This window comes from Faecalibacterium sp. BIOML-A4 (assembly GCF_009679665.1).
GTDB lineage: Bacteria > Bacillota > Clostridia > Oscillospirales > Ruminococcaceae > Faecalibacterium > Faecalibacterium taiwanense.
In genome coordinates, this window is record NZ_WKZG01000004.1 from 1 (window position 1) to 115,343 (window position 115,343).

93 protein-coding genes, 8 tRNA genes and 1 other annotated feature (1 of these 102 running past the window's edge) are annotated in these 115,343 nt (G+C 57.2%); of the genes, 38 read left to right on the forward strand and 63 right to left on the reverse strand.

Annotated features, from left to right (window positions below; translation table 11 throughout):
* A partial coding sequence (locus tag GKG34_RS15765; protein ID WP_206671447.1) for a hypothetical protein occupies positions 1–333 on the forward strand: 333 nt, incomplete at its 5' end.
* Positions 334–463: 130 nt separating this feature from the next.
* On the opposite strand, the gene pheT is transcribed toward GKG34_RS15765, so the two are convergent.
* From pheT to GKG34_RS03775, 9 genes are all read right to left on the reverse strand, one after another.
* Positions 464–2,875: a phenylalanine--tRNA ligase subunit beta gene (gene pheT / locus GKG34_RS03735; RefSeq protein ID WP_154255635.1), complete on the reverse strand. Its 2,412-nt coding sequence runs from the start codon at positions 2,873–2,875 to the stop codon at positions 464–466.
* Positions 2,876–2,893: 18 nt separating this feature from the next.
* On the reverse strand, positions 2,894–3,916 hold the full coding sequence (gene pheS / locus GKG34_RS03740; protein WP_005945958.1) for a phenylalanine--tRNA ligase subunit alpha: 1,023 nt from the start codon (positions 3,914–3,916) through the stop codon (positions 2,894–2,896).
* Positions 3,917–3,995: 79 nt separating this feature from the next.
* Positions 3,996–4,234 (reverse strand) — a binding site (T-box leader).
* 122 nt (positions 4,235–4,356) lie between these two features.
* Positions 4,357–6,027 carry a glucosyltransferase domain-containing protein gene (locus GKG34_RS03745; RefSeq protein WP_243139202.1) on the reverse strand — a complete coding sequence of 557 codons (1,671 nt, stop codon included), beginning with the start codon at positions 6,025–6,027 and terminating at the stop codon, positions 4,357–4,359.
* A gap of 46 nt (positions 6,028–6,073) precedes the next feature.
* Positions 6,074–7,654, reverse strand: coding sequence for a glucosyltransferase domain-containing protein (locus tag GKG34_RS03750; protein WP_005945954.1), 1,581 nt, complete (start codon positions 7,652–7,654; stop codon positions 6,074–6,076).
* Between the two features lie 119 nt (positions 7,655–7,773).
* Positions 7,774–8,955, reverse strand: a complete 1,182-nt coding sequence (locus tag GKG34_RS03755) for an MBL fold metallo-hydrolase (RefSeq protein ID WP_005945952.1) — start codon at positions 8,953–8,955, stop codon at positions 7,774–7,776.
* Between the two features lie 129 nt (positions 8,956–9,084).
* A complete protein-coding gene (gene rmuC, locus GKG34_RS03760) occupies positions 9,085–10,422 on the reverse strand; it encodes a DNA recombination protein RmuC (RefSeq protein ID WP_120080270.1) in 1,338 nt (445 codons plus the stop codon).
* A gap of 62 nt (positions 10,423–10,484) precedes the next feature.
* Positions 10,485–11,555: an alpha/beta hydrolase gene (locus GKG34_RS03765; RefSeq protein ID WP_243111946.1), complete on the reverse strand. Its 1,071-nt coding sequence runs from the start codon at positions 11,553–11,555 to the stop codon at positions 10,485–10,487.
* A gap of 15 nt (positions 11,556–11,570) precedes the next feature.
* On the reverse strand, positions 11,571–12,647 hold the full coding sequence (locus tag GKG34_RS03770) for an alpha/beta hydrolase (RefSeq protein ID WP_044954221.1): 1,077 nt from the start codon (positions 12,645–12,647) through the stop codon (positions 11,571–11,573).
* Between the two features lie 21 nt (positions 12,648–12,668).
* Positions 12,669–13,736 (reverse strand): alpha/beta hydrolase, encoded by a 1,068-nt coding sequence (locus tag GKG34_RS03775; protein ID WP_005945943.1) that lies wholly within the window; start codon positions 13,734–13,736, stop codon positions 12,669–12,671.
* A 205-nt stretch (positions 13,737–13,941) separates the two neighbouring features.
* Here GKG34_RS03775 and GKG34_RS03780 point away from each other — a divergent pair, with 205 nt between their 5' ends.
* Positions 13,942–14,460 (forward strand): GNAT family N-acetyltransferase, encoded by a 519-nt coding sequence (locus GKG34_RS03780; protein ID WP_005945939.1) that lies wholly within the window; start codon positions 13,942–13,944, stop codon positions 14,458–14,460.
* A 78-nt stretch (positions 14,461–14,538) separates the two neighbouring features.
* On the opposite strand, the gene GKG34_RS03785 is transcribed toward GKG34_RS03780, so the two are convergent.
* The 3 genes from GKG34_RS03785 to GKG34_RS03795 form a co-directional block, all read right to left on the reverse strand.
* A complete protein-coding gene (locus GKG34_RS03785; protein WP_044954220.1) occupies positions 14,539–15,069 on the reverse strand; it encodes an HD domain-containing protein in 531 nt (176 codons plus the stop codon).
* A gap of 35 nt (positions 15,070–15,104) precedes the next feature.
* Positions 15,105–15,545, reverse strand: a complete 441-nt coding sequence (locus GKG34_RS03790; RefSeq protein WP_005945935.1) for a hypothetical protein — start codon at positions 15,543–15,545, stop codon at positions 15,105–15,107.
* Between the two features lie 114 nt (positions 15,546–15,659).
* Positions 15,660–16,439 carry an alpha/beta hydrolase gene (locus GKG34_RS03795; protein WP_005945933.1) on the reverse strand — a complete coding sequence of 260 codons (780 nt, stop codon included), beginning with the start codon at positions 16,437–16,439 and terminating at the stop codon, positions 15,660–15,662.
* A gap of 202 nt (positions 16,440–16,641) precedes the next feature.
* On the opposite strand from GKG34_RS03795, the gene htpG reads away from it, so the two are divergent.
* The 4 genes from htpG (at position 16,642) to galT (ending at position 22,950) form a co-directional block, all read left to right on the forward strand.
* Positions 16,642–18,570 carry a molecular chaperone HtpG gene (gene htpG, locus GKG34_RS03800; protein WP_005945930.1) on the forward strand — a complete coding sequence of 643 codons (1,929 nt, stop codon included), beginning with the start codon at positions 16,642–16,644 and terminating at the stop codon, positions 18,568–18,570.
* A gap of 158 nt (positions 18,571–18,728) precedes the next feature.
* A complete protein-coding gene (locus GKG34_RS03805; protein ID WP_005945926.1) occupies positions 18,729–19,832 on the forward strand; it encodes a 5-bromo-4-chloroindolyl phosphate hydrolysis family protein in 1,104 nt (367 codons plus the stop codon).
* A 335-nt stretch (positions 19,833–20,167) separates the two neighbouring features.
* Complete coding sequence (locus GKG34_RS03810; protein ID WP_097777636.1) at positions 20,168–21,454, forward strand: galactokinase family protein; 1,287 nt, start codon at positions 20,168–20,170, stop codon at positions 21,452–21,454.
* Positions 21,451–22,950, forward strand: coding sequence for a UDP-glucose--hexose-1-phosphate uridylyltransferase (gene galT, locus GKG34_RS03815; RefSeq protein WP_005945920.1), 1,500 nt, complete (start codon positions 21,451–21,453; stop codon positions 22,948–22,950). The genes GKG34_RS03810 and galT overlap by 4 nt, the downstream gene beginning before the upstream one ends.
* A 191-nt stretch (positions 22,951–23,141) precedes the next feature.
* Here galT and GKG34_RS03820 read toward each other — a convergent pair whose 3' ends face one another.
* Together GKG34_RS03820 and GKG34_RS03825 are read right to left on the reverse strand one after the other, a co-directional pair.
* Positions 23,142–23,879, reverse strand: a complete 738-nt coding sequence (locus tag GKG34_RS03820) for a YebC/PmpR family DNA-binding transcriptional regulator (protein WP_044954219.1) — start codon at positions 23,877–23,879, stop codon at positions 23,142–23,144.
* Between the two features lie 181 nt (positions 23,880–24,060).
* Positions 24,061–25,608: an RsmB/NOP family class I SAM-dependent RNA methyltransferase gene (locus GKG34_RS03825; protein ID WP_154255638.1), complete on the reverse strand. Its 1,548-nt coding sequence runs from the start codon at positions 25,606–25,608 to the stop codon at positions 24,061–24,063.
* Positions 25,609–25,713: 105 nt separating this feature from the next.
* Here GKG34_RS03825 and GKG34_RS03830 point away from each other — a divergent pair, with 105 nt between their 5' ends.
* A complete protein-coding gene (locus tag GKG34_RS03830) occupies positions 25,714–25,896 on the forward strand; it encodes a hypothetical protein (RefSeq protein WP_097775376.1) in 183 nt (60 codons plus the stop codon).
* A 117-nt stretch (positions 25,897–26,013) separates the two neighbouring features.
* Here GKG34_RS03830 and GKG34_RS03835 read toward each other — a convergent pair whose 3' ends face one another.
* The 13 genes from GKG34_RS03835 to GKG34_RS03895 all read right to left on the reverse strand — a co-directional run bounded on the left by GKG34_RS03835 (position 26,014) and on the right by GKG34_RS03895 (position 40,170).
* On the reverse strand, positions 26,014–26,418 hold the full coding sequence (locus GKG34_RS03835; protein WP_005945912.1) for a ribonuclease III domain-containing protein: 405 nt from the start codon (positions 26,416–26,418) through the stop codon (positions 26,014–26,016).
* A 147-nt stretch (positions 26,419–26,565) separates the two neighbouring features.
* Positions 26,566–27,849, reverse strand: a complete 1,284-nt coding sequence (gene obgE, locus GKG34_RS03840) for a GTPase ObgE (protein WP_005945910.1) — start codon at positions 27,847–27,849, stop codon at positions 26,566–26,568.
* Positions 27,850–27,997: 148 nt separating this feature from the next.
* Positions 27,998–28,249, reverse strand: coding sequence for a 50S ribosomal protein L27 (rpmA, locus tag GKG34_RS03845; protein ID WP_005945908.1), 252 nt, complete (start codon positions 28,247–28,249; stop codon positions 27,998–28,000).
* A 14-nt stretch (positions 28,250–28,263) separates the two neighbouring features.
* Complete coding sequence (gene rplU, locus GKG34_RS03850) at positions 28,264–28,575, reverse strand: 50S ribosomal protein L21 (RefSeq protein WP_044954216.1); 312 nt, start codon at positions 28,573–28,575, stop codon at positions 28,264–28,266.
* A gap of 148 nt (positions 28,576–28,723) precedes the next feature.
* Positions 28,724–29,776, reverse strand: a complete 1,053-nt coding sequence (gene lgt / locus GKG34_RS03855) for a prolipoprotein diacylglyceryl transferase (protein WP_154255639.1) — start codon at positions 29,774–29,776, stop codon at positions 28,724–28,726.
* On the reverse strand, positions 29,773–31,083 hold the full coding sequence (locus GKG34_RS03860) for a pitrilysin family protein (RefSeq protein WP_154255640.1): 1,311 nt from the start codon (positions 31,081–31,083) through the stop codon (positions 29,773–29,775). Before GKG34_RS03860 ends, lgt begins: the two co-directional genes overlap by 4 nt.
* Positions 31,070–32,365 (reverse strand): insulinase family protein, encoded by a 1,296-nt coding sequence (locus tag GKG34_RS03865; RefSeq protein ID WP_044954215.1) that lies wholly within the window; start codon positions 32,363–32,365, stop codon positions 31,070–31,072. The genes GKG34_RS03860 and GKG34_RS03865 overlap by 14 nt, the downstream gene beginning before the upstream one ends.
* 39 nt (positions 32,366–32,404) lie before the next feature.
* Positions 32,405–33,217, reverse strand: a complete 813-nt coding sequence (locus GKG34_RS03870; RefSeq protein WP_044954214.1) for a M15 family metallopeptidase — start codon at positions 33,215–33,217, stop codon at positions 32,405–32,407.
* Positions 33,218–33,530: 313 nt separating this feature from the next.
* The gene (locus tag GKG34_RS03875; RefSeq protein ID WP_005945897.1) at positions 33,531–34,730 is read right to left on the reverse strand and encodes an aspartate kinase; all 1,200 of its coding nucleotides are present in this window, start codon (positions 34,728–34,730) and stop codon (positions 33,531–33,533) included.
* A gap of 93 nt (positions 34,731–34,823) precedes the next feature.
* Positions 34,824–35,729 (reverse strand): homoserine kinase, encoded by a 906-nt coding sequence (thrB, locus tag GKG34_RS03880; protein WP_005945895.1) that lies wholly within the window; start codon positions 35,727–35,729, stop codon positions 34,824–34,826.
* Between the two features lie 28 nt (positions 35,730–35,757).
* Positions 35,758–36,993, reverse strand: coding sequence for a homoserine dehydrogenase (locus GKG34_RS03885; RefSeq protein ID WP_005945893.1), 1,236 nt, complete (start codon positions 36,991–36,993; stop codon positions 35,758–35,760).
* A 30-nt stretch (positions 36,994–37,023) separates the two neighbouring features.
* Entirely contained in the window at positions 37,024–37,464 is a 441-nt protein-coding gene (locus tag GKG34_RS03890) for an ACT domain-containing protein (protein WP_005945891.1), read from the reverse strand.
* Between the two features lie 180 nt (positions 37,465–37,644).
* Positions 37,645–40,170 carry a transglycosylase domain-containing protein gene (locus GKG34_RS03895; protein ID WP_154255642.1) on the reverse strand — a complete coding sequence of 842 codons (2,526 nt, stop codon included), beginning with the start codon at positions 40,168–40,170 and terminating at the stop codon, positions 37,645–37,647.
* 269 nt (positions 40,171–40,439) lie between these two features.
* Here GKG34_RS03895 and GKG34_RS03900 point away from each other — a divergent pair, with 269 nt between their 5' ends.
* Together GKG34_RS03900 and GKG34_RS03905 are read left to right on the forward strand one after the other, a co-directional pair.
* A complete protein-coding gene (locus GKG34_RS03900) occupies positions 40,440–40,814 on the forward strand; it encodes a hypothetical protein (protein ID WP_097775368.1) in 375 nt (124 codons plus the stop codon).
* Positions 40,815–40,946: 132 nt separating this feature from the next.
* Positions 40,947–41,117 carry a hypothetical protein gene (locus tag GKG34_RS03905; protein WP_154255643.1) on the forward strand — a complete coding sequence of 57 codons (171 nt, stop codon included), beginning with the start codon at positions 40,947–40,949 and terminating at the stop codon, positions 41,115–41,117.
* Positions 41,118–41,213: 96 nt separating this feature from the next.
* Here GKG34_RS03905 and GKG34_RS03910 read toward each other — a convergent pair whose 3' ends face one another.
* The 5 genes from GKG34_RS03910 to GKG34_RS03930 form a co-directional block, all read right to left on the reverse strand.
* Positions 41,214–42,848, reverse strand: coding sequence for a recombinase family protein (locus tag GKG34_RS03910; protein WP_243139203.1), 1,635 nt, complete (start codon positions 42,846–42,848; stop codon positions 41,214–41,216).
* 83 nt (positions 42,849–42,931) lie between these two features.
* Entirely contained in the window at positions 42,932–43,396 is a 465-nt protein-coding gene (locus tag GKG34_RS03915; RefSeq protein ID WP_113993388.1) for a hypothetical protein, read from the reverse strand.
* A gap of 164 nt (positions 43,397–43,560) precedes the next feature.
* Positions 43,561–43,845: a hypothetical protein gene (locus GKG34_RS03920; RefSeq protein WP_015538118.1), complete on the reverse strand. Its 285-nt coding sequence runs from the start codon at positions 43,843–43,845 to the stop codon at positions 43,561–43,563.
* Positions 43,846–44,444: 599 nt separating this feature from the next.
* A complete protein-coding gene (locus GKG34_RS03925) occupies positions 44,445–46,223 on the reverse strand; it encodes a Na/Pi cotransporter family protein (protein ID WP_154255645.1) in 1,779 nt (592 codons plus the stop codon).
* 588 nt (positions 46,224–46,811) lie between these two features.
* On the reverse strand, positions 46,812–47,264 hold the full coding sequence (locus tag GKG34_RS03930) for a CBS domain-containing protein (protein ID WP_005945878.1): 453 nt from the start codon (positions 47,262–47,264) through the stop codon (positions 46,812–46,814).
* A gap of 439 nt (positions 47,265–47,703) precedes the next feature.
* Between GKG34_RS03930 and GKG34_RS03935 the strand changes: the two genes are divergently transcribed.
* Both GKG34_RS03935 and GKG34_RS03940 read left to right on the forward strand, forming a co-directional pair.
* Positions 47,704–48,054 carry an Asp23/Gls24 family envelope stress response protein gene (locus GKG34_RS03935; protein WP_005945874.1) on the forward strand — a complete coding sequence of 117 codons (351 nt, stop codon included), beginning with the start codon at positions 47,704–47,706 and terminating at the stop codon, positions 48,052–48,054.
* Positions 48,055–48,114: 60 nt separating this feature from the next.
* Complete coding sequence (locus GKG34_RS03940) at positions 48,115–49,809, forward strand: DAK2 domain-containing protein (RefSeq protein ID WP_005945873.1); 1,695 nt, start codon at positions 48,115–48,117, stop codon at positions 49,807–49,809.
* Between the two features lie 116 nt (positions 49,810–49,925).
* Here GKG34_RS03940 and GKG34_RS03945 read toward each other — a convergent pair whose 3' ends face one another.
* The 9 genes from GKG34_RS03945 to GKG34_RS03985 form a co-directional block, all read right to left on the reverse strand.
* Entirely contained in the window at positions 49,926–54,215 is a 4,290-nt protein-coding gene (locus GKG34_RS03945) for a PolC-type DNA polymerase III (RefSeq protein WP_242960000.1), read from the reverse strand.
* A gap of 76 nt (positions 54,216–54,291) precedes the next feature.
* Positions 54,292–55,365 carry a flavodoxin-dependent (E)-4-hydroxy-3-methylbut-2-enyl-diphosphate synthase gene (ispG, locus tag GKG34_RS03950; protein ID WP_005945871.1) on the reverse strand — a complete coding sequence of 358 codons (1,074 nt, stop codon included), beginning with the start codon at positions 55,363–55,365 and terminating at the stop codon, positions 54,292–54,294.
* Positions 55,362–56,474, reverse strand: a complete 1,113-nt coding sequence (locus GKG34_RS03955; protein ID WP_120080242.1) for a site-2 protease family protein — start codon at positions 56,472–56,474, stop codon at positions 55,362–55,364. Before GKG34_RS03955 ends, ispG begins: the two co-directional genes overlap by 4 nt.
* Before the next feature lie 15 nt (positions 56,475–56,489).
* Positions 56,490–57,641 (reverse strand): 1-deoxy-D-xylulose-5-phosphate reductoisomerase, encoded by a 1,152-nt coding sequence (gene dxr / locus GKG34_RS03960; protein ID WP_154255646.1) that lies wholly within the window; start codon positions 57,639–57,641, stop codon positions 56,490–56,492.
* 15 nt (positions 57,642–57,656) lie between these two features.
* Positions 57,657–58,517: a phosphatidate cytidylyltransferase gene (locus GKG34_RS03965; protein WP_005945868.1), complete on the reverse strand. Its 861-nt coding sequence runs from the start codon at positions 58,515–58,517 to the stop codon at positions 57,657–57,659.
* Between the two features lie 113 nt (positions 58,518–58,630).
* Positions 58,631–59,344: a polyprenyl diphosphate synthase gene (uppS, locus tag GKG34_RS03970; RefSeq protein ID WP_005945867.1), complete on the reverse strand. Its 714-nt coding sequence runs from the start codon at positions 59,342–59,344 to the stop codon at positions 58,631–58,633.
* Between the two features lie 92 nt (positions 59,345–59,436).
* Complete coding sequence (frr, locus tag GKG34_RS03975) at positions 59,437–59,991, reverse strand: ribosome recycling factor (protein ID WP_005945866.1); 555 nt, start codon at positions 59,989–59,991, stop codon at positions 59,437–59,439.
* A gap of 81 nt (positions 59,992–60,072) precedes the next feature.
* The gene (pyrH, locus tag GKG34_RS03980) at positions 60,073–60,783 is read right to left on the reverse strand and encodes a UMP kinase (protein WP_005945864.1); all 711 of its coding nucleotides are present in this window, start codon (positions 60,781–60,783) and stop codon (positions 60,073–60,075) included.
* Positions 60,784–60,912: 129 nt separating this feature from the next.
* The gene (locus tag GKG34_RS03985; RefSeq protein ID WP_120080238.1) at positions 60,913–61,608 is read right to left on the reverse strand and encodes a DNA alkylation repair protein; all 696 of its coding nucleotides are present in this window, start codon (positions 61,606–61,608) and stop codon (positions 60,913–60,915) included.
* A 145-nt stretch (positions 61,609–61,753) separates the two neighbouring features.
* On the opposite strand from GKG34_RS03985, the gene GKG34_RS03990 reads away from it, so the two are divergent.
* Positions 61,754–61,828 (forward strand) — tRNA-Gly (locus GKG34_RS03990).
* A 48-nt stretch (positions 61,829–61,876) separates the two neighbouring features.
* Here GKG34_RS03990 and GKG34_RS03995 read toward each other — a convergent pair.
* Positions 61,877–63,484 carry an MBL fold metallo-hydrolase gene (locus tag GKG34_RS03995; protein ID WP_097775360.1) on the reverse strand — a complete coding sequence of 536 codons (1,608 nt, stop codon included), beginning with the start codon at positions 63,482–63,484 and terminating at the stop codon, positions 61,877–61,879.
* A gap of 216 nt (positions 63,485–63,700) precedes the next feature.
* On the opposite strand from GKG34_RS03995, the gene typA reads away from it, so the two are divergent.
* The 6 genes from typA (at position 63,701) to GKG34_RS04025 (ending at position 72,058) form a co-directional block, all read left to right on the forward strand.
* Positions 63,701–65,524 (forward strand): translational GTPase TypA, encoded by a 1,824-nt coding sequence (typA, locus tag GKG34_RS04000; RefSeq protein WP_154255647.1) that lies wholly within the window; start codon positions 63,701–63,703, stop codon positions 65,522–65,524.
* Between the two features lie 159 nt (positions 65,525–65,683).
* A tRNA-Asn gene (locus tag GKG34_RS04005) sits at positions 65,684–65,760 on the forward strand.
* A gap of 459 nt (positions 65,761–66,219) precedes the next feature.
* Complete coding sequence (locus tag GKG34_RS04010; RefSeq protein ID WP_005945852.1) at positions 66,220–68,550, forward strand: peptidase domain-containing ABC transporter; 2,331 nt, start codon at positions 66,220–66,222, stop codon at positions 68,548–68,550.
* Positions 68,551–68,915: 365 nt separating this feature from the next.
* On the forward strand, positions 68,916–69,365 hold the full coding sequence (locus GKG34_RS04015) for a hypothetical protein (RefSeq protein ID WP_005945849.1): 450 nt from the start codon (positions 68,916–68,918) through the stop codon (positions 69,363–69,365).
* Between the two features lie 2 nt (positions 69,366–69,367).
* Positions 69,368–70,480, forward strand: coding sequence for an HlyD family efflux transporter periplasmic adaptor subunit (locus GKG34_RS04020; RefSeq protein ID WP_005945848.1), 1,113 nt, complete (start codon positions 69,368–69,370; stop codon positions 70,478–70,480).
* A gap of 57 nt (positions 70,481–70,537) precedes the next feature.
* The gene (locus GKG34_RS04025) at positions 70,538–72,058 is read left to right on the forward strand and encodes an Ig-like domain-containing protein (RefSeq protein ID WP_154255648.1); all 1,521 of its coding nucleotides are present in this window, start codon (positions 70,538–70,540) and stop codon (positions 72,056–72,058) included.
* A gap of 262 nt (positions 72,059–72,320) precedes the next feature.
* Here GKG34_RS04025 and GKG34_RS04030 read toward each other — a convergent pair whose 3' ends face one another.
* Together GKG34_RS04030 and GKG34_RS04035 are read right to left on the reverse strand one after the other, a co-directional pair.
* On the reverse strand, positions 72,321–73,754 hold the full coding sequence (locus GKG34_RS04030; protein ID WP_154255649.1) for a radical SAM protein: 1,434 nt from the start codon (positions 73,752–73,754) through the stop codon (positions 72,321–72,323).
* Positions 73,755–73,914: 160 nt separating this feature from the next.
* Complete coding sequence (locus GKG34_RS04035) at positions 73,915–74,496, reverse strand: TetR-like C-terminal domain-containing protein (RefSeq protein WP_347563419.1); 582 nt, start codon at positions 74,494–74,496, stop codon at positions 73,915–73,917.
* Between the two features lie 338 nt (positions 74,497–74,834).
* Here GKG34_RS04035 and proC point away from each other — a divergent pair, with 338 nt between their 5' ends.
* From proC to GKG34_RS04055, 4 genes are all read left to right on the forward strand, one after another.
* The gene (proC, locus tag GKG34_RS04040) at positions 74,835–75,641 is read left to right on the forward strand and encodes a pyrroline-5-carboxylate reductase (protein ID WP_005945823.1); all 807 of its coding nucleotides are present in this window, start codon (positions 74,835–74,837) and stop codon (positions 75,639–75,641) included.
* 7 nt (positions 75,642–75,648) lie between these two features.
* Positions 75,649–76,425 (forward strand): glutamate 5-kinase, encoded by a 777-nt coding sequence (gene proB, locus GKG34_RS04045; RefSeq protein ID WP_154255651.1) that lies wholly within the window; start codon positions 75,649–75,651, stop codon positions 76,423–76,425.
* A 4-nt stretch (positions 76,426–76,429) separates the two neighbouring features.
* Entirely contained in the window at positions 76,430–77,692 is a 1,263-nt protein-coding gene (locus GKG34_RS04050) for a glutamate-5-semialdehyde dehydrogenase (RefSeq protein ID WP_154255652.1), read from the forward strand.
* A gap of 437 nt (positions 77,693–78,129) precedes the next feature.
* Positions 78,130–78,570, forward strand: a complete 441-nt coding sequence (locus GKG34_RS04055) for a methylglyoxal synthase (RefSeq protein WP_005945815.1) — start codon at positions 78,130–78,132, stop codon at positions 78,568–78,570.
* 79 nt (positions 78,571–78,649) lie between these two features.
* Here GKG34_RS04055 and GKG34_RS04060 read toward each other — a convergent pair whose 3' ends face one another.
* From GKG34_RS04060 to murD, 4 genes are all read right to left on the reverse strand, one after another.
* The gene (locus tag GKG34_RS04060; protein ID WP_044954209.1) at positions 78,650–79,828 is read right to left on the reverse strand and encodes a pyridoxal phosphate-dependent aminotransferase; all 1,179 of its coding nucleotides are present in this window, start codon (positions 79,826–79,828) and stop codon (positions 78,650–78,652) included.
* A 14-nt stretch (positions 79,829–79,842) separates the two neighbouring features.
* The gene (locus GKG34_RS04065; protein ID WP_005945812.1) at positions 79,843–81,105 is read right to left on the reverse strand and encodes a methionine gamma-lyase family protein; all 1,263 of its coding nucleotides are present in this window, start codon (positions 81,103–81,105) and stop codon (positions 79,843–79,845) included.
* Between the two features lie 290 nt (positions 81,106–81,395).
* Positions 81,396–82,154, reverse strand: a complete 759-nt coding sequence (locus tag GKG34_RS16120) for a GNAT family N-acetyltransferase (RefSeq protein WP_005945810.1) — start codon at positions 82,152–82,154, stop codon at positions 81,396–81,398.
* A complete protein-coding gene (gene murD / locus GKG34_RS04075) occupies positions 82,151–83,554 on the reverse strand; it encodes a UDP-N-acetylmuramoyl-L-alanine--D-glutamate ligase (protein ID WP_005945808.1) in 1,404 nt (467 codons plus the stop codon). The genes GKG34_RS16120 and murD overlap by 4 nt, the downstream gene beginning before the upstream one ends.
* Before the next feature lie 254 nt (positions 83,555–83,808).
* On the opposite strand from murD, the gene GKG34_RS04080 reads away from it, so the two are divergent.
* The 5 genes from GKG34_RS04080 to GKG34_RS04100 all read left to right on the forward strand — a co-directional run bounded on the left by GKG34_RS04080 (position 83,809) and on the right by GKG34_RS04100 (position 87,875).
* The gene (locus tag GKG34_RS04080) at positions 83,809–85,380 is read left to right on the forward strand and encodes a peptide ABC transporter substrate-binding protein (RefSeq protein ID WP_154255653.1); all 1,572 of its coding nucleotides are present in this window, start codon (positions 83,809–83,811) and stop codon (positions 85,378–85,380) included.
* 55 nt (positions 85,381–85,435) lie between these two features.
* A tRNA-Gly gene (locus GKG34_RS04085) sits at positions 85,436–85,511 on the forward strand.
* Positions 85,512–85,592: 81 nt separating this feature from the next.
* On the forward strand, positions 85,593–85,970 hold the full coding sequence (locus GKG34_RS04090; RefSeq protein WP_097775348.1) for a hypothetical protein: 378 nt from the start codon (positions 85,593–85,595) through the stop codon (positions 85,968–85,970).
* 3 nt (positions 85,971–85,973) lie between these two features.
* On the forward strand, positions 85,974–86,888 hold the full coding sequence (locus GKG34_RS04095) for a DnaD domain protein (protein WP_005945800.1): 915 nt from the start codon (positions 85,974–85,976) through the stop codon (positions 86,886–86,888).
* Between the two features lie 9 nt (positions 86,889–86,897).
* Positions 86,898–87,875 (forward strand): ATP-binding protein, encoded by a 978-nt coding sequence (locus GKG34_RS04100; protein ID WP_005945798.1) that lies wholly within the window; start codon positions 86,898–86,900, stop codon positions 87,873–87,875.
* 38 nt (positions 87,876–87,913) lie between these two features.
* Here GKG34_RS04100 and GKG34_RS04105 read toward each other — a convergent pair whose 3' ends face one another.
* The 3 genes from GKG34_RS04105 to GKG34_RS04115 form a co-directional block, all read right to left on the reverse strand.
* The gene (locus GKG34_RS04105) at positions 87,914–88,702 is read right to left on the reverse strand and encodes an MBL fold metallo-hydrolase (protein WP_005945796.1); all 789 of its coding nucleotides are present in this window, start codon (positions 88,700–88,702) and stop codon (positions 87,914–87,916) included.
* Between the two features lie 66 nt (positions 88,703–88,768).
* Positions 88,769–90,052 carry a UDP-N-acetylglucosamine 1-carboxyvinyltransferase gene (locus GKG34_RS04110; RefSeq protein ID WP_196218898.1) on the reverse strand — a complete coding sequence of 428 codons (1,284 nt, stop codon included), beginning with the start codon at positions 90,050–90,052 and terminating at the stop codon, positions 88,769–88,771.
* Positions 90,053–90,321: 269 nt separating this feature from the next.
* Positions 90,322–92,340, reverse strand: a complete 2,019-nt coding sequence (locus GKG34_RS04115) for a fructose-1,6-bisphosphatase (protein ID WP_154255655.1) — start codon at positions 92,338–92,340, stop codon at positions 90,322–90,324.
* Between the two features lie 155 nt (positions 92,341–92,495).
* On the opposite strand from GKG34_RS04115, the gene GKG34_RS04120 reads away from it, so the two are divergent.
* Together GKG34_RS04120 and GKG34_RS04125 are read left to right on the forward strand one after the other, a co-directional pair.
* Entirely contained in the window at positions 92,496–93,416 is a 921-nt protein-coding gene (locus tag GKG34_RS04120) for a radical SAM protein (protein ID WP_154255656.1), read from the forward strand.
* A 144-nt stretch (positions 93,417–93,560) separates the two neighbouring features.
* Positions 93,561–94,649: a sugar kinase gene (locus tag GKG34_RS04125; RefSeq protein ID WP_005945787.1), complete on the forward strand. Its 1,089-nt coding sequence runs from the start codon at positions 93,561–93,563 to the stop codon at positions 94,647–94,649.
* 59 nt (positions 94,650–94,708) lie between these two features.
* On the opposite strand, the gene GKG34_RS04130 is transcribed toward GKG34_RS04125, so the two are convergent.
* From GKG34_RS04130 to GKG34_RS04140, 3 genes are read right to left on the reverse strand one after another with little or no spacing between them, the layout of a single operon-like run.
* On the reverse strand, positions 94,709–97,189 hold the full coding sequence (locus tag GKG34_RS04130) for an excinuclease ABC subunit UvrA (protein ID WP_154255657.1): 2,481 nt from the start codon (positions 97,187–97,189) through the stop codon (positions 94,709–94,711).
* A gap of 18 nt (positions 97,190–97,207) precedes the next feature.
* Positions 97,208–97,393, reverse strand: a complete 186-nt coding sequence (locus GKG34_RS04135) for a hypothetical protein (RefSeq protein ID WP_194173937.1) — start codon at positions 97,391–97,393, stop codon at positions 97,208–97,210.
* An 18-nt stretch (positions 97,394–97,411) separates the two neighbouring features.
* On the reverse strand, positions 97,412–98,401 hold the full coding sequence (locus tag GKG34_RS04140; RefSeq protein WP_347563420.1) for an AraC family transcriptional regulator: 990 nt from the start codon (positions 98,399–98,401) through the stop codon (positions 97,412–97,414).
* Positions 98,402–98,571: 170 nt separating this feature from the next.
* Between GKG34_RS04140 and GKG34_RS04145 the strand changes: the two genes are divergently transcribed.
* A complete protein-coding gene (locus GKG34_RS04145) occupies positions 98,572–99,735 on the forward strand; it encodes an MFS transporter (protein ID WP_120080212.1) in 1,164 nt (387 codons plus the stop codon).
* A gap of 83 nt (positions 99,736–99,818) precedes the next feature.
* On the opposite strand, the gene GKG34_RS04150 is transcribed toward GKG34_RS04145, so the two are convergent.
* Entirely contained in the window at positions 99,819–100,196 is a 378-nt protein-coding gene (locus tag GKG34_RS04150) for a PH domain-containing protein (protein ID WP_097775338.1), read from the reverse strand.
* 143 nt (positions 100,197–100,339) lie between these two features.
* Here GKG34_RS04150 and GKG34_RS04155 point away from each other — a divergent pair, with 143 nt between their 5' ends.
* On the forward strand, positions 100,340–101,329 hold the full coding sequence (locus GKG34_RS04155) for a nucleoid-associated protein (protein ID WP_005945773.1): 990 nt from the start codon (positions 100,340–100,342) through the stop codon (positions 101,327–101,329).
* A gap of 191 nt (positions 101,330–101,520) precedes the next feature.
* On the opposite strand, the gene GKG34_RS04160 is transcribed toward GKG34_RS04155, so the two are convergent.
* From GKG34_RS04160 to GKG34_RS04180, 5 genes are all read right to left on the reverse strand, one after another.
* Positions 101,521–101,596 (reverse strand) — tRNA-Gly (locus GKG34_RS04160).
* A 30-nt stretch (positions 101,597–101,626) separates the two neighbouring features.
* Positions 101,627–101,702: transfer RNA gene (locus GKG34_RS04165), tRNA-Phe, on the reverse strand.
* Between the two features lie 169 nt (positions 101,703–101,871).
* A tRNA-Asp gene (locus GKG34_RS04170) sits at positions 101,872–101,945 on the reverse strand.
* Positions 101,946–101,948: 3 nt separating this feature from the next.
* Positions 101,949–102,024: transfer RNA gene (locus tag GKG34_RS04175), tRNA-Val, on the reverse strand.
* Between the two features lie 6 nt (positions 102,025–102,030).
* A tRNA-Gly gene (locus tag GKG34_RS04180) sits at positions 102,031–102,106 on the reverse strand.
* A gap of 342 nt (positions 102,107–102,448) precedes the next feature.
* On the opposite strand from GKG34_RS04180, the gene GKG34_RS04185 reads away from it, so the two are divergent.
* The gene (locus tag GKG34_RS04185) at positions 102,449–103,291 is read left to right on the forward strand and encodes a sulfide/dihydroorotate dehydrogenase-like FAD/NAD-binding protein (RefSeq protein ID WP_044954207.1); all 843 of its coding nucleotides are present in this window, start codon (positions 102,449–102,451) and stop codon (positions 103,289–103,291) included.
* Position 103,292: 1 nt separating this feature from the next.
* Positions 103,293–104,687, forward strand: a complete 1,395-nt coding sequence (gltA, locus tag GKG34_RS04190) for an NADPH-dependent glutamate synthase (protein WP_005945766.1) — start codon at positions 103,293–103,295, stop codon at positions 104,685–104,687.
* 82 nt (positions 104,688–104,769) lie between these two features.
* On the opposite strand, the gene GKG34_RS04195 is transcribed toward gltA, so the two are convergent.
* Positions 104,770–105,426 carry a sortase gene (locus tag GKG34_RS04195; RefSeq protein ID WP_044954205.1) on the reverse strand — a complete coding sequence of 219 codons (657 nt, stop codon included), beginning with the start codon at positions 105,424–105,426 and terminating at the stop codon, positions 104,770–104,772.
* Between the two features lie 80 nt (positions 105,427–105,506).
* On the reverse strand, positions 105,507–106,490 hold the full coding sequence (locus GKG34_RS04200) for a Na/Pi symporter (protein WP_005945762.1): 984 nt from the start codon (positions 106,488–106,490) through the stop codon (positions 105,507–105,509).
* A gap of 202 nt (positions 106,491–106,692) precedes the next feature.
* Between GKG34_RS04200 and GKG34_RS04205 the strand changes: the two genes are divergently transcribed.
* From GKG34_RS04205 to GKG34_RS04215, 3 genes are read left to right on the forward strand one after another with little or no spacing between them, the layout of a single operon-like run.
* Entirely contained in the window at positions 106,693–107,199 is a 507-nt protein-coding gene (locus GKG34_RS04205; protein WP_194173936.1) for a MarR family transcriptional regulator, read from the forward strand.
* On the forward strand, positions 107,196–109,502 hold the full coding sequence (locus GKG34_RS04210; RefSeq protein WP_005945758.1) for an ABC transporter ATP-binding protein: 2,307 nt from the start codon (positions 107,196–107,198) through the stop codon (positions 109,500–109,502). Before GKG34_RS04205 ends, GKG34_RS04210 begins: the two co-directional genes overlap by 4 nt.
* Position 109,503: 1 nt before the next feature.
* On the forward strand, positions 109,504–111,315 hold the full coding sequence (locus GKG34_RS04215) for an ABC transporter ATP-binding protein (RefSeq protein WP_044954204.1): 1,812 nt from the start codon (positions 109,504–109,506) through the stop codon (positions 111,313–111,315).
* A gap of 213 nt (positions 111,316–111,528) precedes the next feature.
* Here the strand turns inward: GKG34_RS04215 and GKG34_RS04220 are convergent, their stop codons facing one another.
* Positions 111,529–112,452, reverse strand: coding sequence for a LysR family transcriptional regulator (locus GKG34_RS04220; RefSeq protein ID WP_005945754.1), 924 nt, complete (start codon positions 112,450–112,452; stop codon positions 111,529–111,531).
* A 160-nt stretch (positions 112,453–112,612) separates the two neighbouring features.
* Between GKG34_RS04220 and GKG34_RS04225 the strand changes: the two genes are divergently transcribed.
* Positions 112,613–114,643, forward strand: a complete 2,031-nt coding sequence (locus GKG34_RS04225; RefSeq protein ID WP_044954203.1) for an FAD-binding protein — start codon at positions 112,613–112,615, stop codon at positions 114,641–114,643.
* Between the two features lie 201 nt (positions 114,644–114,844).
* On the forward strand, positions 114,845–115,343 hold the 5' portion of the coding sequence (locus tag GKG34_RS04230) for a MoxR family ATPase (RefSeq protein ID WP_005945749.1). The gene runs 422 nt beyond the window's last position; the window shows 499 of its 921 coding nt (coding positions 1–499); it begins with the start codon at positions 114,845–114,847; the stop codon falls past the right edge of the window.

Genomic DNA, 115,343 nt, shown 5'->3' on the forward strand with positions numbered 1-115,343 from the left:
TTGTTTTTAGTGTTTTTCCAAACACTTAAAAGGTTCCTTACAAGTTTTTCGATATTGTTCAATTTTCAAGGTCCTGTGCGCCTCAGCCTTGCGGCTGACGACCTGTTTATTTTACCACCGAAGTGGTTTTTTGTCAAGCCTTATTTTTCAGAAGCTTTTGAACTTTCTGAACTTGGACCTCCAAGAAGTTTCTCAGAACAAACCGGAACTTTTCAGCGTCTATTGGTTCTTTTCAAGGGCTTCCTGCTGAGACTTCGGAAGTCATTCTTTTGCCTCAGCGCTTGGCGCTCAAGTATAATACCATACCCCCGCCTCCTTGTCAACACTTTTTGACAACTTTTTTCATCTTTTTTCTTGCGCTGCTGAAAAACGTTCATTTTCTTGTATTCAACGTTCTCTTTTTACGCAAAAAACCGCCTGCACATTCCTGCACAGACGGCCTTATATTACTTCTATAATAGAGTTAGCGGATCTCGATGCCCAGCTTGAACTTCAGGTTGCCGAGGATCTTCTTGACCACGCGCTCCACTTCCTCAGTGGAAACTTCCTTTTTCGGATCGGACAGAGACAGGGTGAACGCCATGCTCTTCTTACCCTCGCCCAGATTTGCGCCGTGGTAGATATCGAACAGCTTGATCTCACCCACCAGAGGGCTGGCCTTCTTGATGGTCTCCTCGATCTCGCCGCAGGTGGTCTTTTCGTCGCAGACCAATGCCAGATCACGCTTGACAGCAGCGTAGGGACTGAGCGGCTGATAGCGCAGCTCACCGTCCACGCAGGACATCAGAGCCTCGTAGTCCAGCTCACCCAGATAGATATTCTGGTTGTCCTTCTGATCCTTTGCAATTTCCAGCTCGCCGTTGATCTCGTTGGACAGCTTGCCGAACACGCCCAGACGCTTGTCACCACAGTAAACAGCGGCGCTGATGCCGGGGTGCAGCCACGGGGTTGTCTCACGCTTATAATCAAAGCTCAGGCCAAAGCCGGCTGCCAGTGCTTCCAGTGCACCCTTGACCGTGAAGAAATCTTCTTCGGGGCCGAATGCACCGATGCACAGGGTCTGGCGCTCGTGCGGATGCTCATTGATGGGCAGTTCCTTGGCAAGATACACCGGTGCCATCTCGAACAGACGGCCTTCCGTGTTGCCCTTCTTGAGATTGTCCACAATGACGTTCAGCATGGAGGGAGCCAGCAGGGTACGCATGATGGACAGATTCTCACTGATGGGGTTCAGGATGCGGATGGCCTTGCGGGCTTCATCATCCGCCGGGATGTGCAGCATATCCAGTTCTGCGTTGGAGTAGAAGGCCAGCGTGGAGGCCTCATAGAAGCCCTGTGCGGCCAGCAGACGCTTGGTCTTGAGCTGCTGCTTCTGGTCGTAGTTCAGACCGCCATTTGTAACGGAGGCAGTGTTCAGGAAGGTGGGCACAATGTGGTCGTAGCCGTACTCACGGATGACCTCCTCGGCCAGATCCGGGAAGCCCTCCACGTCCTCGCGGTACAGGGGTGCGGACACGTCCCAGCTGCCATCGGCCTGTACATCCACCGTGAACTCCAGACGCTGCAGAATGTCGATCATGGTCTGATCCGGCACGGTGATACCCAGCACGCCGCAGATCTTAGCCGGAGTGGTAACGATATGCTTGCGCTCCATCGGGCGGCCATCGGTCAGGTCATATTCCAGTGTGGTGATGTCGCCGCAGTCCAGCTCCTGGATCAGGTGCAGGGCACGGGCAAGGCCCAGTTCAGGAGAGTGACGGTCCACACCCTTCTCGTAGCGGGCAGAAGAGTCGCTGTTCTGGCCCAGAGCGCGGCTGGTCTTACGCACGCAGTCGCGGGCGAAGGTGGCACACTCAAACAGCAGGCTGGTGGTGTTCTCATCCATGCCGGAGTTTGCGCCGCCCATGATGCCGGCAAGTGCCACCGGCTTTTCGGCATCGCAGATGACCAGATTGTTGGGGTTCAGAGTGAACTCCTTCTCATCCAGCGTGACGATCTTTTCGCCCGCATGGGCGCGGCGCACATCGATGGTGCGGCCGGCGACCTTGTTCAGGTCAAAGGCGTGCATGGGCTGACCCATTTCCAGCAGGGTGTGGTTGGTGATATCCACCACATTGCTGATGGAGCGCAGGCCGCACAGAGCCAGATGGCGCTTCATCCAGCGGGGAGACTCGCCCATGCGGATGTTGCGCACATAGTGTGCCATGTAGCGGGGGCACAGGTCCGGTGCCTCCACCTTGACGGTGATGGGCGCATCCGGCTCGCAGACAGTCTTGTAGTCCATGGCGGGCATGTGCAGGGGCTTGCCCAGAACGGCAGCCACCTCACGGGCGATGCCCAGAACGGACTGGCAGTCCGGGCGGTTGGCGGTGATGGAGATATCAAAGATATAGTCATCCAGACCCACCACGGGGGCAATGTCGGTGCCGGGGACAGAATCCTCGGGCAGGATGAGCAGGCCGTAGACCTCAGAGCCCGGGAACAGGTCGTCGTTCAGACCCAGCTCTTCGCCGGAGCACAGCATACCGTTGGACTCCACGCCCTGCATCTTGCGGGCCTTGATCTTGATGCCGCCGGGCAGGGTGGAGCCATCCAGAGCAGCGGGCACGCAGTCGCCCAGCTTCATGTTGGCGGCACCGGTGCTGATGCGGATGTCGTGGCCGTAGTCGCCGCAGTCCACCACACACTTGGTCAGGTGGGTGCCCTCCTGCTTTTCCATCTCCACGATCTTGCCGACGACCACCTTGCTGATGCCGGCATCCAGCGGGATCAGCTCTTCGACCTCAAAGCCGCAGGAGAAGAGCTTTTCCTCCAGTTCCTGCGCAGTAACGTCGATATCTACAAATTCTTTTAACCAGCTGAAAGGTACTTTCATTGTCTCTTCTCTCCCCTCTTATTCGTGGAACTGCTTGAGGAACTGCAGGTTGTTCTCGAACATCAGGCCGATGTTGTTGATGCCATACTTCAGCATAGCGATACGCTCGATGCCAATGCCGAAGGCGAAACCGGAATACTCGTCCGGGTCGATATTGCAGTTCTCCAGCACCTTGCGGTTGACAACGCCGCCGCCCAGCACCTCGATCCAGCCGGTGTGCTTGCACAGCGGGCATCCCTTGCCGTGGCACTCGAAGCAGCTCACGTCCACCTCCACGCTGGGTTCGGTGAACGGGAAGTAGGAGGGACGCAGGCGGGTGCGGGTGTCAGCGCCGAACAGCTTCTGCACGAAGGTATTCAGTGCGCCCTGCAGGTCGCCCAGCGTGATGCCCTTATCCACCACCAGACCTTCCATCTGGTGGAACATGGGGCTGTGGGTAGCGTCGGAGTCGGAGCGGAACACACGGCCGGGCATCAGGATCTTGATGGGCGGCTTCTGAACGTCCATGGTGCGGATCTGGCCGCCGGAAGTCTGGGTACGCAGCAGGAACTCCTCCGACAGGTAGAAGGTATCCTGCATATCGCGCGCCGGGTGATCCTTGGGCACGTTCAGGCGGGTGAAGTTGTGGTCGTCGTCCTCGATCTCCGGGAAGGTACCCACCGAAAAGCCCATGCCGGAGAACACGTCGATGATCTGGTTGGTAATCAGGGTCAGCGGGTGCAGACCGCCCACAGAGCGGGTCTTGGCGGGCAGGGTGATATCCACCGTCTCCGCAGCATTGCGGGCAGCAAGCTCTGCCTGCTTCACCTGTTCTGCAGCAGCGTCGTAATCTGCCTGAACCTTTGCCTTGAGTTCATTGATGATCTTGCCCATAGCGGGGCGCTCTTCCGGCGCAACGGTGCGCAGATTCTTCATCAGGGCAGGGATCTTGCCGTTTTTGCTGAGGTACTCCTGCCAGAAGGAGGCCAGCGTTTCCTTGCCGGACACCTGACCAAGGCTTTCAGCGGCCTGTTTTGCCAGCTCGTCGATCATTGCTTGCATGGATGTTCTCTCCTTTATTCTTCGTGTTGATGAGCGGAGTGCAACAAAAAAGCTCCGTCCCCTGCCCGATTTCTCAGGCAAAAGGGACGAAGCCGTTGATTCTTAGCTCCGCGGTACCACCCGGTTTCCACCCGTGCACAGATGCCGGGCAGCTCTCAGAACGCCGTAACGGGGCGTGGCCGTTCTGTACTACTGCTGTTTCGCACAGACCGCTCAGGAGCGAACTTCAGCACAGATACACCCGGAAGCCCTCTCAGCCGGTGAAGCTTCTCTCTTTGCCGTGTACGCCATACCTACTCTCTCCGTCGCTGCGTTTGGGAGTATTCAGGTTTTATAACCAAGAGCTATGTTACCACATTTCGGGACAGTTTGCAAGGGCTGTGCAGCCACTTTCCGCAAAAATCGCGTTCGGTGGAGGTTTTTTCACAAAGCCGCAGCCATTATGAATCGTTTATGTCATCCATTATGAGCTGAAACAATTCTCCCAGGTCGATTAGTGGCGCAAACTCTTTATCAACTTTGTAATCATCTGAAATTTTTACCGCGACCACACCGTCGATCTGCTGGATATATCCTTCCTGCGGATAGACTGGCATCTGTTCCAGCTCTGTTCTGCTGTACAGTTCCCCATACTGTTCCACCGAGCAATGCTTGAGTTTTGCCGGAGTAATATCCCTGAAAACCGCTTTCCAAGACGCTCTGGCCGAGTAATCGTTCAGCCAGAAGCGGCCCATCTGCGCATACGGATTTGCATAGAGGTAATACTCCCTCTTCATAAAACTGGAGTTCGAGCTGGGTCTGCCCACAAACAGTACCGGCAGCTGCTCGTTATCGTCAAAATATCCGCTGCTCATCAGGTCGTCCGCAATGTGATCCGACATGCTCTTGAGTGTTTTTCTTCCCTCATACATAGCTTCCTGATCGATCACGGCAGAGCAGACATTGCCATAGACGACCAAAACCGCAAGTACTACAGCCCCTGTCCGGGCAGCACGTACATACTTTTTTACCATAGGCTGATTTGTGCGCGTCCCTTCAAGCAGCAGCAGACATACTGGCACGAACAGATTCAATCCTTCGCCCATCTGCAAAAGCCAGACCGCCTCGCTTGTGATCAGCATGATGGCATTGCACATGATGGGCAAAACGATCAGCGCTGCCACTCCCAGAAGGATATATTCCCAATTTTTCCGGTGAAGCATTTTTCTGAAGCGGTTCAGCAGTCCGATGCTCAGCGCCAGAAATACCAAAACGAAAAAGCCCACCGGCTGCAGAATGTTATGCCGATAGTAATTCTGAAAAAAGTAAGCTCCAAACAGTTGGTAGGTCTCTGCAATGGCATTGGGCAGATTTTTCAGTATAGAAAGTACCGAAACATCCGCTCCTCCATTATAACTTGCCATCTGCCATCCACATGCCCATACGATCAGCTTTGTGAGCAGGAAATACAAAACCATTCCTGCAGCTGCGCTGCAAAGACTTCTTCCAATGTGGGCATGGACCTTTTCTCTGTCCACATTGCGGAACAGAAGCAGCAGAAGATATGTCAGCAGGAGCAGACAAAAGTTATCAAGGCTCGTCTGATAGCACGCAAGGCTCATGACCAGAAGCAGTGCTCCCTGTACGACCGCTTTTCTAAAATCTGCGGCACGAACCACACGCTCTGCCGCCAGAACAGAAAACAAAAATGAGCAGCCAAACACCGGCGACTGAAACCGATATGACAGCTGTATTCCAGTGACCGTGCTGGCCAGAACAGCCATACCCGCCAGATAGGTCACGACAGAATCCTTCTCTGTAAAAAACTTCCGAAGCAGGGTAACAGCCAGCGCCGACATGGAAAGCGTCAGCAATGAATTGAAAGGTTCCGTCTGGATGCCAAACCGCAGCGCATCGATCACCGGCCAGAGCCATCGGCCCGTGACTACCTGCCAATAGCCGCCGAAGAACCATGTATTGTTCCACAATCCGTCAAATGTATTGGTCAGCCGCTGGCTGATCAGCAGGAAAAACACTACCGCCGAAAACAGCAGCATCACCAGAAAATATCTTAGATCCGATATATCCAGCCCAAGGTCGTCCGGTTTCTGTACATCGATTTTTTCTTTCATCGTTATTTTCTCCATCTGTCCTGTTTTATGTTCTCAGTCTCATTTGTTATTCATCGATCAGATAATCCTCTGATACCTTCACGATCACAATATCACCCACCTGCTGGATATATCCCTCCTGCGGATAAACCGGCATTTCTGCTACCAGTTCGGTCTGTCTCAGTTTCTGATAATCTTCATCTTCGCACAGCGTGATCTCCACCGGAGTGATCTTTTCAAACACGCCGCGCCAGGAAAGTCTTGCGCATTCCGGTGACAGCCAGAAACAGCCCATCTGTGCATACCTGTTGGCCGAAGGGTACAGGTCGCCTTTTTTAAAAGTCGGGTTCGAGCTGGGCCTGCCTGCGATCATGACCGACCAGTGATTTCCTTCGTCAAAGCAGCCTTCCTCCGTCAGGTCGTTCACGATTCGGTCCGACATTACCCGCAGTGAATCCCGGCCCTGCCGCATCGCCTCCTGATCGACAGCCATCATGTAAACATTTCCGTATACGACCAGAAATGCAAGCACCAGTACCAACCATCGGGCTTTGTTGCCCTGTTCCGGACGGGTGCCCTCCAACAACAGCAGACACAACGGCACAAATAACGCAAGGCCTCCGCCCATTTGCATTCGCCACACAGCTTCACTGCTGATCAGCATCATGGCATTGCAGGCAAGCGACAGTGCCAGCAGAGCGGCAGTGCCCAAAAGCAGGCCCCTTGTTTTTCCACTGCGCGCCATCCGCACAAAACGGCAAAGGAACCATACCGCAAGCATAGCCAGCACTGCTGCGAACAAGCCGAACGGCTGCAGTGTATTATGCCGGTAGGCATTACGGAAAAAGTAAATTCCGAATATCCGATACGCCTGCAGAATACCATTCGGCAAACCAAACAGAATGCTTTTTACTGAGATCTCTGCGGCACCATTATAGCTGGTCAGGTCGATACGGCAAAGTGCAAGTACTAGCTTCAGCACCAGCCAGTAGAGCACCATGCCCGCTGCTGCACTGCCAAGGCTTTTTGCAATGTGCACACCTGTTTTCTGTGGTTCTGCATTCTGAAACAGCAGCCGCAGCAGATATGCCAGCAATATCATGCAGAACACCGCCAGATTGGCCTGATACAAACCCAAGCTCAATGCCAAAATAACCGCACCGCAGCCGACAGCCGCACCTGCATGGGTGGTGGTGATCACCCAGTATGCTGCAAGCACGGCAAACAGAAAGGACAAGCCAAAGATCGGTGACATATAGCGGTAAGAAAGCTGCACGCCAACTGCTGCGCCGGAAATGGCAGCCATTCCCGCAAAGTAGGTCAGTGCGTTGTCACGCTCCACAAAAAGCCTGCGCAGAAGCGTGATGCCCAGCACCATCATGGAAAGAGTCAACAGGGCATTGAGCGGTTCCGTCTGTACACCGAAACGTACAGCATCTGCCACACACCACAGCCATCTGCCGATCGACAGTTCCCAGAAGCCGCCTATAAACCACGACCCATTCCACAGGCCGTCAAACGTATTGACCAGCCGCTGACTGATCAGCGGAAAATAGACCATCACCGCAAAGCCCAGCATCACAAAGAAATATTTCTTATCCAACTCCCGCAGCCAGTGTCTGATATCCGCTTTTATTTCTACAGACATGATATTCCTCCATCCATAAACTTCTGCTTTTCAGTATATCAAACTCTTCCACATGGTTCAATAAAAAAATCCCCTGCCGGGCAGTCGGCAGAGGATCTTGCGTATTTTTCCAGAGTGCTTTATTTTGCCACGATTTCTGCAGCCAGTGCATCCATCTGCGCTTCGGCAGCAGCATTGGCAGCACTGCGGATGGTGACCACAGTATCACACACGGCGATGTTCTTCATGCTTTCCAGCTCGGCGCGCATGAGCTTTGCGGCCATGGGTGCCCATGTGCCATTCTCCATCAGACCCACCGTGCGGTTCTGGAAGCTCTTGGTCTTGAGGTGGGTCAGCAGATTTTCCATCGGCGGGAAGAGGAAGCCGTCGTAGGTGGCGCAGGCCAGCACGATCTTTCCGCAGCGGAAGGCTTCGGTGACGGCATAGGACACATCCGTGCGGGTCAGGTCCATCTCCACGACCTTTGCGCCCTTTGCACGCAGCTTTTCGGCCATGAGGTGGGCTGCTGCACGGGTGTGGCCGTGGATGGAAGCACTTGCCACAAGGATCTTTTCCGGCTCCTCGGGCTTGTAGCTGGACCAGATGTCGTAGTAGTTCAGGTACTTGCCCAGATCTCCGGTCAGCACCGGGCCGTGCAGCGGGCAAATGGTCTGGATGTCCAGAGCCGCGGCCTTTTTCAGCAGCGCCTGCACCTGCGGGCCGTATTTCCCCACGATGTTCAGGTAGTAGCGGCGGGCTTCGCTGGCCCAGTCGGCCTTTTCGTCAAACTTTGCCACAGCGCCAAAGCGACCGAAGCCATCCGCGGAGAACAGCACCTTTTCGGTGGATTCATAGCTGACCATGACCTCCGGCCAGTGCACCATGGGGGCAAACACAAAGGTCAGGGTGTGGGTGCCAAGGCTCAGGCTCTCGCCGTCCTTCACCACTACACGGCGCTCCTTGGCAATGGCATCAGCGCCAAAGAACTGTTCCATATACAAAAAGGTCTTGGCGTTGCCCACCACCTGCATCTCAGGGTAGAGTGCCGCCAGCTTTGCAATGTTGGCACCGTGGTCCGGCTCCATGTGGGAGACCACCAGATAATCCGGCTTACGGCCTGCCAGAGCTTCGGTCAGGTTTTCCAGCCACGGCTCGGTAGCGCGGGCATCCACCGTATCCAGAACGGCGGTCTTTTCGTCCAGAATGACATAGGAATTATAGCTCACGCCGGTGGGCACCGGATACTGGCTCTCGAACAGGTCGATGGTGGTATCATCCACGCCAACGCCCAAAATGGCTTCACTGATCTTGTTTACGCTCATAATGCTCGGTCTCCTTATTTATATTTTTATGCAGTGCCGCGTTTCTGCGGCGATTGTTTCTGAGAACAGTTCCTATCATACCACATCGTCAGAAAAATCGCAAGGGATAACGTGGGAATATTCTGCACATCAGAGCTCTTCCCCATTCTCCGGCAGCTTTGCCGTTACCGGCCTGCCCGGCTCAGCATCCAGTTCCAGCAGAGCGGCAGCAGCGCTTTCGTCCATGGTCTGCACCGCGCGCAGCTTGCGGCTGATGGCACGGCTGCGCACGCCAATGAGATTATCCAGCTCTTCGTCGGTCTGGCGCAGGCGCTGCTGCATCTTGGAAAGCCCCTGCCCGAACTTGTCAAATTCGGTCTTCACCGCACCCAGCAGCTGCCATACCTCACCGGAGCGCCTCTGGATGGCAAGGGTCTTGAAGCCCATCTGCAGGCTGTTGAGCAGCGCTGCCATGGTGCTGGGGCCTGCAATGTTCACCTGATAGTCCCGCTGCAGCACTTCCAGCAGGCCCGCGTTCACCACCTCGGCATACAAACCCTCGAAGGGCAGGAACAGGATACCGAAGGCCGTGGTGTAGGGCGGCTCCACATATTTTTCCCGGATGTCCTTGGCCTCGGCCCGCAGCACCAGTTCCAGTGCGTGGCGGGCGTTCTCCACGGCCTGCGCGTCGCCGGATGCCTGCGCATCCTGTAAATGGGCATAGGTGTCGCCGGGGAACTTGGAGTCGATGGGCAGCCACACCGTGCCGCCGTCCGCGCCGGGCATCCGGATGGCGTACTCCACCCGCTGGGTGCTGCCCGGAATAGTGGCCACGTTGGTGTCGTACTGTTCCGGGGCAAGGATCTCTTCCAGAATGGCTCCCAGCTGGATCTCACCCAGAATACCGCGGGTCTTCACACCGGAAAGCACCTGTTTCAGCCCGCCCACATCAGCGGCAAGGTTCTGCATTTCGCCAAGACCCTTGTACACCTGTTCCAGCTGGTCGTTCACCGCCTTGAAGCTTTCGGTCACCCGCTTCTGCAACGCATCCTGCAGCTGTTCGTCCACCGTATGGCGGATCTCGTCCAGCTTCTGGGCGTTCTGGGCCTGCAGGGCAGTCATGCCCTCGGCAAGGGTGCGGCGCATCTCTTCCAGCTTGCGGGCGTTGGAGGCTTCCAGCCCCTGCAGGCGCTGCTCCATGGTCTGCTGCTGGGTGCCCTGCCCTGCGGCAAGGGCGGTGCTCATGCTCTGCACCGAAGCCTGCAGCGTTTCACTGATGTGGCCCATAGCGGCAAGGTTCTGCTGCGCCATCTCTGCCAGCTTTGCGTCCATCTGGCGGTTCTGCGCTTCCAGCTGCTGACGCAGCCATTCCTTCCGTTCTGCATCGTCCCGGTTTGCGGCAGGCTTTGCCGAGCGGTACAGCAGCAGGGCCATCATCAGGCAGATGGCCACCAGAAGCACCGTGTAAAGAAACGCTAAAAATTCCATAATGTCTCCTATTGCAAAATCCGGGCTTTGCAGCTGCACAGCCCGGATCTGCGTACTTTATATTATTTTGTCTGTTCTTCCCAGAAGGCAGCGGCTTCGTCCAGCCAGCCATCTGCAGCCGTGCCGCGGCCAAGGCCGATGCCATGGGCTGCGTGGTCATATACCACTTCTTTGTAAGGTACGCCATGCGCGGCCAGTGCCTTGCTGAGGGCCGGCCCCTGCAGCGGCCAACACAGCAGGTTCAAGGTCAGGTCATCCCTGCCATACCAGAAGTACACCGGCGGATAGTCCTCTGTGATCAGGTCGGCAAGGCTGTATTCATAGTAGAACCGGCCGCACACAAAGGGGTCGATGCCCACACGGTAGATCGGTGTGATCTCGGAAAACTGCACGATGGGATACGCCAGGATCACTGCGCCGGGCTTGGGCAGGCCATAGTTTTTATAGCCCAGAGCGTCCGATGCAAACAGGCCCGCCAGATGTCCGCCGGAAGAATAGCCGATCAGGGCGTAGCTTTCCGTCTGCACGCCGAACTGCTGTGCGTGGCCGATGATGTACTTCACCGCCCGTGCAATGTCCTCTATGGGTCCGTTGTTGTCGTTGTCCGGGTAGGCGCGGTAGCGCATCACGAACACCGCATAGCCTTTCTGGTGCAGCTGGTAAGCTGTGGAGATGCACTCCTTTAACTCCGCCGTGCGGTTGAAGATGTTGCCGGAGAGCACCAGCGCATACTTTGCATCCGGCGTGCTGGCCGGGTAGTAATAGAACTCCACATTGTTGCGGGAGCTGTCCTCGGCGATCTCCTGCTCCGAGTAGAGCTTATAGGTGATCTGCACGCCCGCATTGTAATTGCGGATGAGCAGGTTCAGACCATCGGCACAATCCTGTGCCACATGGCTGCTCACATATTTTTCCAGCGTCTGGTCATTGCACCAGTCCTCGGTGCCGGGCAGGTTCTGCTCCTTGGAATAGGTCCAAACGCCTGCGCCAAGGATGCTGGGGTTCGAGCGGATCTCGCCCATGGTGGTCTGCGGCGTGATATCCGGCTCGCCATACTCTGCTGCAAATGCGGGCAGCGCCATCATCAGCAGAAGACAGATACAGGCTGCTGCGGTGCATATCCTGTGTTTCAACTCAACATCTCCTTTTCAGCCGACCTGTTCCTCCCAGAAGGCAACTGCTTCATTCAGCCAGCCCTCTGCATCGGTGCCCTTGCCTGCGGCCACTGCATGGGGAGCATCATCATACACATGGTAGATATGCGTCACATGGTTGCGGGCCAGTGCCTTTTCCAGAACAGGCCCCTGCGCCGACCAGCACATGGTCATAAGGGTCATGTCGTTTTTGCCGTACCAGTGATAGGTAGGCGGGTAATCCGGTGTGATGTAATCAGACAATGTCATTTTATAATACCGCTGCTTGCACACGCCGGGGTCCAGCAGGATATTATAGACCGGTTTGAACTCCAGAAAGGTGTTTACCGGGTAGCCCAGCAGCATGGCACCGGGCTTTGGCAGGCCGTAATTTTTGTAGCCCACCGCGTCGGTGCCGAACAGTCCGGCGATCTGCCCGCCTGAGGAATAGCTTACAATGGCATAATCCTCCGCCTGCACGCCAAACTGTCCTGCATGTTCCGTGATGTATTGCACCGCGCGGACCACATCCTGCAGCGGCGCATTGTTGGAAGCCTTCATGCCGATGCGGTAGCGCAGCACGAACACCGGATAGCCCATTTCGTGCAGGTTCCATGCAGTGGAAATGCCCTCGCGGATCTCCGCACTGACCACAATCGCATTACCGCCGATCACCAGCGCATATTTCTGGTTCGCCTGCGCCCCTTCTGCCGGCAGATAATACAGTTCCACACCGTCCCGGCTGGTATCCTGCGCGATCTCCTCCGCCGTATAAAGCGGGAAGGTCACCCGCTGCCCAGCGTTATAGGTGCGGATCAGATAGTTCAGTCCATCCGCCGCATCCTGTGCCGTCCAGTGATTGGAAAGGCGGCTCAGCGGCTGCGCGTCCCAGTACATCCGGTCCAGCACACGGTCCTGATCCAGCGAGTAGGTGTAGATGCCCGCACCCACAATGCTGGGGTTGGAGCGGATCTCTGCCATTTTGGTGCGCGGTGTGATGTTGGCCTGACCAAGCTCCTCCGCAAACGCCGGCTGTGCCAGCAGGATCATCAGGCCAATACCAAACATCACCGTGCGCAATCGTTTTCTCACAGCAATCCCCCATTTATCTCTTTATTTGCACTGTTTTTCCCAGAATTCCGTTGCCTGCAGGATCCAGCCGTCCGCATCGGTGTGGCGGCCCGGGCCAATGGCGTGGGGTGCGTCCTCGTACACATGGCACTCATAAACAGCCCCGCTCTCCCGGAGCTTGCGCTCCAGCAGCGGCCCCTGCTGGGAGTAGCACATGCGCTGCATATAAAGATCATTTTTGCCGTAGAAGAAATAGGTAGGGGTAAAGTTTTCGTTCACCACATCCGAAATATCGGTCCAGTAGTAACGCCAGCCAATCACCAGCGGGTCAATGGCCAGCTGATACAGCGGCTTCACCTCAAAGAAATCGTTGATGGGGTAACCCAGCAGCAGCGCTGCAGGCTGTGGGAGACCAAATGCCTTATAGCCGAACTTTTCGTTGTCTGAGCCGATCAGGCCCACGATGTGTCCGCCGGAAGAAAAGCCCATCAGCGCATAGTTTTCGCGCTGAACGCCAAACTGATCTGCATTTTCGGTCAGGTACTTTATGGCATTGGCAATATCGTACAGTGGCGCATTGTCGGATGCATTCAGGAAAGAGCGGTACCGCAGCACAAAAGCCGCATAGCCCAGCTCGTGCAGCTGGTTGGCAATGGATGCACCCTCGTTCAGCTCTGCGGTGGTGTTGCCGCCGTTGCCGGGCACCACGATGGCGTACTTTGCGTTGGCTGTTTTAGCCGGGAAATAATACAGCTGCACCATGCCCAGAGAAGAATTTTCCGCAATTTCTTCCGGGGTATACACCTGCCATGTGATCTGTACGCCCCTGTTGTAGTTTTCGATCACAAGGTTCATGCCTTCGGCGGCATCCTCGGCAGCCGCGTAGCTTACATAGCCCTCAATGGGCGTATCATCGTACTGCGTGCTGCCCTCGATCCATTCGTTGCAGTAGGTATAGTAGCCGGAGCCTTTGATGCTGGGGTTCTCCCGCAGCTCTTTCATGGTCGTCTCTGTTGTGATGTTCGGCTCGCCGTACTCTGCAGCAAATGCCGAAAGCGATACGCACGCCAGCATTCCCAGCGCACACACCATCGTTCTGATCCACTTCATTTTGGGACATCCTCCATTCTGCAGCGGCGTATCCTGCCGTGCTTTTCTTTGTTATGATTTATTGTATCACAAACCTTCCGCTTGTCAAAGAAATTTCTGTGCAGTACGGCGCTTGTACCGCACCGCAAATTCTGCTATACTGGAGCCGGATATTTTTGAGAGTTGAGGGCGCGGAAAGCTATGCACTTTCCGCCGGGATCGAAATATGAGCAAAATCGAGATCCGGCCCATGGAGCCGGAAGACTGGAGCGCTGTTTCCAGAATTTATTTGGAGGGCATTGCTACAGAACATGCCACTTTTCAGACCACCTGTCCGCCGTATTCTGCGTGGGATGCTTCCCACGCAAAAGAATGCCGACTGGTACTGCTGGCCGACGGCGTGATTGCCGGGTGGACGGCGTTGCGCCGGGTGGACCCGCGCTGGTGCTACCGCGGCGTTGCCGAGGTGAGTATTTACGTGGGTGAGCAGTTCCGGGGCCATGGCCTTGGCTATCACCTGCTGACCGAGCTGTGCCATCAGGCAGAAAAGGCCGGCTACTGGACACTGCAGTCCACCGTGCTGCAGGACAACGCTGCCAGCCGCGCCCTGCACACAAAATGCGGCTTTCGCTTAGTGGGCCGCCGGGAACGCATTGCCCGCGACTGTCACGGCCGCTGGCTGGACACATTCTTAATGGAATACCGCGCTGCCGCCAATGAACCGGAAGGCTATAAAAAGCTGTAAGATGCAAAAGAACTCCGCGCCCTGAGGCTGCGGAGTTCTTTTTTGTCCATTGATAAAATGATAAAGGTAAAAACAGGCTTACCACTCTTCGCCGTCGATGTCCACGCTGCCGTCCACCACGGCACCGGCGCGGGAACGCTGGAACATGCTTTCCACCACGGCGCAGTACTTATCGGCCAGACAGACGATGACTGCTTCGCGGCAGGTGGGCACATGACGGAAGGTCAGCGGCCACATGTGGCTTGCAATGATGCTCTGTTCCTTTCTGGTAATGCTGAACACCCGCTTTGCATTGACGCAGGCATAGCCCGGATGGGAGAAGCCGTGCATCTCAAACAGGCGGCGCAGGCCGTGAAAGGTACCGGTGGTGTGCCAGTCGTACAGATAAAAATCATGCAGCAGGGCACCCACTGCCAGCGAGGTCTCGTCAGCGTGCAGATGCAGACGGCGGTTGAGCCAGAAGCTCACCAGCGCCACATTCTTGCAATGCTGGTAGGTGGTGACAGAGCCGTGCTGGATGTACTCCCGCATCCGCTGCACATCCGGGTGATGATCGTATTTTTCAACGATGGCATAAAGCTGTTCGCGCTCGATCTCAGAAAGCTGCATGCTGCAAAATTTCCTTTCGCTTTAAGGTGATGTTTTCAGGAGCGGAGCTGGACCGGATTGGAATTGCCGAAGTTCTCTGCACTGGAAGGGTTCTCCCGCTTGAGGGAAAAATCTACCAGATACTGCTTGCCGTCGCCCAGTTCTTCCAGCTGGGCCAGTTTTGCCTTTGCGGCGGCTTCGTCTGGGTACCACTGGATCAGGAAGAAATTTTCTTCCTCTACACCGTAGTACAGCCACTGGCCGTCGGCACGCAGCCAGTCGTCCAGATGATCCACTTCTTCGCCGTCCGGCAGGCCAAGGCCTTCTTCGGCATAAAGGTTTTCCGGTTCCACCTGCAGCATTTCGATCACCTGAATGGAGCTTTGCAGGTATTCGTCCTGCGAGACTGTCTTGTCCGAAAGCTCCCATCCGGTGAGAAAAGCCTGCATCATCAGGTCGCGCACAGAGATGCGCGGCAGGGTCGGGTCCATAACCATAGGTATTTCCTTCTTCCTTTAGTTTGTCCCTGCTGACCAGTATACGTCAAAGGCTTATGCAAGTCAACAGTTTAATTGTGAATTTTTTGTAGGTTCGTTCAAATATATCCAGACTTAACAGACGGAAAAGGCAAAAGTGTCTCCCAGCCATTCCACTGCCAGTTCCACCCAGTGATGCCGGTGGCGGCTGGGCTGGTCCACCTCTGCCGTGCTGATGCTGGTACCGTGCACCCCCTTTTCAAACAGATGCGCCTCGCAGGGCACGCCCGCCCGGTGCAGAGCGTTCACCAGCATCAGGGTGTTCTCCACCGGAACGGTGGCATCCTCCATGGTGGTCCATACGAACACCGGCGGCATCTGCGGCGTGATCTTATCCTCCAGCCCGAACACCTGCTGTGCCGCTGGGTCGGCGCTGCCCGCCAGCTGCACAAAGCTGCCGCGGTGGGCATACTGCCCTGCCATGACCACCGGATAGCCCAGAATGACCGCATTGGGCCGGGGCTGGGCCGCTTCGCCGGGAATGTCCAGCACAGCACCGGAAAGGGCCAGGTGGCCGCCCGCTGAAAAGCCGCACACGGCAATTTTTTCCGGCAGGATATGCCACTGGGCCGCGTGCTGCCGCACAAGACCAATAGCCTCGGCCAGCTGGCGCAGCGGCATGTGGTCCTTTGCCTTTTCGCAGATGGCGTAGTCCAGCACAGCGGTGTGGTACCCCGCCGCCGCAAACTGCAGCGCCACCGGGTCGCCCTCACGGGCACTCACATGGGTATAGCCGCCGCCGGGCACCACCAGCACCAATGGCCGGTCAAGCACATTCGGCATCCGCTCACAGCAATCACGCAGATAAACGGTCAGTGTCCCACCGCCGGCCAGTTCCAGCTGTTTCAGCTGCATGATATTTCCTCCTTTTACAGCATCCTTTGCGGTTCATTATAGCACAAAACGAACCATTTTTTAAACTTTTTATGAAAGCCCTTGATTTTTGCTTTTTGTCGGTGTATATTAGCACTCGAAAGTTACGAGTGCTAAGTATTCAAAAGCAATATCCTATTCCGAGTGCTTGGTGCCGAATACAGATAAAAAGAGGTTTTGCATTATGGCTAAGAAAGAATTTCAGGCTGAAAGCAAAAAGCTGATGGATATGATGATCAACTCCATCTACACCAATAAGGAAATTTTCTTGCGCGAGCTGATCTCCAACGCATCGGATGCCATCGATAAGCTCTATTATAAGAGCCTGACCGATCCTTCTGTGGGCATGAACAAGGGCGATTTCCGCATCCTCATCACACGCGATAAGGAGAACCGCATCCTGACCATTGAGGATAACGGCATCGGCATGACCAAAGAGGAACTTGAGCAGAATCTGGGCACCATTGCTCACTCCGGTTCTCTGGATTTCAAGAAGGACAACAAGGACGAGAACATCGATATCATCGGCCAGTTTGGTGTCGGCTTCTACTCCTCCTTCATGGTAGCCGATAAAGTCACCGTCATTTCCAAGGCTTATGGCTCGGACGAAGCATGGCAGTGGGAGTCCTCCGGTGTGGACGGCTACGAAATGACCCCCGCCCAGAAGGATACCGCAGGCACCCAGATCATCCTGCACATCAAGCCGGATACTGAGACGGACCACTACGACAACTTCCTCGATGAGTACGGCATCGTGGCCATCGTGAAGAAGTACAGCGACTATGTGCGCTATCCCATCCAGATGGAGCGCCAGCACGAGCGCCAGAAGCCGGAACCCGATCCTAAGCCGGAGGACTATAAGCCCGAATGGGAGACTTACACCGAGCTGGAAACTCTGAACAGCATGGTGCCCATCTGGAAAAAGCAGAAGAGCGAAGTGACCGACGAGGAGTACGCGAACTTCTATAAGGAAAAGTTTGGCGATTATACCGACCCCGCCCGCGTCATCGTCAGCCGCACCGAGGGCACTGCAAATTATAATGCCCTGCTGTTCGTGCCCAGCCACCGTCCCTACGACTTCTACACCAAGGATTATGAAAAGGGTCTGGCCCTGTACGCATCCGGCGTGCTCATTATGGAGAAGTGCGCCGACCTGCTGCCCGATTACTTCAGCTTCGTCAAAGGCATTGTGGACAGTCAGGATCTGAGCCTGAACATCAGCCGCGAGATGCTGCAGAAGGACAACCAGCTCAAGCTGATCCACAACGCTCTGGAAAAAAAGATCAAGAACGAGCTGCACGCCATGCTGGCCAATGACCGCGAGAAGTACGAGGAATTCTGGAAAGAGTTCGGCCGTCAGATCAAGTTCGGTGCTTACTCCGACTACGGCATGCACGCCGAGCTGCTGCGCGACCTGCTGCTGTTCTGGTCTGCCAAGGAGCAGAAGATGGTCACTCTGCAGGAGTATGTGGACAAGATGCCCGCTGAGCAGAAGTATATCTACTTTGCTGCCGGTGATTCTACCGACCGTCTGGCAAAGCTGCCCGCCGCTGAGCTGGTCATGGATAAGGGCTATGACGTCCTGCTGCTGACCGAGGATGTGGATGAGTTCTGCCTGCAGATCCTGCGCACCTATCCCCGCAAGGATGCCGAAGGCAAGGACGGTACCGTGGAGTTCAAGAATGTCAACAGCGGTGATCTGGGCCTTGAGACCGAGGAAGAGAAGAAGGCCGCCGAGGACGCTACCGCTGAGAACAAGAGCCTGTTCGATGCCATGAAGGACGCACTGGACGGCAAGGTGAAAGAGGTCAAGGTCTCTACCCGCCTGAAGGATCACCCTGTGTGCCTGAGTGCTGACGGCCCGCTGTCCATTGAGATGGAAAAGGTGCTGTCCAAGCAGCCCGGCAGCGAAGGCGTAAAGAGCGATAAGGTTCTGGAACTGAATGTCAACCACCCCGTGTTTGCCGTGCTCAAGGCCGCACAGGAGGCCGGTGACACCGACAAGCTCAAGAAGTACAGTGCTCTGCTGTACGCACAGGCTCAGCTGATCGAAGGCCTGCCGGTGGATGATCCCGCCGCCTACGCCGAGGCCGTCTGCAGTCTGATGAAGTAACTTTTTCCGGTAGGCAGCAGACTTACTCCCCTGCCGCTTCCACGCACATCAATATTTCCCCCTTAACAAAAAGGCCGTGCTCCGCTATAATAGAGTGGAACGCGGTCTTTTTCTGTTCTTTTGCCGGACAGTCAGGATAAATTGAGAGGTTTTTGCTCATGCAGCCCAAAAAACATTATTTTGCCCACATTCCCACCATTGCCATCTTTATTGTGTTTGCCATGTCGGCACCGCTGGGCGTGCTGCTGTTCATCTTAAAAAGCATCGATAAAAACGCCGAAAAAGAGGAAACGGCTGCTGCGCAGGCGCAGGCAGACTATCGTTCCGACCTCGGCCCCGCACCTGCGCAGACGGCTCCCCGGCAGGAAAACGAGCCAACTTACGGCCACGATGTTCCCACCAAAGAGCAGAAGGATGCCAAGGAGCGGCACAAGTTCCTTACCACCCTGTGCACCATCGGCGGTGCTGTCTTTCTGTTCGTGGGCTTCAGCACCCTGTTCATGGATGGCGCTGACAGCATGATGGAGGCGTTTACCGCCATTGCCCAGATGCTGGGCGGCGGTGCTGCTCTGCTAACCGGCCTGCGCATGGATCGTACCCGCAAGCTGGAACGCCTGTTGGACAAGATCGCAGGCGACCGCGACAATATTCCGCTGGACGAGCTGTTTGCTGCCGCGGGCATCGATGCCGCAAAGGGCCGCACCGTGGTGGAAAGTGCTATTTCCCACGGTTACTTCGGTGCAGATGCTTACATTGATAACCGCACCAATACTCTGGTAGTGCGCGGCGCGGCTCCCCAGCCGCCCCGGAAACCGAAGCCTGCGCCCGCCCCAGAACCTGCACCAGCGGACCAATATACCGCAATTCTGCAGCAGCTGCGGCAGGTCAACGATGCCATCCCGGACCCCGTGATGACCACCAAGATCAGCCGTCTGGAAGCGGTCAGTGCCCGCATCTTTGAGCTGGCAAAGCAAGACCCCGGCAAAAAGGCTCAGCTGCAGAAATTCATGGACTACTATCTGCCCACCGCCCTCAAGCTGCTGAACACCTACGCCAGCCTTCCTGCGCAGGATGTGCAGGGGGAAAACATCGCCGATGTCAAAAAGAACATCGAGCGCAGCATGGACCTGCTGGTGACCGCCTTTGAAAATCAGCTGGACAAGCTGTTCCAGTCCGACGCACTGGACGTTTCGGCAGATGTGGCCGCACTGGAAGGGATGCTGAACATGGACGGCCTGACCGGAAACGAGTTTACAAAATAATATTTTGGGAAACAGGGAAAAGGCCCATGAGCTTTTTCCCTGTTTTTTCAAAGCGCAAATCTCCATGTTGTGCAGGCCTCGTCCGTCCCACGCAAAGCCGTGGATTTGCAGGCATTTTTGCCAATGGTTTTTCCGTTTTATATCTAATTTTATTTCAACCGTCAAATTCCACTCTGTGCGCCAATTTCAGTCTTTTTGCAACTTTTCATCCAGATGCAACAATAACACATGGTTTTTTCTGTCCGGATTTTATATGATAAGGACAGAAGTGTGCAGAGCATCCTGTATGCGGCCCTGCACTGCAGTTCCAACCCGCTCAAAAGGAGGATTATCCTATGATGAAATCTGTTTCCGCATGGAAGCAGGAGCTTTCCAGCGGCGCTCACGCTGCCCGGCTGGCAGCACTTTACTGCTGTGCGCCCGAAGAAACTCCTGCACAGGCTGCCCGCTACGAAGCTGTTCTGAATGGTCTGGATGCCACCTTTGGCCCCCATGCTGAAGCTGGTCTTTACAGTGCCCCCGGCCGCACCGAGATCGGCGGCAACCACACCGACCACCAGCATGGCCGCGTGCTGGCCGGCAGCGTGAATATTGATATGATCGCTGCCGCCGCGCCCAACACCCTGAACCAGCTGCGCGTGCAGAGCGAAGGCTACGACCTGTGTGTGATTGGCCTTGATGACCTTGCTGCCCGCAAGGAAGAGGAAAACACTACCCTCTCTCTGCTGCGCGGCGAATGCGAAGCCTTCCGTCAGCGCGGCGCAAAGCTGGCCGGTCTGGATGTGTACATTTCCTCCAACGTGCCCAAAGGCAGCGGCGTTTCTTCCTCCGCTGCCTTTGAAGTGCTGATCGGCGTGATCCTGAATGACTGCTTCATGACCGATAAAGTCTCCCCCATCGAGATCGCGCAGATCGGCCAGTGGGCAGAGAACGTCTACTTTGGCAAGCCCTGCGGCCTGATGGATCAGATGGCTTCCAGCGTGGGCAACATCATTACCATTGATTTTGCGGACCCTGCCCACCCGGATGTGGAGCCGGTGGCCGTGGATTTCTCCAAGGCAGGCCTTGCCCTGTGCATTCTGGATTCCTGCGCAGATCATGCCGACCTGACCGACGAATATGCCGCGGTGCCCGCCGAGTGCCGCGCCGTGGCTGCTGTGTGCGGCGGCGAAGTGCTGCGGGACGTGCCGTTTGAGACCTTCCTTGCAAAGCTTCCGGAGTGCCGCAAGCAGTGCGGCGACCGTGCCGTGCTGCGCGCCTTCCATATCTATGCCGATAACGACCGCGTGGCAAAACAGGTAGCCGCCCTGCGCGAGGGCGATTTTGACACTTTCCTGCGTCTGGTCAACGAGTCCGGCCACAGCAGCTGGGAATACCTGCAGAACGTGATCCCCGCCGGTTACAAGGAGCATCAGGAGATGGGCGTGACCATTGCAGCTGCCAAGCATTATCTGAACGGCAAGGGCGCTGTGCGCGTGCACGGCGGCGGCTTTGCCGGTACGGCTCAGGCCTTTGTGCCGGTGGAAATGCTGGCCGACTTCAAGGCCCACATGGAAGCCATCCTTGGTGAGGGCCGCTGCCATGTGCTGAGCATCCGCCCGGAAGGAGGCGCAGTGCTGTGATCTCTACCGCCATTCAGCAGCTCGTGAATTACGGGCTGGACACCGGCCTTATCCTGCCCGATGATGAAATTTACATCCGCAACCAGCTGCTTATGACCATGCAGCTGGACGACTTTACCGCGCCGGAGGGCGAGGTGTGCTATACCGATCTGGAAAGCATCCTCAAAACGCTGGTAGATGATGCCGTTGCCCGCGGTGTGTGCGAGGACAACTCCACCGCCCGCGACCTGTTCGACACAAAGCTCATGGGTGTATTGACCCCGCGGCCCAGCATCGTGCGCGCCAATTTCGAGGAACGCTACGAAAGCGAAGGCCCGCAGGCCGCGACCGACTGGTTCTATAAATTCAGTCAGGACACCGATTATATCCGCCGCTACCGCATCAAGCGCGACCTGAAATGGGTCACCAAGACCCCCTACGGCGATCTGGATATCACCATCAACCTCTCGAAGCCCGAAAAAGACCCCAAGGCCATTGCCGCCGCCAAACTGGCTCCCCAGAGCGCCTACCCCAAGTGCCAGCTCTGCGCCGAGAACGAAGGCTATGCAGGCCGCATGAACCACCCCGCCCGCGAGAATCACCGCATCATCCCTCTCACCATCAACGACAGCGCTTGGAACCTGCAGTACAGCCCCTACGTCTACTACAACGAGCACTGCATCGTGTTCAACAACCAGCACACTCCCATGAAGATCGAGCGTGCTACCTTCCGCAAGCTGCTGGATTTCGTGGGCCTGTTCCCCCACTATTTTGTGGGCAGCAACGCCGACCTGCCCATCGTGGGCGGCAGCATTCTCAGCCACGACCATTTTCAGGGCGGTCATTACGAGTTTGCCATGGCCAAGGCTCCCATTGAAAAGAAGTGGGTCTTCCCCGGTTTTGAGGATGTGGATGCCGGTATCGTGCACTGGCCCATGAGCTGCATCCGCCTGACCAGCGAGGATGATGCCCGTCTTGTGGAGCTGGCCGATAAAATTCTGACCGCATGGCGCGGCTACTCGGACGAAAAATGCTTCATCTTTGCCGAGACCGACGGCGAGCCACATAACACCATCACCCCCATTGCCCGGATGCGGGACGGCAAGTATCAGCTGGATCTGGTGCTGCGCAACAACATCACCACCCCGGAGCATCCGCTGGGCGTGTTCCATCCCCATGCAAAGCTGCATCACATCAAAAAGGAAAACATCGGCCTGATCGAGGTCATGGGCCTTGCCGTGCTGCCCAGCCGCCTGAAAAAGGAACTGTTTGAGCTGGCCGATGCACTGGTGGCCCGCACCCCGGTGAGCCAGTACCCGGAAGAACTGCAGAAGCACGCCGAGTGGGCCGAGGATATTCTTGCCCGCCACCCGGAACTGAACGGCGACACCGTGCACCTCATCCTGCAGGACGAGGTGGGCCATGTGTTCGCTCAGGTATTGGCCGATGCCGGTGTCTATAAAATGGACGAGGCTGGCCGCGCAGGCTTTGTGCGGTTCCTTGCAAGCGTGCAATAATCTATTAAAAAACGCTCTCCCCCTTTCCCCCGCCGGTATGCCTTGCCGACGGGGGATTTTTATTGTTCAGTGGAGGTCCCAAGCCGTTTTCAGTCCCGTAACACAGCACAAAAAAGCCGCCTTTCGTGCCAATTAGCACAAAAAGCGGCTTTTTATCGTCTTATTTCAGGAGCAAAGAGCCTTGCGGAAGGTTATTCCGGCAGATCCTCTTCGTTCTCCAGGCTGTGCCAGACGTTCTGGACATCATCATTGTCTTCCAGCGCATCCAGCAGCTTGCCCATCAGCTTCAGCTGGTCGGGGTCGGTCAGGCGGGTGGTGGTCATGGGCACCATGGCCAGATCGTCGGAGAGAATCTCGTAGCCCTTCTCCTCCATGGCCTTAACCACAGCAGAATAGTTCTCGGGATCGGTGGTGATCTCGGCTGCATCCTCGCTGGCATCGAAGTCCTCGGCACCAGCATCCAGAGCATCCATCATAGCCTCGTCGGCATCCTTATCTTCCAGAGAGATATCAATGACACCCTTCTGGCTGAACAGGAAGCCCACGCAGCCCATAGCACCCAGATTGCCGCCGTTCTTGTCGAAGTAGTGGCGCAGGTCAGCAGCGGTACGGTTGCGGTTGTCGGTCAAGGTCTCCACCATGACAGCAACGCCGCCGGGGCCGTAGCCTTCGTAGGTGATTGCTTCGTACTCGGTCTTATCGCCGCCCTCAGCCTTCTTGATGATGCGCTGGATGTTATCGTTGGGCACGCTCATGCGCTTTGCCTTGGCGATCAGGTCAGCCAGCTTGCTGTTGGAAGCAGGGTTCGGGCCGCCGGTACGCACGGCAACGCTGATCTCGCGGCCGATCTTGGTAAAGACCTTTGCCTTTGCGCCATCGGTCTTTTCCTTCTTGCGCTTAATATTGTTCCATTTGCTATGTCCAGACATGGGAAAGAGCCTCCTGTATATTCTCAAATCTCCGCCTGCGGGCAGACGGGCTGTGGTCGCCCGCATTGTGGCAGCACACAAAATCTAACTCTATTATTGTAGCACAACCGGGCAGAGCGTTCAAGCCTTATCCGCCCGGTTTTCAGCATTCTGCGCGGAAAAATGCGCTTTTTCTGCCCGTTCACAGCAACCGCAGCGCCTTGGGATAATGGTTTTTCACCCGCCCGCCGGACACCTTGCCGCCGCCCAGCGGCCAGCCGTCCACCGTCACGCAGCACCAGCCGTCAGCAGCGATGCGGGCTTCCACCTCACGGCCGGAAAGATACTCCACGCAGCGCGGGTCATCAAGGGTGAGTTCTTCGCGGTTTACGCACTGTGCGCCAAATGCCGTGAACAGATGGTGCTCCGGCACAAAGCGGCCTTTCTGCACGCTGCCCACAAATACGCCCGCCCGCAGCACATGCAGGTTCGTCTTCGGGAACGGCACCGGCAGCAGCACACCGCCGCCGTGCACCACAGCCGGGCGGTCTGCCAGCGCCGGGAAATACTGCCTGGCAAACGCGTGCCATGCTGCAAGGCTCTGGGCAGGACTTGTCTCCCCTGCCTGTGCTTCGCGGCTGCGCTTTTCACCCTGCACCGCTTCCCGGCAGGCACGGGCATTCTCGCGGCGGGCACTGCGGGCATCCGGGGTCTTGGCAGGCTTGCCGCCCTTCCCCTTGGCCTTTTTGCCCGCAGCTTCCGCTGCTGCCAGCCAGAGCTGTTCTTCGGCAGTGTACTCGCCCTCTGCGGGCAGAACGCGCGGAGTGCCAGCTTTGACGAGCCGGGCCATAAAGTGGCCCTCGCCGCCCTGACAGGGCCAGATACGGCGCACCTTGCTCACATCCAGCGGCAGGCCGCCGGTGCGGTTGGCTTCGCCCTCACTGCCAAAGGTGTAGTCCACATTTCCCAAGGCATCCGCAAGGGTGAACTCCGGGTGGCGCTGCAGGAACGCCGCCACCTGTCCCTCGTCCTCCTCGGGTGCAAAGGTGCAGGTGGAATACACCAGCTGCCCGCCCGGGGCCAGCACAGCGGCTGCACAGTCCAGAATTTCTGCACCCAGCTCAGCACACTGCTTCACCAGCGCTTCACAGTGCTGCTGACGAGCCACCGGCTCCTTGCGGAACATTCCCTCGCCGGAACAGGGCGCGTCCACCAGCACCCGGTCAAAAAATTCCGGCAGCGCATCCGCAATGCGGGCAGGTGCTTCGTTCAGCACCACCGCATTGGACACGCCCATGCGTTCCAGATTGCTTTTCAGGATATCCGCACGAGCTGCAACGTATTCGTTGCTCACCAGCACACCCCGGCCCTGCAGCGCCGCCGCCAGCTGGCTGCTTTTGCCGCCGGGCGCGGCGCACATGTCCAGCACACGCATCCCGGGCTGCACGCCCAGCAGCGGTGCCGCCGAGGACGCAGACGGCTCCTGCGAGTAGAACACGCCCGCATGGTGGTACGGATGCCGCCCGGGCCGGAATTTCAAATCATCCGGCTGATGCACCACGAATGCCGCCTTGCAAAAGGGCGATGCTTCCAGTGGGAAATCGACTTTTGCGGCAAACTGCTCCGGTGAGCTGCGCAGGGCCGACACCGTTACGCCGCGCTCCGCCGTTTCCTGCGGGGCTGCATACAGGACATCGAACCGGTCTCCCAGCAGAGCGCGCTCCCGCTGTTCAAAATATTCCATGGGCATTCTGCATTCCTCCTGTGGGATGTATAAAGCCGCCGTCCGCGGCCAAACTAGGTCTTGTGAGGGGCACACCGCCCCGCACGGAAAACCGAAAGGAGATCATTCACTATGGCAACCGAAAACCGCAGCAATAACTGCAAGAATCAGACCTCGAACCGCACGTCCAACCAGACCACCAACAGCGCCACCAACGAGCACAAGCACCCCAACCAGTACACCAAGGGTGCCGACGATGAGAGCGCCAAGAACTCCACGAGCAGCCGTTCCAGCAACGCCAAAAACAGCCGCTAACGCTGCCCTTCGCGCCTGATGGACCACGGGCGCGAACCTCTGATCTTTCTCAAATCGCAAAGCCCGCTGCCCTCCGGCACTGTTTTCCAGTGCGGAAAGCAGCGGGCTTTCGCGTTTTTATTTTTCGTTGGGGTCGAACTGCTGCCACAGTGTTTCAAACAGCTCGTGCACACGGCCCAGCTGACCGTTCAGATACAGCCAGCCCAGCAGGCACTCGAAGCCGGTGGAAGCACGGTATTCCTCCGGGGAAGCGTGCTTTGCCACGCTGGCCTTGCTGGCGTTGCGGCCCCGCTTGAACACGGCCAGTTCGTCCTCAGTGAACAGCGGCTCCAGCAGCTGTTCCTCCCGGAACTGTGCCCGGGCCGAGACATATTTGACCTTTTCTGCGTTGAGCTTTCCGGCAGACAGGCGGTGATGCTCCACCAGACGCTGTCTCACCAGCAGTTCCAGCACGCTGTCGCCCACAAAGGCCAGCGCCAACGGGCTGAGCTCCCGCGGGTCGATTTTTTCAGGTTCGTTCATAAATATTCTCCAACCCTCTCAGACTCGCATCCGCTCGCCAGCTCCCCCGAAAGGGGGAGCTTTTATTGCACGTACTTTTTAGATGCGTGAAACCTCGCCCTTCGGGAGAGGTGGCAGCGCGGCAGCGTTGACGGAGAGGGTTCTTCTTTAGAAGATATAATCGAACTGGTAATCGCCAATGAGAATGGTGTCGTTCTCCTGCACGCCCTTTGCCACCAGAGCGTCCAGAATGCCGCTCTCGCCCAGCTGACGCTGGAAGAACTGCAGGCTTTCGTAGTCGTCCACATTGCTGCCGGCCAGAATGTATTCCAGCCACGGGGCTTCCACGCTCCATACATGGGCTTCCATGCGCTTGATCTCAAACGCACGGTCGTTGGCCTTGGGTTCGGGCTTCTTGTACTCGGGAGCAAACACCGGCACCGGCGGGATATCTTTCAGGCGGTTATACACGAGGCCCGGCAATTCCTTCACGCCCTGCATCGTAGCGGCAGAGATGGGCACAAAGGTCAAGCCCTTGCCCTCCACATACTTGCGGAAAGCTTCGATCTGCTCCTCGGTGGCCAGATCACACTTGTTGCCCACAACGATCTGCGGGCGCTCAGCCAGCACAGGGCTGAACTTTGCCAGCTCCTCGTTGATCTTTTCAAAATCTTCAATGGGTTCACGGCACTCGCTGCCAGAAACATCCACCACATGCAGCAGCAGGCGGCAGCGCTCCACATGGCGCAGGAAGTCATGTCCCAGACCGATGCCCTCGCTGGCACCCTCGATCAGGCCGGGGATGTCAGCGCAGACAAAGCTTGCGCCCTCCGCCACGGACACAACGCCCAGCGTGGGCACCAGCGTGGTGAAGTGGTAGTTTGCGATCTTAGGCTTGGCTGCGCTGATGGTGGAAATGAGGGTGGACTTACCCACATTGGGGAAGCCGATCAGACCCACATCGGCGATCAGCTTCAGCTCCAGCGTCACCTGAATGTCTTCGCCGGGCATACCGGGCTTTGCAAACTTGGGGATCTGTCGGGTGGGAGTGGCAAAATGCGCATTGCCGTAGCCGCCGCGGCCACCCTTTGCAATGGTGACTGGGGTGTGGTCGGACAGGTCCGCAATGACAAGGCCGCTCTCGGCGTCCTTGATGACGGTGCCCAGCGGCACCTTGATGACAAGGTTCTCCGCGTTTTTGCCGTGGCACAGGCTTGCACCGCCCTTGCCACCCTCCGGGGCCACATACTTGCGCTTATAGCGGAAATCCATCAGGGTGGTCAGGTGATCGTCCACCACAAAGATGATATCGCCGCCGCGGCCGCCGTCGCCGCCGTCCGGGCCGCCAGCGGCCACGAATTTTTCACGGTGAAAGCTCACCGCACCGTCGCCGCCCTTGCCCGCGTGGAGCCATATCGTGGCGATGTCGATAAAGTTGGTTTGTGCTGCCATACAGCCCCTCCTTAGTTTCTACCTCTATTCAGCTCGCCCCTTCGGGGGAGCTGGACGCGCCAAAGCGCGGCCTGAGAGGGTTCTTTCATCAAAAAGAGCCGGGCCACGAGGGTCCGGCTCTCTACGTTTTGCAGTTATCCGAAAGAAGTTACTGCTTGACGCTGCACTTCTTGCCGTCTTTACCCACGCGCTCGAAACGGACGGTACCGTCCACCAGAGCAAACAGGGTGTCATCGCTGCCCTTGCCAACGTTCTCACCCGGCATGATGTGGGTGCCACGCTGACGAACCAGGATGTTGCCGGCCAGAACGAACTGACCGTCTGCACGCTTGGTGCCCAGACGCTGTGCTGCGGAATCGCGGCCGTTCTTGGTGCTGCCTACGCCCTTTTTATGTGCCATTGTAATTTACCTCCTTAGCCGTTGATCGCAGTGATCTCAACCTTGGTGAAGGGCTGACGATGGCCCATACGGCGAGCACTGTGCTTCTTTGCGCGATAGGTGATGATGTTCAGCTTCTTGCCCTTGCCATTCTTGATGACCTTGGCAGTAACGGTAGCACCCTCAACAACGGGAGCGCCAACCTTCACAGAACCCTCCTCGCCAATAGCGAGAACCTGATCAAACTTCACTTCGGAGTCGGCCTCAACGTCCAGCTTTTCGATGTAGACGATGTCGCCCTGCTCCACGCGGTACTGCTTACCGCCGGTAACAATGATTGCGTACATTTTGTTCATTCCTTTTCGTTGTACTCGCTGGTCGTAAAGGCAGGCCCTTACACTGGGCCATTTCAGGCGCCCACACCACGCGGCTAGAATATTATAGCAAAAAAGCGATGGAAATGCAAGAGGAATTTTCCTCTTTCCGAAGAATTTTTTATTGTTTCGCCTTTCCGCTTTCCGCGATGGTGCGTTTTACTTCGGCATTATACGCTTCGGTGCGCTCCACGAAGAGCTTACGCGGGCTGGAGGCCAGCAGTTCAGTATCTGTATCCGTCATCAGACCGATAACAGCTTTTTCTTTGCTCAGCTTATTGACTGCGGCTTTGTTGTCCGCCGTCATTGCCAGCTTTACCATCAGGGGCTTGTCCTTGAACTTGTGGGTGAAGTAAATTTCCGCAGCCACACCGACTACCACAGCGATACCTGCCACCAGCTGGGATGCCCGCAGACCAATGGAGGGCACCAGCATCAGACTGTCGGTGCGCAGGGCTTCGATCCAGAAGCGGCCCGCGCCGTACCAGATCATATACCGCAGGGCAATGTCACCGTTGAACTTGCGCTTTTTAATATAACGGAACAGCAGGAGAAAGCCCACGAAGCACCAGATGCTTTCGTACAGGAAGGTGGGATGCACCGGCAGATTCGGGTCAATGGTCACGCCGCTCTGGGCCGTGACTGTGCTGCCCATCAGGTAAGCGCGGGTCGTTTCGCTGAACATGCCCCACGGCAGGGTGGTGTTGCAGCCGAAGGCCTCCTGATTGAAGAAGTTGCCCCAGCGGCCGCAGCCCTGTCCCAGCAGAAAACCCATAGCGGTCAGGTCGAACATGGGCAGCACCGGCACGCCCCGCCGTTTGCAGGCCAAGCCACCGAACAGAAAGCCGCCGATGATGCCACCGTAGATGGCAAGGCCGCCATCCCGAATGGCGATCATCTCCCAGATGCTTTCGTATTTAAAGGGTGCCATGGCCACATAGTAAGCGCGGGCGCTGACAATGCCCAGCACGATGCCAATCAAGATCACGTCCACCATGCTGTCCGGGTCCACGCCGAACTCGATGCTGTGGCGGAACGCAAATACCAGCGCCAGACAGATGCCAAAGGCAATGCACACGCCATACCAGTAAATATTGAACCCGCCAATGGAAAGGGCCACGCGGTTGATCTCAAAGCTCAGGCCCAGCCCCGGGAACTGCACCAGATTTGTCATTCTGCTTCCTCCTCGTTCTCGGCCAGCGGCGCAGTGCCATCTGGCAGAATATCCATCACAGCCATGCGGTCGGTGCTGAGGATGTGCTGCAGCGCAGCGTCCGCATCCTCGGCAGTCAGCCCTGCCAGCATGGTGATCTGCTGCGCCACCGTCTGGCCGGAGAGGGCAAAGTCTGCCATCTGGCTGGCCGAGTCCTCCACATTTTCCAGGTTTTCGATCAGCTGGCCGTACTTTTCGTTCTTGCACAGGGTAAAGATCTCCCTGTCCACACCTGCGGCACGGATGCGGGCGATCTCGTCCAGCAGCAGCTTCCGCACGGTATCCGGTGCATCGCTTTCGCCGGTGAACAGGATGCAGCAGCAGCCGTCCACCCGCAGCACTTCCCCGCCAAAGCCGGGGTTCACAAGGCCCCCGTCGTACAGACGGCGGTACAGCGGCGACATGCCGCCTGTGATGCAGCTCAGGATCAGATCATACAGCGCTTCAGTGCGCAGATCGTTCGGGGGCAACGGCTTCTCCTTGAAGCCCACGCCGAAGCAGGGCTTGGACACCGGCATTTTCAGGGTCTTATGGGCTGCCGCCAGCGTCATGGGTTCCGGCTTCCACAGCCGTTGCACTCTTTCGGTGCTGCGCGGTTTCATCAGGCCGTGGCGCTCACAGGCAGCCAGGATCTGCTCCATGGTAGTGTTTCCGGCAGCCGCCAGCACCATATTGCCCGGTGCATAGAAGGCTTTGCAGCTGTCGTAAAGCATCTCCGGCGTGATCTCAGCAATGCTCTCCACCGTGCCCGCGATATCGCTGCGGATGGGATGCTCGTGGTACAAGCACTCGAACAGGCCGGTGATGAGCCGCCAGTCCGGGCTGTCATCGTACATTTTGATCTCCTGCCCGATGATGCCCTGCTCCTTGGCGATGGTCTGCTCGGTAAAGTACGGATGAGTCACCATGCCCAGCAGCACATCCAAGCTTTCGTCCAGCTGCTGGGTCGCAGTGAACAGGTAGCAGGTGCGGTCAAAGCTGGTAAATGCGTTGGCATTGGCACCAGTCTTGGCATACTTTGCAAAGGCATCGCCGTCCTGATCTTCAAACATCTTGTGCTCGAGGAAGTGTGCCACGCCTGCAGGCAGATGCACCTCTTTGCCGTCCAGCCGGAAATCCCGGTCAATGGAGCCAAAGCGGGTAGCAAAAATGACATGAGTGCTGGAATAGCCCGGCATGGGCCGCACGATAACGGTCAGTCCGGAGGGCAGGGTCTGCCACTGGTCAGCCACGGTCTTTTCCAGCAGGGTCTGGTTATTCTGCGGCATGAGCGGCCACCTCCTTTGTGAGCAGATAGCTGACCGAGAGGGTCAGTTTGCGCAGGATGGCGCGCACGTCGTCCTTGGTCACAGCCTGCAGAGCGGCGCGGGCTTCGGCGGGTGTCTGCACCTTGGCTGGGTCGCCGCCGCGCAGCACTTCAATGTAATACCATGTCTCGATGCCGCCCAAGGTATCCTCTACCCCCTGCATCCCGCTCAGCAGACCCCGACGGCAGTCCTCAAATTCATCGTCGGTGATGGGGCCATCGCACAGGTCGGCCAGTTCCTTCAAGATGGCCTGCTCTGCCCGGGCTGCGTCGGCGTGCTCCACGCCGCTGTTCACAGCCATGCTTCCGGTAAAGCTCTGGAACGAGGACGAGCAGTAGTAGCACAGGTGGTCACGCTCGCGCACATTCAGGAACAGGCGGCTGGTCACACTGCCGCCGTACAGCGCCATGGCAAGGCGCACAGCAGCCAGCTGTTCGGTGCGCATGGGTTCGCCCAGCGTGAACAGCATACAGAGCTTCGCCTGCACCATATCATAGGTTTCGGTTTTGTGCACCGGCTCCCGGCGGGGCATGGCAATGTTTTCCGCCAGCGGCAGCGGTGCGCGGTCAATTGCCGCAAGCTCTGCCAGCAGTGCATCCTTTACCGCAGCGGTCTGCTCTGCCGTGCAGCCCAGCACGATCAGTTCAATGTTGGCGGTGCGCAGCATCTCGTAATAGGCTGCGGTAAGCTGTTCCGGTGTCAGGCCTTCCACCTCTTCCAAATAGCCCTCCTGCCGCACACCCGCCGGGCTGTCGCCAAAGAATTCCCGGTTGGCCTGATGCAGGCAGTAAAGGCGCTTATCGTTGATCTCATCTTCCAGCGCCTTTTTCAGCATCTGCTTTTCAATGCCCACGGCTTCCGGATCAAAAGTGCCGCCCACAAAATACGGGTGAAAGGCCGCACCCAGTGCAATGGATGCATATTCCCTTGTAAGGGTCTCCCCTTCCAGCGCAAACTGATCCTTGATGCCGGTAACACTAACACACAGGTTGTGGCTGCAGCCCATGGGCCGGGCATCCACTGTGAGGTCTGCACCGTAGAGCTTGGCCAGCTTTTTGGTCAGGCGGGTCATATCCGGGCAGTCGGCATAGCCGCGCTCCAGCACCAGCGGCAGCAGCGCATGTGCTGTGGCCGTTTCCCGCTTTGCCGGAAAGGCAAAGTGGACGCTGATGCGGCAGCGGTTGAATTTTTCCGCCGGGTCACAGGAAAGATGCACACCCGGCGCAATGAGAGTACGTTCCAATTTGTTCCTCCGCCCTGCTTTCACAGGGAGCTTTTATTTTTATGATGCCTTCTGCAAGGCAAGAAATTCTTCCAGACTCAGGCCGCTGGCACGGATGGCAAGGGCATTTTCAACGCCCACATACCGCCAGTGCCACGGCTCAAACACCACGCCGGTAGCAGCCTGCCTGTCCTGCGGATAGCGCAGGATAAAGCCGTATTCGGCGGCGTAGGCGGTGAGCCACTCATAGGCGCGGGTCGTATCAAAGCCGGTATCACGGGTCGGGTAGTCCGTACTGAGGATATCCGCCGCATAGCCGGTGCCGTGATCATTGCATTCCGCAGGCGGCTGGATATCTGCCGCAAGGCTGGCGGCTTCTTCCTCGGTTTTGCCCTTTTCCAGATACTGCTGCTTCTGCGTCTCATAGGCCGCGCTGCGGGCATCTGCGTCCTGATAGCCTGCCGTCAGCACCAGTGCAACGCCGTCCTCGGCCGCAGCCGCAGCCATTTTCTGGTAGGCTGCAGCTGCTTCGGCTTCCAGTTGGATACCGCTGGCTTCATCGGCATCGGCAAGGGCCGGAGAGGGTTCCTCGGCAAAAGGCAGATTGGTGTTTACCAGCACAAAGCGCTCATCGTCAGCATCAAAGCTGTAGCCGGTGCCATCGTAGCTGGCCGCGTCAAAGCTCTGCGGCCCTGCAAGCATGGCGTTCACCTTTGGCAGCAGCCAGAGGATGCCTTTGGTCATAAGCGCCACAATGACGGCGCAGACGAGAATGAGAATGGCCCAGTTGCGGGCCAGACGCAGCCGCTTGCGGCGCTTCCACTGAGCGCGGGTCAGGCGGGGCTTTGCAGCATTTCTATCAGTCGGTTCCATGGTGCGTTGCAGCTCCTTTTGCAGAATTTGCAGCGCACTGCGCCGCACAGATACAGTGTATATTATACACCCCTTTGCATTTTGTGTAAACGCCGGAAGTGTAAAATAAGTATGACCGAAAAAACTCCTTCCGTCTGCTCGCACGCTCGCATCCACCTCCCTCAATGAGGGAGGCTCTGGCGAAACAGAAAAGTTTCCCGCTCTGCCAAAGGCCCCCTCTCAGAGGGGGCTGTCGCCGCAGGCGACTGGAGGAGTTTTCCACGCAAAAATGCCGCACCACCTAAAAGGCGATGCGGCATTCCTATATTTTTATTTAATCAAACAGCATATCGTGGATCGCAGAAACAGCCTTGTCGGCATCGTCGCGGTTGATGATGCAGGAGATCTTGATCTCGCTGGTGGAGATCATCTTGATGTTGATGTTGTTGTTGGACAGTGCCTCAAACATCTTGGAAGCAACGCCGCTGTGGCTCTGCATACCGGCACCCACAATGGAGACCTTGGCGCAGGTGGTGTCCACGCTCACATCGTTGAAGTGTGCGCTCTCCTTCAGCACGCGCATGGCCAGATCGGCTTCGCCCTCAGAGCAGGTAAAGCTGATATCCTTCTTGCCGTCACGGCCGGTGGACTGCAGGATGATGTCCACGTTGATGTTCTTCTGGGCCAGCAGACCGAAGATCTTGAAGCTCATGCCCGGCTCATCGGGAACGTTCAGAATCGTGATAACAGCAACATCAGTGTCCTTTGCGACACCCTTGATCAGCATACCTTCCATGTCTTTTGTAACCTCCTTGACCACCGTACCGGGCACGGGATTCAGGCTGGAGAGCACCTCCAGCTCCACATTATACTTTTTGGCCAGCTCCACGCTGCGGTTGTTCAGCACCTGTGCACCCAGAGATGCCAGCTCCAGCATCTCGTCAAAGGTGATCTCATCCAGCTTGCGGGTGTTGCGCACCTTGCGCGGGTCGGCCGTGTAAACGCCTTCCACATCGGTAAAGATCTGGCAGCGGTCTGCGTGCAGGGCTGCTGCAATGGCAACAGCGCTGGTGTCGGAGCCGCCGCGGCCCAGAGTGGTGATGTCATCCATCTTGTTCAGGCCCTGGAAGCCTGCCACAACGACCACACGGTTGCGCTCCAGCTCAGAAGAGATGCGCTCTGTCTCCAAGCGGGTGATGCGCGCCTTGGTATAGGCGCGGTCGGTGCGGAAGCCAGCCTGCCAGCCGGTCAGGCTGATGGCATGGCAGCCCAGCTCATTCAGTGCCATGGCCAGCAGCGAAATGCTGATCTGCTCGCCGCTAGCCAGCAGCATATCCATTTCACGGGCCGAAGGGTTGTGGGTGATCTCCCCAGCCTTGGCGATCAGGTCATCGGTGGTATCGCCCTGAGCGGACACCACCACAACTACGTCATTGCCCGCGTTGTGGGTGTTTGCCACAATGCGTGCCACGTTGAAGATACGGTCACGGTCCTTCACCGAAGAACCGCCGAACTTCTGTACGATCAACGCCATATCTTGTCACTCTCCTCTTTTTGTCCCTTTGTCAAAAGGGGGTACACCGGGCGGAAGCGGTCAGCAGCGCCTTGCACTTTCCTTACCCATTTATCATTCCACCGTTGCGCCGGTGTTATCGGCATCCAAACGCAGCAATGTAAATGCTTCACATCCGTCCAGACCTTCCAGCAGCTCCAGACCCTTTTCCAGCTTGGAATAGAACTTTTCGGCCTCCGCCTTTTCCGCTACGGCCATCACGGTGCTGCCCGCACCGGAAACGTAAACAGCCTTTGCACCACACAGGCGTGCCATATCGAACACTTCCTTGGAGCCGGGCATCAGCGGCATACGGTAGGGCTGGTGCAGCTTATCCTCGGTGGCAATGGCCAGCAGATCATGTCTGCCCTCGCAGAAGGCGGCGGGCACCAGCGCAGCGCGCGAAAGGTTATATACCGCGTCCTTGTGGGAGACTTCTTTGGGCAGGGCCGCACGAGCGGCTTCCGTCAGCAGCTTGTAGTCCGGCACGATGGCGGCAAAGCACAGCGTTTCATCCACATTGCGCTTGACCGAGTACACCTTGCCATCCTCGAACACGCTGCTGGTCAGGCCGCCCAGAAGAGCCGGGGCCACGTTATCGGGGTGGCCCTCGATGGAGGTAGCCAGCGTGAGCAGCTCCTGCGTGTTGAGCACATCGCCCAGCATCCGGTTTGCACCCAGCAGTCCCGCAATGATGCAGGCCGAGGAAGAACCAAGGCCGCGCGCCATGGGGATGGGATTCGTCTGGGTGATCTTGAGGGGCGGGATCTGCTTGCCCACCTTCTCAAACAGCCCCTTTGCCGAACGGTACACGAGGTTCGATTCACCGCGCGGGATGCGGGTACCGTCCGCAGACGAGATATCCAGCACTTCGCTCTCTTCAAAGGTGACCGTATTATACAGCGTCACCGCCAGACCCAGCGCATCAAAGCCGGAGCCGATGTTTGCACTGGTGGCCGGGACAGAAACCTTGATCTTCATAGCCGCCGCACCTTTCCTTATTCCGTTATCAGTTTTCTTCCGGCAGACGCTTGAGCACCAGCTTCACGCTGCCGCCCACGGCTTCCACCTTGCGGGCTGCTTCGGCCAGTGCCTTTTCGTCGGCTCGCTCCACAAAGTAAGCGCAGCCTTCGTAGCGTTCGTCCACCACCCTGCCATAGCCGTAGATGGCTTCCACCACCGCCGGAGCAATGCCTGCTACACGCACATAATATGCAGCAGGAGCCGGGTCGGTGAGCATTCCCTCCACCGGCTCAGCAGGCTGCCAGAACAGGCTGTCGTGCACCTTGGAGCCATGCTTCAGGGCATCCACAACGTCGGCCACCACGGCGCTGGCGGTGGGCAGCTTGCCTGCGCCCTTGCCGTAGAACACCACGTCGCCCAGCATATCACCCTTGACCAGCACTGCATTGAACACATCGTCCACGCTGGCCAGCTGGTTTGCCTTGGGCACCAGACACGGCTCCACACCGGCAGCCACGCTGCCGTCCTTGCCGCGCTTCATCCATGCGATCAGCTTGATCACACAGCCCAGCTTTTCCGCCGCTTCCACATCTGCCGTGGTAATGGCACGGATGCCGCGGGTAGGAATGTTCTGGGGGTAGATCTGATGGCCGCACACCAGCGAGGACAGAATGGCGATCTTGCGGCAGGCATCACGGCCGTCCACATCGTCGCTGGGGTCCTTCGTCTCGGCGTAGCCCAGCTCTTGCGCGATCTTCAGCGCATCGTCAAAGCCCAGATTTTCGCGCACCATCTTGGTGAGCATGAAGTTGGTGGTGCCATTCACGATGCCCTCCACCTCGGTGATGACGTTTGCCGCCAGACACTGGTGCATCGGGGTAATGATGGGCGTACCGCCGCCCACAGAAGCCTCGAACAGGAAGGCACAGCCGTGCTCTTTGGCAAGGCCCAGCAGCTCTGCGCCGTAGGTGGCCACCATCTCCTTGTTGGAGGTGCATACGCTGCGGCCGCTCTCAAGGCAGGCCTTTACATACGGATACGCAAAGCGGGTGCCGCCGATGGTCTCCACCACCACCTTGATCTCCGGGTCTTCCAGAATGGTATCGAAGTTCTTTATAAACAGGTGTGCATCCGGATGGTTTGAAAAATCCTTCGGGTCAAGGATGTACTTGACCTCCACCGGCTCACCTGCACGGCGGGAGACACCCGCAGCGTTGCGGCACAGTACCTCGTACACGCCGCTGCCCACCGTGCCAAAGCCCAGAATTGCAATTTTAGCCATTGTTGTTCTCCCTCGTTTTCTGAAGACTGCTTACAGATTGTACCCGCAGTGCACGCCTACCACCATACGCTGACGCGAAAGTTTTTCGGTCAGCTCTTCGGGAGTCATCTGCATGGTATCGGTGCGGATGGTGACTGCCACCAGTGCGGCACCGTTTTCCGGTGTGGACTGGTTGATGGTCACAATGCTTGCACCTGCGGCGCTGATGCCGGCCAGCAGGCTCTGCAGTGCACCGGTCTCGTCCCGCAGAGTAGCCATGACGGTGATCACCTCACGGCCATTCTCGGAGTCAAAAATGCAGTCCTTATACTTATAAAAAGCGCTGCGCGAAAGATCGACTGCGCGGGTAGCAGCGGAAATGCTGCGTGCCTCCCCGCTGGCCAGAAGTTCCTTGGCACGCACCACCTTGAGAAAAACCTCAGGCAGCACCTGCGCATCTACCAGATAAAAGCGGCGTTCCAACTTGTTCACCTCACAAACACAAGTGTTCTTGCAGTGAATATAATAGCATCCGGCCCCCTGCAATGCAAGAGGTCGGATGCGTTTTTGTCAGATTATCCAGTTTTGCTGCGGCAAGCGCGGTATTTCCTTGCCGGATTCACTCCGCGCCGGTGCCGATAGTACGCCTTTTGTCCTTCATATGGCTACAGATCAGTCTGTATCCTGATTACCTGTATCCGCAGGAATGACAGCCTGCTCCGGTGCCGTAGTCTCCGCAGGTGCAGCCGCTGCAGGAGCTGCTGCATGGGAGTAGTTGCAGGTACCAGGCAGATCATCGGCGCGGTAGTAGCCCACGGCGGTGCTGGGGCAGGAGCCGCCTGCCAGCAGGCCGCTCTGGGTGCAGTAGCGGCGCTCCACCACACCGGCAGAGGTCGGGAATGCCTTATACGGCAGGTTTGCCTGCACCTGTTCCATCAGGGCCTTCCACGCCATAACACAGGTACGGGTCTTGGCCTGCTGCTTACCCAGCGTCTTGGTCATATCATAGGGTGCATCGTAGCCCCACCACACGGCGGTAACGTAGTACGGCGTGCCGCCCACGAACCACAAATCCTTTTCGTCGCTGGCGGTACCGGTCTTGCCAAAGGCTTCCATGCCGTTGGAGTTGGGGTAGCGGCCGCCGGCGGTACCCACGCTGGAGTACAGCACGTTCTTCAGCAGGCGGTTCATCACATAAGCGGTATCCGGGGTCAGGGCCTGATAGCTGGTGGAGTTGTTCTCCAGATAGATATTGCCATCACGGTCCAGCACGCGGGTATACAGGTGCGGGGTGGTGTACTGGCCATCGTAGAAGATCTGGAACGCAGCTGCCAGCGCCGTGGGCGTAACGCCATGGGTCTGACTGCCCATGACCATCTGCGCCAGACCCACATCGTTTACCGGGTCCAGCGTGTTCAGCTGCAGGGTGTTGTACACAAAATTGAAGATGTTGCTTGCGCCCACCAGATCACCCACACGCACCGCAATGGTGTTCAGCGAGCGGGCCAGACCGTTCCACAGCGGCACATCACTGTTGTCGCCGTAGTTGCCGCCATAGTTGCGGGGCCAGCTGCGCCATGCGTTGGGATAAGCGCGCAGCTGCTTGTCGGAAAGGCCCATCAGGCCGTTCTTGCGGCAGTAATCCTCATCGCGGATCACCATATCCTGCTTCTGATACAAGGGCGAGTTGTTGAGCATGGTGGACCAGTTCACCAGACCATACTCTACACCCAGTGCATACGCACCGATAGGCTTGATGGTAGAACCCGTCTGACGAGTGACACTGTAGGCACGGTTCAGCGAGAGGCTCTTGTTCTTTTCGCCCAGACCACCCACAATGGCGATCACATTGCCGTCATAGTCCAGCGTGACCATGGCTGCCTGAGTACGCACATTGCGGTAATAGTAAACGGTACCGTCGTCGCCGGTGCGGGTCTTGGGCGTACCGTCCTCGTTCATCACCTGTACATCGTCGTCCGAGATGGAGGTCACCTCTTCCTCATGCCAGCCGGCCGGGAAGTAGGCATCATCCGTGTTGAGCATCAGGTTTTCCATGGCGGACTGCGCCTTGGTGTTCACAGTCGACTCAACGGTAAAGCCGCCGGTGTACAGCAGCTTCTGTGCCTCGGATTCCGAAATGTTTTCCTTGTCCATGATGTCCTGCACCAGCTCGGTGAACAGTGCATCGGTAAAGTAAGAGGTAACGGAAGAATTCTTCTTGGTATCCTCTTCCTCGGCCAGTACCAGCGGCTGGGCCGCTGCGTTGCGGTAGTCCTCTTCGCTGATCACGCCCTGCTGCCACATGTTGTACATGAGGAAGTTACGGCGGTTGATCAGGTTTTCGGGGTTGGTGTAGGGGTTATAGTTGGTGGGGTTTTTGGTGATGGACGCAATGGTCGCACACTCCCACAGTGTCAGCTGGCTGACATCCTTATTAAAGTATTCGTTGGCCGCAGTCTGCACGCCCTGAATGGTGCCGGTAAAGCTGATGGTGTTCAGGTACGCTTCCAGAATGGTCTCCTTGGAATAGCTGCGGCTCAGGCAGAGGGCGCGGTAGATCTCGCGCAGCTTGCGCAGTGCGCCTTCAATGCCGCTGGCGCTCTTGTCGTCGGTCAGGTTCTTGATCAGCTGCTGCTCCAGCGTGGATGCGCCCTGCTTGGAGCTGTAGATGGGCAGCAGGTATTCGTTGACCATTGCGCCGATGGTGCGCTTGAAGTTGACGCCGGGCTCGTTGTAAAAGTCCTTATCCTCAGTGCAGATGAACGCATACTGCAGGTTCGTGGGGATCTGCTCCAGATCCGCCCACACACGGTGGCTGTTGGAAGAGCGCAGCGTGGCATACTCCACCTGTGCACCGGTGTCCGGGTCGGTAGCCATCACCACACTGGACTGGCTCAGCTCAATGTTGTCCAGATCCAGCAGGTCGCCGTCGTTGGCGGTAGCCTGCACCACGTAATATACAGCACCCACTGCCACCAGACTGCCTGCCATGATGCCCAGACAAATCAATGTAGCAATGGTTCGGCCAATGAAGCGCAGAATGGGATGTCTGCCCTTTTCACGGGGTTCCTTTGGTTCTTTGGGTTCCCGGCCGCGTCTGGGTCCCAGCTGGGACTCCCGGCGGCTGTTGCTCACATTTACCTTCCGCCCCGCCGGTGCCGGGGAATGCCCCTCACCGGCACGGTTGATCTTTCTCATATCGGAGATAGAAATCGCCTCCTAACATTCAGGCTGCTTTTTCAGCGCCATGCGCTGGTACTTTTCCATCAAAGCGCACAGAACTGCACGCAATACCATATTATAGCACGTGCACAGAACGCGGGCAAGAACCAATCTTCGGCCCTGATAGGTCTAATCATCTGTAGTATAACACAATCTGTCGGACAAAGTACAGCATTCCCGTGTGAAAATTGACTGTGCCCCCCTGTTTTGGGGCATACTTCAGCCGGAAAGGAGCGTGTTTCTCCATGCGCAAACTGTGCACCTGCCTGTTCTATGGGCTGTGCGTATTCACCATCGTGTTCAGCCTGTTCTGGATGGCCCTGCCCAAGCTCAGCCTTCCGGTGCCCGACCCCGGCAGCGAAGCACCGCCTTCCTCCGCAGCAGACCTTGCCGCACAGGCCATGCCGGAGCTTGCTGCCCAGAGCTACCGCCTGTGCGACAAAGGCGGGCGCGTGGCCGTTTACCGCTGCGGCACCAATGGCCAGCCGGATGTGCTTGTCACCGTCACCGGCATCTACACCAATCTTCTGCCGGAGAACGATGCCGTGCGCATCAAGCGCGGTGTGACCGTGTACAGCGAACGGGAACTGGACCTGCTGCTGGAAGATCTGGGCGGTTGAGTGCAGAATGCTCAATTTTTATCTACTTTTACTGATTATTTTTATTGACATCCCGATGTGAAAATTATATAATGATAATAGAAGTAAAGTTTCTTAACCACCCGCAGCGATCATAAAAGGAAGTGCTTCCTCATGTCAGAACAGATCACCCTCCATTACCAGTGCCGTCTTTGCGGCAAGCAGCTGGACCGCGGTATCCACCTCGGCCCGCCCAGCCCCGGCACCTGCAGCAAAGCCGCCAAGGTGGACGGCTTTCACGGGCCGCACCGCTGGGTCATTGTCTCTTTGCCCAAAAGTGCTTGATTTTTAACGCAAAAAAACCTCCGGGAAAATGCAGGGGCTTCATAAAACAGTATTTGCAAAAGTTCCCGCAATGGGGCAGATTTGGCGTGACTTCGGTCACGCCTTTTCTTTTGCTTCCAGTTCATCCAGAGGGATATACCCCAGCCCATCATACTTAATATGGATGTGCTGCACCCGCTTTCCGCTGGACTTATCCGGGGCATCCACATAGATGGCCGACACCAGTTCACGGAGAGCATAAGGGGTGAGTTCTTCAATATGAACGTACTTGTGCGCTTTCTGGACGAACTTCTCAATATTCTCAATCTGCTGTTCCTGTACTTCGATTTCCTGCTGGATAGAGAGGGCTTCCTCTTCCAGATGCTTCTGTTCGGCATCGTAGCTTTGGCTCATCATGTCAAAGCGTTCATCGCTCAGCTTTCCGCTGGCGTTATCCTCGTAGATTTTCATGAACAGCCGTTTGAGGTCTGCAATCCGCTTCTCATTCCGGGCAAGCTGCTTCTTTAGGACGGTCAGCTTTTCGGTGCTTTCCACCCGAAGCTGTTCCTCCATGACCTTGCGGAAGTAGTCCTCATGGCAAAGGATGTAGTCCGTCACCCGCTGGACATGATTCAGCACTTGGCCTTCCAGAACTTTTACCCGGATGAAGTGCCCTCTGCATTTACTTCTGTTCTTCTTGTGCAGAGCGCAGTCAAAGAAGTCTTGGTTAAAGTCCCTGTTATTGGATGAACCATACTGCATCTTGGAACCGCAGTCAGCACAATAGACCATGCCGGAAAAGATGCTGCTCTTGCCCGTTCGTGTCATGCGGTGACGCTGGCTGCGAATCTCTTGAACCTTTTCAAACACATCATCGTCAATAATGCGCTCGTGGGTATTCGGGAAGACAGCCTGATTCTCCACAGGATTCAGCCGTTGCTTCTTGTCCCAGATGGAGTTGGTGTAGGTCTTGAAGTTGACCGTGCAGCCTGTGTACTCCCGACGTTCCAGAATGCCCACAACGGTGCTATCCTTCCACGCATAGGGGTCTTCGGAGATAGCAGCCGCTGCTCTTCCGTGGCTCTGCTTGTAGGCACTCACGGTGAGCACCTTGTCCTCTTGCAGTTGCTTAGCGATTTGGGAAGGCCCACGGCCTTCCATGCACATGGAGAAGATGCGCTTCACGACCGCAGCCGCTTCTGGGTCAACAAGCCAATGCTTCGGGTTCTCCGGGTCTTTTACATAACCGTACGGCACATTGACCGTCAGCGGCACACCACGCTCTCCCTTGGCCTTCTGAACAGCCCGAATCTTGCGGCTGGTGTCACGGGCATAAAACTCGTTGAACCAGTTCTTAATGCCCGCAAAATCGTTGTTTACGCTGTTCGGGTCAATGGTGTCGTAGTTGTCGTTAATGGCAATGTAGCGAACGCCATACTGGGGAAAGGTGAAGTTGGTGTACAGACCCGTCAGGGCAGAGTTGCGCCCCAGTCGGGACAGGTCTTTCGTGATAACGATTCCTACACGCCCTGCTTCGATCTCGACCAACATACTCTGAAAGCCGGGACGGTCGTAGTTCGTGCCGGAATAGCCATCATCTACAAAGAACACCGGGTTCGGGAAGTGGTTCTTCTTGGCGTATTCCAGAAGGATAGTCTTCTGGTTCTCAATGGACAGGCTTTCGCCGAGCCGCTCGTCCTCCTGCGACAGTCGGCAGTAAAGTGCGGTGATTTTATTCGTTGCTCCAGACATTGTTGTGTCCTCCTTACTCTGTGGAGCAACTGTCAGTGCAGGATTGGTTACCGGGTCAAGTATAGCAGAATTGGGCGCAGTTGTCATTCGTCTGCACCCTCATCTTCAAATTTTTGCTGGGCGTTCTTGGCAACAATACGCTCCAGCTTCTTCAAAAAGGACTCCTTGCCCTCATAGCTGCCGGTCACGGTGTAGGTGGTATGTCCGACTTTCTCCGTGGTGGTCAGTTCAGGAATCCAGAACGCGGACAGGTTCTTGACATGGAGATTACCGTTCTCATCCACATAGGAGCCGTGCTTCTTCTGATCTTCGGTCAAGGACTGCCGCTTGAAATAGATTTCATTTTCGGAGATGCTCACGGTCTCACTGGTCTGCTCCTTCGGGGTATCGTCATACAGCTGAGCGAAAAATGCCAGTGCATCTTCGGGTGGGTCTTCCTCCATGAGCTGCTCGAAAACTCGCTGTTCCTCTGCCGAGAGGTTGTTCCATGCGGCTTCCAACTCCTGCTCGCTGGCTGCGTTGACAAAGGCTTCGATTTCTTTTTTCATGGTGCATCCTCCTTTGGCTGCGAAAAGCGGATTTTCAAAAAGTGCGGGTTTTCGTGAGAGCAAGAATCGTCCCGTGGCCACAAATTTTCAATTCTTGAAAATTCTTGCCCCCTTGGGACAGCTTCTTGTTGGGGCGTGCCTGCCCCAAACCCTGCTGGGTGATTTCATTCTTGGTGGTTGCTATATTGCTTATATGCCTTTTCAAATCCTGATTTGTTATATATGATAAATTTATAACATTCTCCGTCTTTCATGGAAATTGCTGCAACAGGAACGACCATCTGACTCCATGAAAGCTCCCTTATCTCGTTCATGGGCAATACAAGGTTGCGATACAGTGGACTGACTGTGAGCTTTTGAGTTGAATATGTAATGCTCTGTTCATCAATGTACAAACCACCGCCAATGATTCCATTACGGCATAAGCTACACACAAAAGTTTTTCCCATAATATTACCGCCTCCTATTAGTTGATGGTTGGTTAAGTTGAGTATATCATATTGATTTCCAGAAGAACACCCCTATATAGGAGATTTTAGCCGTTTTACTGCGTACGTGCGTACGAGAGATTGGTACGCACGTACGCAGCGATTTGCCCGAAGCGCACCCTATACAGCCGTTTCCCCCTCGGAGAGCCCACTACACTTTGCAGACCGCAGGGATGAAAGTGTCATAGTGGGTTATTACACTTCCGCAGAAGCGCCTTTTCCTCGCCGCAAACAGCCGGGGTGCACTTTTGTGGAGCTCTTCTGTGCGGCGAATCCACATCGCCCACAGGCGATGTGAGCAGGGATTCCAAAGAGGGCGCAGCACCCTTGGCACACGACTTTGGTACAAAGTCTAGTGTGTTACACCTTGATAGAGGTGTACAGAATCCCGATATGCAAAAAGCCCCATGCCCAACACCTTAACGGTGCGGACATGGGACTTGATGCTTCCTCGGCCTAGCCGGGTACTCGTAACCAATCCTGACAGGCAGTTGCCATGTCATTTCTCGAAAACTGTTTTACGAACACCCAGCTAAGCGTCCCGGAGGTTTTTCTTAGTTTCAGGCTTCCATTTCTTCCAGCGGAGCAAGGTAGGTCTTGCGGCACTCCTCGTATTCCAGCATGTAGTCCTTGGTGGGGTTGTGGTGCATGATGCTCTTGAGGGTGTGGGAGTCGTAGTCCTCGCCGGCATCCATGCCGATCAGGCGGGCAGCAACGTTGGAGCAGTGATCCGAGATGCGCTCTGCATTGTTCAGCACATCCAGGAACACGACACCCGTATCAATGGAGCACACACCGTCCTTCAGGCGCAGGATGTGCTGGTCGCGCAGGCGCTCCGCCATCACATCGATCACTTCCTCCAGCGGTTCCACCTGAGCCGCCAGACGCATATCGCTGTTTTCAAAGGCATCGTTGGTCAGGTTCAGGATGCGGTTCAGCGCATTCTCCAGCAGCTGCAGCTCCTTGGTGGCGCTTTCACTGAAGGACGCTTCCTTTTCCTGCAGTTCTTCTGCCTTTTCCATAATGTTCACCGCATAGTCGCCGATGCGCTCGAACTCGGTAACAAAATTCAGTAGTTCGGTCACAGTGTGGCTCTCATCATCGCCCAGCTCCTGATCGGTCATCTTGATCAGATAGTTGGAGATTGCCACCTCCATGCGGTCGATCAGGTTTTCACGCACCCGGATGGCGCTGACGGTATCCTCGTCCATCTTCAGCAGCAGCGGTGCAGCCAGATTCACATTGCGGGCAGCACGGCGGGACATCTTGATCACAGCGCTCTTAGCCTGCTGCAGGGCCACAGCCGGGCTTTTGAACAGGCGCTCGTCCAGCACCGGCATGCTCAGCTCCTGTGCTTCCTCGGCGCTGTCCGGCACAGTGAGCAGTGCCAGCTTGGACAGCACACCACTGCACGGCAGGAACAGCAGCATGGCGCACACGCTGGAAAGGGTGTGGATGTTTGCAATGGAGCTTTTGTTCATCACATCGTGCCACATGGGGATGCCAACGGTAAACTGCACCGCATACACCAGCGCCAGCAGGATCACGCTGCCAATGATGTTGAAGTACAGATGGATCAGTGCAGCGCGCTTGCCGTCCTTGGAGGAGCCGCCAATGGTGAGCAGCGGCGTAAAGGCCGTGCCGATGTGTGCGCCCAGAATAATGGGGATGGCAGAGCTGAAGGTGACCAGACCCGTGCTGGACAGTGCCTGCAGGATACCCACCGATGCCGAGGAGGACTGGATGATCACCGTGACCACCACGCCCACCAGAATGCCCAGAACGGGATTCGTCATGGTAACGAACAGATTCTGGAACACGGCGTTCTCACGCAGAGGAGCCACACCGGTGTCCATCAGGCTCATGCCGGTAAACAGGATGCCGAAGCCCAGCATGATCTGGCCGATGTTCTTCCTTTTAGCGCTGCGCAGAAACACATAAAAAATGCAGCCGATAAACGCCACCACGGGCGCAAAGGTCTTGGGCTGGATCAGTGTCAGCCAGAGACTGTCACCGGAGATATCCGCCATGCGGATCAGCTGGCCGGTAACAGTGGTACCAATGTTTGCACCCATAATGACACCTACCGACTGCGTAAGGGTCATGATGCCGGAGTTTACCAGACCGACACAAATAACGACCGTGCCGGCCGAGGACTGGATGACACCCGTGATGAGGGTGCCAAAAATAACGCCCTTGAGCGTTGAGGAGGTCAGCTTTTGCAGCACGCCCTGCATTTTGCCGCCGGCCAGTTTTTCCAGACCAGCGCCCATAATGGACATGCCGTACAGAAACAGCGCAATTCCACCCAACAGAGAGGTAATGTGTGTGATATCCATAACGATACTCCTAAAAATGATCTTCCTTTTGATCCTTGTACATCTGCCCTGCCCGCACACCGGGCCTGCTTGATCCGGCAGATGCTGCGGCCTGCCGCTCTGCTGCACAGAACGGCGCACAATGACCGCGCTTGGATCTATTATATCATTTTTTATCCTGTCACAACAAGGTTTATTTTACAAGAAAATCACTTTTTCTACACATTTTTCCGTCTCTTAATGAATTCGTGCTCTTTCCTTTTCAATTATTTTACATCAATTTTACATTTGCACCGAAGTCCCTGTCTGTTTGCGGGCGCTTACTCTGCCAGTTCTTCCATTGCTTCCCGCACCGTATCGGCCGAAAACAGGAACACTCCGCTGCCGGTGTATACTTCCACATGGCTTCCAACATAACGCAGTTCAAAATCTTTCATCCGTGTTCCCTCCTGTATCTCGTTTTTTGCAGCTTTTCAGAACGTTTTTGTTCCATGGCTGTATTATCGCACACAGCAGGTACCATAAATCGGATTTTCAACGCATTTTACAGACAAAAAGCCGCCCGGCTTCAGATGCGGAACCGGGCGGCTGGCTACCTATTTATATCGTTCAATGCACAGCGGCATATTCCGAGATGCGCTGCTCATGGGCCTGCTGCTCTGTGCGGGCCTTCTCATAGCAGTAACGGATGATCGCCTGCCTGCGCACGATGCCAATGAAGATGCCGCGGTCATCCACAACCGGCACAAAGTTCTGGTTCATGGCCGCTTCGATCAACTGATCCATGCTGGTGGTCACGGTGACAGCCTTGTAGTCGCGCTTGTGCGGGAAGGCCGAAATGGGGACATCCTCAGCCGCTTCCAGATCCAGACCATGGAACTTTTTCAGCCCCCAGAGAATGTCGCCCTCGGTCAGGGTGCCCACATATTTTCCCTGCCGGTTGAGCACCGGAATGGACGCGTAGCGGTTATTCTCCCACTTTTCCAGCGTCTGCCGAAGGGTGAAATCGTCGTAAACATACATCAGATCCTGCTTGGGTGAAAGGAAAAACAGAATATTCATGACAACAGCTCCTAAACATTGTTCCACGCGCCGTGCGCAAAAAATAACGCAGTTCATCCGCACAAGCGGGACCCTGCGCCGCAGTCCCTATCCTTGTTTCTATTTTAGCACTTTTTCATAGTCGGATAAAGAGTTATCGCCCACCTTTTATATTTTTTTAACAGATTGTTTGCTTTCTTTCGTCATACTTTCGGTTTTGATAAAAAACAATCAGCGTCCGTTATGCTATCACCTTCCCGGTGCGAAGCCGCCCGAACCATGCTGTCAATGCAGAAACCTGCGCAAAAAGTTGATATACCAGCATTTTGCGCTGTACAAGCGCGCCCCAAAGTTGTATAATAATGTGGGTGTTTCTCGGCGCAGTATGTGTATCTGTCCGCCGCTGCGCCCCAGACCTTGAATGTGTTTTATGAAAATAACATAAAGGAGCAGAGCGACTATGATCACTTCCCGTTTCCCTCTGGGGGATGTCAGCTTTACGTCCGGGTATTTTGCTACTCTGGTAGGTGAAGCAGCCAAACAGTGTTACGGTGTTGCCGCAATGGCACCCCGTGATATGACCGATGCCGTCAGAAGCATGGTGCACGGTTCTGATTACCCGGAAAAGGGTGTCCGTGTCACGCAGGAGGATGGTCGTCTGGTGATCGAACTGCACATTGCAGTGAGCTATGGCCTGAACATTTCTACCGCCGCACGCAGCATCTCTCATCGCGTCAAGGACGAGGTGGAGCAGGCTACCGGCCTGAAGGTTGCCCGCGTTGTGGTTTCGGTAGACGATGTGATCGCCTGATTTTTGTTGGTTCATCCGAATGCGCCGGGCTTTTCCGGCAAGTACAAGGAGTAAAAAAGAATGATTTCTGGTAAGATTTTGCGTGACGCCATTATCTCTGGCGCCAACAACATCAACAATCAGCGCTCCCGCGTGGACGAGCTGAACGTTTTCCCTGTTCCTGATGGCGACACTGGCACCAACATGGGCATGACCGTGGGTGCTTCTGTGCGCGAGCTGGAAGCATTGGACGACAGCTGCACCGTGGGTGAGGCTTCCAAGACCGCTGCTTCCGCCATGCTGCGCGGCGCACGCGGCAACTCCGGTGTTATCACCAGCCTGCTGTTCCGCGGCTTCTCCAAGGCGTTGGAAGGCAAGAAGGAAGCCACCGCTGCCGACATTGTCGAGGCTCTGAAGAAGGGTGTCGAGGGCGCTTATAAGGCCGTTATGAAGCCCACCGAGGGCACCATCCTCACGGTTGCACGCATTGCCTCTGAGGAAGCTGCTGCCTGCGGTGCCGAGGATGTGCCCGCTCTGTGGGATGTGGTGATGACCGCCGGCCAGAAGGCTCTGGAGGACACCCCCAACCTGCTGCCTGTTCTGAAGAAGGCCGGCGTTGTGGATGCCGGCGGTCAGGGCATCATGATTATCTTTGAGGGCATGGGCAAGGTGTTCCATGGCGAAGGCATCGTGGCAGGCGGCGAGGCTGCTCCCAATAAGGCAAAGCTCTCCACCGAGAACGCCGGCAAGGGCGTGTTCACCGACGACCTGATGAAGGTGGAGGACATCAAGAACGGCTACTGCACCCAGTTCCTGATCAACAAGTATGAGGGTGCAAGCGCCGCAAAGATGCGTGCCTTTGCAGAATCCAACGGCGACAGTGTGGTGTGCATCGAGGATGACGATGTAATCAACCTGCATGTGCACACCGCTGATCCCGGCAAGATCCTGAGCGAAGCCATCAAGTATGGCTACCTGACCAACTTCAAGATCGAGAACATGCACGAGCAGTTCCTGGCCCGCCAGAAGCAGGGCAAGAGCCTGGAAAAGCAGGCTTCTGCTGAGAAGGCTCCTTCTCAGTCCAGCGAGTTCGTCTACGCTGCTGTGGACCCCAGCCGTGACTATGGCTTTGTTGCCGTTGCCGCCGGTGAAGGCCTGAAGGCCGTGTTCACCGATCTGGCTGCAGACGCAGTGGTCTCCGGTGGTCAGACCATGAACCCAGCCACCGAGGATATCCTCGCCGCCATCCAGAGCGTGCCCGCAAAGACCGTGTTCGTGCTGCCCAACAACAAGAACATCATCATGGCTGCTGAGCAGGCCCAGAAGCTGGCCGACCGTCAGGTGGTCGTTCTGCCTACCCGCACCGTGCCCATGGGCATCACTGCCATGCTGAACTTTGATCCCTCTGTGAACGCCGAGACCAACACCATCAACATGATGGCTGCTGCCGACAAGGTGTCCACCGGTCTGATCACCTATGCTGCCCGCGACAGTGAGTACGACGGCAAGCGCATCAAGAAGGGTGAGATCATGGCTCTGGAGAACGGCAAGATCGTTTCCACCTCCAACGATATCACCAAAGCTACCTACCGTCTGGCACGCGGCATGTGCAAGAAGGATTCCAGCTTCGTCACCATCATTTCCGGCTGCGACGTGAGCGATGAGGATGCCGAGAAAGTGACCGAGATCGTAAAGGCAAAGTGCCCGAACCACGTTGAGGTCAGCCACATCCGCGGCGGCCAGCCCGTTTACTATTATATGATCAGCGTGGAGTAAACACTCCCCCGTTCTGCTGATTTTTTAAGCACCTGCGATTTTTGCCGCGGGTGCTTTTTTAAAGCAAAAGTGCCTGCACAGCTAAAGCCGTGCAGGCACTTTTGCTTTCAGAATCCTCAGAAGAAGCTCACCTGACTGCTCTCCGGCAGGTCGCCCAGAGCGCCCACCTGACGCAGACGGTCCAGAATGCTGCTGCCGACACCGGAAGCCTGCTGCAACTCTTCCACCGAGATATATTCTTCGCCGTGGATGGTCACCTTTTCCAGTGCATCGGCGGCAGCACCGCCAAGACCCTTCAGCGAAGAGAAGGGCAGACGTACCTTGCCGTCCTCCACCACATACTTGGAGCCGCGGCTCTTGCCCAGCTCAATGGGTAAAAACTCGTAGCCGCGCACCAGCATCTCGTTGACGAGCTGCAGGCTGACCAGCACATCTTCGTCCTTGGCGTTTTTCTCTTCCTTCAGGCGGCGCTTGACTTCTTCCATGTGGGCGCGGGCCACTGCCGCACCGCCCACAGCGGCCTCGTAGTCGATGTCGTCGCCGCGTACGGTAAAGTATACCGCATAGAACTCCGGTGGACGGTAGATCTTGAACCACATCAGACGGATGGCCGACATCAGGTAGGCCACGGCATGGGCCTTGGGGAACATATACTTGATCTTGCGGCAGCTCTCGATGTACCAGTCCGGCACCTCGTGCTCCCGCATGGCTTCCTCCCAGCCATCCTTGAAGCCGCCCTTGGCCACCTTGCCCTTACGCACAGCTTCCATGATATCAAAGGCCATCTTGGGTTCCAGACCCTTGCGCAGCAGGTACAGCATGATGCTGTCACGGCAGCCAATGACCTCCGCAATGGTGCAGGTGCCGCTGCGGATCAGCTCGTCCGCGTTGCCGGTCCACACATCAGTGCCGTGGGACAGGCCCGAGATCTGGATCAGCTCGGAGAAGTTCTTGGGCCGTGCCTCCACCAGCATACCGCGCACGAAGTTGGTGCCCATTTCCGGGATGCCGAAGGTTCCGGTCTGGCTGTCGATCTGCTCCGGGGTCACGCCCAGCGCTTCGGGGCTGGTCAGCAGGCTGTACACCTTGGGGTCGTTCATGGGGATGCTGTCGATGGGGATACCGGTGTACTCCTCAAAATACTTGTAGAAGGTGGGCATATCGTGGCCCAGTTCGTCCAGCTTGAGCAGGGTATCGTGCAGGTACTTGAACTCGAAGTGGGTGGTCAGCAGGCCGCCTGCCACATCGTCCGCCGGGTGCTGGATGGGGCAGAAATCGTAGATCTCGTAGGTGTCCGGCACAACGACCATGCCGCCGGGGTGCTGACCCGTGGTGCGCTTGACGCCGGTGCAGCCCAGAGTCAGACGGTTCTCCTCCGCATGGTTCACCGTGCGGCCGCGCTCATCCAGATATTTTTTGACATAGCCGTAGGCGGTCTTGTCCTGAATACCGGACACGGTGCCCGCCTTGAACACGTTGGCTTTGCCGAACAGCTCCTCGGTATAGCGGTGCACATTGGACTGATATTCGCCGGAAAAGTTCAGGTCGATATCCGGCTCTTTATCGCCGTAGAAGCCGAGGAAGGTCTCGAAGGGAATATCGTGGCCATCCACCAGCATCCGGGTGCCGCAGTTGGGGCAGTTTTTATCCGGCAGGTCAAAGCCGTCGTCCACGCTGCCGTCGGTGATGAACTCGCTGTGCTTGCACTTGGGGCAGCGATAGTGGGGCGGCAGGCTGTTCACCTCCGAGATGCCGGAGAAGTGGGCCACGGCCGATGAGCCGACCGAACCACGGCTGCCCACCTGATAGCCGCCCGCGTTGGAATAGGCCACCAGTTTGACCGCAATGACGTACAGCACGGCGTAGCCATGGCCGCAGATGGAGTCCAGCTCCTTCTGCAGCCGCTTTTCCACAATTTCGGGCAGCGGGTCACCGTAATCGCGCTTGGCGTGTTCCCACGTAGCATCGCGCAGCTGCTGCTCTGCACCCTCGATGCTGGGCGGGTAGGTGCCGCGCGGGATGGCACGAACATTGTTGTCGATCATCGCCGCGATCTTGCGGGGGTTCTTCACCACTACCTCGTAGGCTTTTTCCTTGGGCAGATAGTAGAACTGCGCCAGCATATCCTGCGTGGTGCGGAAGAACAGCGGCGGCTGGTTGTCGGCATCTTTAAAGCCGTTGCCCGCCTGCAGCACAGCGCGGTAAGCCGCATCCTCCGGCTCGGTAAAGTGCACGTCGCCGGTGGCAATGACCGGCTTGTGCAGATCTTCGCCCAGCTTGATGACCGTGCGGTTGAAGTTTTTGATGTCCTCTTCGCTGTCCACCTTGCCGTCCCGCACCATGTAGGCGTTGTTGCCCAGCGGCTGGATCTCAAGAATATCGTAGTAGGACGCGATCTTTTTCAGTTCTTCATAGCTGGTGCCATCCACGATGGCCCGGTACAGCTCGCCGGCTTCGCAGGCGGAAGTGAGCAGCAGGCCGTCCCGGTATTTGTTCAAAAGACTCCGAGGCACCCGGGGCTTTTTGAAAAAGTAGTTCACATGGGCTTCGCTGACGATCTTGTACAGATTTTTCAGGCCCATTTGGTTCTTGACCAGAATGATGAGGTGGTAATACTTCTTTTTCAGCACCTCGCGGTTGCCGCCAAGGCCGGTGTTGATCTCACTGACCTTTGCTACCTGCTTTTCTTTCAGGTCATTCAGCATGACCCCGAAGATGCGGCCCAGCGCGGCAGAATCCTCACAGGCACGGTGGGCCTCGTAGGCAGGCAGCTCCAGATGCTTGTTGATGGTGCCCTGCTTGTAGTTGTGCAGGCCGGGGTACATGGCCTGCGCCATGGTTAAGGTGTCGATATAGGTCGGCTCCAGCTTGATGCCGCTGCGCTTGGCGGCGGCGCGCAGGAAACGCATATCAAAGGCGTGGACGTTGTGGCCCACAAGGATGCGGTCTCCCGCAAATTTGAGGAAGGCTTCCAGTGCTTCCTTTTCGCCGGGAGCATCCGCCACCATTTCGTTGGTGATGCCGGTCAGCTCGGTGATCTTGGGGGTGATGGGCTTGCCGGGCTTGACAAAGGTATCAAATTCCTCCACCACTTCGCCGTTTTTCACGATGACGGCACCGATCTCGGTCATATACTCCACGCCGGGGTCAAGGCCTGTGGTCTCGGTATCAAACACGCAGAACTCCCCGTCCAGCGGCTGATCCTTCACACCGTATACACAGGGGATCATGTCGTCCACAAAGTAGGCTTCACAGCCGTAGATCAGCTTGAAGTCCGGGTCTGATTTATGGATATCGTCCGCTGCCAGCATGGCTTCCGGGTAACCCTGACACACACCGTGGTCAGTGATGGCAACGGCCGGATGTCCCATGCGGTGGGCCAGCTTGACGATGCCGCCGGGATCACAGAAGCCGTCCATGCTGGAAAGCTTGGTGTGCAGATGCAGCTCCACACGCTTGACCGGTGCGGTATCCTCCCGCTTTTTGCGCTCCACGATGAGCACATCGTAGGGGTAGACGATATAATCGTGTTCGTACTTGTCGTAGGAGCAGTCGCCGCGCACGATGAGGGTGGTGCCTTTGCCAAGGCTCTCCCACTTGGAGCAGTCCTCACCTTCCTGCGCGCGGATCTTCAGGTTGATGGAGCCCTGATAATCGGTGATGGATACGGTATAAATTTTGCGGAAGTTGCCCTTGACCTCCGAGAAGAACACATCGCCCCAGATCGTGCACTTGCCGCCCTCGCCGCCAAGGTCTTTCAGCGGGGTGAGGTTCTTGGGGGTGAACATCTTGCCGTGGAAAATGGTGACGGGCTTATCGGTCAGGTCCAGACCATCCACCTTGATGGACGGTGCTGTGTTCTTTTTCTCAAACTTGACCACCGGTGGCGCAATCTTGCGCTCCAGCTTTTCTTCCATCTGGTGCTGCTCGGCTTCGCTTACAGCGCTTTGCAGCGTTACCTGCGGCGTTACCCCGGTGTGGGCCGCAATGCGCTCTGCCAGCAGCTTTTCAAAGTGCATCTCCTGCAAAAACTTGGTGCCATGGCATACGCCGATGGTGATCTTCTGTCCGATGATGTTGATCTTGCACCGGTCCAGAAAGCCGTTGATGGGCACGCCGTCCCGCTTCATCTCTTCCATCAGATCGCGCAGGGCCGCTTCGTCCAGCATGGCATAGCCAAACAGGTTCTGGATGCGCAGCTCAAAGCCCTCATAATCCGGCTGCAAGGATGCCAGCAGCCGGGCACAGAGATTTTTGTCCAGCGGCGCACCGCTGCGCAGGGTAAAGATGACCTGCCGCTCCTGCCGCAGCATCTGCGCATGCTCCACAATGACCTGCCCGAAGCAGGCCGCAAATGCCGGGTCCACCATGAACTGCGGCCACAGGTTGGATACGAGTGGTGTCACAAATGGTACTCCTTTTTATACAGCACAAACTGCCGCACCCGTTTTTGCAGGTGTGGCAGCTGTGAAAAAAGCCAAATTACAGTTTATAGATCTCATCCATGAACTGATCCAGGATGTTGTCTCCGGTCAGCTTTTTGATGGGCTTGCCTTGGATGAACAGCACCGCCTCGCCCTTGCCGCCGGCAATGCCGATGTCTGCTTCACGGGCTTCACCGGGGCCGTTGACCACGCAGCCCATCACGGCCACCTTAATGGATTTTTTGCAGCCCTGCAGCCGCTTTTCCACCTCATTGGCGATCTCGGTGCAGGGATACTGGGTGCGGCCGCAGGTGGGGCAGGTGATGACCTCCGGGCCTGCTACCGGGAAGCCCACGGCGCGCAGGATGTTGTAGCCCGCTTCCACTTCCTTTTCCGGCTCTGCGGCCAGCGAGACGCGGATGGTATCGCCAATGCCTTCCAGCAGCATTCCGCCGATGCCCATGCCGCTTTTCAGCAGACCCATCTGGTAGGTACCCGCCTCGGTAACACCCACATGGAGCGGGTAATCCGTGACAGCGCTGAGCTGGCGGTAGGCCTCCATCATGCGGGGCACATTGGAGTTCTTGATGGAAATGACGATGTTGTTGAAATCGAATTTTTCCAGCAGGCGTACATGGTACAGTGCACTCTCCACCATGGCCTCCGGCGTGGGGGCACCGTATTTTGCAAGGATGTGCTTTTCCAGACTGCCGCCATTCACGCCGATGCGGATGGGAATGTTCTTGCGCTGACAGGCATCCACCACAGCCTTCACCCGGTCATCGTCGCCGATGTTGCCGGGGTTGATGCGGATCTTGTCCACACCCACATCTGCGCAGGCCAGAGCCGCCTTGTAGTCAAAATGGATGTCTGCCACAATGGGGATGTTCACCGCATTCTTGACGGCTTCGATGCACTTTGCATCCGCCGGGCTGGGGCAGGTCACGCGCAGGATCTGACAGCCAGCAGCTTCGCACCGCTTTGCCTGCGCCACATTGCCCTCAATATCCTCCACCGGCACGTTGAGCATCGTCTGCACCGCAACAGGATTCTTGCCGCCGATGGTCACATTGCCGATTTTCACTTCCCGTTTTAACTGCCGCATAAAGTTCCCCTTTCTGTTTTTGCTCACAATGCACCGGTCACAAGCCGGATGATATCATTATAGGTTGCAAAGAGCATCAGGCCAAACAGCAGTGCAAAGGCCGCAATGGTCAGTGTGCCCTGCAGCTTTTCCGGCACTGCATGGCCGGTAACGCCCTCAATGATCAAAAATACCACCTTGCCGCCATCCAGTGCCGGGAAGGGCAGCAGATTGAACACGCCCAGATTGATGGTGATAAGCGCCAGCAACTCCAGCAGATCCTGCCAGCCGTAGCTTGCCGCCTGACCGATCGCTGTCACGATACCCACCGGGCCGGACAGATTGTTGATGCTCTCACGTCCGCGCACAAGGTCTGCCAGCGAGATAAACGCGATGCGTCCGTAGTACAGGGTGCTGTTCCATGCTTCTTTTAACACATTGAGCGGTGTTTTTTTGATGCCGTACACCGTAAAGCCAAGGGTCATATGGGTCTGGCCGTTCTCGTCCTGCCAGGTGTCGAACTGCACGTCCGGCAGTTCCACCTTCTGGCCGTCCCGCTTCACGGTGAACCGGGCGCGATAGGCTTCGGTGCGCACCAGCTCATAAAGGATGTCGTTGGCCACAAAGCAGCGCCTGCCGTTCACGGCAACGATCTCGTCCCCCGCCTGCAGGCCGGTCTGGCCGCAGAGGGCATCGTTCTCAATGGAATAGATGGTCTTGCTGGTGATGGCTCCTTCCTGTGCTGCCACAAGAATGACCAGCACCACAAAGCCCAGCACGAAATTCATGAAGGCACCTGCCACCATCACAAGCACACGCTGCCATACCGGTGCCTCGTTCAAAGGGATGCCGGTGCGCTGCTCCGGCGGGACAGGGTTTTCGTCCTCTGCTTCCCGTTCGTCGCGGGCCGCCTCGGCCTGCTGGCTCTCGGGGCTTTCCTCGCCCTCCAGCGCCACATAGCCGCCTACCGGCAATGCACGCAGGCTGTACTGGGTGCCCTTGTAAATTTTCTTCCACAAAGCCGGCCCCATGCCGATGGAAAACTCGTTGACCTGAATGCCGCAGAGCTTTGCCACGGTAAAGTGCCCGAATTCATGAATGGCGATCACAGCGCTGAACACGATCAGTGCGGCGATCAGGGTGATAAAAATTGACATTGCGTCTCCTAAAGATCAAAGATGTGCGCGCACGAACTCTCGTGCCATGCGGTCGCACTCGTACACATCGCTGAGGGTATACTCGCCGCCAAAGCTGTCGCTGTCCACGACTGCTTCCACCAGACGGCCAATATCGAGGAAGCCAATTTTGTCCTCAAGGAAGAGCTTGACAGCTTCCTCATTGGCACCGTTGGCGGCACAGGGGCCGAGACCGCCCTTTTTGATGGCCTTTTTGCAGGCGGCAAGGCAGCGGAAGGTCTCGTCGTCTGCCACATCGAAGGTGAGCACCTTGAGTGCGGCAAAGTCCAGCTCCGGCACAACGCCGGGTACGCGCTTTGGGTAGGTGAGCGCATACTGGATGGGAATGCGCATATCCGGCACACCCAGCTGAGCAATGACCGAATTATCGCTGAACTGCACCGCCGAATGCACGATGCTCTGGCGCTGCACCACGATCTGGATCTTCTCCGGCGGCAGGCCGAACAGCCACACTGCCTCGATCAGCTCCAGACCCTTGTTCATCAGGGTGGCAGAGTCAATAGTGATCTTTGCGCCCATGTTCCAGTTGGGGTGCTTGAGGGCATCCGCCTTGGTCTTACCGCGCAGCTCCCCGGTCTTCATCCCGAAGAAGGGGCCGCCGGATGCCGTGAGCAGGATCTTGGTCAGGCTGGGGGCACTCTCCTTATCCTGCAGACACTGGAAGATGGCCGAATGTTCACTGTCCACCGGCAGCAGCTTTACACCATGCTTTGCCACGGCCTGTGTGACCAGATGGCCGCCGGTGACAAGACTCTCCTTGTTGGCAAGGGCCAGATCATGCCCGCTTTCGATCGCGCACAGGCTGGCACCAAGGCCTGCAATGCCCACCACGCTGTTCAGCACCACATCGGTGCCGTCCAGTGCGGCCAGCTGCTTGAGCCCTTCCGGCCCTACCAGCAGCCGGGGCGCATCTGCACGACCGGAAAGCTCCGCATCCAGCCTGCGGGCCGCATCCGGGTCGGTCATGCAGACATAGCGCGGATGAAACTCTTCGATCTGCTGCAGGATCTTATCTACATGGCTGTGGGCAGAAAGACCGAACACCTCATAGCCCTGTGCACGGATCACATCCAGACTCTGGGTGCCGATGGAACCGGTAGAACCCAGCAGAGTGATTTTTTTCGACATCACACGTTCCCCCTTTTAATAGTAGAACACCGCCGTAATGACCATGGTCACAAAGGGCGCAATGAACATCACACTGTCAAAGCGGTCCAGAATGCCGCCGTGCCCCGGGAAGATGGTGCCGTAATCCTTGATGCCGCACTGGCGCTTGACCACGCTGGCAAACAGATCGCCATAAATGCCCAGCACCGCCGCCACGCAGCCCAGCAGCGCAATGATCACGTACATGGAAACGCCAATGTTGGAGCGGGTGAAGGCTTCCATCCGGTTTGCCGCCACCGAATACACCAGTGTGATGATCACACCGAACACCATGGTGCCCAGAACACCGCCAATGGCACCTTCCACGGTCTTTTTGGGGCTGACCACCGGGCAGAGCTTGTGCTTGCCAAAGGCACGGCCTGCAAAGTAGGCACAGGTATCGCCGCCCCAGGCAAAGCAGAGGATGAGCAAGATAAAGAACACCGCATCGTAGCCGTACTGCTCCACCGGCAGCAGCTCCTTGAGCCGGATAAAGGAATAGAAGCAGAAGATCACGATGCCGGAGAACATCAGCAGGCCGCTGGCCTTCTGATAGCTGATGGTACCGTTGCGCACCACCAGATAGATGGCGTAAAAGGTGACCAGCAGAAAGGACATCGGCATCACCAGCCGCCGCATGACCTGATAGTTGCTCGTCATGACCAGCAGTGTATACGGCACCAGAACCGCATACATCAGCCAGTCCTTCTTTTCAAAGCCGAGGGCACTGTAGATCTCGTGAACGGCGATCAGCGTAATGGCCGCGATGACCAGATTAAAGATCAGAGTGTTGAAGGTGAACATCACGCCGATCAGTACGATGATGCCCACGATCGCAGTAATAACACGTGTTTTCATAGATTGGATCTCCTTTTCACCGGTCGGGTGCCGCGCCCCTCTGGATTAAGTTTGGCTCCGGCAAAGCCGCCGGGCCGTCCGGTCCCTGCACCGTGTGCAGGAGGTCTTGGGTTTTACAGTCCGCCAAACCGGCGGGAACGATGATTGAACTCCTCAATGGCAGCGTCCAGATCGCTGCGGGTGAAATCCGGCCACAGAACGTCCATTTCTACCAGCTCCGAGTAAGCTGCCTGCCAGAGCATGAAGTTGGACAGCCGCTTTTCTCCGCTGGGACGCAGGATAAAATCCGGGTCCTTCTGGCCAGCGGTATACATGGCATCGCTGAGCAGCTGTTCCGTGATTTCTTCGGGCTTTATCTCCCCTGCCGCCGCCTTTGTCGCCAGCTGCTGCGCCGCCCGCACGATCTCCGGGCGGCCGCCGTAGTTGATGGCAATGTTCAGGGTCATGCCGGTCTTGACCGAAGAATCTGCTTCCAGCTTGTTCATCAGCTGCTGCAGCTTTTCATCCAGCACCGTGCGGTCGCCCATGAACTTGATGCGGATATTGCGGTTCTTGTAGTCAAAGCCCTTCAGCAGATATTCGCCGAACAGCCGCATGATGGCGTTGACCTCTTCCAGCGGACGCTTCCAGTTCTCGGTGGAAAACGCATAGAAGTACACCGACGAAACGCCCAGCTCATCGCAGTAATCTGCGATATCGCTGAACACCTCTGCGCCTCTTTTGTGCCCGGCAGTGCGGGGCAGGCCGCGGTTCTTTGCCCAGCGGCCGTTGCCGTCCATGATGATGCCGATGGAAAGGCCCTCGGCAAATTCTTTAGGATGCGCCATTGTTTCCTCCCGGCAGCAACGCCGCCTTCAACAAAAGTGCCGCGCACTCTTCTTCAGCGCACGGCACCTCCAGTCTATTGCATCTGCGCAGATCAGACAGACATGATCTCCTTCTGCTTTTCTTCCACCGCAGCATCGATGTTCTTGATATACTTGTCGGTCAGCTTCTGGACATCCTCTTCCATGGTCTTCTGGCTGTCCTCGGTCAGCTCGCCGGCCTTCTTCATGGCCTTGGCCTTATCCATAGCCTCGCGGCGGATGTTGCGCACTGCCACCTTAGCCTCCTCGCCCAGCTTGGAAACTTCCTTTGCCAGCTGCTTGCGGCGCTCCTCGGTGGGAGCCGGGAAGTTCAGGCGGATGGTAGAGCCGTCATCAATGGGAGTGATGCCCACATCGCTGGCCATGATGGCCTTGCTGATGGGGCGCAGCAGAGTACGGTCCCACGGGGTAATGGTCAGGGTGCGTGCTTCGGCCACAGCCACGGATGCCACCTGCTGGATGGGAGTGGGGGCACCATAATAATCCACGCTGACCTTATCCAGCACAGCGGGATTTGCGCGGCCTGCGCGCACAGCGCCCAGTTCGCGGCCCAGATGTTCGACCGAGCTCTTCATCTTGTCTTCGTAAACCTTGGTGTTGCTGCTCATTGCGGTAGTCTCCTGTTCCTTTTTATCTTGGGGCTGCGCTGCAATGCGTCTGCCCTATAATGTATGTCGGCTGCAGGCGTTTCAGCCCTCGTAAACCAGTGTGCCCACATTCTCGCCCTGCACGGCACGGGCAATGTTGTCCGGGTCGGCCAGATCGAACACGAGGATGGGCAGCTTGTTGTCGCGGCACAGAGTGGCAGCAGTGCCATCCATAACAGCCAGCTGGTCTTCCAGCACCTTGGTAAAGGTGAGGGTATCATACTTCTTTGCGTCGGCGTACTTGTGGGGATCCTTATCGTAAACGCCATCCACCATAGTAGCCTTGAACATCACATCGGCGCTCACTTCCACAGCGCGCAGAGCGGTTGCCGTATCCGTGGAGAAGAACGGGTTGCCGGTGCCGCCGCCGAACACGGCGATCTTGCCCTCATCCATGGCGCGCAGGGCATCCTTGCGGGTAAAGGGCTGTGCCACCTGCGGCATGGTGATGGAGGTGAACACCTCAGTGGGTACACCCAGCTGTTCCAGCTTGTCGGAGACAGCCAGTGCGTTCATCACGGTTGCCAGCATACCGATCTTATCGGCCAGTGTGCGCTCCATCTTGCCGCTGGAACGGCCACGCCAGAAGTTGCCGCCGCCAACCACGATACCGATCTGTACGCCGAGGTCGTGTGCTTTCTTCACGCCGCCGCAGATCGCGTCCATGGTGGGTTCATCAAAACCCATGCCCTTTTCGCCGCCCAGTGCTTCGCCGCTGATTTTCAGAAGGATACGCTGATATTTCAATGCCATAATCCAAACACCACCTGTTTTTATCTTCCGTCAGGGCATAGGCATACCCTGGCATTTTTTACTATAGCTTATTTTACAATAAAACATCCATAAAGTAAACAGGAAATCTGCGCGGAAATCCGGAAGCTTTTATGAACGGCTGCGCAGACCGCGCAGCAGCTGCTTCATTCCGGGCGGAATGCGGCGGCTTTCCACCGCTTTCTGGATGGCTTTGTTGTGGGTCCACAGATCCAGCCGCTTTTCTGTGAGCCACGGCAGCGCGGCATCCGGCTGCTTTGCCAGTGCTGTGGCAAAATACCATGCCCGCATCATATTGATATAGTATTCCGTGCTGTGCACATCGGCCGCCCATTCCAGATATTCCGGCCGGAATGCATCATCCAGATAATAGCGCATCAGCATCTCCATGCCATAGCGCACGGTGTACACCTCGCCCGAATCCAGCCAGCGGCGAATGGGCACCAGCAGTTCCTTCTTGTGCTTTGCAAACACTTTGGGGCAAAAGCAGTCACAGGTGGCCCAGTTGTTGATGTAGGGCAGGAACGCTTCCGTTTCAGCCAGCGCCCTGTCGTAGTCCCGGATAAGTTCGATCAGAAACGCGTGGAGGTTGTTCTCTTCGTAGTATCCATGCGGCAGGGCCTGTAAAAACACCTCTGCCTGCGCTGTGCCCGCGAGCTGTTTTGCCAGCCTGCGCAGAGCCGGAACGCGCACGCCGATCACCGTTTCCGGTGGCACGGTGGGCATCAACGCACTGTGAAAGGTGCGGTATGCTTCATCCCGCAGGGTAAACAGCTGCGCACGAATGATCTCTGCTTCCGGCTCCATCCTCTCTCCCTCCGTTCTTTTCTATTGTAGCAGAGCCGTATGGAAAAGCAAGGCCGTTCCGGCATTCTTTTCCGGTGCTTTAAGGAACATACAAAAATTGGGCTGGACATTTGTGCCGGAACATGCTATAATATCGTTCGTAAATGCGGGCATCGTACATCGGCTAGTATATCAGCCTTCCAAGCTGAGGAGGTGGGTTCGATTCCCATTGCCCGCTCCATGCAAAAAAGCGCCGTGGCCTTTTGGGTCACGGCGCTTTTATTTTGCTTTATCGGTCCCACTTATCGCACAGGGCATTGATCTGGTCGGCAAACTTGGCAAGGTCTTTGTTTGCGCCGCCCTCGTTGTGCTCGATGACCCGCAGCAGGCGCTTGCCGGCGCTGACCAGCCGCTGGAACACACTGGCCGCACGGCTCTGGCCTTCATTAGCCTTGTGCTCAATGCGGACGCGCATGCCCTCCTGCAGGCATACGGCTCCCTCGGCTCCGATGGCCCACTGTGCGCCGTTGTAGGGTGCGCAGGCAGTGAAGCCCTGTTCCGTCAAGGTCTGCACAAAGTGGTCCTCGGTCTCATCTTCGCCGTGCATCACGAACACACGCTTTGGTTTCTGCTCAAAGGAGTTCACCCACCGCAGCAGACCTTCTCTGTCCGCATGGCCGGACATGCCGGTGAGCTGGCACAGTTCTGCCTGCACCTCAATAGGTTCACCGAACAGTTTTACCGTCGTGGCACCTTCCAGCAGGGTGCGGCCCAGCGTGCCCACCGCCTGATAGCCCACGAACAGAATGGTGCACTCCGGCCGCCACAGATTGTGCTTGAGGTGGTGGCGGATGCGGCCTGCCTCGCACATACCGCTGGCCGAGAGGATGACCTTTGGCACGCGGTCTGCATTGATCATGCGGGATTCATCACTGGTCACCGTGACGCGCAGCCCCGGGAAGGTGATCGGATCAATGCCTTTTTCCAGCAGAGCGCGGGTGTCCGCATCAAAGCAGTCCGGGTCGGTATCTTTAAAGATGCGGGTCGCCTCGATGGCAAGCGGGCTGTCAATGTACACCGGGAAGTTGCCGTGTCCCTTCACAAGGCCCTTTTCCTTGATCTCACGGATAAAGTAGAGCATCTCCTGCGTGCGGCCCACCGCAAAGCTGGGAATAACCACATTGCCGCCCCGGTCAAAGGTGCGCTGCAGGATCTTCGTCAGTTCGCTCACATAGTCCGGCTTCGGGCCGTGGCTGCGGTCGCCGTAGGTAGATTCCATAAAGGCGTAGTCCGCCTCTTTGATGTAAGCAGGATCCTTGATGATGGGCTGATCCAGATTGCCGATATCACCGGAGAATACCAGCTTGGTCGTGGTCTCACCCTCGGTGATCCAAAGCTCTATGCTGGCCGAGCCAAGCAGATGGCCCACATCCACAAAGCGGGCTTCAATGCCCGGTGCAAGCTGGAAGCGCTGCTCATAGGCCTTGCCCACAAACAGCTTCATGGCTGCTTCAGCATCCTGCACAGTATACATCGGTTCCACCGGTTCTGCGCCGGAGCGCTGGCCCTTGCGGTTTTTCCACTCCGCTTCAAATTCCTGAATATGGGCCGAGTCCCGCAGCATGATGCCGCACAGCTCCACCGTGGGGTTCGTGGCATAGATCTTGCCGCGGAAGCCGTTGCGCACCAGCAGCGGCAGCATACCGGTATGGTCGATGTGTGCATGGGTGGCCAGCACCCAGTCGATCTCGCCGGGTGCCACCGGGATGGGCTGGTTCTCGTATACGTCCTTGCCCTGCTCCATGCCGCAGTCGATCAAAAAGCGCTGCCCAGCCGCTTCGATCAAAGTGCAGCTGCCGGTGACCTCATGGTTCGCGCCCAGAAATGTGATCTTCATAAAAACACCTCCGGCTTTATTTCTTCTGTACCCTTAGTATAGCATATTCTAAAGGTACACGCCGCACAAATCGCATGGCTTTTCTCAGGCATTTTGCCGAAAGGTTGAAAAATTTTTTATACAATCTTGACAAACCACCCCTTTCTGTTATAAACTTAAACTTGTATGACGTTCGTTCGTATTCTATGAGTTTTAATAATAGAGAGGTTGAATTTTATGGTTCGTAACGATTTGCGCAACGTTGCCATTATCGCTCACGTTGACCACGGCAAGACCACCCTGGTGGACGCAATGCTGCGTCAGAGCGGCGCATTCCGCGATAATCAGGTCGTGGCTGAGCGCGTCATGGACAGCGGCGATATCGAGCGTGAGCGTGGCATTACCATTCTGGCCAAGAACTGCTCCTGCACCTACAAGGGTGTCAAGATCAATATTGTCGATACTCCGGGCCATGCCGACTTTGGCGGCGAGGTGGAGCGCGTGCTGAAAATGGTCAACGGCGTTCTGCTGCTGGTGGATGCCGCCGAGGGCTGCATGCCCCAGACCCGTTTTGTGCTGCAGAAGGCTCTGCAGCAGAACCTGAGTCTGGTGGTGGCCATCAACAAGATCGACCGCCCCGATGCCCGCATCAAGGAAGTCATCGACGAAGTTCTGTACCTGCTGATGGATCTGGGCGCTACCGATGAGCAGCTGGACTGCCCCATGCTGTTCTGCTGCGGCCGTGATGGCACCGCAAGCCTGGACCCGGATGTGCCCGGCACCGACCTGATCCCCCTGTTCGACACCCTGCTGAGCACCATCAAGCCGCCTGAGGGCGACCCCGAGGCTCCCTTCCAGATGCTGGTGTCCTCTGTGGACTACAACGATTTCGTGGGCCGCATCGGCATTGGCCGCATCCAGAACGGCGTTGCCAAGGTGGGCGAGGAAGTTGTCGTCTGTGACTGGCACAATCAGGATCTGAAGATGCGCGGTCGTCTGACCAAGCTGTACGACTTCCAGGCCAATGGCCGTCAGCCGTGCGATAACATCACCGCCGGCGATATCGTGGCATTCTCCGGCCTGCCCGACGTGACCATCGGCAATACCCTGTGCAGCCCCTCCAATGTGGAGCCGCTGCCCTTCGTGAAGATCAACGATCCTACCGTTGAAATGACCTTCTCCGTCAACGACAGCCCGCTGGCCGGCCGCGAGGGCAAGTACGTCACCAGCCGCCAGATCCGTGACCGTTTGCATAAGGAACTGCTGAAGGATGTCGCTTTGAAGGTGGAGGATTCCGCCACCACCGATTCCTTCCGCGTTATGGGCCGTGGTGAGATGCACCTGTCCATCCTGATCGAGACCATGCGCCGTGAAGGTTATGAGCTGCAGGTCTCTCCCCCGCACGTTCTGACCAAGGTCATCGACGGCAAGACCTATGAGCCTATGGAGCATGTCGTCATCGATGTGCCCACCCAGTATCAGGGTGCTGTCATGACCGGTCTGGGCCAGCGCAAGGCTATCCTGCAGCAGATGGAATCTCTGGGCACCGACCGTGTGCGTCTGGAGTTCCGTATGCCCAGCCGCGGCCTGTTCGGCTACCGCAACCAGTTCCTGACCGATACCCACGGCGAGGGTGTTATCAACCAGATCTTCGACGGTTACGATGTCTGGGCCGGCATGATTGCCAACCGCTCCACCGGTTCTCTGGTCAGCTTTGAGACCGGCGAGGCTGTCACCTACGGTCTGTTCAATGCTCAGCAGCGCGGCACCCTTCTGGTGGGTGCTGGTGAAAAGGTCTACGAGGGCATGGTCATTGGCTACACCGCTTCCGGCGAGGACGTGGATGTCAACGTCTGCAAGACCAAGCACCTGACCAACACCCGTGCATCCGGCTCCGATGATGCTCTGCGCCTGATCCCCATTAGCAAGCTCAGCCTGGAAGGCTGCCTGGAATTCTTGGCACAGGACGAGCTGCTGGAGGTCACTCCTGAAAATCTGCGCATCCGCAAGCAGATCCTGAACCACGAGCAGCGCATGAAGGCCAAGAGTAAGCTGAAATAAGCCTTTCCTTCTTTTATAATATGTACTTTACCGTCCTGCAGCGTTTCAAAACACTGCAGGACGGTTTTATTTTGCCAAAAATGATTCATTTTTTAAAAAAAGGCTTGCAAAAGGCATTCTTATGCGGTATAATATCTCTCGCAGTCACAAATGTGATCTGCCTCTTTAGCTCAGTCGGTTAGAGCACCTGACTGTTAATCAGGGTGTCGCCTGTTCGAGTCAGGCAAGAGGCGCCAGAAGAAAAGGCAATGTTCCACAGAACATTGCCTTTTTTGTTTGTCCCATACTACACCCTTTTTCTGTACAGCCATGCAGTCGTGTTTCTCCTCTGTTTTTGGGCTTCTCTGTCCCAAAAACACAGCATTCATGCGAAAAAAGCATCAAGCATAATGATTTCTTAAAATTTGACTACTTGAAGAAGATGTCACATTGTGGTATACTGCTTATAAGCTTTGGGAATTTGTATCTGTTTTTCCAAAGTCCGGCACACAGATCAAAGGGTAGGTGCTCCCTTCTTTTGATAGCAGCCGACCGGTGTTTTGTCATGGTTCTCCGCAGGACAGGACAAAGCACCGGTCTCTGTGCTGTTGTTTCAGGCTCCGGCTCTTTTCACGTTGTCAGATCTGCGGCAGGCCGCTTCTTCAAAACGCCTGCCGCTGTTTGAATAAATTTGTATATGATCAAAGGAAGCATCTATGCGTTATACCTATGTCCGGCAGCACGACACTACTGACTGTGCGGCTGCCTGCCTCGCAATGGTGTGCCTCCATTACAAAAAGGAAGTTACCATCACCCGCCTGCGCGATATGATGGGTACCGACCTGAAAGGCACGAACCTTGTTGGTTTGCAGAAAGCCGCTAATGAGTTGGGTTTCACCACTGCAGCGGTTCGCGTAGACCGTGAAAATTTCCTCAGCGATTTCTCGCTGCCCTGCATTGCACAGGTCATCACCGATCAGGGTCTGGCCCACTTTGTGGTCGTCTTTAAAAAGACCACCATTAAAGATGACGGTGAGCGTCGTCGGCACATGCTGAAAGAAGCCGAAGCCGCCAAGGAAGATGAGAAGAACGGCAAAAAACACAAGTGCAAGGATTATGTCGTGATTGGCGACCCCGGCAGCGAGCTGAAAAAGATCTCTCTGGATGAGTTCTACAAGAACTTTACCGGTGTTCTGCTGCTGATGAACCCCACCTCGGAGTTCAAGGGCGGTAAGATCGAAAAGGGCGGCATGTTCAAGCGTTACGTCGACCTGTTGCTGCCCCAGAAAAAGCTCTTTGCCTATGCGATCCTGAGTTCTCTGATCGTTACGATTCTGGGCATTGCCTCCTCCATGTTCAACAAGATCCTGATGGACGAGGTCTTGCCATATGGCCTAGACAATCTGCTGGTCACGCTGATCCTTGTGTTCAGCATGGTCAGCATCACCAATACGCTGGTGGGCTTTGTCCGGCAGTGGGTTCTGATTCACCTATCCATCAAGATCGATATTCCGCTGATGCTGGGTTACTTCGGGCATATCTTCCGTCTGCCCATGAAGTTCTTTGCCACCCGCAAGACTGGTGATATCACCACCCGTTATTCGGATGCAAACACCATCAAATCCATCTTTACCAGCATTGCGCTGAGCCTGATCATGGATATCTCGATGGCCATTATCACCGGTATCATCCTGTTCCGCATGAATGCGATGCTCTTCTCGATCTCGCTGTTCATGGCTCTGGTCAGCATTCTGCTGGTGCTGATCTACAAGCAGCCTTACAAAAAGATCAACGAAGAGACCATGGTGCAGTCCGCTGCACTGAACAGCCAGATGATCGAAAGCCTGCGCGGCATTGAGACGGTCAAGTGCAACGCCAACGAGGATACCGAAATGGAGAACCTCGAGCGTGAGTACATCAAGAGCCTGAAGATCAGCCTGCGCTCCAGCAAGATCAGCACCACGCAGGGCCTGATCTCCTCCTTCATTTCCACCGGTTTCAGCATGCTGACCACCTATGTGGGTATCAGTCAGGTTCTGAAGGGTGAGATGACACTGGGCGGATTCATGGCCTTCAGCACGCTGTCCTCTTACTTTACTTCCCCGCTGAGCAACCTGATTGGTCTGCAGATGCAGATTCAGGAGGCCAGCATTTCCATGAAGCGTCTGGGCGAGATCATGGATTATCCCTCCGAGACGGTCGGCGACGAAGACCGCACCGATCTGGACAAGGTGGAGGGCGATATCGAGTTCAAGGATGTCACTTTCCGTTATGGCAACCGTGCCCCTGCACTGGATCACATCAGCTTTACCATTCCGGCCGGTAAAAAGGTCGCGCTGGTGGGCAGCAGCGGCAGCGGCAAATCCACGATTACCAAGCTTCTGCTTAAGTATTATGAGCCGGAAGATGGCGAGATCGACTTGAACGGTGTGAATCTGGCTGAATACACCAATGATTCTGTCCGCCGCGCAATTTCTTATGTGCCGCAGAACGTTGAGCTGTTCAGCAAGACCATTTATGATAACATCCGCGTTTCCCGTATGGACGCTACGATGGACGAAGTTAAGGAAGCTGCCAAGAAGGCAGATGCTCACGACTTTATCCGTCATCTGCCCCTGCAGTATAACACCTATCTGGAAGAAGCAGGCAACGGCCTGTCCGGCGGTGAAAAGCAGCGCATTGCGCTGGCACGCGCTTTCCTGAAAGATTCCAACCTCTACATTCTGGATGAATCCACCAGTAATCTGGACTTTGCTACGGAAAATCTGATCTTCAACATGATCTACGATCAGCTTGCAGATCGTTCCATGCTGATCGTAGCTCACCGCCTGTCCACCGTTCGTGACTGTGATCTGATCCTTGTGATGGACCACGGCAAGATCGTGGAACGCGGCACGCACGATGAGCTGCTTGCCAAGGAAGGCAAGTACTACGAGCTGTGGAACATGCAGCAGGGTATCTACCGCAGCAAAAAGGCAGAGCCCAAGCAGTCTGTCATGCAGGCCGTGGTGGAAGAGGATGACGACGGTGAGTCGATCACCTATTGATGTGTTGCAGCCGGGTGCGTACCCGGTTACATATGAAAGGGAGCCATTCATGATGGATAGCTTGATTTGACATAGTTTTGCTGTGTCAGATAAAAAAGAGCTAGAAAGACTTTCTGTTTAGTAGAAGTAGATGGTGTTATCCTGAACAGGCCCCGCCTGCTCAGGTAACTATGCCTCACTATGGTGTGCCCGGAGGCAAAATGCCTCCGGGCACATTTTATTTGCAAGATCCCTATTACTTTTATAAGTAGTAGGCGATCGGGAGCGGAGAGGAAGCTGCTCTCTGCAGCGATTTTCTCCCCTTTCTCGATTGCCTATTACTGCCTCTTCTGAGGTAAATCTGAAAAGGAACCGAGGTATTCAACATGAAAGAGATCAAAGTAGCCGAGAACAAGACCCTGAAGCTCACCAATGTGCTCTCCCGTGAGATCCATCCGGAAGAGATGGCCAGTCTGCCCGTGGTGCTGACCCAGATGCACAACTTTATCAAGAGCAACAACGCACAGCCCATTGGCCCCATTGTGCAGGCCATGGTGGTTGGTGAGGACCGTCAGATGCACCTGTACATGATGCAGCAGGCTACCCAGTTCATCGGCCAGATGGAGCAGGACTACCATATGGATGCTGTTCTGCGCGTGAAGAACTGCCTGTATGCCCACTACACCGGCCCCATGCCCGAAAGCCAGCTGGCTTCCTACAAGCTGCAGGTCCACGCTTTTGAGAATGAGCAGAAACTGACCGGCACCTCCTATACCATTTATGTCAATCAGGATGAGGATGATGCCGTGGTCGATGTCTTTATGGAGACCAAGTAATTATGACGATTAAAGTTCAGAACCTTTCGGATCTGCAGGACCGCCGCATCATGATGGAAAAAAAGCTGCCACCTTATGGCTACGCTTTTGTCATTCTGGTGGGCATCTTCATGCTGTTTCTGGTGGTGTGGAGCACCCATACCAACCGCATTTATGTCAGCCAGAACGCAGGCACCGTGCAGGCCAGCAATAAAACCTATATCATGTCCAGTTATTCCGGCTCCATTACCGAGATGTATATTTCGGAGGGCAGCTATGTGAACGAGGGCGACCTCGTGGCCCACATCAAGAGCACGGATATCGACATGCAGCAGGATAACCTGGAAAGCCAGCTCAAGATCTACCAGACCCAGCTGGACCAGTACAACAAGCTGCTGCAGTGCGTGCAGGATGATACCAACTACTTCAGCGAGACAAACCCCGAAGATCAGCCCTACTACTATCAGTACGAGACCTACAAGAGCCAGGTCTCTCAGAAGACCTTTGATGCCACGGCCTATCAGGCTGCCGGTTACTCCGATGCTCAGATCAAGACCATGATGGAGCAGAGCCAGAGCGAAGTAGAAGCTCTGTACTACTCCACCATGCAGTCCATCTCCCAGAGCATTACCAGCGCACAGAGCAACGTGGACAACGTTCAGGCTCAGCTCGATGCCTTGAACACCGGTGCCAACGATTACTACATCTACGCCCCCACCTCCGGTGTGATCCACATGGATACTCCTTACAAAGAGGGCATGGTGCTGAGCGCAGGCTCCCCGCTGGCCACTGTTGCCAGCGAGAACGACGATCTGGAGATCGTTGCCATGGTCACCGTGAATGACCGCCCGCTGCTTCATGTGGGTGACCCGTGCAAGATCGCCATTACCGGCCTTTCGGAGTATTCCTATGGCACCCTGACCGGCACTGTAACGGCCATTGACAGTGACGTGACGGCCAGCTCCAACGCTTCCTACTATAAGATGACCATTAAGCCCGATGCCACTTATGTGGTGAGCCGCAGCGGCGACAAGGTGGATCTTTCCAACGGCATGAGCGTTACTGCCCGCGTGGAGTACGATCAGGTCACCTATTTCGAGTACGCAATGGAAGCCCTGGGCGTTCTGTTCCGCTAAACCGGAGCTGTGCTGACTGCCAGCCGCCGTTATATCACCCAAAGAGGTACACTTACTATGAAATCAACCGCAAAAAAACTGGCCGTCTGTGCGGCAGCGCTCTGCCTGCTGGCCTGCGGCACAGCTGTGTCTGCGGCCGCAGCAAGCCCTGTCTCCGGCCTTGCCCTGAGCGGCGTTGCCATGCCGTGGGATCAGGACGTGCCTGCCGAAAGCATTGAGGCCGGCAGCTATACTGCCAACATGCTGCTGGGTTCCTCTCAGCAGCTGTCTCCTGTGGTGCGTCCGCGCAACTCTACCGACTCGGTTGTCTTTATCTCGGACGATACTTCCATTCTGACCGTGAGCAACTCCGGTGTCGTGCAGGCTGTGGGCGTAGGCACCACCCGCATCACCGCTGCCGCAGGCAACCAGATCTGTGCCTACACCATCGTTGTCTCCATGGATTCTTCCATGATCGTTACCGAGATGGACCTTTCCCTTTCCTCCAACACCATCTATGTTGGCAACTCGGTCTCGGCACAGCTGCAGGTGCGGCCTACTTCGGCTTCCAACTATGCCACCGTCGCCCTGACCTCTTCCAATGAGAAGGTCGCCACGGTGAACAATTTCGGCCGTGTTACCGGCATTGCCCCCGGCACCGCCACCATTACCGCTACCTGCGGTTCGGTGACTGCTACCACCAATGTCACGGTCATGAGTATTCCCAACTCCGGCACCAGCACCGCCAGCACTGGTTCTTCCAACAGCGGTCAGGTCGTCACGGTGAATCCTTCCTACGTTGTGCTCAAGCCCGGTGCCACCCGCACCCTGACCGCCAGTGTCAAGCCTTCTTCCGCTTCCCAGAAGTTCACCTATAAGTCCGCCAACAGCAACATTGCCACGGTCAGCCCCAGCGGCGTGATCACGGCTGTGGGCACCGGCGCTACTTCCATTACCGTTTCCAACGGCACTGCATCCGCCATGGTCACGGTCATCGTCAACCGTTCGGCTGCATCTTCTTCCGATAATTCTTCGGACAGCAGCTCCACCGAACCGGATAACGATGCTCCCATCGAGATCGATCCCGTTGTGCAGGCCATTCAGGACAGTGAGGACAACGAGATCGTTTTCACACAGGCCGAGGTGCCTACCGTGACCGGTGATATCCTCAATGCGCTGCGCACCACCGGCAAGACCCTGTGCGTGGTGGGCGATGGCTACACCATGCAGATTGCAGGCAGCGGTGTCAAGAGCACCACCAGTGAGCTGGACACCATGCTCACCCTGACTGAGTCCGATCAGGGCATCGAGTTTGAGCTGGACAAAGGCAAGGCTCTTCCCTGCTCGGTGCGCATCGATCTGGATGTGAGCACCTATACCCGCCTGTATCTGTACAACACCGTCTCCAACAAGTGGCAGTATCTGAACAGCTACACCGACGGCATCATCACTGCCGATACTGCAGGCCGTTATCTGCTAACCAACCAGAACCTGAAATTTGCCAATATCAACTGGACCTTCTTCATTGCCGGTGGTGTTGTAGTGGTTCTGATCGGCATTGCATATGTTGTGCTGAAAAAGCGCTACTGGTTCTGGTAATTTTCAAAACCACTCTTTCATGAAACAGTAAGACCCTCTCTGAGTGTGATATGCTCCCCCTAGAGTAGACAGAGTAAAACAAAAACTCTGCGTACTCTGGGGGTATTTTTATATCAAGAAAGAACAATCACTTTTGCACAAAAAATTCGCCGTCTCCTTGTGGAAACGGCGAACAAAAACTTATATTATTTCTCTGTCTACTTGACGGAGCGCACATCAATGGAACGCCTGGGCTTTGTTTGCATTATGATGTCTGCCTTCGTTACTTCTCAATGGGCTGCGAGGGCTTCCAGTCCTTGTAGTTCTCGTAGCGGCTCTCGCGGATCTTGGTGTGGGACCAGATCTCGTCCGCCGTGGGCTGCCAGTTGGCTGCATAGTTCTTGCACTTCTCGCACAGGTGCTCCACGCTCTCCGGCGACTGCAGGTCGGTGCTGTGGGCACCGGTCTCGTGCACCATCTTCTGCAGCAGTTCGGGGTTTTCCAGCATCGGGCAGGGACGCAGATGGTTCTTGTTGAAGGGTTGGCCGTTGTGATAAGCCATGAACAGCGGGCTGTGCAGAATTTCCAGAATGCTCTGGTCGTGGATATTGGCATTGGAGTAGTGGATGAACACGCACGGCTCTGCGTCACCGGCAGAGTTGATGTGGAAGTAGTTGCGTCCGCCGGCAATGCAGCCGCCCACGAACTCGCCATCGTTCTGGAAATCCATGGGGTAGAACGGGATATCGCACTCTTCCGAGCGCAGATAGCGGATGCGGTCGATCATATATTTGCGCTGCTCCGGGGTAGGCATCAGTTCCGGTGCTGCCTCGTTGCCCACGGGCATGTAGTGGAAGTAGAAGCCGAAGTGTGCACCCTTCTCACACAGGAAACGCATGAACTCATCGTTGGTAACAGCTTCGATGTTATCGCGGGTGTAGCAGATGGACGTGCCGAACACGATGCCGTGCTCCTTGAGCAGATCCATAGCATGCATGACAGCGGCATAGTGCCCCTCACCGCGGCGGGCATCGTTGGTCTCCGGGGTGCCCTCGATGGACAGCATGAAGGCAATGTTGCCCAGACGCACCACCTCTTTGCAGAACGGCTCATCGATGAGGGTGGAGTTGGTGTAGATGGCAAACTGCACATCATTGTGCTTCTCCGCCAGCTTGAGGATATCAGCCTTACGCACCAGCGGCTCGCCGCCGGTCAGCATGTACAGGTACACGCCCAGCTCCTTGCCCTCGGTAACAATCTTGTCCATATCCTCAAAGTTGAGGTTATTCTTGTGACCGTATTCACCGGCCCAGCAGCCCACGCAGTGCATATTGCAGGCGGAAGTGGGGTCGAACAGGATCAGCCAGGGGATGTTGCACTGATACTTCACGCGGTTCTCGCGGATGGTCTTGGTGCCGCGGAAGAAAGCCTCGTAGCCCAGATTCAGCGCCATGGTGCGGGCCACGTTGGGGTCGGTCTGATCCAGCACACAGTTGATGAGCTTGGACCACTTGCTGTCGGGGTCGGTCAGGGTCTGTCTGGCGTGCTCGTAGGCTTCAGCGCTGAACGAACTGCCATAGAACTGCTTTGCAACATCCACCAGCTGTCCCACGGTTTTCTGACGGTCTTTATCGGCATGAGAAAGCACCACGTCCACCATTTTACCAACGGCAGCACGCTGCATTTTATGAGTCAGGCTCTCAACAGAAGTATTCATTATCCTTTTCCTCCAAACGGTATTTTTCGGAAATCTCTTTTTCTATTTCTATGCCATTACTCTACCATTCTATCCCACAAATTGCCATAAACAGAAAAAGCACCGTGATAGAAAACCCATCACGGCGCGGATTATGATAAAATTTTGTCGTTCTTCCGGTTCAACCGTCCTGTTCCAGATGGATCTTATTGCTGGCAAGGCGGCATAACGCGCGGCGCAGATCGCCCTGCAGCATCCGTCCCATACGTTCTACCATCACAGCGGGCTCGGTCTTCATATCCCGGCGGATCCATTCCAGCACCACGCCCACCAGCGCATATTTGTAAAAATCCACCACAAACTGCTTGTCATCGTCCTGCACGGTGATGTCGCGGCATTCGCGATCCGCAAATTCCTTCAGCATGGAGTCCAGAAGCTTGTACAGATACTGCTCCACCTGTTCACGACCCACAGAGCGGTATACGTTCAGTACCAGTGTTTTGTTATCCCGGATCTGGTGCAGGATGTCCAGAAATGCTTCGGTCCATGTATCAAAGCTCTGGCGGCCTTCCATCGCCTTGACCGCATCTTCCGTCAGGATCCAATCCACCAGATCGTAAATATCCTTAAAGTGGTAGTAGAAGGTCATGCGGTTCACGCCGCAGTCCTCGGTGATATCGTTGATTGTGATCTTATTGAGGGGCTTTTCCAGCAGCAGCTTTTTCAGCGATGCTTCCAGTGCCCGCTTCGTTGTTTGTGACACAAAAACCTTCCTTTCCCGACCGTAGAAATTTTTCCCGCTGCGTACGGCGATTGGCAGCTTCGTACATTATAATACCGCAAAAGCCGTCCCGATTGCAAGCATTGATTCTGTCCATTTTGTAAACAAAGAACGACTTCCTGCGTTTTCACTCCGGCAGTTTCTCGTTTCAAGAACCGTTTCTCAGCCCTCCCAAACCCCTTCCGGCGGTGCGCAATGCCTGCAAAAGCGGCTTCTTCCGGCAAAAAAGCGGAAAAGGCCCTTGATTTTATATTCCTCTACGCTTAGAATGGGAGCAGACGGCTGTGATTGAAGTGCCGTTTTGAGGGAGGGTACAAACTATGATGGATACCATTGGTTTTCTGGGCTGCGGCAACATGGGTGGAGCCATCGCCCGTGCCGTTTGCAAAGCTGTTGACCCTAAGAAAGTTTTTCTGGCAAACCGCACTGCGGCCAAGGCACAGGCACTGGCCAAAGAACTGGGCTGCAAAACAGCCACCAATGCTGAGGTGGCCGGTGACTGCGACCTGATCTTTCTGGCGGTAAAGCCCCAGATGATGGAAGCTCTGCTCCAGCCGCTCAAGTTCACCTTTGACGAGCGCCCCAGCCGTTTTGTGCTGTGCAGCATGGCAGCGGGCCTTTCGATTGCCCGTATTCAGGAGATGGCCGGTGAGGACTTTCCTGTGATCCGCATCATGCCCAACACCCCGGCTTCGGTGGGCGAGGGTATGATCCAGTACTGTTCCAGCAATGTCACCGCTGAGGAAGAAGAAGCCTTCCTCAGGATCATGGCTCCTGCGGGCCGTCTGGATGCCGTGCCGGAAAGTCTGATCGATGCCGCCAGCTGCGTTTCCGGCTGCGGCCCGGCATGGGTGTACCAGTTTATTGAGGCTCTGGCCGACGGCGGCGTGGCCTGCGGCCTGCCCCGCGCCAAAGCGCAGGAATATGCCGCGCAGATGGTTCTGGGCAGCGCAAAGCTGGTGCTGGAAAGCGGAAAGCATCCCGGCGAACTCAAGGATGCTGTGTGCAGCCCCGGCGGCAGCACCATTCAGGGCGTGCGCGTGCTGGAAGAGCACGGCCTGCGCGGTGCGGTGATGGATGCCGTAATCGCCTCGTACAATAAGACAAAGGAAATGGGAAAGGGTTAAGGATATCATGCGCATCGTTGTAAAAGTAGGCACTTCTACTCTGGCATACGCCACCGGACGGCTGAACATCCGCCACACGGAACAGCTGGTCAAGGTGCTCAGCGACCTGAAAAACGAGGGCCATGAGGTCATTCTGGTGTCCTCCGGTGCCATTGGCATGGGCGTGGGCAAGCTCTCACTGCCAACCCGCCCAAAGGACACCACCACCAAGCAGGCCTGCGCCGCTGTGGGCCAGTGTGAGCTGATGTACACCTACGACCGGCTGTTCAACGCCTACAATCACACCGTGGCGCAGATCCTGCTCACCGGCGTGGACGTGGAGCACACCGAACGCCGCGTGAACTTTCAGAACACCCTGTCCCGCCTGCTGGAGCTGGGTGCCCTGCCCATCATCAACGAAAACGACACCGTTGCCACCGATGAGATCACCTCCATTGGCGACAACGACACGCTGGCGGCCATCGTGGCCTGCTGCGCCAAGGCTGACCTGCTGGTGCTGCTGAGTGACATCGACGGCCTGTACACCGCCAATCCCCACACCCACACGGATGCAAAGCTCATCCCGCTGGTGGAGGAGATCACCCCCGAGGTGATGGCTCTGGCCGATGGTGCCGGTTCGGCCCTTGGCACCGGCGGCATGGCCACCAAACTGCGCGCTGCCCGCATGGTAACGGGCAGCGGTGCCGATATGGTCATTGCCAACGGCGCACACCCGGAGCTTTTGTACGACATTGCCGCAGGCAGATCCGCAGGCACCCGCTTTGCGGCCCGCAAGGAGGACTGAACACATGACCACACAGGAAATTCTGGAAGCCGCCCGCAGCGCCAAAAGTGCCCTTGCGCTGGCCGATAACACCGCCCGCAACGCGGCCCTGCTGGGCATGGCGGACGCTTTATGCGATGCGCAGAACCAGTCTGCCATCCTTGCCGCCAACGCTGAGGATATGGCTGCGGCCAAGGGGCACATCAGCGATGTGATGCTGGACCGTCTGGCCCTGACCGTACCGCGCATTGAAGCCATGGCGCAGGGCATCCGCGAGGTTGCCGCCCTGCCCGACCCGGTGGGCCGGGTGCTGAATCGGGTAGAGCGCCCCAACGGGCTTGTCATTGAAAAGACGGCTGTACCCATGGGTGTGATCGCCATTATCTACGAGAGCCGTCCCAACGTGACCAGCGATGCCGCTGCCCTTGCCATCAAAAGCGGCAACGCCTGCATCCTGCGCTGCGGCAAGGAGGCATGGCGCAGTGCTCATGCCATCGTCACAGCCCTGCGGCAGGGCCTGAAAAAGGCCGGTCTGCCCGAGACAGCGGTCTGCCTGATCGAGGACACCACCCACGCTTCTGCCAACGCTCTGATGACCGCTGTAGGCTATGTGGATCTGCTGATCCCGCGCGGCGGTGCCGGGCTGATCCGTGCCTGCGTTCAGAACGCCAAGGTGCCCTGTATCCAGACCGGCACCGGCATCTGCCATATCTATGTAGACGACACTGCCGACCTTTCCAAAGCTCTGGACATCATCGAGAACGCCAAGGCCAGCCGCCCCAGCGTGTGCAACGCCGAGGAAGTGTGCCTTGTGCACTCTTCCATTGCCGGGCAGTTCCTGCCCCGTCTGGCCCAGCGGCTTGGCCCGGACCGTATTGCAAAGGGTCTGCACCCGGTGGATCTGCGGCTGGATAAGCGCGCCGCCGCCATAATCTCCGGCACCCCTGCCGGAGAAAAGGACTTTGACACCGAATTTCTGGACTACATCCTCGCGGTCAAGGTCGTGGACAGCGTAGAGGAGGCCATCGGGCATATTGCTGAGCACTCCACCGGCCACAGCGAGGCCATCCTGACCCAGACACAGGCCCATGCCGACCTGTTCACTGCCGCAGTGGACAGCGCCGCCGTGTATGTGAACTGTTCCACCCGCTTTACGGATGGCGGTGAATTCGGCCTTGGGTGCGAAATGGGCATTTCCACCCAGAAACTCCACGCCCGTGGCCCCATGGGACTGGCCGAGCTGTGCAGCTACAAGTATATCATCCACGGCAATGGTCAGATCCGCTAAAGCCCGCTGAACCCACCTTTCCAGTGCGGAAATCGGGAGTGAGCGTTTTCTCCATAATATTCATAATTTAGAAACGAAACTGAAAAGCTTTTTCCGAAACAGGCTGGTGCGATTTGCGCCAGCCTGTATTTTTGTTTTATTCCCATGAAATGTTCTTTCAGTAAAGACAAAAGCTGAATTATGTTTTCAATCTGCCTTTCCTGTTCGCTCACTGATATAGATGATTGTATCCCAGTTTTCTCCAATTCTTACAAAGTAATAGTCTTACTTTCTCCATTTTGTTTTGTAAAAAGTACAAGGCCCCCCTTGACAACCCCTATTTCGATGCGGTAAAACTATATTGGAAAACTTGATAACGATTTCACTTCATTTCACTTTCCAATGAGAAAGTTGTTCGTCATACACAACACTATACTTGGAACAAAGGAGAGAGCAATATGACGATCGCCATTCTTGCACACGATTCCCGCAAAGAGCTTGCACTGCAGTTCTGCACTGCTTACAGCGCCATTTTGTCCAAAAACACAGTCATTGCTACCGGCACCACCGGACGGATGCTGGCGCAGACTACCGGCCTGCCCGTGCACTGTTATCTCTCCGGGCGCTTGGGTGGTGTGCAGCAGATTACTTCCCGCATTGCGTGCGACGAAGTGGATCTGGTGTTGTTCTTCCGTGACCCGCTGAAAGCGGATGCCGCCAGCATCACCGAGCAGAATCTGCTCCGCCTGTGCGATATGCACAGCGTACCCATTGCCACCAACATTGCCACCGCCGAGGTCTTACTGCGCGGTATGGATCAGGGCGACCTGGACTACCGCGAGGGGATGCATCCCGCTCTTGTGGAGCCAATGCCCACCGTGCAGCGCCACGCCGTGTGATGAATCGTGTATAGAGTATCGGGAAAGAGACAACGCCGCAGGAAACTTCCTGCGGCGCTGTTGTTTTTTGTTTTGCTTTTTATTTCAGTAAAGCCTGCAGCTTTTCCAGCCGGCGGACGGCTTCGTCCAGCACATCGGTGCCGCGGGCAAAGTGCATCCGGATCAGGTGGTTCACCGGCTCCCGGAAGAAGCTGGAGCCAGGCACAGCGGCCACGCCCACTTCCCGGATCATCCACTCACAGAACTGCAGGTCGGTCCAGCCCTTGAACTGGGGCAGCGCCAGAAAATCGGAAATATCGATCATCACAAAATAGGTGCCCTGCGGAACATTGTGCTTCAGCCCCACACGGTCCAGCCCAGCCAGAAAATGATCGCGCTTTTCGGTGTAAAGGGCCTGCAGCTCTTTGTAATAGCTGGCGGGCATCTCCAAACCGGCCACAGCGGCCTCCTGCAGGGGTGCAGCCGCACCCACAGTGAGGAAGTCGTGCACCTTGCGCGCGCCCTCAATGACCTCTGCGGGTCCGATCAGATAGCCCAGACGCCAGCCCGTGATGGAGTAAGTCTTGGAGAGCGAGTTGCAGGTGATGGTGTGCTCAAACATGCCGGGCAGGCTTGCCATGCAGATATGCTCTGCCGGCGCATAGATGATATGCTCGTACACCTCATCCGTCACCACAAAGGCATCGTACTGGATGGCCAGCTTTGCAATGGCTTCCAGCTCGTCGCGGCGGAACACCTTGCCGCAGGGATTGGAGGGGTTGCACAGGATCAGCGCCTTAGCACCCTCGGCAAAGCCCTTTTCGATCAGGCTGATATCAAACTCATAGGTGGGCGGCACCAGCGGGATATAGATGGGTTCCGCGCCCGAAAGAATGGCATCGGCACCGTAGTTCTCGTAGAACGGTGAGAAGATCATCACCTTGTCGCCGGGGTTGCAGATGGTCATCATGGCTGCCATCATGGCCTCAGTGCTGCCGCAGGTCACGCAGATCTCGGTGTTGGGGTCTACTTCGTGGTGCAGAGCAGGGCTGGTCTTTTTTGCCAGCGCCTCGCGGAAGTTTTGCGCGCCAAAGGTCACAGCGTACTGGTGCGGGCCTTTGTAAGCTGTTTCGGCCAGAGCGTCCAGCAGCTGCTTCGGCGGGTCAAAATCCGGGAAGCCCTGCGAAAGGTTGATGGAGTCGTACTGATTGTTGATGCGAGTCATGCGGCGGATGACAGAATCTGTGAAGGTACCCACACGGTCACTTAAAACAGGCATGCGCTCTCCTCTTTTCAGTCCTTAAAATAAGCCTTCTGGATGGCCAGCAGCACGCCTGCACGGCTGGCAGCAAAGTTCAGACCGCCCTGCAGGTAGCAGGTGTACGGCTCACGCAGCGGGCCGTCGCAGGAAAGCTCGATGGTACTGCCCTGTGTAAAGCTGCCGCTTGCCATGACCACCTCATCGGTATAGCCCGGCTCCGGAGAAGGTTCCGGGGCGGCATAGCTGTCCACGGGACTTGCAGCCTGAATACCCTGACAGAAGCCGATGAGCGCATCCGCAGTGCCTGCATCAAAGCAGGTGACGATGTCGTTGTGGTCGTCGCAGTAGCGCGGCACTGGATTCTTGCCCAGCAGCTCCAGCATACACTGGGCGTAAATGGCGGTCTTGATGGCCTCGCACACCACGCCGGGCGCATAGTAGAAGCCCAGATACATATCACGGGGCGTTTCCAGCGTGCAGCCCAGATCCTTGCCGAGACCGGGCGCATTCAGGCGGTAAGCGCACAGCTCCACAAGGTCTTTGCGGCCCGCAATATAGCCGCCGGTGGGAGCGATGCCGCCGCCGGGGTTCTTGATCAGGCTGCCCACCACAAGGTCTGCGCCCATCTGACAGGGTTCCTGCGTCTGGGTGAACTCGCCGTAGCAGTTATCCACAAAAATAATGATGTCCGGGTTTGCGGCGCGGGCGGTATCCGCAATTTTTCGGATCGTTTCCAGATCAAAGGCATTGCGCTGCAGATAGCCGCGGCTGCGCTGGATGTGGCACACCTTTGCACCGGGGGCCTTTTGGGCGATCAGGTCATAATCCGGGGTGAAGTCGGCTTTCAGCGGAGCTTCATCGTACCGGATGCCGTAATCCATCAGGGTGCCGGTGCCCCTGCCCTTGCCGTCCAGACCGATCACGCCTTCCAGCGTATCGTAGGGGCGGCCGGTGGCGGCCAGCAGGGTGTCCCCCGCCCGCAGCAGGCCGAACAGCGCCACAGCCAGCGTGTGGGTGCCGCTCTGGAACTGGCTGCGCACGAGGGCATCCTCTGCGCCCATCACCTCGGCAAAGATCTGCTCCAGCTTTGCGCGGCCGGTATCCCACAGGCCGTAGCCGGTGGTGCCCAGCATATCGGTGGAGGACATCTGGGTATCCGCAAAGGCTTTCAGCATTTTGAGCTGGTTAAAATCGCGGATCTCCTCCATATGGCGGAAGTAGGGCTGGCACAGCTCCATAGCCTTTTCGTCCAGCGCCAGAACTTCGGGTTTGTAATTGAAAAAGTGGTTCAGCATTGACATTATAACGGTTCCTTAATTTATGATTTGGGATAAAGCTTACATGAATTGACGCGTCGGCAGCTTTCTCCTCGGACACGAAATACGGGTTGCGGCACCCAGCAGCTGCTTCGCATCCGCTTGCATCTCGCTGGCCGCGGCCCCAACAACAGCTCCCTGTTTCCGCCACTGGCGGCGGTCGCTGTTGTTGCAGGCCATTCCATCGCCCGCCCTATTGCCCTGCGGGCAACAGGGTCCCACCCCAGCGGACGGTCCTCAGAGAAACTTCCGACGTGTCAGCCGACAAACTACGATGGCACATAACGAATATACTCCGCAAGCTTTTCAAAGCCAAGCCGGGTATAAAAGTGCACCCGCTCCGGGCTGCAGAGAAACACCGGGTGCTCCCCCTTGGCGGCAAGCTCGTTCGCCATCTGCACAATGAGCCGCCCGCCGATGCCCTTGCCCCGCAAAGGCTGGGCTGTCTGCCCGCAGGCCATGTAGGCCTGCCTGTTCGCAAGGGCATAGGCCCCTACCGTGCAGATCGTTTCACTTCCCTGCCGCAGCGCCCACACAAGGGCTTTGCCGCGGGTGCGCTTTGTGCAAAGCTCGGAGTAAAAGTCCTCCTGCTTTGCCGTATCCGCCGGGTAGAGCGCCCGTGCCACATCCATGGCAGAGGGTTCTCTGTCAAGGGTCAGTCCGGCCCAAAGCGTCTCGTCTGCAGCGGGCAGCGGCAGAGCCTTGCCGGGTGCAAGGCCGAATACAGTCAGCGTTTCAGCTTTGCACCACCCGGCAGGCGGTGGGCATTCGTTTTCGTCTAAAATGATGCTTTCACACCCGCAGAAAGCCAGAAAGCTGGCCAGCTCTTCCGGGTTTGCGTGCCCTGCTGCCCATGCGGTGCTGCCGCTGAGTTCCAGCGCCAGTGTAGGTCCTGCGTAGAATCGCCACGGCTGGCTTTTGCTAAAAAGGGCAAGATCCAGCGGCAGGGTCGCCCCCAGCACCCATTTCCCCCGGCAGGCATTTAAAAAGCGGGCGCGGTGGGCTTTTGTGCTGACCTGCGCGATCACTTCAGCTCGTTGACGATCTTCTTGAACTCGCGGCCGCGCACCTCAAAGTTGGGGTACAGGTCAAACGATGCGCTGGCCGGGGACAGGATGATGATGTCACCGGGCTTTGCGCAGGCACGGGCCAGCTCCACAGCGTGCTGCATGTTGTCGGCATGCTGGATGGGCAGCTCTGCTTCGTTGAAGTTCGGGTCCTCGCGCACAGCCTTTTCGATGCGGGGGCCGGTGGCACCCATCAGCACAAGGTTCTTCACGTGGGCCACCACTTCCGGTGCCAGCGGCTCATAGGGAATGTGCTTGTCGTAGCCGCCAGCGATCAGAATGACCTTCTGGTTAAAGCTGCGCAGACCGGCAATGGTGCGCGTCGGGCTGGTGCCGATGGAGTCGTTGTAGTACAGCACGCCGTCCAGCGTGCGCACCGGCTCAATGCGGTGCTCCACACCGGTAAAGGTGCTGCCCACCTTCTGGATGGCTTCCACGGGCACCTCGCCCCACACGGCAGCGGCAGCAGCCAGCAGGTTTTCAATGTTGTGCAGGCCGCGCAGCTTCACGTCCTTCTGGGCCAGGAAGGGGGTCACAACGCCATCCTCGGCCATGCAGAGCATGTTGTCCTCCTTGCGCAGGAAGGCACCGTTGTCGGTATCGTGCAGGCGGGTGAACCACACCTGCTTGCCCTTGCAGTCGGACTGCATGGAACGGCTGATCTCATTCTCATAGCCCAGCACAGCGCGGCAGGGCTGCTTCTGGTACAGCAGGATGTTGCGCTTGGCATCAATGTACTCCTGCATGTCCTTGTGATGGTCCAGATGGTTGGGGGTGACATTGGTCACCACGGCAATGTTGGGGCTGGAATGCATGCTGATGAGCTGGAAGCTGGAAAGCTCCACCACAGCCACATCCTCGGGAGCCACCTCGGGCAGCATGGGCAGCAGAGCTGCGCCGATGTTGCCGCCCAGATGCACCTTACGGCCTGCGGCCTCGTAGAACTTGGAGATCAGGGTAGTGGTGGTGGTCTTGCCGTCGGAGCCGGTCACGGCTACGATCTCGCAGGGGCAGAAGTCGAAGAACAACTCCACCTCACTGGTGACCATGGTGCCTGCGGCCATGGCATCCTGCAGGGGCTTTTCAAAGTAGCCCACAAAGCCCGGGGTGCGCATGATGATATCCTGACCCTTGAAGCCATCCAGATAGTTTTCGCCCAGGCTCAGGTCGATGCCCAGCTCCTTGATGGTTGCAGCGTAATCGCCAAAGTCCTCCACGCTCTTTTTCTGGTCGCACAGGGTCACATGGGCACCCAGCTCCACAAACTCCTTGATCAGGGTCTTGTGGCTGACACCGGCACCAATGAAGGCCACTTTTTTGCCTTTGATGAGTTCAATCAGTTTCTGCTGATCCTTCTGCATAAAAACAGTTCCTCCTCCATAATATCGTATTCAGAACGCACCTCAAAACGGGTGCAGAGATGTTTCGCTGTACCATTATAGTCCATTTAGCCGCAATTGGCAACGGAAAAACGCCCTTTTTGCCCCAAAAAGCAAGGTAAATTCACAATTCTGCAATTGTATTTTGCCGCTGTTTCTGCTACACTTGTCGAAGCAGAGTGCTTTTTGTATACAAAAAGCCTTTTTCGCAAATACCATAGAATGAGGTCATCCCCTTGAAACAGTTCTTCCGTATTACCGCAGCAGTGCTTGCTGCTGCGTTCCTGCTTGCGCTCACCGGCTGCGGCAGCAGTTCCAGTGCGCCAAGCTTTACATGGTTCGTGGATACCATTCCCGCAAACCTTGACCCGCAGGTAGCTTCTGCTGCCCCGGACGTGATCGCCTGCGAGAACCTTTACAGCGGGCTTGTCCGCAAAAAAGCGGATGGCGAGATCGTGCCCGATCTGTCCGAGAGCTGGACGGTCTCCTCCGATGGCAAGACCTACACCTTCCAGATCAAGGACGGCCTGACCTACAAGGCCGTTAAGGGCGCTTCCACGGATCACACCATCACTGCCGAAGACTTTGTGTTTGCATTCCGGCGTATATTCCAGCCGCAGACAAATTCCCCTTATGCCGTGGAGTTTGCCGCCCTTGAGAACAGTGCTGCCGTGCTGGCTGGCACAGCCGATGCCAGCACGCTGGGCGTTTCGGCCGCCGGCCCGCTGACGCTGGTGTTCCGCCTGAGTGAAAAGGACGACAACTTCCTTGCCAAACTCACCCTGCCCGGTGCCATGCCCTGCGATGAAGCATTTTTTGAGAGCACCCGCGGCACCTACGGCCTGACCGCCAAGACCACCCTTTCCAGCGGCAGCTTTTATCTTTACAACTGGACGGCCAGCGGCCTGTTCCTGCGCCGGGATGTCTCCTCCCCCATGATCGGCAGCCTGCGTCTGGTGCAGAACACCGGCAGCACCGGCAAGAGCGCCGCCCAGCTCATTGCAGACGAAAAATGTTCCGCCGCGCTGGACGACACCGGCGAGGATACCTCGCTGCAGTCGGTGGATTACTCCGACACCACCTGGGCACTGCTGTTCAACAGCGCCGAAGATTCTATGTTTGCCAATCAGGAACTGCGGCAGGCGCTTGCCGGCATCGCCCGGGAGAATGTGGATGTGCCCTCTTCCGGTCTGTACACCGCTGCCGAGGGTCTTGTGCCCACCGGCCTTTCCGTGGACGGCATCGATTACCGCAAGTCTGCCAGGAACCCGCTGCCCACCATCACCGACCCCCGTACATTGTACCTGAATGCACGGCAGGGCATGGCCAGCTCGGATTTTTCCGGCGTGACCATCCTGCTGCCGAAGGAAGCCGGCCTGACCGAACTGGCCGAGCAGATCAACGGCGCATGGCAGAAGGACTGCTCCATTTTCTTCTCGGTGGAAGAGGTTCCGCAGGAGGAGTTCGACAAACGCCTTGCAGCGGGCAGCTACACCATTGCGCTGGCTCCCATCCGCGCCGAAGGCGGCAGCGTATACCAGATGCTGCAGCAGTTCACGGCCGAGGGCGGCGGCCTGACCGGCTGGTCCGACCCCATCTACTCTCAGCGTCTGGCCGAGAGCGCCCAGCAGACCGGCAGCGCCCGCTGTGCCCTGCTGGCCGATTGTGAGCGCCAGCTGCTGGAAGGCTGCGCCGTGGTGCCGCTGCTGGGCCAGAACAGGCGTCTGCTGGTGGCGGACGGCATCACCGGCCTTGTGTTCGACCCCTTCACGCCGGTGCTGGACCTGACCGATGCCCAGAAAAACTGACATTCTCCGGCCCTTGACAATCCCGTCCCTCTTTGCTACAATAAATGAGCAACTTGCAGGGTTAGCTCATCCGGTAGAGCGGCTGCTTCCCAAGCAGCAGGCGGCGGGTTCGGGTCCCGTACCCTGCTCCAAAAACAAACGGCAAACCGTGGAATATCGGTTTGCCGTTTTTGCTTATAGCCGCTCCCTGCAAAATTCGAAAGGACTCTGCCATGATCTTTGTTCCCCTGCTGCATTACTTCAAATGCAAAAATTCCTACAGCGGCAACGAATACGGCCTGCGATACCGGATGATCCCCGGCAAGCGCACCGTGCCGGACCCGGACGGCGGCGAGGGTGCCGCAAAGGAGGAAAGCATCCTCACTGTGGACTACTGGCCGGATCCCTGGACCATTGAAAAGACCGACCCTGCCCTGCGGGTGCAGAAGGTGTTTCCGCTCACCGACGAGGGCCGGGAGGCCACAGCCGCTTTTTTGCAGGACGCGTTCAATGCCGATCCTGACCGCTGGAAAAACTGCCCCAGCATGATGGACAGCGACCCGTGGGAGCCGCCTGCTGCCGAAGCTGAGCCGGACAAGCCGAAGGAATAAAACATGATCTATCGTTTAAAAGAACTCAAGGGCGATACCATTGCAGTGCCGCAGCTGGTGTTTTCCAAACTGGGCATCGCCGAAGAATACAATGTGCGCGTGGCTCTGTATGTGCTGGCGACCGGCATCACCGACCCGGACAAGATCTGTGCCGACCTCAAGCTGCGCAGCCGCATCAGCGCCGAGAGCGCCCTCTCCTTCTGGGCAGGCGCTGGCCTGCTGGAGCGGTACGAAGAGAACGCCGCACCGGGCGAGGAACCCAGCGCCCCCGCACCCATGACCTGGGCCGAGATTGCTGCGGCCAGCCGCACCGACCCCATGATCTCCAGCCTGATCGACTGCGCACAGACCGGCTTTGCCCGTCCGCTGACCCACAGGGAGATGGAAAAGCTGGTCAACCTTTATATGCAGGAGGGCTTTGCGCCGGAGACCGTGATGCTGTGCACCGCCTATGTTGCCAGCACCGGCCGCAGCACCATGGCCGCCGTAGCGCATGAGCTGAAGGTGTGGCGCACCGAGGGCGTGGAGACCGGTGAGCAGGCCGATGCCCACCTCAAACTGCTGGCACTGCGCCAGAGCCGCGAGCAGTATGTCAGCGGCCTTCTGAACATCCCGGAAAGCGAGCTGACCCTTGGCGGGCGCAAGGCCATTGCACGCTGGTACGAGGTTTACGGCTACGACGATGCCATGGTGCAGGAAGCTGCTGTGCAGGCCGGGGCCAAGCGCGACCTGTGGTACTGGAACAGTATCCTCAAAACATGGAACGCCAAGGGCCTGCGCACCGTGCACGATGTGCGCAGCCCGGTGGCTGCTGCAGGCGCAAGCCGGAACCTCCGGGTAGACCGCGAAGCCCCCAGCGGCAACGATTTCCTCAAGAACGCTGCCCGCCGCCGTCCGTTGAAAAAGAAGCCGGAATAAGGAGGAGCCATGCGTACCAAAAACGAACTGTATCAGGAAGCCATGCGCACCGTGGCCGCCCGGCGGCAGATGGCCAGAGCCAGAGCCGAGGATGCCCGCGCCGAAGCCGAAGCCGCCATTCCCGCCCTGCGCCATGCAGAAGAAGAGGTGCGGGTGCGGGGCATCCGCTGCGCACTGGCCGGTGCTGCGGGCAAGGACCGCACCGAAGCTGCCGCCGCCCTTGCCGATGCAAAGCAGAAGCTGACCGCCCTGCTGGCACAAAGCGGACGGCCCGCTGATGCACTGGAGCCGCGCTTTATCTGCCCCAAATGTCAGGACACCGGCAGCGTGAATGGCCGCACCTGTGAGTGCGTGCACAAGGTGATGCAGCAGCTGCGCCGCAAGGAGATCGAGGCGCTGTCCAGCCTGTCCATTGCAAGCTTTGACACCATGGAGCTGCGCTATTACCCGAACCGTGCCGATGAAAAGGTGGGCGGTTCCATCCGCCCTTACATGGCCGATATGCTGGCAGACCTGCGCAGCTACGCGGAAGAGTTTGACCACCACAGCGAGAGCCTGATGCTGTTTGGCAATGCGGGCCTTGGCAAGACCCATGCGGCCCTTGCCATTGCGGGCATCGTGCTGGAAAAGGGCTACGATGTGATCTATGTTTCCAGCCCGGACTTTTTCTCCAAGCTGGAAGGGCTGCACTTTGGTGCAGACCCGGCAGGCGAGGAGGAAACGCTGATGCAGACCGCTGCCGGGGCCGACCTGCTCATTCTGGATGATCTTGGCTCGGAGTTCAACTCCGCCTTCCTCATCAGCAGCCTGTACAGTCTGCTCAACAACCGGCTGGGTGCAAAGCTGCCCACCATCGTCACCACCAACATCACTGACGGTGCTCTGCTGGAAAAGCTGTATACCGAAAAAATTTCCAGCCGCCTTTCTGCCTTTGTCCCCTGCCTTTTTGCAGGCGATGACATCCGCACACAGAAAGCAGCTGAATAAAACAAACGGCAATGCAAATGCATTGCCGTTTGTTTTATTTAAAACTCTAATACCGGACTCATTTCGTTGCGGCGCTGTGCCTGCACGATGCAGTCCTTCTCCGGCACAACGCCCGCCGCGCCCAGCGTGTTGAACACGGTCTGCAGGGCAAGCGCAGGCGTGTTGTTCTCCTGCGAAAGATGGCACAGCGCAAACTTTTTGCACCCTTCCTGAATGAGTTCCAGCAGCTTTGCCGAGCATTCGTCGTTGGAAAGGTGGCCCCGGGTGCTTTCAATGCGTGCCCGTAAGTAATAGGGGTACGGCCCGCTGCGCAGCATGTGCAGGTCGTAGTTGCTCTCCAGTGCCACAAGGTCGCAGCCGGAAAGCGCCTCGTGCACCGGCGGCGTGAGCACGCCAAGGTCGGTTGCAATGGTCATGGTCTTGCCGTCCGGGGTGTGGATGCGGTAGCCCACACAGGGCACATCGTGGCTGGTGGGAAAGCTCTGCACGCCAAACGCGCCCACGTCCTCTTCCCTGCCTTCCAGCTCGTGCAGCTCACAGCTGGCCGGTACGATGCCGTTGCTGTCCAGAAAATCCAGCGTTGCCGCTGCACCGTACACCGGCAGCGTGTTCTTTTTGAGGAAGGTGGAAAGCCCCTTCACATGGTCGCTGTGCTCGTGGGTGACAAGGATGCCGTCGCAGTCACTGACGGCAAGGCCCAGCGCCTTGAGCGCCGCCGAGGTAGTGCGCACGCCCTTGCCCATATCTACAATGAGATACCGCTGCCCGCAGCGCACCACACTGCTGTTGCCGGAGGAACCCGAATATAACGAGATGAATTCTGCCATGAAAAACCTCTGATACACTCAAAAACAGCCCGCCGCATATGCAGCAGGCTGTTTGCTTTTTATAAGTTACAGTGCCTGATCCAGTGCAGCGGGCATACGCTCCACCTTGCTGATGTCTGCACCCAGACCACGCAGCTTTTCCACGATATTCTCGTAGCCGCGCTCGATGTGGCCGATTTCCTCGATCTCACTGGTGCCGTCTGCCATCAGCGCAGCCACCACCATGGCAGCGCCTGCACGCAGATCCAGTGCGCGCAGCGGTGCAGGGGTGAGCTTATCCACGCCCTCAAACACAGCCACCTGACCGTCCACCTGCACGTTGGCACCCATCTTGCGCAGCTCGTCCACATAGCGGAAGCGGTTATCCCACACGCTCTCGGTCACGGTGCTGGTGCCCTTGGCCACGCTCAGCAGCACGCCCATCAAGGGCTGCATGTCGGTGGGAAAGCCGGGATGCGGCATAGTGTTGATCTTCAGCGGCAGAATATCGCCGGTGCGGCGCACACGCACAGCATCGTCAAATTCTTCCACCTCCACGCCTGCACGGCGCAGCTTTTCGGTAATGGGTTCCAGATGCTTGGGGGTGACGTTCTTCACCAGAACATCGCCGCCGGTGGCAGCAGCAGCCACCATGTAGCTGCCAGCCTCGATCTGATCCGGGATGATGCTGTAGGTGCAGCCGTGCATCTTTTCCACACCGCGCACCTTGATCACATCGGTGCCTGCGCCGCGGATGTTCGCACCGCACATATTCAGGAAGTTTGCCAGATCCACCACATGGGGTTCCTTGGCACAGTTTTCCAGAATGGTCTGGCCCTTGGCCATTACAGCGGAGAGCATACCGTTCATGGTAGCGCCCACGCTGACCTTATCAAAGAAGATGTGTGCACCGTTCATCTCCTTGGCACGCACGGTGATCATGCCGTAGTCCACGCTGTCCTCTGCGCCCAGAGCACTGAACACCTTCAGGTGCTGGTCAATGGGGCGGGGGCCGAGGTTGCAGCCGCCGGGCATGGCCACCTGAGCCTTGCCAAAACGGGACAGCAGTGCGCCCAAAAAGTAGTAGCTGGCGCGCATCTGGCGGGACAGGTCGTCCGGGACGTTGGTGCCGGTCAGATGGGTGGTGTCGATCTCGTAGGTGTTGCGGTTGATCATTTTGATCTGTGCGCCCAGAACGCTGAGGATCTTCAGGCTCACCGCCACATCACTGATATCCGGCAGATTCTCGATCACACAGACATCCGCTGCCAGAATGGTTGCAGGCAGGACGCCCACCGCCGCATTTTTGGCACCCGAAATGGTAACTTCGCCGTGCAGGGGCTTGCCGCCCGTAATAACAAATTTCTCCAATTTTATGATCTCCTTGTCGGAGGCCCGCAGCCGCAGGCCTGTTAAGGTTCCTGAAAGCATTTTCCATAAAAGCTGCCTGATGTGCATGGGCCATAAGGCCGTACACGTACAGCTATCTTATTATACACAACTTTCACAAAAAAGCAAAGCCCCACTTGGTGTTGTTTTATTATTTTCTGTTTTGCCCATTTTCGCGCAGGATATTCCAAAATTTTGATTTCTTTTTCAGGTATTTTACAAAAACCAGATACATTGCTGTTGCGCTTTCTTTACCAGATGTGGTCTTCGCACCGAGTCTCAGTGATCCAGCCCAGCTGGTAGGCAGCCACCAGCTGCTTGAGGTCGTGCACACGCTCCCGCAGCACCTCGCCCTCGTCGGTGTCCTCCACGAGAATGCGATGATTTTCGGTCTCCAGAATGTTTTTCTGGGAAATGATATCCAGATTATCCTTCACCGCTTTCTCGGCACTTTCAAAGGGCTGATGGGTGCGCAGGGACATGGTGCGGCTGGAATACACCAGCGTGTAGCCCGCAATGCCGGTCTTTTCGTGGTAGGCACGGCAGAAACCGCCGTCGATCACCACCAGCCGTCCGCCGCCCTTGATGGGGCTTTCGCCGTTCTTTTCCCGCACCGGCACGTGGCCGTTGACGATGTGGCTGGCACCGGGCAGGCCAAACTCGGCCAGAATGCGGCGGCAGACGGCCTCATCGTTATACCATGTATAATAGGGGTCCTTCACCTCGGTGTGGGTGGAAGCGTCCTCTACATAGAGCCGCTCGAAGGTGGTCATGGCACTGCGGCCAAACAGCGGCGAAAGCTTGCCGCACCACAGATACCACAAAAAATCCTGTCCGCTCTGGCGGGCAGCGCTGCCTTCCGGTGCATAGTAGCCCCGGCGGGCGCGGGCATCGCAGTAGTCCATCAGTGCGCGGCCGGAGTAGTAGCGGCCCTCAAAGCGCTCCATGGCAAAGGTGCCGCGGCTGGTCATGGGCACAGCGCCATGGTAGAGCAGGTTGCCGTTCTCAATGTGGTATACGCTGCCCTTTGCATAGAGAAATTCCACATGCTGCTGCAGTTTTTCGCTCTGGCGGAAGGACTGCACCAGCTTGCGCAGCACCAGCTGTTCATCCGGGTGCAGTGCGGCCGGGTCGGCGGGGTCCACCGTGGGGAACGAGGTATCCCGCAGCGGATACTCCTTTTCGCCGATCTTTACCGTGTGCTTTTCCCAGTCGATGCGGCGCAGATAATCTCGCTCCTGCATCTGGAAGTCCGGGTTGCGGTCGATGACATGGCACTCCAGCTTGAACATCAGAATGCTGATGGCCTTGTGCATCACGGCACAGCGGTGCAGCATTCCCCTGGTGTAGGGGCCGCGGGCCGCATCGGTATGAGGCATCCAGATGGAAAGATCATCATTGCCGTAGAACTGCTCGGCCATGCGTTGCAGATGGCGCAGGTTGATGCCGTAGCAGTCCTCCAGCATTCCGTGGTTATGATAAGCCAGCGTGGTCTTGAGCACCGTGCAGATGCAGATGGGGCTGCCCGCAGCGGCACCCATCCATACTACATCGTGGTTGCCCCACTGGATATCCACATTGTGGTGGCGCATGAGCAGATCGAGGATGATATCCGGGCGTGGGCCGCGGTCGAACAGATCGCCCACGATGTGCAGCTTGTCCACTGCCAGATGCTTGATCAGCTCGCACAGCCGTACGATAAAGCGGTCGGCGCGGCCATTTTCAATGATGCTGCCCACGATCTGGCCGTAGTACAGATCCTTGTCGTGATCCTCAAAATGGGCGTGGAGCAGCTCGTCCAGAATGTAGCCGCAGCTGGCAGGCAGGCATCTGCGCACATGGTCGCGGGTATGCTTGGAGGACACCAGACGGCAGATATCAATGAGACTCAGCAGCGTTTCGGTGTACCACTGATCCAGCGCTTCCTCGCTGGTACAGCGTGCCTTGAGCTGGGGCAGCTTTTCGTTGGGGTAATAGATCAGCGTTGCCAGCTCGGCGCGGGTATGCTTCGGCACGGTATCGCCCAGCACCTGATCTACTTTTTCGCGAATGACACCGGAAGCGGAATTCAGAATATGCACAAAAGCTTCATTCTCGCCGTGCAGGTCGCTCATGAAGTGCTCGGTACCCTTGGGCAGCTTGAGCAGTGCCTGCGTGCTGATGATCTCGCTGGCTGCCGCCGCCTGCGAAGGATAATCCCGCGAGAGCAGGGTCAGGTACTTGAGATTATCGCGGATCTCCTCGGTTTCGGTGCGCATGGTCTCCTCCATCACAACGTTCTCTCCGCCGCAGTCCGCCACACGGACCTTGCAAAGATGTTGCTTTCCATATGTATTATTTTTTCCTTATCTTATAGTATAGCACGTCCGGGGCGAAAAGTGGTATACTGGGGCTGACAAACTTTCAGCAAAGGACTTTGGATATTATGCCGAAAAGCGATTTCGTCTCCGTTCCCTCTTCCTGCACCCTCTGCCCGCGCCGGTGCGGGGCCGACCGTGCTGCCGGGCGCACCGGTTTCTGCGGCGCGGGCGGCACCTTAAAAGCAGCCCGCGCTGCCCTGCACTACTGGGAGGAGCCATGCATCAGCGGCACAAAGGGCAGCGGCACGGTGTTCTTTTCCGGCTGCACCCTCAAATGCTGCTTCTGCCAGAACTATCCCATCAGCGCCGAGGGCCTTGGCAAGGAGATCAGCGTGGAACATCTGGCAGAGATTTTCCTGAATCTGCAGGAGCAGGGTGCCAACAACATCAATCTGGTCACACCCGGCCAGTGGCGGCCCTGGATCATTGCCGCGCTGGATATTGCCCGGGCTAAGGGGCTGCATCTGCCCATCGTATGCAACACCGGCGGCTACGAAACGGTGGAAAGCGTGGAAGCATGGCGCGGATACATCGACATCTGGCTGGCCGACCTGAAATACGTCTCCTCCGCCCTCTCGGCAGAGCTTTCCTCTGCACCGGACTATTTTGCGCAGGCAAAGCCCGCCATTGAAGCCATGATGGCACAGGCCGGGCACCCGGTGTTCAATGCAGAGGGCATCCTGCAAAAGGGGGTCATTCTGCGGCACCTTGCCCTGCCCGGCCATGTTGACGACAGCTTTGCGGTGCTTGACCAGATGGCCGCGTGGAACGATGCAGACCCCGGATGCTTCATCCCCAGCGTTATGAGCCAGTACACACCGTTTTACAAAGCCGCAGAGCACGGCATCGGACGGCGCATTACCACCTATGAATACCGCCGGGTGGTCAACTATGCCATGGACAAGGGACTGGCGCAGGGCTACATGCAGCAGAAGAGCAGCGCAAAGGAAGAGTATACGCCTTCTTTCGATTTGACAGGGGTATGAATTCGTCAAATCTCCCAAAAAAGGCTGATTATTTTCTCTTGCATCCCCGCGGAAGTGCTTGCAATCCCATCCGGGCTGGATTATAATGGATACAACGATGTGTTAACAGAACTCTGATGAGCTGTAAATATCAGGAGGAGCGTTATGGAACATTTCAACCCGATCCTTGGCAACGATACCACCGGCCAGAAATTCATCACCTGTGGTGAGATCATGCTGCGCCTGACCCCGCCGAACTACGAGAAGATCCGTATGGCATCCGGCTTTGAGGCCAGCTACGGCGGCAGCGAGGCCAACATTGCACTGGCACTGGCGAACCTTGGTGTGGACAGTACCTTCTTCAGCGTGGTGCCCAACAACAGTCTGGGCAAGAGCGCCGTGCGCTGGCTGCGTTCCAACGACGTGCACTGCACCCCTATGATCCTGACCGAGCCGAACGAGACTCCTTCCAACCGTCTGGGTACTTATTATCTGGAGACCGGCTACGGCATCCGCCCGTCCAAGGTCATCTATGACCGCAAGCACAGTGCTATTACTGAGTACGATTTCTCGCAGGTGGATCTGGATGCTTTGCTGGACGGCTACGACTGGCTGCACCTGAGCGGCATCACCCCGGCACTGGCACCCAACTGCCGCACCCTCATTCTGGATATGCTCAAGGTCGCCAAAAACAAGGGCCTGACCGTCAGCTTCGACGGCAATTTCCGCTCCACCCTGTGGAGCTGGGAAGAAGCCCGCGATTTCTGCACCGAGTGCCTGCCCTATGTGGATGTGCTGCTTGGCATTGAGCCGTACCACCTGTGGAAGGATGAGAGCGACCACTCCAAGGGCGACTGGAAGGACGGCGTTCCTCTGCAGCCCAGCTATGAGCAGCAGGACGAGATTTTTCAGCACTTCATCGAGCGGTATCCCAACCTCAAGTGCATTGCCCGCCATGTGCGTTATGCGCACAGCGGCAGCGAGAACAGCCTGAAGGCTTTCATGTGGTACGATGGCCACACCTTCGAGAGCAAGCTGTTCACCTTTAATATCCTTGACCGCGTGGGCGGCGGCGATGCCTTTGCCAGCGGCCTGATCTACGCCATGCTGCACAACTACAGAGCCATGGATATGATCAACTTTGCGGTGGCAAGCAGTGCCATCAAGCACACCATCCACGGCGATGCCAACATCACCGATGATGTGAGCACTATCCGCAACCTGATGAACATGAACTACGATATCAAGCGGTAAGTTTTATCGCCGTACAGAGAACGCCCGCCGGGTCTCCCCGGCGGGCGTTGCTTTTTCTATCAGATATACCGCCCGGTGATGCTCTCCGGGTTCTGTCTTATCTGTTCCGGCGTACCTGCCGCCACGATGCGTCCGCCGGCATCGCCGCCGCCCGGCCCCATATCCACAAGGTAATCCGCATTGCGGATCACATCCAGATCATGCTCAATGACCACCACGGTGGCACCGTTCCCGATCAGCTTCTGGAACACACCCAGCAGGGTCTGTACATCCAGCGGATGCAGGCCGATGGTGGGTTCATCGAACACGAACACACTGTCTGCCTGCCCCTTGCCCATCTCGCTGGCAAGCTTCAGCCGCTGGGCTTCGCCGCCGGAAAGGCTGGGTGTCTCCTCGCCAAGGGTCAGGTAGCCAAGGCCCAATTCTTTCAGTACCTGCAGGCGCTGGCGCACAAGCTTGCAGTCCGCACAGGCTTCCAATGCAGTGGACACATCCATGTCCATCAGGTCGGCCATGGAGGCTGGTTCGCCGTTCGCCGTGGGCAGCTTCACTGCCGCCGCTTCCCGGCTGTAACGCGAACCGCCGCAGTCCGGGCAGGGCACTTCTACGTCCGGCAAAAACTGTACATCCAAACTGATGACGCCGGTGCCGTCACAGGTGGGGCACCGCAGCTTACCGGTGTTGTAGGAGAAATCGCCCGCCTTATAGCCGTGGTCTTTGGCATCCTGCGTTTTGGCAAACAGCTTGCGCAGCTCATCGTGCACATTGGCATAGGTGGCCACGGTGGAGCGCACATTGATGCCGATGGGCGTTGCATCGATCAGCTTCACCTGCGCGATTTCCTCGGCCTCCACGCTTTTCACATGCGCTGGCAGGGCTGTGCCATTCACCTTTGCCTGCAAGGCCGGAACCAGGCTTTCCAAAATCAGGGTGGTCTTGCCGCTGCCGGACACACCCGTAACCACGGTCAGCCGCCCCTTGGGCAGTTCCAGTTCCAGCGGCTTCACAGTATGGATGGCCGAGGTTTCCAGATGGATGCTGCCCTGTGCAAACAGTTCATTTTCCGGCACATGAGGCCGGGCGTTCACCCCCGCCCTGCCTGCAAGAAACGGGCCGATCTGAGAAGCCGCGTTCTGTTCAATTTCCGGAATGCTGCCCTGCGCGATCACATGTCCACCCTTTGCACCGGCTTCCGGCCCCATCTCGATCAGCCAGTCAGCTTCCTTTAAAATTTGGGTATCGTGATCCACCAGCACCACCGAGTTGCCGTCGGCCACAAGGTCGTGCATCACATCGGTCAGGCCTTCAATGTTAGAAGGATGCAGGCCGATGGACGGCTCGTCCAGCACATAGAGCACACCGGTGGTACGGTTGCGCACCGCGCGGGCCAGCTGCATCCGCTGGCGCTCACCGGTGGAAAGAGTGGAAGCGGAGCGGTCCAGCGTCAGGTAGCCAAGGCCCAGCGAGAGCAGCCGTGCCGCTGCCGTCTGGAAGGATTCGCAGATATTGCGGGCCATGGGCCGCATCTCTTCCGGCAGACTGTCCGGCACACCCGCCACCCAATCGGTAAGCTGCACAAGAGTCATCTGACAAGCCTTGTCCAGTGTGATGCCCCGCAGCTTTGGGGTACGAGCCGCATTACACAGCCGGGTGCCGCCGCAGTCCGGGCAAATGCCTTGCCGCAGGAACTTTTCCACCCGCTTCATGCCCTTTTCATCCTTGACCTTGGAGAGGGCGTTCTCCACGGTATAGGTGGCATTGAAATAGGTAAAATCCAGCTCCCCGGCCTGATTGGAATTTTTGTTATGATAAAAAATGTGCTTCTTCTCCGCCGGGCCATGGAAAACGATATCCTTTTCCCGGTCGGTCAGGTCGCGGAAGGGCACATCGGTGCGCACGCCCATCTCCCGGCAGATATCCACCATCAGCGACCACATCAGGCTCTTCCACGGGGCCACGGCACCTTCGTCGATCGTAAGAGAATCGTCCGGCACAAGGGTGCTCTCGTCCACGGTCATCACCATGCCGGTACCGCTGCAGGTGTGGCAGGCACCCTGACTGTTGAAGGCAAATTCTTCAGCGGAAAGCGCGCGCACGCTGGCACCGCACTGCGGGCAGAGCAGCGGCTTTTCTGCCGCCACGGCAAGGCTGGGTTCCAGCCAGTGGCCGCACTGCGGGCAGGGATAGCTGGAAAGACGGGAGAACATCAGGCGCAGACTGTTCAGCAGTTCCGTGCCGGTACCAAAGGTGCTGCGGATGCCCGGCACAGCGGGCCGCTGATGCAGTGCCAGTGCAGCCGGAACATACAGCACTTCGTCCACCGATGCCTTTGCCGCCTGCGTCATGCGGCGGCGCGTATAGGTGGAAAGTGCGTCCAGATACCGGCGGGAGCCTTCGGCGTAAAGCACGCCCAGCGCAAGGCTGGACTTGCCCGAACCGGACACGCCCGCCACACCCACGATTTTGCCCAGCGGCACATCCACATTCACGTTTTTCAGGTTGTGCACCCGCGCGCCGCGGATCCTGATATGGTCGACCATCTTCTTTTCCCCCTGCCGTCACCGCTTCTTTTTTAAATAGTACCCAATGCCGATGATATCTGCCAGCGCCCAGCCGATGGGCACGCTGAGCCAGATGCCGGTAACGCCCAGCGGCGTGGCCGAAAGCAGATAGGCCAGCATCAGCGGCAGAGCAAACAGCAAAATGCTGCCGGTGATGGGGCCTTTGGTCAAACTACGCTGCATTGTTTCCGATTCTCCTTTTTATAACGCTGTTTCAGCCGGTGCACTGGCTCTGCCGCTGTCCCGCCTTGAAAGAGACTGCTCTCTTCCTGCAAACTTCTGGCGGTACTCTCTGGGCGTGCAGTGCTTGATCTCCCGGAAGGTCTTTGTAAAGTAGCTGGTATCCGAAAAGCCGCAGTCGGCACCGATCTCGCCGATCTTCATGCTGGTGGAAAGCAGCAGCTCGGCGGCCTTTTCAATGCGGTACTGCTTGACATACTGGATGGGTGTGATCCCCAGCAGTTGCCGGAAGCTGCGCAGGCAGGCGCTCTCACTCAGGGCCACGCAGTCGGAAATGCGCTCCACGTTCAGTTCCTCAGCATAATGCTCTTCCACAAAACGCAGCATCTGTTTCATGCGCTGGGCCGCGATCTGCTCCTGCTGAGAGACCTTTGTTTTTCCACCCTCGCACTGCATTCCCAGCAGATGCACCGCCGCCGAAAGATGGTACCGCGCCTGATTCTCATAGTCAAAGACCTCTTGGGCCACTGCGTCCCAGACTTCCCGCAAATGGCAGAGCACGACCTTCTGCCCGTCGTCTGCCTCGTCCAGCAGAAAGAACGCCGGTGCTCCCGGCTGAAGCAGCGGGTGTACGAGCTTTTGCCAGAAGATGGTATCCATGCCGCCGATCAGGCGCGGATGGAATACCCCGGAATGCAGCAGGGCATCCCCGGTCTCAGCCTGCTCCACCGCATGGAACACTCCGGAATTGACAAACACGCCCTGCCCGGTCTGCAAAACCAGCCGGGCTTTGCTCACGTCCACCGCCAGCGGGCCTTTTACGGCAAGGATGTATTCAAACTCTTCATGCCAATGCCATGCTACCGAGTAGCTTTTGAGGTCCTCTTCATAGCAGGCAATAGGAAACAGTGCGCTGCCGTGCTGCACCAGTTCCCTGCCCTCGTCATCCGCCACAACATCCGGCAGGCAGTTGAGCCCGCCCGCTGCTGCACAGCTGGTGTGAAATGCCACGATCAGCCATCTCCTTTCCGTCAAGGTGCACATCCGCATCCGCGCCGGTTTTGTTGTATCAATCGGGCGTTTTTATCCTAATATTCCGCTCCGATGTGTGATATTATTACATCAGCAAAGTACAAGATGCATTGCAAGTATAACACGCTTCCCGGAGGAACTCAAGATTTATGGTACAGCTTCTGCTTCCGATCATTTACATCTCGTTCATCAGTCTGGGCCTGCCGGATTCCCTGCTGGGGTCGGCGTGGCCCTCCATGTATCCGGCGCTCGGTGTGCCGGTGTCCTATGCGGGGCTGATCTCCATGATCATCTCCTTTGGCACCATTGTTTCCAGCCTGAACAGCGACCGGCTCACCCGTGCGCTGGGTACCGGAAAAGTGACCGCCCTCAGTGTGGCCATGACAGCTGCCGCGCTGTTCGGCTTTTCGGTCTCCACACAGTTCTGGATGCTCTGCCTGTGGGCCGTGCCCTATGGGCTGGGTGCAGGCAGCGTGGACGCGGCCCTGAACAACTATGTTGCCTTACATTATAAAAGCCGCCACATGAGCTGGCTGCACTGCATGTGGGGCATCGGCACCATGATCAGCCCCATGGTCATGGGCCGGGTGCTGGCAGGCGGCGGGCCGTGGACATCCGGCTACCGGTACATTGCCCTGTTCCAGATCCTGCTGAGCGCAGTGCTCTTTTTCAGTTTGCCGCTATGGCAGAGCCGTACTGCAGGCACCGACACCGAAACTGCTTCGACGCATGCGTTGAGCCTTGGACAGGTATTCCGTCTGCCGGGTGCCAGAGAGGTGATGCTGTGCTTCTTCTGCTACTGTGCATTGGAGACCACGGCCGGTCTATGGGCCAGCAGCTACCTCACACTGACGAAAGGCGTTGCCGCCGGCACTGCCGCCAGCTTTGCCAGCCTGTTCTACATCGGCATCACTGCCGGGCGCGCCGCCTGCGGCTTTTTGACCCTGAAATTCAACGATACGCAGATGATCCGCATGGGTCAGTGCATTCTGGCCGCAGGGGTGCTGGCTCTGCTGTTGCCCGGGCCGCAGATCCTTGCCCTGAACGGTCTTGTTCTGGTAGGGCTGGGCTGTGCGCCCATCTATCCCAGTATCATCCACTCCACGCCGGAACACTTCGGCGCGGACAGATCGCAGGCGGTCATCGGCATCCAGATGGCAAGCGCCTATTTGGGCAATCTGGCCATGCCGCCGCTGTTCGGCCTGCTGGCAAACAACATCACTCCGGCACTGTTCCCTTTTTACCTGCTGGCACTGCTGGTGCTCATGGTATTCATGCACGAACAGCTGGTGCGCAAAACAAGCCGCTGCTAATTCTGCCATTCTCCTATTTCATATACAGCAAAAGGCTCCCTGTCCGGTCTCGGGCGGGGAGCCTGCTGTTTTAAAGGAGTTATTTACAGGATGCACCGGCTGATGGCGTTGGCGACCGCAAACAGTTCCTGCTGGCCGATAAAGCCGAACTTTGCCTCGTGTGCGTCCGCAAAGCAGACGGTCAGCTGCGATGCCTGCACCGGGTCGCCAAAGCCTGCCGTCTGGATCCCGAAGTGCAGCACCTTGCGGTACGGCAGCACAAAGATCTGCTGCCGGGTTCCGGTAACGCCCTGCATATCCACCATGATGATGCGGTGGGTGGTAAAGATCACCTGATCGCGCACCGTCTTGTAGGCACCCACGATGCTCTCACCGTCCAGCAGCAGCGCGCGGGCATTTTTGCAGATGTCCTTTTCCTGAAGGCGGATGAGGTTTTCCATTGGCTTATCACGGAATTCCATGGTTTTTGTCCCCTTTCCTGCGTGGTTTTCTGCCCTTATTGTAGCATTCCTGCAGGCGGTTTACAAGATGTGCTCTCGCCTTTTGGGCCGGGCTGTGCTATACTGTATGCCAAAGAGATTCTTATAAAAACGAGGTAACTCCCATGGAGATCATCATTCATCAGGCCATTCTGCACGTGCTGGACACCACCATGGATGCGCCTGTACTCAGCGGCAGCGGCATGGAAATGACCGCCGAAAAGACCGCCTATTTCCAGTACCACATCGAAAAGCTGCTTGCCAGCGACGATATCCGCCAGTGCCGCCCGCTGCCGGATTCCGCCTTTAAAAACGAGCTGGAGCACAACCACGATTTTGTGGACCTTTCCTGCCGCATCGCGGGCGTTCTGTTCGACTACATGCACGCGCACACCACCATTCCGGGGGCAGACCTTGCCGTGGTGGATTTTACCCGCGATGGTGAGCCGTGGCTGGGCATCCTGAAGTTGAACTACAAAAACGGCTACACCCACTACACCGAGAATGTGGAGGGTGCCCCGGTGAACTCCATCATCCAGCAGCGGGCCTGCCTGCCCAGCCAGAGCGGCAAGGTGGAGGAAGGTGCCCTTGTCAATCTGACCGACTACTCCATGAAGCTGCTGGAAAAAAAGTTCGACATCGACGGCCACAAGGATTTTTACCTTTCCACGGTAGTGTTCCAGTACACCACCGCCCAGCCGGAAAAGAAAAAGCTGCAGGCCATTCAGGAAGCCGCCGTGCAGGCCGTGCAGGAAAACTACGCAGATCAGCCCCACGTAGAGGCTCAGGTCGCGATGCTGATCGCCAATCAGGCCGCAGACAACGACAATCAGGTATCCATCCAGCAGGTGCGTCAGCAGTTGGAAGAGGAATATCCCCTTGCCGCCGTGCCCTTTGATGATTATGTGGAAAAGAGTGATGTGCTGGAAGCGCCTGAGCAGCCCGTGACCGTGACCCCTGCGCGCATCCGCCGCATGGAGAGCCGCAGCATCCACACCGCCAACGGCATTGAGGTGAAGATTCCCACCGAACTGCTCAACTCGGACAACGAGGTGGAATTTCTGCACAGCGACGACGGCAGCATTTCGCTGCTCATTAAAAATGTGATCCTGTAAGAAACGATTTAAATTGTCTCCGCGCACGGATCGCACTCCGACAATATCAGCGGAATCATTATTTTCATATTTGCAAAAGCCGAAAAATCTGCGGATTTTCCGGCTTTTCTTTTTTCACAGGAAGGAGCCGTAACGGGAAACAACAAAAAAGCCATCGTTTTTGCATTTCTGCATCAACGATGGCTTCGTATTGGAGCGGCCGACGAGGCTCGAACTCGCTACCTCCACCTTGGCAAGGTGGCGCTCTACCAGATGAGCTACGGCCGCATATTGGAAACCCTGCTGGATTTCCTTAGCTGGTGCCTCCGATCGGAATCGAACCAATGACACGGGGATTTTCAGTCCCCTGCTCTACCGACTGAGCTACAGAGGCATAAGCGGTGCAATTATCCCTGCACCCTCCCGAGCGATTCTCGCGAATTTCGGGGCCCCCGCGAAAGCTTGCGAAGCAAGATTTTGTGGGGAAGAGGAGAAAGTCTGGCGTTCATCACGGCAGTCTTGCTTGCAAGACCGCCCGATGAACTGCAGGACTTTCGACGAAGCGACCCGGATCGGGCTCGAACCGACGACCCCCAGCGTGACAGGCTGGTGCTCTAACCAACTGAGCTACCGGGCCAAATGGTGGAAGTTAACGGGCTCGAACCGCTGACCCTCTGCTTGTAAGGCAGATGCTCTCCCAGCTGAGCTAAACTTCCACAAAATGGAGCGGCCGACGAGGCTCGAACTCGCTACCTCCACCTTGGCAAGGTGGCGCTCTACCAGATGAGCTACGGCCGCACATTCCATGTACTTGTGCCGGGCTGTTTACCGGCGACGCTGATTATTATACCGTACCGCCCGGCAATTGTCAACCACAAATTTGCATTTTCCGCAAAAAAAGTTGGAAACCCGCCTGTCTGTATTCAAAAAGCTTCACTTTTGCGGGCTTTACCTGTGTCATCATTCAAGTTTGTCATTACATACACGAAGAAAATTGATTTGCTTTCCCTTTTGTAAACCATTATAATGGAAAGTGTCATTTTGTCGCCTGTAAGAGCTGCGTCTGTTATGCCGCTGAGGGCATACAGGCGCGTTTTCGTGCGCAGAAATAGGAAAAGCCAGCATAAAGGAGCAAACACAATGTATAAGATCACTGAAAAAGTCGCGCTGAATCCCACCGTGACGAAGATGGTCATTGAAGCCCCGCTGATCGCCAAAAAGGCAAAGCCGGGCCAGTTTATCATTGTGCGCCCGTTTGAGGACAGCGAGCGCATCCCCCTGACCGTGGCCGGTTACGACCGCGAAAAGGGCACTGTGGATATCATTTTCCAGATCGTGGGCGGTACCACGATGGAGCTGAACAGCCTGCAGGTGGGCCAGAGTGTCCACGACTTTGTAGGCCCGCTGGGCCGCGCCACCGAGGTGGAAGGCCTGAAGAAGGTATGTGTCGTGGGCGGCGGCGTAGGCTGCGCCATCGCTCTGCCCATTGCCCGTGAACTGCACGAGCAGGGCTGTGTGGTGCACAGCGTGGTGGGCTTCCGCAATAAGGACCTGCTGATCCTTGAGGACGAGTTCAAAGCCTGCAGCGACGAACTGCGCATTATGACCGACGACGGCAGCTATGGCACCAAGGGTGTTGTTACCGCTGCACTGGACGAGCTGGTGGCCGCCGGCAACCAGTACGATCTGGTCATCACCATTGGCCCGCTGATCATGATGAAGTTCGTGGTCAAGACCTGCCAGAAGCATGGCCTGAAGAGCATCGTTTCCATGAACCCCATCATGATCGACGGCACCGGCATGTGCGGCGGCTGCCGCCTGACCGTTGGCGGCGAGACCAAGTTCGCCTGCGTGGACGGCCCCGACTTTGACGGCGATCTGGTGGATTTTGATGAGGCAATGGCCCGCGGCACCATGTACCGCCCGTTTGAGGCACACGCCCGTGAAGCGGCATGCAATCTGCTCAATCAGGAGGTAAAATAAGATGGCTTTCAATATGGACCCGAAGAAGTGCCCCATGCCCACGCAGGACCCCAATGTGCGCAACAAGAACTTTAAGGAAGTTGCACTTGGCTACACCGAAGAAATGGCCGTGAACGAAGCAAAGCGCTGCGTGCACTGCAAGAACAAACCCTGCCAGACCGGCTGCCCTGTGGGCATCGATATCCCCGAGTTCATCGGCCATGTGGCCGAGGGCGACTTTGAAGCCGCTTATCAGGTGATCAACCGCTCCTCTTCCCTGCCCGCTGTCTGCGGCCGTGTATGCCCGCAGGAGAGCCAGTGCGAGGGCAAGTGCACCCGCGGCATCAAGAACGAGCCGGTGGGCATCGGCCGCCTGGAGCGCTTTGTTGCCGACTGGCACCGTGAGAATGTGCACACCGCCCCCATCGTGCCCGAATGGAACGGCCACAAGGTGGCCATCATCGGTGCAGGCCCTGCCGGCCTGACCGCCGCAGGCGATCTGGCAAAGCTTGGCTACAAGGTCACCGTTTACGAGGCCCTGCATGTGGCCGGCGGCGTGCTGATGTACGGCATCCCTGAGTTCCGTCTGCCCAAGGCCATCGTGCAGCAGGAGATCGACGGCCTGAAGAAGATGGGCGTTGATTTTGAGTGCAATATGGTCATTGGCAAGGTGCTCACCATCGACGAGCTGATGGACGAGTACGGCTACGAGGCCGTGTTCGTAGGCTCCGGTGCCGGTCTGCCCCGCTTCATGGGCATCCCCGGCGAGAGCCTGAAGGGCGTCTACTCTGCCAACGAGTTCCTGACCCGCTCCAACCTGATGAAGGCTTATCTGCCCACCAGCAAGACCCCCATCCGCACCGGCAAAAAGGTCGCCGTTGTGGGCGGCGGCAACGTGGCTATGGACGCTGCCCGCAGCGCCTTGCGTCTGGGTGCCGAGACCGTGTACATCGTCTACCGCCGCGGCATGGCTGAGCTGCCCGCCCGTAAGGAAGAGGTGGAGCACGCCGAGGAAGAGGGCATCATCTTCAAGACCCTGTGCAACCCTGTGGAGATCCACGCCAACGACGAGGGCTTTGTCAAGTCCATCACCTGCATTGAGATGGAGCTGGGCGAGCCGGATGCTTCCGGCCGCCGCCGCCCCATCGAAAAGAAGGGCAGCGAGTTCGAGCTGGATGTGGACACGGTCATTATGAGTCTTGGCACCAGCCCCAACCCGCTGATCCGCTCCACCACCCCGGGTCTGGAAACCAACAAGCACGGCTGCATCGTTACCGACGGCGACGACGGCAAGACCAGCCGCGATGGTGTGTACGCCGGCGGCGATGCCGTGACCGGCGCAGCCACCGTCATCAAGGCCATGGGCGCAGGCAAGGCTGCTGCAAAGGCCATTGACGAGTACATTCAGAGCAAGTAATCCCCTGTGAAGGTGGGCACCGCCCACTGAATACCGGATATGAAAAATCCCCTGTGCCAGCGCACAGGGGATTTTTTGCATCTTATTCTGCGGTCTCCGTTGTGAGCGCCGGGTAGCCCGTCCGCACGCACCGCACAGCGCACCGGGCGCTGCCGCCGGTGGTGCAGGTAAAGAGGGTCAGATCCCATTCATCGGACTCCTCCGTCTTTTCGGTCATTTCCTCAATTTGCGTGGGCTGCAGGTTTTCCACATAGGAGACCTCGTAGGTCCAGCGCATACCGTCCATATCCGTAAAATAGACCTGCGCGCCCTCGGTCAGCCACTTGATGGGGCTGAAATGCTTTGCATAGTTGTGGGCGCAGACCACCATGTTATCCGCATAGGTGGAACCGGAGTAACGGCCCGGTGCGATTTTCAGACCCGCATAGCTCCACTGGCTCATCACCGGCAGTTCCAGCCCGATGGACGGAATGGACAGATAGCCGATGTAATCCCCGCCGTTCAGTTCGGTCACGGTCATTTCCTGCGTGGGGTCCAGCTCCGGCTGCAGCGCCACGGTATCCGATTTTGCCTTTTCCTCAATGGCAGCGTTCAGGGTCTGCTCCAGCTCGCCCAGCACCTCCTGCGAGGCCTTGTCTGCACGGGATGCATCCCACTTGTTATAGGCCAGCAGGGCTGCTGCCGCAAGGATCAGCAGCGCGCCCAGCACCATACACACTCTTCCGATTTTCTGTCGCATAGCAATGTTTCCTTTTTGTTCCGCGGTAGGTTTCATCCCTTTCAGTATATGCGCAATTGGTATGTTTGTCCAGTAAAAACTTACCGCACTGCCCGGTCCGGCACAAGGCGGCACACAAACCGCACCATCAGTGGGGTCAGCGGCAGCCACACCAGCGTGCACGCCACATTGAACAAGGTGTGCGCATTCGCGATCTGCCGGGCGATCACGGCAAGCTCCGGCCCTTTGGGCGAAAGTGCAGCCGTCAGCCGCACATACAACGGCAGACCGGCGCAGAACACCGCCGCGCCGGTCAGATTGAACACTGCATGGGCCGCAGCCACCCGCTTTGCGTCCCGGCTTGCGCTCAAGGATGCCAGCACTGCTGTGATGGTGGTGCCGATGTTATCGCCCAGCAGCACCGGCAGCGCACCCGCAAGACCCAACAGACTGCTGCCGTCCAGCCCGGGGCGGGCTGCAAAGTTCTGCAGCAAGGCAATGGTAGCCGAGCTGCTCTGCACTGTCAGGGTCATGCCAAGCCCCGCCAGCAGCCCCAGCCATGGGTGCTGCCGCACCCGACCCAGCCAGTGCACGAACACCGGGCTTTGCGCCAGCGGTTCCATAGCAGTGCCCATATCGGCAATGCCCTCGAACAGCAGGCCAAAGGCGAACACCGCCCGGCCAATAGCCCGGCCCTTCCGCCCCGCACAGGCAAAGCAGAGCAGCAGCCCGGCCAGCAGCACAAGGCCGCGCACATCTTCCAGCCGGAAGGCCAGCAGCTGTGCGGTAATGGTGGTTCCGATGTTGCAGCCAAAGATCACCGGGACCGCCTGCCGCAGGGTCAGCAGACCCGCACTTACAAAGCCCAGCACCATCACCGTGACTGCCGAGCTGCTTTGCAGTACCGCCGTGACCGCAGCCCCCGCCAGCACGCCCCGCACCGGGCTGCCGGTCACAGCGGCCAGCAGGCTTTTCAGGCGGCTGCCTGCCGCTGTTTCCAGACTGTGGCTGAGCGCATCCATGCCGTATAAAAACAGTGCCAAGCCGCCAAAAAGTGTAAAAATTCTTGTCAGGTTCTGTTCCACTGCCGCCGCCCCTCCCGCAGAAACGTTTCTTATTCTATTTATGCAGCTGCCGGGCGGTTCAGGCTTTCTGCCGCCCTCCCCTTTTTGTGAACTTTTTTAAAATTATCCTAAACTGCCCTTGCATTCTGGGTGCCGGAGGAATATTATTGTCAGGCGTTAATAGTTAACAGCTGTTAAGCATTTTGCAATGAGGAGGGATAGAATGTTGAACGAGACCGAAGCCGCCGCGAGCTTTCACGGTCTGTGCCATTTTTTTGGACGGCTGAGCAAGGCGTCCCGGGCCGGCATGAAGGCGGCTCTGCGGGGCTGTCCCAAGTGCCACTTTCCCATGCTGGAGGGTCTGGCTCACACGATCAGTACCCATGGGCAGAACGGAGCGGTGTATGTTTCCGATTTTGCCCGGGAGGCACACCAGCCGCTGCCGGCCATCAGCCGCAGCCTGCGCCAGCTGGAACAGGACGGCCTTGTTCTGCGCGAAGCGGACCCGGCTGACCGGCGCAAAACGCTGGTGCGCATCACGCCGGAGGGCTACGCCGCCTGTGCCCGGTGTGAGGATGCACTCAGCGATTATTTTGCCTGCGTGATGGCCCGGCTGACACCGGAGCAGGTGCAGCAGATGAATACTTTGCGCGGCGCACTGATGGATGCCATTCTTGCGGAAAACGCTTCCCGTGAAGCAAAAAACAACGAAGGGAGAACCGAACTATGACGAAAATTTTCAAGCAGCTGGCCCGGCACTGGGCCGTCTGTCTTGTGGTGTTCGCGCTGCTGTTCGTGCAGGCGTACTGCGATCTTTCGCTGCCGGACTACACCAGCAGGATCGTGGACACCGGCATCCAGCAGGGCGGCATTGAAAGCCCCCTGCCGGAAACGATACGCCAGAGCACGCTGGATGCCCTCACGCTTTTGATGAGCGAAGAGGACGCTGATGCGCTCCAGAACGCCTACGGGTATTATCTTCAGGACGACGGCGTGCTGAAGCTGCGCACCGACCTGACCGATGACGAGCGCACCGCGCTGGAGGATGCCGTCACCACGCCGGACATCGTGCTGTATATGGCCGCCGCGCAGGCAGCGAACGCCCCCGCCGGGCAGGACACCATGGGCATGACCGGTCTTGCTGACATGCAGGCGGCATCCTCTGAGAGCACCACCACGGATAGCGAGACCGTCACCCCCACTGCCGAAGATCTGGACACCGTATGCGCCCAGTTTGCCGCTATGAGCCAGATGCCCGGCTTCACCCGCGAAGCTGTCCAGCAGCAGCTGGCCGGTGCTTTTGCCAGTCTGGATGATACCCTGATGGAGAACCTCAAAAGCCAGTCCATGCTTCTGGTGCAGCTGGAATACGAGGCTCAGGGCATTGCCCACGATGTGCAGATGCGCTATCTTTACCGCGTAGGCGGCCAGATGCTGGGCCTGACTTTGCTGATGGTGGCTGTGTCCATTGCGGTGGGCTTCCTCGCCTCTCGTGTGTCCGCCGCCATTGGCCGCGACCTGCGCCGGGAGACCTTTGCCAGCGTCATCGGGTTCTCCAATGCAGAGATCGAGAATTTTTCCACCGCATCTCTCATCACCCGCACCACCAACGACATCCAGCAGGTGCAGTTCGTCTGCGTCATGCTGCTGCGCATGGTGGCCTATGCGCCCATTCTGGGCATTGGCGGCGTGCTGCATGTGCTGAACAGCAGCACCGGCCTTTCCTGGATCATCGTGCTGGATGTGGCCGTTCTGCTGCTGCTCATCCTCTTCCTGATGAGTGTGGCCATGCCCAAGTTCAAGATCATGCAGAAGCTGGTGGACCGGTTGAACCTCGTCAGCCGCGAGATTCTGACTGGCATCATGCCGGTGCGTGCCTTCAGCCGTGAAAAGTTTGAGGAGGAGCGCTTCGACAAGGCCAACAAAGACCTGATGAGCACCCAGCTGTTCACCAACCATGCCATGGTTGCCATGATGCCCTTTATGACCCTCATCATGAACGGCACCAGCCTGCTGATCGTCTGGTTCGGCGGCAAGGCCATGGACAACGGCACCATGCAGGTGGGCGAGATGATTGCATTCATCACCTACACCATGCAGATCGTCATGTCCTTCCTGATGCTGGCCATGGTGGCCGTCATGCTGCCCCGCGCCGGTGTGGCTGCGGAGCGCATCGACGAGGTGATCCGCACCAGGGCCACCATCAACGACCCGGACGAAGCTGCTGCAAAGCCCGCGCAGGAGCACGAAAACTGGCAGGGTGAGGTAGAGTTCCACGATGTGAGCTTCCGCTTCCCGGGTGCGGACAGCGATGCGCTGGAGCACATCAGCTTTACCGCAAAGCCCGGCGAGACCACCGCCATCATCGGCTCTACCGGCTGCGGCAAATCCACCCTGCTCAACCTCATCCCCCGCTTTTATGATGTCACCGGCGGCAGCGTGACCGTGGACGGCATCGATGTGCGCAATATGCCGCAGGCACAGCTGCACGACCTGCTGGGCTATGTACCCCAGAAGGGCGTGCTGTTCAGCGGCACCATCGACTCGAACCTGAAGTTCGGCGGGGAGCACATCACCGATGCCGATGTGAAAAAGGCCGCTGCCATTGCGCAGGCCACCGAGTTCATCGACGCAAAACCGCAGGGCTACCAAAGCCCCATTGCACAGGGCGGCTCCAATGTGTCCGGCGGCCAGAAGCAGCGCCTTTCCATTGCACGCGCCATTGCCAAGGACCCCAAAATTTATCTGTTCGACGACAGCTTTTCTGCCCTCGACTTTAAGACCGATGTTGCCCTGCGCCGTGCACTGAAAGCCCAGACCGATAACGCTACCGTTATCATTGTGGCACAGCGCATCTCCACTGTGCTGCACGCAAACCAGATCCTGGTGCTGGACGAAGGCCGCCTGGTGGGCAAGGGCACCCATGCCCAGCTGATGGCTTCCTGCCCGGAGTATCAGGAGATCGCCCGCAGCCAGCTGAGCCAGAAGGAGCTGGACCTCAAATCTCTGAATACCGAAAAGGAGGGTGAGTGATATGCCAAGACCCGGACGCATGACGACCGAACGCGCCAAGGACTTCAAGGGCACCCTGCTGCAGCTTGTGCGCAACCTTGGCCGCTACCGCCTTTCGCTCGTTACCGCCATTGTATTTGCCATTCTTTCTACCATCTTCAATATTGCAGGCCCTAAGGTGCTGGCAAAGGCCACCACGGCTCTTGCCACCGGCTGGATCGCCAAGCTGCGCGGCACCGGCAGCATCGACTTTGTGTATATCGGCCGCATCCTGCTGTTTTTGCTGGGCATGTACCTGCTGAGCAGCGCCTTCAGCTTTATTCAGGGCTGGCTCATGACCGGCCTTTCCCAGAAAGTCTGCTACGACTTCCGCAAGCAGATCAGCGAAAAGATCAACCGCCTGCCCCTTGCCTACTTTGAAAAGCGCACCGTGGGCGAGGTGCTGTCCCGCATCACCAACGATGTGGACACGCTGGGCCAGAGCCTGAACCAGAGCATCACCCAGCTCATCACCAGTGTGACCACCATGATCGGCGTGCTGGTCATGATGCTGTCCATCAGCCCGAAGATGACCCTGATCGCCCTGCTGATCCTGCCCGTCTCGCTGGTGCTGGTGCTCATCGTAGTTCGGTTCAGCCAAAAATACTTCAAGGCACAGCAGGCCATTCTGGGCGTTGTGAACGGTCAGGTGGAAGAAGTCTACTCCGGCCACAACGTGGTCAAAGCCTTCAACCGTGAGGCCGTGGTGCTGAACGACTTCAACGCCGCCAACGATAAGCTGTACGAATCCGCATGGAAGAGCCAGTTTCTCTCCGGCCTGATGATGCCCATTATGAACTTTGTGGGCAATCTGGGCTACGTGGCAGTGGCCATCGTGGGCAGCATTTTTGCGGCAAACGGCACCATTACCATCGGTGACATTCAGGCCTTCATCCAGTACGTCAAGAACTTCACCCAGCCCATCCAGCAGCTTTCTCAGGTGTCCAACATGCTGCAGAGCATGGCCGCTGCCGCTGAGCGGGTGTTCGAGTTTCTGAACGAGCCGGAAGAGGATCAGCAGGCAGACCCGGCCCGCCGGGCCGACCCCGGCTGCATCAACGGTCAGGTGACATTCAGTCATGTCCGCTTCGGCTACACCCCGGACAAGACCGTCATCCACGATTTCAGCTGTGAGGTCAAGCCCGGCCAGAAGGTGGCTATCGTCGGCCCTACCGGCGCGGGCAAAACTACCATGGTCAAGCTGCTCATGCGCTTCTATGATGTGGATTCCGGTTCCATCACCCTGAATGGCCACGATGTGCGTGACTTTGACCGCAGCGCTCTGCGCGAGGGCTTCGGCATGGTGCTGCAGGACACATGGCTGTTCAAGGGCACCATCATGGAGAACATCCGCTATGGCCGTCTGGATGCTACCGACGAAGAAGTGATTGCCGCCGCCAAGGCTGCCAACGCTGACCACTTCATCCGCACCCTGCCCGGCGGCTACCAGATGGAGCTGAACGAAGACGCTTCCAACGTGAGTCAGGGCCAGAAACAGCTGCTCACCATCGCCCGCACCATTCTGGCAGATAACCGCATCCTGATTTTGGACGAAGCCACCAGCAGTGTGGATACCCGCACCGAGCAGCGCATCCAAACCGCCATGGATCGCCTGATGGAGGGCCGCACCAGCTTTGTGATCGCACACCGTCTTTCCACCATCCGGGACGCCGACCTCATCCTTGTGATGCGAGATGGCGACATTGTGGAGCAGGGCACCCACGACCAGCTGATCGAAGCAGGCGGCTTCTACGCCGACCTGTACAACAGCCAGTTCGAGGACGTGGTGGAGTAAGCTGCCCGTCATCGCAGTATAAGCACAAAAATAGCACCTGCTGCCTTCCTTTCCGAAGGCAGCAGGTGCTATTTGTTTACCCTCCCAGTCATCGCTACGCGATGCCAGCTCCCCCGAGAGGGGGAGCTTTTCAGCAGTTACCGGTCAGCTGCAATAGAGCTCTCCCTTCGGGAGAGCTGGCGCGAATGCGCCTGAGAGGGTTTTCTTTTTTCTTTATTCCTCCACCGGTTCCAGCTTCAGGCCGAACAGCTTTTCCGAGAGGGACGGCAGCAGCTGCTGCACCGCGCGGACATAGGCCATCACCCACGGGTCCTCGCGCTTTTGTCCCAGCACGACGCCGAACCGGTGTCCCCTGCCCCAGTCCAGTACCCGCACAAAACTGAGGTCCGGCCTGCGGTAATAGACCGCCGGGACCATCTTGAGCGCAGGATCCCCATAGGATGCGCTGCGGATGCCGCCCACCGGCGTAAAATTCACTCCGCGCTCCAGCCCCTCCTGCAGCAGGCTGGTCTCGTAGACGGTCTGGTACATCTCTTTGACGGGCAGCCAGCGGTATTGCAGCGCCTGCTCCAGACTCAGCCTGCCCACCGGCATATCGGCGGGCGGGTGGATGGGAATGCACAGCTCCGGCACATAAAGCAGCGGGATGAAAGTGAACCCCTGCGCGTAAAATTCCGCACTTTCCAACTGGAAAGAAAGGTCCGCGTCCCCTTTTTTCAGGCTGCGCCAGACCTCGCTGCGACTGGCGCACTGCATCATAATAGACGTGTATTGCAGACACAGCTCGTTCGTCAGAGAAAACAGGTCGTACCCGAACATCCGCATCGCCTCATGGCTCCATGCAATGACCAGATGCCGTTCCGGCGGATTTTCCTGCTGCTGTACCGCACGGGCATGGCGCACTGCCTCCTGATACAAGGCCGTCAACTGCTTTGCCTTGGGGTAAAAGTCCCGGCCTGCCGGGGTCAGGATCACCCGGCGCGGTACATGCTGAAACAGTTCAAACTGCAATTGCCCTTCCAGCGTGCGGATCTGCTGCGAAAGCGCCGACTGCGAAAGATACAGTGCCTCTGCTGCTGCCGAAAAACTGTCCATCTCTACGATCTTCACAAATCCTTCCAGTGCACTCTGGTTCATCTGCGCATCCTCGCTTTCTTACATTAGGATTTCATAAATTATAATATAACATAATTGAATTGTAAAGTGCGTCACTCTACGCTACAATTGTTAAAGATTCAGCAAAGTGGTTTTTACCCTGCTGCACGATAAGAAGAGAAAAGAGAAAGAGAGCGTACCTATGAACAAGATTTCCCGCAAGGGCTTTCTGAAGATCGCCGCTGCCGCCGCCATGAGCGGTGTCACTGCCGGCGCACTGGCTGCCTGCAATTCCGCCTCCGGCTCCACTGCCTCCGGTGCTGCCGGTCAGTACATCCCCGGCACCTACGAGGGCACCGCCGAGGGCATCTCCTCCACCGTCAAGGTCACCATGACCTTCTCTGACAGCACTGTCACCGACGTGGTGGTGGACACCTCCGGCGAGACCGCTTCTTTCGGCGCTGCCGCTGCCGATGAGCTGCGTGAGCAGCTGATGGCTGCCGGTTCTGCCGAGATCGACGGCGTTTCCGGCTCTACCATCACCTCCGATGCCGTGATGAAGGCTGCCAAGAGCTGCTACGCACAGGCAAAGGGTGAGGCCGTGGTGTCCAGCGTGCAGCTGCCCACAGGCGACGCAAACGACTGGCTGGGCAAAGAGCCTGATATCGACGAGACTGCCATCACTGAGACCGTGGACACCGACATTCTCATTGTGGGTGCAGGCAACGGCGGTATGTTCGCTGCCGCCTATGCTGCTGCCAACGGCCTGAACTTCCGTGTTATCGAGCAGAACGCCAACGTGCAGGACACCCGTCACTGGTACGGCGCTGTTGATTCTGCTGCCGCTAAGGAGGCTGGCGAACCCGCCACCGATAAGGCAAAGCTGCTGAGCGAGATCTCCCGCTACGCCTCCGGCAAGTGCGATCAGCGCGTTGTCAAGACCTGGATCAACGAGTCTGCCGCCATGCACGACTTCATGCGCAGCATTCTGGAAGATAAGTACGGCTGGGTATGCGATTTCACCTCCGGCAGCGAGGCTGCATGGCCTGCAGAGAATGCCGAGCACAACACCGACTACCTCTACCCTGTGCAGGAGCACAACTACATGGCCAGCGAGAGCGCATCCGGCCTGCCCCGTAATGAGCTGCTGCTGCAGTACATTCAGGAGCTGGGCTACGATGTGGACTTCAAGACCAGTCTGGCCAAGCTGGAAAAGAACAGCGAGGGCCGCATTACCGGCATCATCGCCCAGAGCACCGAGGATGACCACTTTATCCGCTACAACGCCAACAAGGGCGTGCTGCTGGCCTGCGGCGGTTTCCCCGGCAACCCCTACATGATGGAGCAGCTGGACCCGCTTGGCACCAGCGTGACCACCGCCTGCTCCTACTCCCCCGCCGACAAGGGCTACGGCATCCGCGCTGCTGTATGGGCCGGTGCTAATCTGGACAAGGAAGCCGCTCCCATGCTGTTTGACCGCGGCGTTGTTGCCCCCGGCGTGGATGGCGGCTATGTGGATAGCGACACTGCCTTTGGCGGCAAGGCCTTCCCCGGCAAGATCCGCCAGTACAACCCCGGTACCCAGCCCTTCCTGAAGGTGAACCGCAACGGCGAGCGCTTTGCCAACGAGAGCTGCCCCTACAACGATATCGTCTACGCTGCCGCCCACCAGCCGGGCCGCGTCTACGCACAGATCTGCGATGCCAACATTCTGGAGGACGCAAAACGTTTCCACACCATCGGCTGCTCTGCCCAGACCCGCAACGGCGGCGAGAAGTACATTCAGGGTAAGATGGACGAGGCTATTGAGGCCGGGGCATTGTTCAAGTGCGATACGCTGGACGAGCTGGCTGACAAGATGGGCTTTACCGGTGCTGCCAAGGACACCTTCCTTGCTACCGTGGAGCGCTACAATGAGCTGTACGACAAGCAGAACGATGAGGATTTCGGCAAGCCCGCTTACCGCCTGAGTGCCATCCGCACCGCGCCCTTCTATGGCTGCTGGCTGGGTGCCTCTCTGCTGACCACCGAGCAGGGCATTGCCATCAACGAAAAGGGTCAGGCGCTGGACAACAACAATCAGCCCATGGAGGGCCTGTATATCACCGGTGATATGTCCGGCAGCTTCTTTGCCAACAACTACCCCTGCCTGATGGCCGGTGTAGCCATGGGCCGCACCCTGACCTTCGCCATGAAGGCCGTCAAGCAGATGGCTGGTCTGGATAACGCCTGATCCAGCGCGGTTTTCCGGCACAACTTAAGCGTTTTTCCATTTCTTCTTTCTTCATAAAGAGAGGCGGTCCCTGTTTGGGGCCGCCTCTCTTTGCCATTTTTTCGCCACGTGCCCCCTACACAAATCCCCACGATTGTGCTATGATAAAGCTGAACAGCCGGTTTGTGCCAGACAACCGGCAAAATCGAGGTGTTTGTACAAATGTCTGATCTCCTTGAAACTCTGCAGCAGGAAGGGGTAGACCCCGCTCTGCTGGAAGCAGTCCAACAGTACCGCACTGCCCATGCCCTGCCGGACGCACTGCGCCCGCGCATCCCTTCCCCTGCCTTTACCTACTATGGCAAACAGGTGTGGGAGCAGGCGCTGGCGGCGCTGCTCTGCGGCGAAAACCTGCTGCTGGCAGGCGGAAAAGCCACCGGCAAAAACGTGCTGGCCGAGAACCTTGCCGCCGCCTTTGGCCGTCCTGCGTGGGACATCTCCTTCCATGTGAACATGGATGCGGCGTCCCTCATCGGCATGGACACTTTTGCGGACGGTCAGGTGGTGTTCCGGCCCGGCCCGGTATACCGCTGCGCCCAGTGCGGCGGCTTTGGTGTGCTGGATGAGATCAACATGGCCAAAAACGAAGCGCTGGCCGTGCTGCACGCGGTGCTGGATTTCCGCCGCGCCATCGATGTGCCCGGCTACGACCGCATCCCGC

What these genes read in the sequence shown, in the direction of transcription:
- GKG34_RS03995 (WP_097775360.1), bottom strand. Translation starts at nt 63,484, where the DNA reads ATGAAGATCACATTTCTGGGCGCGAACCATGAGGTCACCGGCAGCTGC.
- GKG34_RS03965 (WP_005945868.1), bottom strand. Translation starts at nt 58,517, where the DNA reads ATGAAAACACGTGTTATTACTGCGATCGTGGGCATCATCGTACTGATC.
- typA (WP_154255647.1), top strand. Translation starts at nt 63,701, where the DNA reads ATGGTTCGTAACGATTTGCGCAACGTTGCCATTATCGCTCACGTTGAC.
- uppS (WP_005945867.1), bottom strand. Translation starts at nt 59,344, where the DNA reads ATGGCGCATCCTAAAGAATTTGCCGAGGGCCTTTCCATCGGCATCATC.
- GKG34_RS03900 (WP_097775368.1), top strand. Translation starts at nt 40,440, where the DNA reads ATGCGCAAACTGTGCACCTGCCTGTTCTATGGGCTGTGCGTATTCACC.
- GKG34_RS04125 (WP_005945787.1), top strand. Translation starts at nt 93,561, where the DNA reads ATGGAACATTTCAACCCGATCCTTGGCAACGATACCACCGGCCAGAAA.
- GKG34_RS04105 (WP_005945796.1), bottom strand. Translation starts at nt 88,702, where the DNA reads ATGGCAGAATTCATCTCGTTATATTCGGGTTCCTCCGGCAACAGCAGT.
- GKG34_RS03825 (WP_154255638.1), bottom strand. Translation starts at nt 25,608, where the DNA reads ATGCCCATGGAATATTTTGAACAGCGGGAGCGCGCTCTGCTGGGAGAC.
- GKG34_RS03820 (WP_044954219.1), bottom strand. Translation starts at nt 23,879, where the DNA reads ATGTCTGGACATAGCAAATGGAACAATATTAAGCGCAAGAAGGAAAAG.
- GKG34_RS03940 (WP_005945873.1), top strand. Translation starts at nt 48,115, where the DNA reads ATGATTTCTGGTAAGATTTTGCGTGACGCCATTATCTCTGGCGCCAAC.
- htpG (WP_005945930.1), top strand. Translation starts at nt 16,642, where the DNA reads ATGGCTAAGAAAGAATTTCAGGCTGAAAGCAAAAAGCTGATGGATATG.
- pheS (WP_005945958.1), bottom strand. Translation starts at nt 3,916, where the DNA reads ATGCAAGCAATGATCGACGAGCTGGCAAAACAGGCCGCTGAAAGCCTT.
- GKG34_RS04215 (WP_044954204.1), top strand. Translation starts at nt 109,504, where the DNA reads ATGCCAAGACCCGGACGCATGACGACCGAACGCGCCAAGGACTTCAAG.
- GKG34_RS04030 (WP_154255649.1), bottom strand. Translation starts at nt 73,754, where the DNA reads ATGAATACTTCTGTTGAGAGCCTGACTCATAAAATGCAGCGTGCTGCC.
- GKG34_RS03875 (WP_005945897.1), bottom strand. Translation starts at nt 34,730, where the DNA reads ATGGCGTTGATCGTACAGAAGTTCGGCGGTTCTTCGGTGAAGGACCGT.
- GKG34_RS04100 (WP_005945798.1), top strand. Translation starts at nt 86,898, where the DNA reads ATGCGTACCAAAAACGAACTGTATCAGGAAGCCATGCGCACCGTGGCC.
- pyrH (WP_005945864.1), bottom strand. Translation starts at nt 60,783, where the DNA reads ATGGCATTGAAATATCAGCGTATCCTTCTGAAAATCAGCGGCGAAGCA.
- GKG34_RS03905 (WP_154255643.1), top strand. Translation starts at nt 40,947, where the DNA reads ATGTCAGAACAGATCACCCTCCATTACCAGTGCCGTCTTTGCGGCAAG.
- GKG34_RS04195 (WP_044954205.1), bottom strand. Translation starts at nt 105,426, where the DNA reads ATGCGACAGAAAATCGGAAGAGTGTGTATGGTGCTGGGCGCGCTGCTG.
- dxr (WP_154255646.1), bottom strand. Translation starts at nt 57,641, where the DNA reads ATGTCGAAAAAAATCACTCTGCTGGGTTCTACCGGTTCCATCGGCACC.
- GKG34_RS04120 (WP_154255656.1), top strand. Translation starts at nt 92,496, where the DNA reads ATGCCGAAAAGCGATTTCGTCTCCGTTCCCTCTTCCTGCACCCTCTGC.
- GKG34_RS03885 (WP_005945893.1), bottom strand. Translation starts at nt 36,993, where the DNA reads ATGGCTAAAATTGCAATTCTGGGCTTTGGCACGGTGGGCAGCGGCGTG.
- GKG34_RS03910 (WP_243139203.1), bottom strand. Translation starts at nt 42,848, where the DNA reads ATGTCTGGAGCAACGAATAAAATCACCGCACTTTACTGCCGACTGTCG.
- GKG34_RS03790 (WP_005945935.1), bottom strand. Translation starts at nt 15,545, where the DNA reads ATGGTTATGGACCCGACCCTGCCGCGCATCTCTGTGCGCGACCTGATG.
- rplU (WP_044954216.1), bottom strand. Translation starts at nt 28,575, where the DNA reads ATGTACGCAATCATTGTTACCGGCGGTAAGCAGTACCGCGTGGAGCAG.
- GKG34_RS03955 (WP_120080242.1), bottom strand. Translation starts at nt 56,474, where the DNA reads ATGTCAATTTTTATCACCCTGATCGCCGCACTGATCGTGTTCAGCGCT.
- thrB (WP_005945895.1), bottom strand. Translation starts at nt 35,729, where the DNA reads ATGAAGATCAAGGTTTCTGTCCCGGCCACCAGTGCAAACATCGGCTCC.
- GKG34_RS04050 (WP_154255652.1), top strand. Translation starts at nt 76,430, where the DNA reads ATGACCACACAGGAAATTCTGGAAGCCGCCCGCAGCGCCAAAAGTGCC.
- GKG34_RS04145 (WP_120080212.1), top strand. Translation starts at nt 98,572, where the DNA reads ATGGTACAGCTTCTGCTTCCGATCATTTACATCTCGTTCATCAGTCTG.
- GKG34_RS04020 (WP_005945848.1), top strand. Translation starts at nt 69,368, where the DNA reads ATGACGATTAAAGTTCAGAACCTTTCGGATCTGCAGGACCGCCGCATC.
- proC (WP_005945823.1), top strand. Translation starts at nt 74,835, where the DNA reads ATGATGGATACCATTGGTTTTCTGGGCTGCGGCAACATGGGTGGAGCC.
- proB (WP_154255651.1), top strand. Translation starts at nt 75,649, where the DNA reads ATGCGCATCGTTGTAAAAGTAGGCACTTCTACTCTGGCATACGCCACC.
- GKG34_RS03860 (WP_154255640.1), bottom strand. Translation starts at nt 31,083, where the DNA reads ATGCCGCAGAATAACCAGACCCTGCTGGAAAAGACCGTGGCTGACCAG.
- lgt (WP_154255639.1), bottom strand. Translation starts at nt 29,776, where the DNA reads ATGACAAATCTGGTGCAGTTCCCGGGGCTGGGCCTGAGCTTTGAGATC.
- GKG34_RS03755 (WP_005945952.1), bottom strand. Translation starts at nt 8,955, where the DNA reads ATGAGCGTAAACAAGATCAGTGAAGCCATTTTGGGCGTTGGCGTGGAT.
- GKG34_RS04210 (WP_005945758.1), top strand. Translation starts at nt 107,196, where the DNA reads ATGACGAAAATTTTCAAGCAGCTGGCCCGGCACTGGGCCGTCTGTCTT.
- GKG34_RS04130 (WP_154255657.1), bottom strand. Translation starts at nt 97,189, where the DNA reads ATGGTCGACCATATCAGGATCCGCGGCGCGCGGGTGCACAACCTGAAA.
- frr (WP_005945866.1), bottom strand. Translation starts at nt 59,991, where the DNA reads ATGAGCAGCAACACCAAGGTTTACGAAGACAAGATGAAGAGCTCGGTC.
- GKG34_RS03810 (WP_097777636.1), top strand. Translation starts at nt 20,168, where the DNA reads ATGATGAAATCTGTTTCCGCATGGAAGCAGGAGCTTTCCAGCGGCGCT.
- GKG34_RS03795 (WP_005945933.1), bottom strand. Translation starts at nt 16,439, where the DNA reads ATGCAGCTGAAACAGCTGGAACTGGCCGGCGGTGGGACACTGACCGTT.
- murD (WP_005945808.1), bottom strand. Translation starts at nt 83,554, where the DNA reads ATGCAGAAGGATCAGCAGAAACTGATTGAACTCATCAAAGGCAAAAAA.
- GKG34_RS03745 (WP_243139202.1), bottom strand. Translation starts at nt 6,027, where the DNA reads ATGAAAGAAAAAATCGATGTACAGAAACCGGACGACCTTGGGCTGGAT.
- GKG34_RS04015 (WP_005945849.1), top strand. Translation starts at nt 68,916, where the DNA reads ATGAAAGAGATCAAAGTAGCCGAGAACAAGACCCTGAAGCTCACCAAT.
- rpmA (WP_005945908.1), bottom strand. Translation starts at nt 28,249, where the DNA reads ATGGCACATAAAAAGGGCGTAGGCAGCACCAAGAACGGCCGCGATTCC.
- GKG34_RS03935 (WP_005945874.1), top strand. Translation starts at nt 47,704, where the DNA reads ATGATCACTTCCCGTTTCCCTCTGGGGGATGTCAGCTTTACGTCCGGG.
- GKG34_RS04025 (WP_154255648.1), top strand. Translation starts at nt 70,538, where the DNA reads ATGAAATCAACCGCAAAAAAACTGGCCGTCTGTGCGGCAGCGCTCTGC.
- GKG34_RS03780 (WP_005945939.1), top strand. Translation starts at nt 13,942, where the DNA reads ATGAGCAAAATCGAGATCCGGCCCATGGAGCCGGAAGACTGGAGCGCT.
- GKG34_RS03835 (WP_005945912.1), bottom strand. Translation starts at nt 26,418, where the DNA reads ATGAACGAACCTGAAAAAATCGACCCGCGGGAGCTCAGCCCGTTGGCG.
- GKG34_RS04205 (WP_194173936.1), top strand. Translation starts at nt 106,693, where the DNA reads ATGTTGAACGAGACCGAAGCCGCCGCGAGCTTTCACGGTCTGTGCCAT.
- GKG34_RS04220 (WP_005945754.1), bottom strand. Translation starts at nt 112,452, where the DNA reads ATGAACCAGAGTGCACTGGAAGGATTTGTGAAGATCGTAGAGATGGAC.
- GKG34_RS03895 (WP_154255642.1), bottom strand. Translation starts at nt 40,170, where the DNA reads ATGAGAAAGATCAACCGTGCCGGTGAGGGGCATTCCCCGGCACCGGCG.
- GKG34_RS04150 (WP_097775338.1), bottom strand. Translation starts at nt 100,196, where the DNA reads ATGGAATTCCGTGATAAGCCAATGGAAAACCTCATCCGCCTTCAGGAA.
- GKG34_RS03920 (WP_015538118.1), bottom strand. Translation starts at nt 43,845, where the DNA reads ATGGGAAAAACTTTTGTGTGTAGCTTATGCCGTAATGGAATCATTGGC.
- GKG34_RS03915 (WP_113993388.1), bottom strand. Translation starts at nt 43,396, where the DNA reads ATGAAAAAAGAAATCGAAGCCTTTGTCAACGCAGCCAGCGAGCAGGAG.
- GKG34_RS03750 (WP_005945954.1), bottom strand. Translation starts at nt 7,654, where the DNA reads ATGTCTGTAGAAATAAAAGCGGATATCAGACACTGGCTGCGGGAGTTG.
- GKG34_RS04060 (WP_044954209.1), bottom strand. Translation starts at nt 79,828, where the DNA reads ATGCCTGTTTTAAGTGACCGTGTGGGTACCTTCACAGATTCTGTCATC.
- GKG34_RS03785 (WP_044954220.1), bottom strand. Translation starts at nt 15,069, where the DNA reads ATGCAGCTTTCTGAGATCGAGCGCGAACAGCTTTATGCCATCGTTGAA.
- GKG34_RS03775 (WP_005945943.1), bottom strand. Translation starts at nt 13,736, where the DNA reads ATGAAGTGGATCAGAACGATGGTGTGTGCGCTGGGAATGCTGGCGTGC.
- pheT (WP_154255635.1), bottom strand. Translation starts at nt 2,875, where the DNA reads ATGAAAGTACCTTTCAGCTGGTTAAAAGAATTTGTAGATATCGACGTT.
- GKG34_RS04090 (WP_097775348.1), top strand. Translation starts at nt 85,593, where the DNA reads ATGATCTTTGTTCCCCTGCTGCATTACTTCAAATGCAAAAATTCCTAC.
- GKG34_RS03830 (WP_097775376.1), top strand. Translation starts at nt 25,714, where the DNA reads ATGGCAACCGAAAACCGCAGCAATAACTGCAAGAATCAGACCTCGAAC.
- GKG34_RS04055 (WP_005945815.1), top strand. Translation starts at nt 78,130, where the DNA reads ATGACGATCGCCATTCTTGCACACGATTCCCGCAAAGAGCTTGCACTG.
- GKG34_RS03985 (WP_120080238.1), bottom strand. Translation starts at nt 61,608, where the DNA reads ATGGAGCCGGAAGCAGAGATCATTCGTGCGCAGCTGTTTACCCTGCGG.
- GKG34_RS03870 (WP_044954214.1), bottom strand. Translation starts at nt 33,217, where the DNA reads ATGGAACCGACTGATAGAAATGCTGCAAAGCCCCGCCTGACCCGCGCT.
- GKG34_RS04065 (WP_005945812.1), bottom strand. Translation starts at nt 81,105, where the DNA reads ATGCTGAACCACTTTTTCAATTACAAACCCGAAGTTCTGGCGCTGGAC.
- GKG34_RS03925 (WP_154255645.1), bottom strand. Translation starts at nt 46,223, where the DNA reads ATGGATATCACACACATTACCTCTCTGTTGGGTGGAATTGCGCTGTTT.
- rmuC (WP_120080270.1), bottom strand. Translation starts at nt 10,422, where the DNA reads ATGGAATTTTTAGCGTTTCTTTACACGGTGCTTCTGGTGGCCATCTGC.
- GKG34_RS04115 (WP_154255655.1), bottom strand. Translation starts at nt 92,340, where the DNA reads ATGGAGGAGACCATGCGCACCGAAACCGAGGAGATCCGCGATAATCTC.
- obgE (WP_005945910.1), bottom strand. Translation starts at nt 27,849, where the DNA reads ATGGCAGCACAAACCAACTTTATCGACATCGCCACGATATGGCTCCAC.
- gltA (WP_005945766.1), top strand. Translation starts at nt 103,293, where the DNA reads ATGGCTTTCAATATGGACCCGAAGAAGTGCCCCATGCCCACGCAGGAC.
- GKG34_RS04010 (WP_005945852.1), top strand. Translation starts at nt 66,220, where the DNA reads ATGCGTTATACCTATGTCCGGCAGCACGACACTACTGACTGTGCGGCT.
- GKG34_RS04135 (WP_194173937.1), bottom strand. Translation starts at nt 97,393, where the DNA reads ATGCAGCGTAGTTTGACCAAAGGCCCCATCACCGGCAGCATTTTGCTG.
- GKG34_RS04095 (WP_005945800.1), top strand. Translation starts at nt 85,974, where the DNA reads ATGATCTATCGTTTAAAAGAACTCAAGGGCGATACCATTGCAGTGCCG.
- GKG34_RS03805 (WP_005945926.1), top strand. Translation starts at nt 18,729, where the DNA reads ATGCAGCCCAAAAAACATTATTTTGCCCACATTCCCACCATTGCCATC.
- GKG34_RS04185 (WP_044954207.1), top strand. Translation starts at nt 102,449, where the DNA reads ATGTATAAGATCACTGAAAAAGTCGCGCTGAATCCCACCGTGACGAAG.
- GKG34_RS04225 (WP_044954203.1), top strand. Translation starts at nt 112,613, where the DNA reads ATGAACAAGATTTCCCGCAAGGGCTTTCTGAAGATCGCCGCTGCCGCC.
- GKG34_RS03930 (WP_005945878.1), bottom strand. Translation starts at nt 47,264, where the DNA reads ATGAATATTCTGTTTTTCCTTTCACCCAAGCAGGATCTGATGTATGTT.
- GKG34_RS04155 (WP_005945773.1), top strand. Translation starts at nt 100,340, where the DNA reads ATGGAGATCATCATTCATCAGGCCATTCTGCACGTGCTGGACACCACC.